The sequence below is a fragment of the Streptomyces viridochromogenes genome, assembly GCF_001270495.1.
GTDB classification, from domain to species: Bacteria; Actinomycetota; Actinomycetes; order Streptomycetales; family Streptomycetaceae; genus Streptomyces; species Streptomyces viridochromogenes_A.
Genome location: NZ_LGUR01000230.1, coordinates 114,355 through 229,697 on the forward strand (window position 1 = coordinate 114,355; position 115,343 = coordinate 229,697).

The 115,343-nt window shown below is 70.2% G+C and carries 92 protein-coding genes, 2 pseudogenes and 1 riboswitch (2 of these 95 only partly in view); of the genes and pseudogenes, 37 read left to right on the top strand and 57 right to left on the bottom strand.

The genetic code is table 11. From position 1 onward, the window contains the following. From ADK36_RS34080 to ADK36_RS46995, 6 genes are all read left to right on the top strand, one after another. Positions 1 to 104, top strand: the end of a protein-coding gene (locus tag ADK36_RS34080) for a hypothetical protein (RefSeq protein ID WP_159391227.1). Its footprint begins 1,744 nt before the window's first position; only the last 104 of its 1,848 coding nucleotides appear in the window; the start codon falls outside the window, past its left edge; the stop codon is at positions 102 to 104. Between the two features lie 14 nt (positions 105 to 118). Next, complete coding sequence (locus ADK36_RS48320; RefSeq protein WP_199830303.1) at positions 119 to 1,555, top strand: FAD-linked oxidase C-terminal domain-containing protein; 1,437 nt, start codon at positions 119 to 121, stop codon at positions 1,553 to 1,555. After that, positions 1,549 to 2,640, top strand: coding sequence for an FAD-binding oxidoreductase (locus tag ADK36_RS34090; protein WP_048580232.1), 1,092 nt, complete (start codon positions 1,549 to 1,551; stop codon positions 2,638 to 2,640). The genes ADK36_RS48320 and ADK36_RS34090 overlap by 7 nt, the downstream gene beginning before the upstream one ends. Further along, complete coding sequence (locus ADK36_RS34095; protein WP_048580233.1) at positions 2,631 to 3,941, top strand: (Fe-S)-binding protein; 1,311 nt, start codon at positions 2,631 to 2,633, stop codon at positions 3,939 to 3,941. The genes ADK36_RS34090 and ADK36_RS34095 overlap by 10 nt, the downstream gene beginning before the upstream one ends. Before the next feature lie 192 nt (positions 3,942 to 4,133). Continuing rightward, a complete protein-coding gene (locus ADK36_RS51070) occupies positions 4,134 to 4,481 on the top strand; it encodes a putative PEP-binding protein (protein ID WP_107083636.1) in 348 nt (115 codons plus the stop codon). A 52-nt stretch (positions 4,482 to 4,533) separates the two neighbouring features. Beyond that, a complete protein-coding gene (locus ADK36_RS46995; RefSeq protein WP_234329977.1) occupies positions 4,534 to 5,703 on the top strand; it encodes an IS630 family transposase in 1,170 nt (389 codons plus the stop codon). A 153-nt stretch (positions 5,704 to 5,856) separates the two neighbouring features. Here the strand turns inward: ADK36_RS46995 and ADK36_RS34105 are convergent, their stop codons facing one another. Both ADK36_RS34105 and ADK36_RS34110 read right to left on the bottom strand, forming a co-directional pair. Next, positions 5,857 to 7,185 (bottom strand): class I SAM-dependent RNA methyltransferase, encoded by a 1,329-nt coding sequence (locus ADK36_RS34105; RefSeq protein ID WP_053200237.1) that lies wholly within the window; start codon positions 7,183 to 7,185, stop codon positions 5,857 to 5,859. Between the two features lie 119 nt (positions 7,186 to 7,304). After that, entirely contained in the window at positions 7,305 to 9,362 is a 2,058-nt protein-coding gene (locus ADK36_RS34110) for an APC family permease (RefSeq protein WP_048580236.1), read from the bottom strand. A gap of 546 nt (positions 9,363 to 9,908) precedes the next feature. Here ADK36_RS34110 and ADK36_RS34115 point away from each other — a divergent pair. Both ADK36_RS34115 and ADK36_RS34120 read left to right on the top strand, forming a co-directional pair. Continuing rightward, positions 9,909 to 10,580, top strand: coding sequence for a potassium channel family protein (locus ADK36_RS34115; RefSeq protein ID WP_048580237.1), 672 nt, complete (start codon positions 9,909 to 9,911; stop codon positions 10,578 to 10,580). Then, a complete protein-coding gene (locus ADK36_RS34120; protein WP_030051450.1) occupies positions 10,580 to 11,257 on the top strand; it encodes a potassium channel family protein in 678 nt (225 codons plus the stop codon). Before ADK36_RS34115 ends, ADK36_RS34120 begins: the two co-directional genes overlap by 1 nt. 225 nt (positions 11,258 to 11,482) lie before the next feature. Here ADK36_RS34120 and ADK36_RS34125 read toward each other — a convergent pair whose 3' ends face one another. The 8 genes from ADK36_RS34125 to ADK36_RS34160 all read right to left on the bottom strand — a co-directional run bounded on the left by ADK36_RS34125 (position 11,483) and on the right by ADK36_RS34160 (position 19,314). Next, on the bottom strand, positions 11,483 to 12,223 hold the full coding sequence (locus ADK36_RS34125) for a DUF3159 domain-containing protein (protein ID WP_048580238.1): 741 nt from the start codon (positions 12,221 to 12,223) through the stop codon (positions 11,483 to 11,485). Positions 12,224 to 12,226: 3 nt separating this feature from the next. After that, complete coding sequence (locus ADK36_RS34130; RefSeq protein ID WP_037642785.1) at positions 12,227 to 12,625, bottom strand: OB-fold nucleic acid binding domain-containing protein; 399 nt, start codon at positions 12,623 to 12,625, stop codon at positions 12,227 to 12,229. Positions 12,626 to 12,645: 20 nt separating this feature from the next. After that, positions 12,646 to 13,362 carry a response regulator gene (locus tag ADK36_RS34135; protein WP_048580239.1) on the bottom strand — a complete coding sequence of 239 codons (717 nt, stop codon included), beginning with the start codon at positions 13,360 to 13,362 and terminating at the stop codon, positions 12,646 to 12,648. After that, positions 13,359 to 15,896, bottom strand: coding sequence for a sensor histidine kinase (locus tag ADK36_RS34140; RefSeq protein WP_053200239.1), 2,538 nt, complete (start codon positions 15,894 to 15,896; stop codon positions 13,359 to 13,361). The genes ADK36_RS34135 and ADK36_RS34140 overlap by 4 nt, the downstream gene beginning before the upstream one ends. Positions 15,897 to 16,048: 152 nt before the next feature. Then, a complete protein-coding gene (locus tag ADK36_RS34145) occupies positions 16,049 to 17,221 on the bottom strand; it encodes an alginate lyase family protein (protein WP_048580240.1) in 1,173 nt (390 codons plus the stop codon). A 188-nt stretch (positions 17,222 to 17,409) separates the two neighbouring features. Then, positions 17,410 to 18,171, bottom strand: a complete 762-nt coding sequence (locus ADK36_RS34150) for a DUF3710 domain-containing protein (RefSeq protein ID WP_048580241.1) — start codon at positions 18,169 to 18,171, stop codon at positions 17,410 to 17,412. Between the two features lies 1 nt (position 18,172). Continuing rightward, positions 18,173 to 18,733 carry a dUTP diphosphatase gene (gene dut, locus ADK36_RS34155; RefSeq protein WP_048580242.1) on the bottom strand — a complete coding sequence of 187 codons (561 nt, stop codon included), beginning with the start codon at positions 18,731 to 18,733 and terminating at the stop codon, positions 18,173 to 18,175. Then, positions 18,730 to 19,314: a PaaI family thioesterase gene (locus ADK36_RS34160; protein WP_048580243.1), complete on the bottom strand. Its 585-nt coding sequence runs from the start codon at positions 19,312 to 19,314 to the stop codon at positions 18,730 to 18,732. Before ADK36_RS34160 ends, dut begins: the two co-directional genes overlap by 4 nt. Positions 19,315 to 19,425: 111 nt before the next feature. Here ADK36_RS34160 and ADK36_RS34165 point away from each other — a divergent pair, with 111 nt between their 5' ends. Next, positions 19,426 to 19,887, top strand: coding sequence for a DUF3093 domain-containing protein (locus ADK36_RS34165; protein ID WP_048580244.1), 462 nt, complete (start codon positions 19,426 to 19,428; stop codon positions 19,885 to 19,887). Between the two features lie 85 nt (positions 19,888 to 19,972). Here ADK36_RS34165 and ADK36_RS34170 read toward each other — a convergent pair whose 3' ends face one another. The 4 genes from ADK36_RS34170 to ADK36_RS34185 form a co-directional block, all read right to left on the bottom strand. Next, entirely contained in the window at positions 19,973 to 20,911 is a 939-nt protein-coding gene (locus tag ADK36_RS34170; protein WP_078916091.1) for a hypothetical protein, read from the bottom strand. A gap of 13 nt (positions 20,912 to 20,924) precedes the next feature. Then, on the bottom strand, positions 20,925 to 21,221 hold the full coding sequence (locus ADK36_RS34175) for a DUF4193 domain-containing protein (protein WP_005481602.1): 297 nt from the start codon (positions 21,219 to 21,221) through the stop codon (positions 20,925 to 20,927). A 405-nt stretch (positions 21,222 to 21,626) separates the two neighbouring features. Beyond that, positions 21,627 to 22,886: a sensor histidine kinase gene (locus ADK36_RS34180; protein ID WP_048580246.1), complete on the bottom strand. Its 1,260-nt coding sequence runs from the start codon at positions 22,884 to 22,886 to the stop codon at positions 21,627 to 21,629. Positions 22,887 to 22,892: 6 nt separating this feature from the next. Continuing rightward, positions 22,893 to 23,546 (bottom strand): response regulator transcription factor, encoded by a 654-nt coding sequence (locus ADK36_RS34185; RefSeq protein ID WP_007385219.1) that lies wholly within the window; start codon positions 23,544 to 23,546, stop codon positions 22,893 to 22,895. A 419-nt stretch (positions 23,547 to 23,965) separates the two neighbouring features. On the opposite strand from ADK36_RS34185, the gene ADK36_RS49685 reads away from it, so the two are divergent. After that, on the top strand, positions 23,966 to 24,139 hold the full coding sequence (locus ADK36_RS49685; protein ID WP_199830304.1) for a hypothetical protein: 174 nt from the start codon (positions 23,966 to 23,968) through the stop codon (positions 24,137 to 24,139). 99 nt (positions 24,140 to 24,238) lie between these two features. Here the strand turns inward: ADK36_RS49685 and ADK36_RS34190 are convergent, their stop codons facing one another. Both ADK36_RS34190 and ADK36_RS34195 read right to left on the bottom strand, forming a co-directional pair. Then, positions 24,239 to 25,063, bottom strand: coding sequence for an inositol monophosphatase family protein (locus ADK36_RS34190; RefSeq protein WP_048580353.1), 825 nt, complete (start codon positions 25,061 to 25,063; stop codon positions 24,239 to 24,241). A 17-nt stretch (positions 25,064 to 25,080) separates the two neighbouring features. Next, entirely contained in the window at positions 25,081 to 26,208 is a 1,128-nt protein-coding gene (locus ADK36_RS34195) for a ferrochelatase (protein WP_048580247.1), read from the bottom strand. Positions 26,209 to 26,446: 238 nt separating this feature from the next. On the opposite strand from ADK36_RS34195, the gene ADK36_RS34200 reads away from it, so the two are divergent. The 3 genes from ADK36_RS34200 (at position 26,447) to sepH (ending at position 30,440) form a co-directional block, all read left to right on the top strand. After that, the gene (locus ADK36_RS34200; RefSeq protein WP_048580248.1) at positions 26,447 to 27,685 is read left to right on the top strand and encodes an MFS transporter; all 1,239 of its coding nucleotides are present in this window, start codon (positions 26,447 to 26,449) and stop codon (positions 27,683 to 27,685) included. After that, positions 27,645 to 28,964, top strand: coding sequence for a D-arabinono-1,4-lactone oxidase (locus ADK36_RS34205; RefSeq protein WP_053200241.1), 1,320 nt, complete (start codon positions 27,645 to 27,647; stop codon positions 28,962 to 28,964). Before ADK36_RS34200 ends, ADK36_RS34205 begins: the two co-directional genes overlap by 41 nt. A gap of 438 nt (positions 28,965 to 29,402) precedes the next feature. Next, the gene (sepH, locus tag ADK36_RS34210) at positions 29,403 to 30,440 is read left to right on the top strand and encodes a septation protein SepH (RefSeq protein WP_048580250.1); all 1,038 of its coding nucleotides are present in this window, start codon (positions 29,403 to 29,405) and stop codon (positions 30,438 to 30,440) included. Positions 30,441 to 30,572: 132 nt separating this feature from the next. Here sepH and ADK36_RS34215 read toward each other — a convergent pair whose 3' ends face one another. Then, positions 30,573 to 31,421, bottom strand: a complete 849-nt coding sequence (locus tag ADK36_RS34215) for a sulfurtransferase (RefSeq protein WP_048580251.1) — start codon at positions 31,419 to 31,421, stop codon at positions 30,573 to 30,575. Between the two features lie 297 nt (positions 31,422 to 31,718). Here ADK36_RS34215 and ADK36_RS34220 point away from each other — a divergent pair, with 297 nt between their 5' ends. Continuing rightward, on the top strand, positions 31,719 to 32,522 hold the full coding sequence (locus tag ADK36_RS34220; protein WP_053200242.1) for a VOC family protein: 804 nt from the start codon (positions 31,719 to 31,721) through the stop codon (positions 32,520 to 32,522). A gap of 52 nt (positions 32,523 to 32,574) precedes the next feature. Here ADK36_RS34220 and ADK36_RS34225 read toward each other — a convergent pair whose 3' ends face one another. Genes ADK36_RS34225 through ADK36_RS34240 form a run of 4 tightly spaced genes read right to left on the bottom strand, consistent with a single transcriptional unit; the run spans position 32,575 to position 38,000 of the window. Next, positions 32,575 to 33,222, bottom strand: coding sequence for a thymidine kinase (locus ADK36_RS34225; RefSeq protein ID WP_048580253.1), 648 nt, complete (start codon positions 33,220 to 33,222; stop codon positions 32,575 to 32,577). Between the two features lie 44 nt (positions 33,223 to 33,266). Then, entirely contained in the window at positions 33,267 to 34,514 is a 1,248-nt protein-coding gene (locus ADK36_RS34230; protein WP_048580254.1) for an alkaline phosphatase family protein, read from the bottom strand. Continuing rightward, a complete protein-coding gene (locus ADK36_RS34235; protein ID WP_048580255.1) occupies positions 34,514 to 35,110 on the bottom strand; it encodes a DUF5998 family protein in 597 nt (198 codons plus the stop codon). Before ADK36_RS34235 ends, ADK36_RS34230 begins: the two co-directional genes overlap by 1 nt. Positions 35,111 to 35,153: 43 nt before the next feature. After that, entirely contained in the window at positions 35,154 to 38,000 is a 2,847-nt protein-coding gene (locus ADK36_RS34240; protein ID WP_053200244.1) for a bifunctional GNAT family N-acetyltransferase/acetate--CoA ligase family protein, read from the bottom strand. Between the two features lie 178 nt (positions 38,001 to 38,178). On the opposite strand from ADK36_RS34240, the gene ADK36_RS34245 reads away from it, so the two are divergent. Next, a complete protein-coding gene (locus ADK36_RS34245) occupies positions 38,179 to 38,460 on the top strand; it encodes an HPr family phosphocarrier protein (RefSeq protein ID WP_016432192.1) in 282 nt (93 codons plus the stop codon). 236 nt (positions 38,461 to 38,696) lie between these two features. Here ADK36_RS34245 and ADK36_RS34250 read toward each other — a convergent pair whose 3' ends face one another. From ADK36_RS34250 to ADK36_RS34265, 4 genes are all read right to left on the bottom strand, one after another. Then, positions 38,697 to 39,392 (bottom strand): GntR family transcriptional regulator, encoded by a 696-nt coding sequence (locus ADK36_RS34250; RefSeq protein WP_048580257.1) that lies wholly within the window; start codon positions 39,390 to 39,392, stop codon positions 38,697 to 38,699. 205 nt (positions 39,393 to 39,597) lie between these two features. Further along, positions 39,598 to 40,383 (bottom strand): M23 family metallopeptidase, encoded by a 786-nt coding sequence (locus tag ADK36_RS34255; protein ID WP_048580258.1) that lies wholly within the window; start codon positions 40,381 to 40,383, stop codon positions 39,598 to 39,600. 13 nt (positions 40,384 to 40,396) lie between these two features. Beyond that, positions 40,397 to 40,594: riboswitch (cyclic di-AMP (ydaO/yuaA leader) on the bottom strand. A 249-nt stretch (positions 40,595 to 40,843) separates the two neighbouring features. Continuing rightward, positions 40,844 to 42,232 carry a M16 family metallopeptidase gene (locus tag ADK36_RS34260; RefSeq protein ID WP_048580259.1) on the bottom strand — a complete coding sequence of 463 codons (1,389 nt, stop codon included), beginning with the start codon at positions 42,230 to 42,232 and terminating at the stop codon, positions 40,844 to 40,846. Beyond that, on the bottom strand, positions 42,229 to 43,584 hold the full coding sequence (locus ADK36_RS34265; protein WP_048580260.1) for a M16 family metallopeptidase: 1,356 nt from the start codon (positions 43,582 to 43,584) through the stop codon (positions 42,229 to 42,231). The genes ADK36_RS34260 and ADK36_RS34265 overlap by 4 nt, the downstream gene beginning before the upstream one ends. 547 nt (positions 43,585 to 44,131) lie before the next feature. Here ADK36_RS34265 and ADK36_RS34270 point away from each other — a divergent pair. After that, the gene (locus ADK36_RS34270; protein ID WP_048580261.1) at positions 44,132 to 46,588 is read left to right on the top strand and encodes a DNA gyrase/topoisomerase IV subunit A; all 2,457 of its coding nucleotides are present in this window, start codon (positions 44,132 to 44,134) and stop codon (positions 46,586 to 46,588) included. On the opposite strand, the gene ADK36_RS34275 is transcribed toward ADK36_RS34270, so the two are convergent. Next, complete coding sequence (locus ADK36_RS34275; RefSeq protein WP_053200245.1) at positions 46,585 to 47,721, bottom strand: CobW family GTP-binding protein; 1,137 nt, start codon at positions 47,719 to 47,721, stop codon at positions 46,585 to 46,587. The genes ADK36_RS34270 and ADK36_RS34275 overlap by 4 nt on opposite strands. Positions 47,722 to 48,040: 319 nt before the next feature. Between ADK36_RS34275 and ADK36_RS34280 the strand changes: the two genes are divergently transcribed. The 3 genes from ADK36_RS34280 to ADK36_RS34290 all read left to right on the top strand — a co-directional run bounded on the left by ADK36_RS34280 (position 48,041) and on the right by ADK36_RS34290 (position 49,498). Then, positions 48,041 to 48,592, top strand: coding sequence for a DUF6082 family protein (locus ADK36_RS34280; protein WP_048580263.1), 552 nt, complete (start codon positions 48,041 to 48,043; stop codon positions 48,590 to 48,592). A 134-nt stretch (positions 48,593 to 48,726) separates the two neighbouring features. After that, complete coding sequence (locus tag ADK36_RS34285) at positions 48,727 to 48,963, top strand: hypothetical protein (RefSeq protein WP_107083637.1); 237 nt, start codon at positions 48,727 to 48,729, stop codon at positions 48,961 to 48,963. Between the two features lie 298 nt (positions 48,964 to 49,261). Continuing rightward, positions 49,262 to 49,498 (top strand): hypothetical protein, encoded by a 237-nt coding sequence (locus ADK36_RS34290; RefSeq protein WP_048580264.1) that lies wholly within the window; start codon positions 49,262 to 49,264, stop codon positions 49,496 to 49,498. A gap of 107 nt (positions 49,499 to 49,605) precedes the next feature. Here ADK36_RS34290 and ADK36_RS34295 read toward each other — a convergent pair whose 3' ends face one another. After that, positions 49,606 to 50,772, bottom strand: coding sequence for a citrate synthase/methylcitrate synthase (locus tag ADK36_RS34295; protein ID WP_048580265.1), 1,167 nt, complete (start codon positions 50,770 to 50,772; stop codon positions 49,606 to 49,608). A gap of 108 nt (positions 50,773 to 50,880) precedes the next feature. On the opposite strand from ADK36_RS34295, the gene ADK36_RS34300 reads away from it, so the two are divergent. The 4 genes from ADK36_RS34300 (at position 50,881) to ADK36_RS34315 (ending at position 55,700) form a co-directional block, all read left to right on the top strand. Next, positions 50,881 to 52,137, top strand: coding sequence for a citrate synthase (locus ADK36_RS34300; protein WP_048580266.1), 1,257 nt, complete (start codon positions 50,881 to 50,883; stop codon positions 52,135 to 52,137). A gap of 98 nt (positions 52,138 to 52,235) precedes the next feature. Further along, complete coding sequence (locus ADK36_RS34305; protein ID WP_048580267.1) at positions 52,236 to 53,180, top strand: sucrase ferredoxin; 945 nt, start codon at positions 52,236 to 52,238, stop codon at positions 53,178 to 53,180. A 166-nt stretch (positions 53,181 to 53,346) separates the two neighbouring features. Further along, positions 53,347 to 55,023, top strand: coding sequence for a sensor histidine kinase (locus ADK36_RS34310; protein WP_048580268.1), 1,677 nt, complete (start codon positions 53,347 to 53,349; stop codon positions 55,021 to 55,023). Next, on the top strand, positions 55,020 to 55,700 hold the full coding sequence (locus tag ADK36_RS34315) for a response regulator (RefSeq protein WP_048580269.1): 681 nt from the start codon (positions 55,020 to 55,022) through the stop codon (positions 55,698 to 55,700). The genes ADK36_RS34310 and ADK36_RS34315 overlap by 4 nt, the downstream gene beginning before the upstream one ends. A 163-nt stretch (positions 55,701 to 55,863) precedes the next feature. Here the strand turns inward: ADK36_RS34315 and ADK36_RS34320 are convergent, their stop codons facing one another. The 3 genes from ADK36_RS34320 to ADK36_RS34330 all read right to left on the bottom strand — a co-directional run bounded on the left by ADK36_RS34320 (position 55,864) and on the right by ADK36_RS34330 (position 60,210). Beyond that, positions 55,864 to 57,447: a solute symporter family protein gene (locus ADK36_RS34320; RefSeq protein WP_048580270.1), complete on the bottom strand. Its 1,584-nt coding sequence runs from the start codon at positions 57,445 to 57,447 to the stop codon at positions 55,864 to 55,866. Beyond that, positions 57,444 to 57,866, bottom strand: coding sequence for a DUF485 domain-containing protein (locus ADK36_RS34325; protein ID WP_048580271.1), 423 nt, complete (start codon positions 57,864 to 57,866; stop codon positions 57,444 to 57,446). Before ADK36_RS34325 ends, ADK36_RS34320 begins: the two co-directional genes overlap by 4 nt. A gap of 220 nt (positions 57,867 to 58,086) precedes the next feature. Then, positions 58,087 to 60,210 (bottom strand): DNA gyrase/topoisomerase IV subunit B, encoded by a 2,124-nt coding sequence (locus ADK36_RS34330; RefSeq protein ID WP_048580272.1) that lies wholly within the window; start codon positions 60,208 to 60,210, stop codon positions 58,087 to 58,089. 445 nt (positions 60,211 to 60,655) lie between these two features. Between ADK36_RS34330 and ADK36_RS34335 the strand changes: the two genes are divergently transcribed. Then, positions 60,656 to 60,886 carry a DUF7455 domain-containing protein gene (locus tag ADK36_RS34335; protein WP_030051385.1) on the top strand — a complete coding sequence of 77 codons (231 nt, stop codon included), beginning with the start codon at positions 60,656 to 60,658 and terminating at the stop codon, positions 60,884 to 60,886. A gap of 111 nt (positions 60,887 to 60,997) precedes the next feature. Here ADK36_RS34335 and ADK36_RS34340 read toward each other — a convergent pair whose 3' ends face one another. Then, positions 60,998 to 61,855: a serine protease gene (locus ADK36_RS34340; protein WP_048580273.1), complete on the bottom strand. Its 858-nt coding sequence runs from the start codon at positions 61,853 to 61,855 to the stop codon at positions 60,998 to 61,000. Between the two features lie 251 nt (positions 61,856 to 62,106). Between ADK36_RS34340 and ADK36_RS34345 the strand changes: the two genes are divergently transcribed. Further along, entirely contained in the window at positions 62,107 to 62,298 is a 192-nt protein-coding gene (locus ADK36_RS34345) for a hypothetical protein (RefSeq protein ID WP_078916103.1), read from the top strand. Positions 62,299 to 62,869: 571 nt separating this feature from the next. On the opposite strand, the gene ADK36_RS34350 is transcribed toward ADK36_RS34345, so the two are convergent. The 8 genes from ADK36_RS34350 to ADK36_RS34380 form a co-directional block, all read right to left on the bottom strand. After that, entirely contained in the window at positions 62,870 to 64,405 is a 1,536-nt protein-coding gene (locus ADK36_RS34350; RefSeq protein ID WP_048580355.1) for an RNA polymerase sigma factor, read from the bottom strand. Positions 64,406 to 64,828: 423 nt separating this feature from the next. After that, on the bottom strand, positions 64,829 to 65,716 hold the full coding sequence (locus ADK36_RS34355; RefSeq protein WP_078916093.1) for a FadR/GntR family transcriptional regulator: 888 nt from the start codon (positions 65,714 to 65,716) through the stop codon (positions 64,829 to 64,831). A gap of 163 nt (positions 65,717 to 65,879) precedes the next feature. Further along, positions 65,880 to 67,916 (bottom strand): ABC transporter ATP-binding protein, encoded by a 2,037-nt coding sequence (locus tag ADK36_RS34360; RefSeq protein ID WP_048580276.1) that lies wholly within the window; start codon positions 67,914 to 67,916, stop codon positions 65,880 to 65,882. 175 nt (positions 67,917 to 68,091) lie between these two features. Continuing rightward, positions 68,092 to 68,850, bottom strand: coding sequence for an NUDIX hydrolase (locus tag ADK36_RS34365; RefSeq protein WP_031486391.1), 759 nt, complete (start codon positions 68,848 to 68,850; stop codon positions 68,092 to 68,094). A 131-nt stretch (positions 68,851 to 68,981) separates the two neighbouring features. Further along, complete coding sequence (locus tag ADK36_RS34370; protein ID WP_425315503.1) at positions 68,982 to 70,850, bottom strand: glycogen debranching N-terminal domain-containing protein; 1,869 nt, start codon at positions 70,848 to 70,850, stop codon at positions 68,982 to 68,984. A gap of 515 nt (positions 70,851 to 71,365) precedes the next feature. Further along, the gene (locus ADK36_RS49145) at positions 71,366 to 71,581 is read right to left on the bottom strand and encodes a hypothetical protein (protein WP_159029109.1); all 216 of its coding nucleotides are present in this window, start codon (positions 71,579 to 71,581) and stop codon (positions 71,366 to 71,368) included. Then, the gene (locus ADK36_RS34375) at positions 71,578 to 73,329 is read right to left on the bottom strand and encodes a DUF4192 domain-containing protein (protein WP_053200246.1); all 1,752 of its coding nucleotides are present in this window, start codon (positions 73,327 to 73,329) and stop codon (positions 71,578 to 71,580) included. The genes ADK36_RS49145 and ADK36_RS34375 overlap by 4 nt, the downstream gene beginning before the upstream one ends. Before the next feature lie 282 nt (positions 73,330 to 73,611). Further along, positions 73,612 to 75,771, bottom strand: a complete 2,160-nt coding sequence (locus ADK36_RS34380; RefSeq protein WP_053200247.1) for a RecQ family ATP-dependent DNA helicase — start codon at positions 75,769 to 75,771, stop codon at positions 73,612 to 73,614. Between the two features lie 337 nt (positions 75,772 to 76,108). On the opposite strand from ADK36_RS34380, the gene ADK36_RS34385 reads away from it, so the two are divergent. After that, positions 76,109 to 76,744, top strand: coding sequence for a hypothetical protein (locus ADK36_RS34385; protein ID WP_048580279.1), 636 nt, complete (start codon positions 76,109 to 76,111; stop codon positions 76,742 to 76,744). Between the two features lie 371 nt (positions 76,745 to 77,115). On the opposite strand, the gene ADK36_RS34390 is transcribed toward ADK36_RS34385, so the two are convergent. The 3 genes from ADK36_RS34390 to ADK36_RS34400 all read right to left on the bottom strand — a co-directional run bounded on the left by ADK36_RS34390 (position 77,116) and on the right by ADK36_RS34400 (position 79,233). After that, the gene (locus ADK36_RS34390) at positions 77,116 to 77,757 is read right to left on the bottom strand and encodes a hypothetical protein (protein WP_078942861.1); all 642 of its coding nucleotides are present in this window, start codon (positions 77,755 to 77,757) and stop codon (positions 77,116 to 77,118) included. 68 nt (positions 77,758 to 77,825) lie between these two features. Continuing rightward, on the bottom strand, positions 77,826 to 78,527 hold the full coding sequence (locus ADK36_RS34395; RefSeq protein WP_048580281.1) for a ribonuclease HII: 702 nt from the start codon (positions 78,525 to 78,527) through the stop codon (positions 77,826 to 77,828). 82 nt (positions 78,528 to 78,609) lie between these two features. Next, positions 78,610 to 79,233, bottom strand: coding sequence for a TetR/AcrR family transcriptional regulator (locus ADK36_RS34400; protein WP_048580282.1), 624 nt, complete (start codon positions 79,231 to 79,233; stop codon positions 78,610 to 78,612). Positions 79,234 to 79,372: 139 nt separating this feature from the next. Between ADK36_RS34400 and ADK36_RS51640 the strand changes: the two are divergent. Together ADK36_RS51640 and ADK36_RS34410 are read left to right on the top strand one after the other, a co-directional pair. After that, positions 79,373 to 79,531: pseudogene (locus ADK36_RS51640) on the top strand (MFS transporter); the annotation flags it as partial. A gap of 516 nt (positions 79,532 to 80,047) precedes the next feature. After that, positions 80,048 to 80,284 (top strand): hypothetical protein, encoded by a 237-nt coding sequence (locus tag ADK36_RS34410; RefSeq protein WP_234329979.1) that lies wholly within the window; start codon positions 80,048 to 80,050, stop codon positions 80,282 to 80,284. 126 nt (positions 80,285 to 80,410) lie between these two features. Here ADK36_RS34410 and ADK36_RS34415 read toward each other — a convergent pair whose 3' ends face one another. Both ADK36_RS34415 and ADK36_RS34420 read right to left on the bottom strand, forming a co-directional pair. Further along, on the bottom strand, positions 80,411 to 81,310 hold the full coding sequence (locus tag ADK36_RS34415; protein ID WP_078942877.1) for a PaaX family transcriptional regulator: 900 nt from the start codon (positions 81,308 to 81,310) through the stop codon (positions 80,411 to 80,413). Between the two features lie 59 nt (positions 81,311 to 81,369). Continuing rightward, positions 81,370 to 82,758 (bottom strand): alpha/beta hydrolase family protein, encoded by a 1,389-nt coding sequence (locus tag ADK36_RS34420; protein WP_053200251.1) that lies wholly within the window; start codon positions 82,756 to 82,758, stop codon positions 81,370 to 81,372. 466 nt (positions 82,759 to 83,224) lie between these two features. Here ADK36_RS34420 and ADK36_RS34425 point away from each other — a divergent pair, with 466 nt between their 5' ends. From ADK36_RS34425 to ADK36_RS48335, 3 genes and pseudogenes are all read left to right on the top strand, one after another. Further along, positions 83,225 to 84,202, top strand: coding sequence for an ABC transporter substrate-binding protein (locus ADK36_RS34425; protein ID WP_048580286.1), 978 nt, complete (start codon positions 83,225 to 83,227; stop codon positions 84,200 to 84,202). A 1,231-nt stretch (positions 84,203 to 85,433) separates the two neighbouring features. After that, a complete protein-coding gene (locus tag ADK36_RS34430; RefSeq protein WP_267887433.1) occupies positions 85,434 to 86,960 on the top strand; it encodes an MFS transporter in 1,527 nt (508 codons plus the stop codon). A 289-nt stretch (positions 86,961 to 87,249) separates the two neighbouring features. After that, positions 87,250 to 87,440, top strand: a pseudogene (locus ADK36_RS48335) (MFS transporter); the annotation flags it as partial. 321 nt (positions 87,441 to 87,761) lie between these two features. Here ADK36_RS48335 and ADK36_RS34435 read toward each other — a convergent pair. From ADK36_RS34435 to ADK36_RS34445, 3 genes are all read right to left on the bottom strand, one after another. Then, positions 87,762 to 88,697, bottom strand: a complete 936-nt coding sequence (locus tag ADK36_RS34435) for an ADP-ribosylglycohydrolase family protein (RefSeq protein WP_053200253.1) — start codon at positions 88,695 to 88,697, stop codon at positions 87,762 to 87,764. 12 nt (positions 88,698 to 88,709) lie between these two features. Beyond that, entirely contained in the window at positions 88,710 to 89,369 is a 660-nt protein-coding gene (locus tag ADK36_RS34440; RefSeq protein WP_048580290.1) for a histidine phosphatase family protein, read from the bottom strand. A 119-nt stretch (positions 89,370 to 89,488) separates the two neighbouring features. Then, positions 89,489 to 90,094, bottom strand: a complete 606-nt coding sequence (locus tag ADK36_RS34445; protein ID WP_048580291.1) for a YdbC family protein — start codon at positions 90,092 to 90,094, stop codon at positions 89,489 to 89,491. Between the two features lie 155 nt (positions 90,095 to 90,249). On the opposite strand from ADK36_RS34445, the gene ADK36_RS34450 reads away from it, so the two are divergent. Next, complete coding sequence (locus ADK36_RS34450; protein WP_048580292.1) at positions 90,250 to 90,783, top strand: TerD family protein; 534 nt, start codon at positions 90,250 to 90,252, stop codon at positions 90,781 to 90,783. Between the two features lie 130 nt (positions 90,784 to 90,913). Here the strand turns inward: ADK36_RS34450 and ADK36_RS34455 are convergent, their stop codons facing one another. Next, complete coding sequence (locus ADK36_RS34455; RefSeq protein ID WP_053200256.1) at positions 90,914 to 93,808, bottom strand: vitamin B12-dependent ribonucleotide reductase; 2,895 nt, start codon at positions 93,806 to 93,808, stop codon at positions 90,914 to 90,916. A gap of 164 nt (positions 93,809 to 93,972) precedes the next feature. Then, on the bottom strand, positions 93,973 to 94,542 hold the full coding sequence (nrdR, locus tag ADK36_RS34460; protein WP_048580294.1) for a transcriptional regulator NrdR: 570 nt from the start codon (positions 94,540 to 94,542) through the stop codon (positions 93,973 to 93,975). 564 nt (positions 94,543 to 95,106) lie between these two features. Between nrdR and lexA the strand changes: the two genes are divergently transcribed. Then, the gene (gene lexA / locus ADK36_RS34465; RefSeq protein WP_048580295.1) at positions 95,107 to 95,886 is read left to right on the top strand and encodes a transcriptional repressor LexA; all 780 of its coding nucleotides are present in this window, start codon (positions 95,107 to 95,109) and stop codon (positions 95,884 to 95,886) included. Between the two features lie 173 nt (positions 95,887 to 96,059). Here lexA and ADK36_RS34470 read toward each other — a convergent pair whose 3' ends face one another. The 4 genes from ADK36_RS34470 to ADK36_RS34485 all read right to left on the bottom strand — a co-directional run bounded on the left by ADK36_RS34470 (position 96,060) and on the right by ADK36_RS34485 (position 103,579). Continuing rightward, entirely contained in the window at positions 96,060 to 98,045 is a 1,986-nt protein-coding gene (locus ADK36_RS34470; protein WP_053200258.1) for an ATP-dependent DNA helicase, read from the bottom strand. A 453-nt stretch (positions 98,046 to 98,498) separates the two neighbouring features. Next, a complete protein-coding gene (locus ADK36_RS34475) occupies positions 98,499 to 99,389 on the bottom strand; it encodes a GNAT family N-acetyltransferase (protein ID WP_053200260.1) in 891 nt (296 codons plus the stop codon). 121 nt (positions 99,390 to 99,510) lie between these two features. After that, positions 99,511 to 101,622, bottom strand: a complete 2,112-nt coding sequence (locus ADK36_RS34480; RefSeq protein ID WP_425315287.1) for an IucA/IucC family protein — start codon at positions 101,620 to 101,622, stop codon at positions 99,511 to 99,513. Between the two features lie 238 nt (positions 101,623 to 101,860). Then, positions 101,861 to 103,579, bottom strand: a complete 1,719-nt coding sequence (locus tag ADK36_RS34485) for a diaminobutyrate--2-oxoglutarate transaminase family protein (protein ID WP_048580298.1) — start codon at positions 103,577 to 103,579, stop codon at positions 101,861 to 101,863. 609 nt (positions 103,580 to 104,188) lie between these two features. Here ADK36_RS34485 and ADK36_RS34490 point away from each other — a divergent pair. From ADK36_RS34490 to ADK36_RS34505, 4 genes are all read left to right on the top strand, one after another. Next, on the top strand, positions 104,189 to 105,127 hold the full coding sequence (locus ADK36_RS34490) for an amidohydrolase family protein (protein WP_053200262.1): 939 nt from the start codon (positions 104,189 to 104,191) through the stop codon (positions 105,125 to 105,127). A gap of 154 nt (positions 105,128 to 105,281) precedes the next feature. Beyond that, the gene (locus ADK36_RS34495; RefSeq protein ID WP_053200263.1) at positions 105,282 to 106,133 is read left to right on the top strand and encodes an alpha/beta fold hydrolase; all 852 of its coding nucleotides are present in this window, start codon (positions 105,282 to 105,284) and stop codon (positions 106,131 to 106,133) included. A 197-nt stretch (positions 106,134 to 106,330) separates the two neighbouring features. Continuing rightward, entirely contained in the window at positions 106,331 to 107,551 is a 1,221-nt protein-coding gene (locus tag ADK36_RS34500; protein WP_053200264.1) for a trypsin-like serine peptidase, read from the top strand. A gap of 258 nt (positions 107,552 to 107,809) precedes the next feature. Beyond that, complete coding sequence (locus ADK36_RS34505) at positions 107,810 to 109,045, top strand: trypsin-like serine peptidase (protein ID WP_053200265.1); 1,236 nt, start codon at positions 107,810 to 107,812, stop codon at positions 109,043 to 109,045. A 173-nt stretch (positions 109,046 to 109,218) separates the two neighbouring features. Here the strand turns inward: ADK36_RS34505 and hflX are convergent, their stop codons facing one another. The 4 genes from hflX to dapF all read right to left on the bottom strand — a co-directional run. After that, positions 109,219 to 110,712, bottom strand: coding sequence for a GTPase HflX (hflX, locus tag ADK36_RS34510; protein WP_048580303.1), 1,494 nt, complete (start codon positions 110,710 to 110,712; stop codon positions 109,219 to 109,221). Positions 110,713 to 110,908: 196 nt separating this feature from the next. Beyond that, entirely contained in the window at positions 110,909 to 112,477 is a 1,569-nt protein-coding gene (locus ADK36_RS34515; protein ID WP_053200267.1) for a M1 family metallopeptidase, read from the bottom strand. Positions 112,478 to 112,705: 228 nt separating this feature from the next. After that, a complete protein-coding gene (locus ADK36_RS34520; protein ID WP_048580305.1) occupies positions 112,706 to 114,895 on the bottom strand; it encodes a RelA/SpoT family protein in 2,190 nt (729 codons plus the stop codon). Positions 114,896 to 115,193: 298 nt separating this feature from the next. Then, positions 115,194 to 115,343 carry the 3' end of a diaminopimelate epimerase gene (gene dapF / locus ADK36_RS34525; RefSeq protein ID WP_048580306.1) on the bottom strand. Its footprint extends 744 nt past the window's final position, so only the last 150 of its 894 coding nucleotides appear in the window; the start codon falls outside the window, past its right edge; the stop codon is at positions 115,194 to 115,196.

Here is a 115,343-nt window from a genome sequence, read left to right on the forward strand (position 1 = left end):
GCGCCGGTGCCGACGTCCCTCTGTCCCACCGCGACGGCACCGTCTCGCTGACCCTGCCGGAGCTGTCCCTCCTCGAAACAGTCGTCATCGACTACCGGGAGTAGCCGTGGATGCCTGCGTGATCCGCGACTTCGTCGCCGTCCTCGGCAGGGACAACGTCCTCACCGAGCCGACCGAACTACGGACCTACGAGTGCGACGGGCTGACGGGCTACCGCGTGGTTCCCGCGCTGGTCGCACTGCCCGGCTCGGCGGCCGAGGTGGCCGCCACTGTGAAGGTCTGTGCCCGCCACGGCATCCCCTTCGTGGCGCGCGGCGCCGGCACGGGTCTGTCCGGCGGAGCCCTGCCGGTCGCCGACGGTGTGGTCATCTGCTTGCAGCGGCTGCGCCGGGTGCTCGAGGTCGACCCGATGAACCGGCGGGCCGTCGTCGAGCCCGGCGTCACCAACCGTGAGATCAGCCGGGCGGCGGCGCCGTACGGCCTGTACTACGCGCCGGATCCGTCCAGCCAGCAGGTGTGCACGATCGGCGGGAACGTGGCCGAGAACTCCGGCGGCGCACACTGCCTCAAGTACGGCTTCACCGTCCACCACGTCCTCGCCGCCGACGTGGTGCTCGCCGACGGCACGGTGACGACGCTGGGCGGGGACTCGCCGCAGCAGCCGGGCTACGACCTGCTCGGCGCGTTCATCGGCTCCGAGGGCACCCTCGGTGTGGTCACCCGGGTCGTGGTCCGGCTGTTGCCGAAGCCCGCGACCGTCTCGACGGTGGTGGCGGACTTCGCCACCGTGGCCGCGGCGGGCGACACCGTCACCTCCGTCATCGCCGCCGGGATCGTCCCGGCCGCCGTCGAGATGCTGGACAACCTCACCATCCAGGCGGTCGAGGCGGCCGTCGCCGCGGGCTACACCGCCGACGCCGCGGCGGCACTCGTCATCGAACTGGACGGCCCGGACGACGAGGTCACCGAACAGTTCGGCCAGGTGCTCGAACTGTGCCGGCGGCACGGCAGCACCAACCTGCGCGTGGCGGGCGATCCGGCCGAGCGGGAGCTGATCTGGCGGGGCCGCAAGGCGGCGTTCGCCGCGGCGGGACGGCTCAGCCCGGACTACATCGTCCAGGACGGGGTGGTTCCGCGCGGGAGGCTGGGCGAGGTGCTGGTGCGGATCGCGGGGATGGCCGACGCGGCGGGCCTGCGGGTGGCGAACGTGTTCCACGCGGGCGACGGCAACCTGCACCCCCTGGTGCTGTACAACCGTGCGGCAGGCGAGCTGGAGCGGGCCGAGCGCCTGTCCACGGCGATCGCGGAACTCTGTGTGGAGCTGGGCGGCTCCCTGTCCGGGGAGCACGGCATCGGCACCGACAAGGCGTGTTCCATGCCCGCGATGTTCACCCAGGACGACCTGGACACGATGCAGCGCCTGCGGGCCGCGTTCGACCCCGAGGGCCTGTGCAATCCGGGGAAGATCTTCCCGACCCCGCGCCTGTGCGGTGAGCGCCCCGGCCCCTACCGGCCGCATCCGCTGGAGGTCGCGGGGGTGATCGACCGATGGTGACACGCCTGCGCCCGGAATCACTCGCCGAGTTGAGGGACGCGGTCCGCGACGGCCCGTCCCGCCTGCTGATCACCGGTGCGGGTACGGCGGCCGGTTGGGGCGGCACGCCGGCCCCGCACGACGCCGTCCTGGACGTCACCGGGCTGAACGCCGTCCTGGCCTACCAGCCCTCCGACCTGACCGTCACGGTCCAGGCCGGCCTGCCGCTCGCCGCGTTGCAGGACGTCCTCGCCAAGAAGGGGCAGCAGGTGGCGCTCGACGCCGGCCGGATCGCGCGCGGGGCGACGGTCGGCGGGCTGCTCGCCACCGCCGACGGCGGCCCGGCCCGACACACCTACGGCACGCTGCGCGACTGCGTCATCGGGGTCACCACCGTACTGGCCGACGGTACCGTCGCACGCTCGGGCGGGCGGGTCATCAAGAACGTCGCCGGGTACGACCTGGCCAAGCTGTTTCACGGTTCGCTGGGCACGCTCGGCGTCATTGCCGAAGTGACCCTGCGGCTGCACCCGTTGGCCGAGGCGTCGTGCACCGTCGCCGCCGCGTGCACACCGGAGCGGAGCCTGGAACTCGCCCACCGGATGATGCGGGACGCCCTGGAGCCGGTGGCACTGGAATGGTACGACGGCCGCCTGCTGGCCCGCTTCGACGGCACCGCCTCGGGCGTGACCCGGCGGGCCCGAGCCACGGGATTCGAGGAGGCCGACCCCTCGGTCTGGCAGGAGGTGGCAGACGTGTCGCTGGGCGGACCCGGCGACACGGTGTTCCGGATCGGCACCCTGCCCGGACTGTGGCCCTGGGTCGCCGCGCGGGTGCGAGCGCGGACCGCATCTCCGCCGGTCCTCAGCAGCAGTCTCGGGGCGGGGGTGCACACGGTACGCCTGGGGAACACCACCGCTTCCTCCTTCGACCGGCTGCGCGAGGACATCGCCGGCCGAGGGGGCGGCACGGTCGTCCTGCGACGTGGGATCGAGGTGCCGGCGTGGGGCCCGCCGCCGGCTTCCGTGGCCGTGATGCGGGCCGTCAAGCAGCGGTTCGACCCGTCGGACCGATTCGGCGCCGGAAGGTTCACCCCATGGTTCTGAACTCGTTCGACGAGACCGATCCGCCCCGCAGGGAGCTGCTGGACGACTGCGTCCACTGCGGCTTCTGCCTGCCCAGCTGCCCCACGTACCTGCTGGACGGGAAGGAGATGGACTCACCCCGTGGCCGCATCCACCTGATGGACCTGGCCGACCGGGGCGAAGTGCCGCTCGACGCCACGTTCGCCCGGCACATCGACCGATGCCTCGGCTGCATGGCCTGTGTCACCGCGTGCCCGTCCGGAGTGCAGTACGACCGGCTCCTGGAGGCGACCCGGCCGCAGCTCGAACGCAACGTCCCACGCGCTCCCTCGGACGCCCTGTTCCGCCGGCTGGTCTTCAGCCTGTTCCCCTACCCGAACCGCCTGCGCGCCGCCACCGTGCTCGGACTCCTCTACCAGCGCACCGGTCTGCAGCGCCTCCTGCGCCGGCTTCTGCCTCCCCGGCTCCGCGCGCTCGACGCCCTGCTGCCACCCGTGCGCCTGCGCGCCCTGTTCTCCCGCACCCCGGCCTTCGTGCCCGCACGCACCGAGCGCCGGCTGCGGGTCGCGTTGCTGGCCGGGTGCGCCCAGCGGGTCTACTTCGGCCATGTCAACGCCGCCACCGCGCGGGTGCTGTCCGCCGAGGGCTGTGACGTCGTCGTCCCGCCCCGCCAGCCGTGCTGCGGCGCCCTCAGCATGCACGCAGGCCTGGACTCCGACGCGGCACGGCGGGCCCGCGCCACCGTCGACGCCCTCGGCGATCTGGACGTGGACGCGGTCGTCGTGAACGTCGCCGGGTGCGGGTCCTCGCTCAAGGAGTACGGCGAGCTGCTGCGCGACGATCCCGCCTACGCCGAGCGGGCCGAGGCGTTCTCTGCGAAGGTCCGTGACGTCCACGAACTGCTCGCGTCGCTTCCCCCGGTGGCGCCGCGCAGTCCGCTGCCGATCCGCGTGGCGTATCACGACGCCTGCCACCTGGCCAACGCACAGCGCGTCACGGCCGAGCCAAGGCAACTCCTCGCCACGATCCCGGAGCTGACGCTGGTGGACGTGGCGGAGCCGGAGATCTGCTGCGGCTCGGCCGGCGTCTACAACCTGGTGCAGCCCGAGCCGGCCGAACGGCTGGGCCGGCGCAAGGCCGACAACCTCCTCGCCGGCCGACCCGATGTGATCGCCACGGGCAACGCGGGCTGCCTCCTCCAGATCCGCCGCCACGCGGGAGACGCCGGCCCGCCCGTCGTCCACCCGATCGAGCTCCTCGACGCCGCCCTTCGCGGCGATACGTCGACCCTGCCCACCCCGACGCCTGACAGCCCCACGTGACGCGCGGCGGCGCAGGGGCCGCGACGAGGTCTCCTGCGTCATTCGCTGCGTCGCAGGAAGCACCGACTTCGCGGGGGCAGTTCCCGGGCACGCCCCTCCGAATGAGCAGGATTCGTCAGGCGTTGCCGTGGGCGATGAGGTGCGCGCACCGTCGGCGCGAGGAGACGAACCTCCCTTCGGAGGGCGCAAGCGTTGCCGAGCCGGCCCGCCGGCTGGGCGTCAGCTCTCCGACCGCGCCCCAGTGGTTCCACGAACCGGCCGGAGCCGGAACCCGCTGTCGCCGAACGCAGCGGCGCCACCGTCTGCGGCGAGTCGGCGTCGGATCCGCTGATGGCGCTGGCCCTGACCGGGATGGGCGTCACGAGCCTCTCGATGTCCGCTCCGGCACTGCCCGCCGTACGCCACGCCCTCCGTCACCACAGCCTCGCGCGGTGCGAGTCGATCGCCGAAGCGGTGCTCTCCGCGCAAAGTGCCGATGAGGCCAGAATGGCCGCGCGCGACCTCACCGATGCGGAAGTGGTGACAAGGCTGGGGCTCTGAAATTCCCTGTGAGCGCAGGGTGCTACCGGTCGTTCGTTAAATCCGGTTCTCTATGTGGTCGAGCAGCAGGCGATCCGGCAGGCCGTACTGGATCACTGTCCTTGTGACCTGGGGCTGGCGGGGCAGCTGTGGACGCGGGCCGGAGTGGGGAACTGATCGCGAAGCTGCACCGGGTGCGGCTGACCGAGCAGGGGGTGGGCAAGTATCTGCGCCTGTGGGGCTGTCCTTCCAGCGCCCGGACAAGCGGGCCGTCGAGCAGGACGCGGAAGCGGTCCGCGTCTGGCGGGAGGAGACCTGGCCGGCGATCCGGGCCAGGGCAAAGGTCGAGGGGCGCAGAGGTGCTCTTCGCCGACCAGGCCGGCATCCGCTCCGACCAGGTCACCGGCCGCACCTGGGGCGCCAAGGGGTGCACGCCGGTCGTCCGCCGCACGGGCAACCGGTTCTGGTCAACGCGATGTCCGCGATCAGCACCAAGGGCCGCATGCACTTCATGGTGTTCACCGAGACCTTTGACGCCGACGTCATGTGCCGCTTCCTGGACCGGCTCGTAGGCCACTTCGACCGCAAGGTGCACCTCGTCGTGGACGGCCACTCCGCGCACCGCTCCCGCAAGGTCCGCGCCTGGCTGGCCGATCACCCGGACCGCATCGAACTGCATTTCCTGCCGTCGTACTCGCCGGAGCTGAACCCCGACGAGCTGGTCAACGCCGACCTCAAACGGAGCCTGCCCATGCACAGCCGGGCCCGTGACCAGGCCCAACTCGCCGCCGAGGCCCGCCGGTTCTTCCACCGCCGCCAGCGTCAGCCACACATCGTCCGCGGCTACTTCGGCGGACCCCAGGTCCGGTACACCCTCGAATGGAACCCTTTGAGTTTCGGATCAATAGTAGCCAGTGGCCTGGGAGGCGTCCTTTCCGCAGGCCACTGGCGCATCGGGCGGCCCAAAACACCTGATCCCACGCCGGGACACTGCGATCCCGGTCAACCCAGTGGACCAGGCCGCCGCCATGACATCACCATCCCGCGCTGTCCCGCCTACCCGGAATCAAGATCCGGACCATCCGCGGGCCAACACTCCTCCGGTCGCGAACCCGACTGCCGTTTCGCCTGGTCAGGCCGCCATGCAGGGTGCACCACCAGCAGACGAAGAACCTGCTGGGGGCTGCGCAAGCGGATGAGCGTAACCGCTGGGCGCCACGAAACTCTCGGCGACGCTACTTGACCGGGCTACGCATCAGATCGCCTGACCAGCGGCGCAGCACGCCTGACCCCCATCAGAACGAGCGTCAAATGAGCGTCACGAGCGTCATTTCAGCGTCAAGATATCGCCCGTAACGCCCACACCGCACATAATGCGCACGCACAAAACCCCAGGTCAAGCGCCCTTAGCGGCCGGTTCAAGGATCGCAACACACTCCACATGATGAGTCATCGGAAACAAATCAAACGCCCGCAACATCCGCACCCGATACCCCCCGTCCCGGAAATACCCCAAATCCCGCGCCAACGCCGCCGGATCGCACGCCACATAAGCGATCCGCCGAGCCCCAAGTGACGCGAGATGCGCGACCGTGCCCCGCCCCGCCCCCGCCCTCGGCGGGTCCAGCACGATGAGGTCCACCTCGGTGATCCCCGTCCGCGGCAGGACCGACTCGACCTTGCCTTGCTCGATGCGGACCCGCTCGAAGTCGGCGAGGTTGTGCCGCGCGTCCTCCACCGCCCGCTTGCCGGACTCGATGCCGAGGACCGCGCCCTTGTCGCCGAGGCGGTCGGCGAGGGCGCCCGCGAAGAGGCCGACGCCGCAGTACAGGTCGAGGGCCATCTCGCCCTTGCGGGGCAGCAGGCCCTGCATGACCGCGGTCACCAGGGTGTCGGCCGCCTTCGGGTGGACCTGCCAGAAGCCGCCGCTGCCGACCCGGTGGGTGCGGCCGTCCGCGCGTTCGCGGACGAAGGGGCGGCCGTGGACGCGGTGCGTACCGCCGTCCTTCTCGCCGACCCGCATCACCGACACCGGGCGGTCGAGCTCCACGATCGGCAGTCGTGCACCCGGCCGCGGCGTCAGGATCACCTGGCGGTCCTGCGAACCCGTCGCCGCGATCGCCTCCACCGACGCCATGCCGGTCCAGTCGCGCTTCTCGATCCCCAGCTCGCTGACACCCTCGGCGGCGATCATGCAGTGATCGATCGGCTCCACCTCGTGCGAGCGGTGCCGGCGCAGTCCGGCGTGGCCGTCGGCGTCGACGGCGTACTGCACGCGCGTCCGCCACTGCGGCACCTGTCCCGCGGGCAGCTTGTCGCCCTCGGCCGGCATCACCGTGCCGTCCCAGCCGACGTCCTCCGGCGTCAGTCCCGCGAGCCGCTGCAGCTGTTCGGCGATGACCTCGCCCTTCAGCCGGCGCTGCGCCCCCGGCTTGGCGTGCTGCCAGTCGCAGCCGCCGCAGCGTCCGGGGCCGGCGAAGGGGCAGGGCGCCTCGATGCGGTCCTTGGAGGCCGACAGGACCTCGACCGCGTCCGCGCGCAGGAAACGGTCGCCCTCCTCGCCCTCCGTCACCCGCACCACGACCCGCTCGCCGGGCAGCGTGTGCCGGACGAACAGCACCTGGCCCTCGGACGTCCGGGCGATGCAGTGGCCGCCATGGGCGACGGGGCCGATCTCGACCTCGTACTCCTCCCCCACCAGCGACTTCTTCTGTTCTGCCTGCATGGTGGGGTGACTCCAGATCGAGAGGCGGGACGGCGCGGCCCTCGACGGCGCTCTTCAGCGGCCCGGGCCTGACAACAGCCCACCAGTCTACGTGCTCCCGGCCGCGCCCCCGGCCCGCGTCAGCGCTGGGCGTCCGGCTCGGCGGGCTCCTTCGCCCGCTCCGTGGCCGGACCCCGCCGCACCGCTCCCGGCGCGTTCCAGTCCTGCCGCTTGCGGGCCCTGGCCTTCGCCACCTCGGACGACTGGAGCTGGTACGGCACGGAGGTCACCATGATGCCCGGCGTGAACAGCAGCCGGCCCTTCAGCCGCAGCGCGCTCTGGTTGTGCAGCAGATGCTCGTACCAGTGACCGACCACGTACTCCGGGATGATCACCGACACGGCGTCGCGCGGGGACTCCTTGCGCAGCCCCTTCACGTACTCGATGATCGGCCGCGTGATCTCGCGGTACGGCGAGTCCAGCACCTTCAGCGGTACGTCGATCCCGCGCCGCTCCCACTCCTCGCGCAGCGCCTTGGTCTCCGCCGGGTCGACGTTGACGCTGAGCGCCTCCAAGGTGTCCGAGCGCAGCAGCTTGGCGTAGGCCAGGGCGCGCAGGGCGGGACGGTGGATCTTGGAGACCAGGACGACCGAGTGCACGCGGGACGGCCGTACGCTGTCGTCGCTCGGGCCCTCGGGGGCGGCGAGTTCCTCGGAGACGTGGTCGTAGTGGCGGCGGATCGCCGTCATCGTGCCGTAGAAGATCACCATGCCGAGCAGGGCCACCCAGGCGCCGTGCGTGAACTTGGTGACGAGCACGACGATCAGGACCAGGCCGGTGAAGAAGGCGCCGAAGGTGTTGATCGCGCGGGAGCGGATCATGTGGCGGCGCTTGGCCTGGTCCTTCTCGTTCACCAGGAGGCGGTTCCAGTGGCGGACCATGCCGGTCTGGCTGAGCGTGAAGGAGACGAACACGCCGACGATGTAGAGCTGGATCAGGCGGGTGGAGTCGGCGCCGTAGATCCACACCAGGAGCATGGCCGCGCCCGCCAGCAGCACGATGCCGTTGGAGAAGGCGAGCCGGTCGCCGCGGGTGTGCAGCTGGCGCGGCAGATAGCGGTCCTGGGCGAGGATCGAGCCGAGCACCGGGAAGCCGTTGTAGGCGGTGTTGGCGGCCAGGAACAGCACCAGGGCGGTGGCCGCGGCGAGCACGATGAAGAAGAAGCTGCCCTTGCCGAAGACGGCCTCGGCGACCTGGGTGATGACCGGGTTCTGGACATAGCCGGAGCCGACCGCGACGCCGTCCTTGATCAGGTCGACGGCCGGGTTCTCGGCCATGCGGACCTTGGTCACCATGGCGAGCGCGATGATGCCGCAGAACATCGTGACGGCCAGCAGGCCCATCATCGCGAGCGTGGTCGCCGCGTTCTTCGACTTGGGCTTGCGGAAGGCCGGGACGCCGTTGGAGATCGCCTCGACACCGGTGAGCGCGGCACAGCCGGAGGAGAAGGCGCGCAGCAGGAGGAAGACGAGCGCGAAGCCCGCCAGTCCCTCGTGCTCCGGTTTGATCTCGTACGACGCGGTGGGTGCCCGCATGGTGTCGTCGAGGACCAGCCCGCGGAACGCGCCCCACGCGATCATGATGAAGACGCCCGCGACGAAGACGTACGTCGGGATGGCGAAGAGTCCGCCGGACTCCCGGACGCCGCGCAGGTTCATCACCGTCAGCAGCAGGATCACCGCGGCCGCGCACTCGACCTTGTGCTCGACCACGAACGGGATCGCGGAGCCGAGGTTCTCGATGCCGGAGGAGATGGAGACGGCGACGGTCAGGACGTAGTCGACGAGAAGGGCGCTCGCGACCGTCAGGCCCGCCTTGGGGCCGAGGTTGGTGGTCGCCACCTCGTAGTCGCCGCCGCCGCTGGGGTAGGCGTGCACGTTCTGCCGGTACGAGGCGACCACGGTGAACATCAGCACGACGACCGCGACCGCGATCCAGGGGCTGAAGTGGTACGCCGACACGCCCGCGATGGAGAGGACCAGCAGTACTTCTCCGGGCGCGTATGCCACGGAGGACAGCGGGTCGGAGGCAAAGACGGGGAGTGCGATGCGCTTCGGCAAGAGCGTTTCCGCCAGCCGGTCGCTGCGCAGCGCGCGCCCGATCAGAATCCGTTTGGGCACGTCGGTCAGTTTGGACACAACAGAGAATCGTAGGCCCCCCTCCTGGGACGGAGCACATCCGGGTGAAATCGCGCGCGGCGGCGGGGTGAATTCCGTGCCCCGCACGCGCCGGGCGCCGACCAGGACGACGTCCGCGTGCCTCCATGACCTGCGTAACCGCGGACCCGCTCACCTGCGTCAGTACGCGCATCACATCCGGGAGACCTCATGTCGCAGACGACCGCTCAGCTCGTCGGGGCCCTCGTCGCGCTCGCCGGCCTCGGCCTCCTGGCACTCGCCAGCCTCCGCAGCTTCAACCGCCGCTGAGGGAGTCGTACGGGACATCCGACTCGCCGGTCGGTGTGTCAGAGCCGGACGTTACGGTGGACCGAGGCACACGCGAGTCCACGGCCCGTACCGCAGTCCACGATCCGTACCGCGAGGGATCATCCCCGGCATTCCCCGGCATGATGTTGCCCAGCGGTCCGCGACCGGCCCGCGCCTGCTGCCCGGCGAACCGAGAGAAGGATATGAGCACCACGTTCACGCAAGTCAGACGCCTAACGAGGAGTGCGGGGTAAGACCGTGCACATCGTCATCATGGGTTGCGGAAGGGTAGGTTCCGCTCTTGCCCAGACCCTGGAGCAACAGGGGCACACGGTCGCCGTCATCGACCAGGACCCCACCGCGTTCCGCCGCCTGGGCCCCGGGTTCGGAGGCCGCCGGGTCACCGGCGTCGGCTTCGACCAGGACACCCTGCGCGAGGCGGGCATCGAGGAGGCGGGCGCCTTCGCCGCCGTCTCCAGCGGGGACAACTCGAACATCATCTCCGCGCGCGTGGCCCGCGAGATGTTCGGCGTGGAGAACGTCGCGGCCCGCATCTACGACCCCCGCCGCGCCGAGGTCTACCAGCGCCTGGGCATCCCCACCGTGGCCACGGTCCGCTGGACGGCCGACCAGATGCTGCGCCGCCTGCTGCCCTCGGGCGCCGAGCCGCTGTGGCGGGATCCCACCGGCGGCGTCCAGCTCGCCGAGGTGCACGCCTCCACGGCCTGGGTTGGCCACAAGATCAGCAGGCTGCAGGAGGAGACGGGCGTCCGCGTGGCGTTCCTGACCCGGCTCGGTGAGGCGATCCTGCCCACCTCGCAGACGGTGCTGCAGGAGGGCGACCTGGTGCACGTCATGATGCGCACCGACGAGGTCGACAAGGTCGAGGCGGCGTTCGCCAAGGGTCCCGAAGAGGAGGGCGGTCACTGATGAGGGTCGCCATTGCCGGTGCCGGCGCGGTGGGTCGCTCCATCGCGGGCGAACTGCTGGAGAACGGCCACGAGGTCCTGCTCGTCGACAAGGCGCCGACCGCCATCTCGGTCGAGCGCGTCCCGCAGGCGGAGTGGCTGCTGGCCGACGCCTGCGAGATCACGTCCCTGGACGAGGCGGCCCTGCAGCGCTGCAACGTGGTGATCGCCGCGACGGGCGACGACAAGGTCAACCTGGTCGTCTCCCTGCTGGCGAAGACGGAGTACGGCGTCCCGCGCGTCGTCGCCCGCGTCAACAATCCCAAGAACGAGTGGCTCTTCAACGAGTCCTGGGGCGTGGACGTGGCGGTCTCCACCCCGCGGCTGATGTCGGCCCTGGTCGAGGAGGCGGTGAGCGTCGGCGACCTGGTCCGCCTGCTCCGCTTCAGCCACGGAGACGCGAACCTCGTGGAGCTGACCCTCCCGGAGGAGTCGGCCCTGGCCGGCACCCAGGTCGGCGATGTCGAGTGGCCCCAGGACACGTCCCTGGTCACCATCATCCGCGGCACCCGCGTGCTCACGCCGTCCCGCGAGGACTCCCTGGAGGCCGGCGACGAACTCCTCTTCGTGGCCGCCCAGGCCCGCGAGGAGCAGCTGGAGGACCTGCTGTCGGTACGCCGGGAGGACACGGCGAGCTGAGTCCTTCGAGGGACTACTACGACGAAGGGCGCCCCGAGGATCTCAGGGCGCCCTTCACAGTGCGTTCGCAGGGGCGCCCTTCACCTTCCAGTGCCAACGGTCACTTCCCAGCTCCGGTCCAGGCATCCCAGCCCGTCCGGCGTTTGAGGACGAGGCCCCTCAAGGGCCGAAAGCGGGGGTCTGGGGGCGGCAGCCCCCAGCGACGGTCACTCCAAACCGGGGTACCTACTCGGCCGAGCCGGCGGCAGCCTTCCGCTCCTCCTCGGCCTTCTCGGCCGCCTCCATCTCCGCGAACACGTCAATCGGCGCGGGCGCCTTCGCCAGGAACACCCACGTCAGCCATACGGCGAGCAGGAACGGCGGGATCTTCAGCGCGACGAGCACCCAGCCCAGCTGCGTGGTGTCCGCCCACAGGTACAGCGGGAAGAGGATCGCGCACTTGGCGAGCAGGATCGCGCCCCAGGCGTAACTGGCCTTGGCGTAGGCCTTCTTGCGTCCGGGATTGCGGGTCCGCCAGGAGAGGTTCTCCTTGAACACCGGCCCGAGGATCAGCCCGATCAGCGGCACACCGCACAGGGTCGTGATGATGTACGCGAGCCCCAGCCCCAGCGTGTAGAGCATGCCGGGGAGATAGAAGTCCTTCGCCTCGCCGGTCATCATCGCGAACACGACACCGAAGGCGACGCCGAAGACACCGCTGAACGCGTGCTTGACCGTGTCCCGCATCACCAGGCGTACGACCACGAGCACCAGGGACACCGCGAGCGCGGCGATCGCCGAGAGGTGTGTGTCCTTGTTGATCGTGTAGATGGTGACGAAGAGCAGACCGGGCAGCACCGTCTCGATCATGCCGCGCATGCCGCCGAAGGCCTCGAACAGCGCGGCCTCGGTCACCGCCCGGGCATCGTGCTCGGCGTTCGCGGTCGTGTCGGTGGTGTCTTCAGTCGGCTTGTCGAGCGACGTCACCGGCTACTCCCGTCCGAGGGGTCTCAGTTCGTATTTCGGGTTGAACAGCACCCGGCGGCCCCGGCTCATGGAGATCCGGCCCGATGCGATCAGCCGGCGCCCCGGCTCTATCCCGACTATGGAGCGCCTGCCGAGCCACACCACGTCCAGCGCGGCGGAGCCGTCGAACAGCTCGGCCTCCAGGGCGGGAACGCCCGCGCGAGGCCGCAGGGTGACCGTGCGCAAGGTACCAGTAACCGTCACTATCTGTCGGTCACGGCAGTCACCGATCTTGATACAGCCGGCCGTCTCGGCGTCCTCACGCAGCTCCTCGGACTCCAGGTCCTCCTGCGACGAGGAGAGCCGGTCAAGCATGCGCCGGAACCGGCCCACCGACTTTTCGGAACGAGGAACAGCACTCATGCCTTGAAGCCTACCGGGCCTCACTTCTCGAACCGATAGCCCATCCCAGGCTCGGTGACGAAGTGCCGGGGATGCGACGGATCGGCCTCCAGTTTCCTGCGCAGCTGGGCCATGTAGACCCGCAGATAGTTCGTCTCCGTCCCGTACGACGGCCCCCATACCTCCTGGAGCAGCTGCCGCTGACTCACGAGACGTCCCGTATTGCGGACGAGCACCTCCAGCAGATGCCACTCCGTGGGGGTCAGCCGTACGTCCTTCCCGCCCCTGTTGACCTTCTTGGCGGCCAGGTCGACGGTGAACTCCGAGGTCTCCACCATCACGTCGTCCTCGCCGCCCCCGGTGGGCTCGGCCCGGCGGACGGCGGCCCGCAGCCGGGCCAGCAGCTCGTCCATGCCGAAGGGCTTGGTGACGTAGTCGTCCGCGCCCGCGTCCAGCGCCTCGACCTTCTCGTCGGAGGTGTGCCGGGCGGACAGCACCAGGATCGGCACCCGGGTCCAGCCGCGCAGGCCGCGGATCACCTCGACGCCGTCCATGTCGGGCAGACCGAGGTCGAGGACGACCACGTCGGGGTGGCGGGTGGCGGCGAGTTCGAGGGCGGTGGCCCCGTCGTGGGCGGCGTCGACCTCGTACTTGCGGGCCTTGAGGTTGATCACGAGGGCGCGCACGATCTGCGGCTCGTCATCGATCACCAGAACCCTGGTGGGGGTCTGGGGGGTCCCCCCGGTCGGGCTCATCATGTGGTCTGCCTTTCTGGTTCCACGGGGTGCTCCACTGGCACGCCCCCCTCCTCGACAAGCTCCGCGCGCGATCCCGCCGCCCGCACGGTGAGCACCATGGTGAGGCCACCGCCCGGCGTGTCCTCGGCGTTCAGCGTGCCGCCCATCGCCTCGGCGAAGCCGCGGGCGACCGCGAGCCCGAGGCCCACTCCCGCGCCGCGCGGGGCGTCGCCGTAGCGCTGGAAGGGCGCGAAGATACGTTCCTTGGCGTCGTCCGGGACGCCCGGCCCGCGGTCGACCACCCGGACCTCGACCCGGTCCGCGATGGCGCTGGCGGACACGAGGACCCTGCTGCCGTCCGGGCTGTACTTGACGGCGTTCTCGACCAGGTTGGCCACCGACCGCTCCAGCAGCCCGGGATCGACGGCGACCATGGGCAGCGTCTCCGGGATGTCCAGCTCGGCGCTTCCGTCCGGCACCCCGCCCAGCGCCATCGGCACCACCTCGTCGAGGTCGATCTCCCTGATCAGCGGCGTGACCGTGCCGGTCTGGAGCCGGGACATGTCCAGCAGGTTCCCGACCAGGTGATCCAGCCGGTCGGCGCCCTCCTCGATGCCCTCCAGCAGCTCGGCCTCGTCCTCCTGCGACCAGGCCACGTCGTCCGACCGCAGCGAGGAGACCGCCGCCTTGATGCCGGCGAGAGGCGTACGGAGGTCATGGCTGACGGCGAGCTCCTTGGCCTGGTCGGCCTCCTCCTGGAGCCTGCGGCGGTCCAGGACGACCGCGGCCTGGGCGGCGAAGGCGGCGAGCACCCGGCGGTCCTCGGCGGGCAGCACCCGGCCGGTCAGCGCGAGGGCCATGTGGTCGCCGACCGGAACGTCGACGTCCGCGTCCTCCGGCCGCTCCGGCGCCCGTCCCACGCCCGCCTCGCCCGCGCGTGTCCATGGGTCGACGTCGCTCTCGCGCTCCAGCAGGGCCGCCGAGTCCATGCCGAAGGTCTCGCGGACCCGCTCCAGCAGCTCCTCCAGGCCGGTCTCGCCGCGCAGGACGTTGCCGGCGAGGAAGGAGAGGATCTCCGACTCGGCGCGCAGCCGGGCCGCCTGGTGGGTGCGGCGGGCGGCGAGGTCGACCACGGAGGCGACCGCGACCGCCACCAGAACGAAGATCACCAGGGCGAGCAGGTTCTTGGGGTCGGCGATCGAGATGCGGTGCAGGGGTGGGGTGAAGAACCAGTTGAGCAGCAGTGAGCCGACCGCCGCCGAGGCCAGTGCGGGGTAGAGCCCGCCGAGCAGGGCCGCCGCCACCGTCAGGGTCAGGAACAGCAGCATGTCGTTCGCGAGGCCGAGGTCGGCGTCGATGTGGGTCAGCAGCAGGGTGAGCAGCACCGGGCCGCCGACGCCGGTGATCCAGCCCCAGAGGATCCGCGCCCGGCCGAGCCGGGCTCCCCGGGCCACGGGCAGTCCGCGCCCCTTGGCGGCCTCCTCGTGCGTCACGATGTGGACGTCGAGGTCGGGGCCGGAGTCCCGGGCGACCGTCACGCCCACGCCCGGCCCGAAGACGTACTGCCAGCTTCGGCGGCGCGAGGAGCCGAGGACGATCTGGGTGGCGTTCACGCCGCGCGCGAAGGCCAGCAGTGCGGCCGGGATATCGTCGCCGACGACATGGTGGAACGTTCCGCCCAGGTCCTCGACCAGGGTGCGCTGGACGGCGAGCTCCTTCGGCGACGCGGAGGTCAGTCCGTCGCTGCGGGCGATGTAGACGGCCAGCACCTCGCCGCCGGCGCCCTTCTCCGCCAGCCGCGCGGCGCGGCGGATCAGGGTCCGTCCCTCGGGCCCGCCGGTCAGCCCGACCACGATCCGCTCCCGCGAACCCCAGATCTTCGACACCCGGTGATCACTGCGGTACTGCTTCAGGTACTCGTCGACCCGGTCCGCCACCCACAGCAGCGCCAGCTCGCGCAGCGCGGTCAGGTTGCCGGGCCGGAAGTAGTTGGACAGCGCCGCGTCGACCTTGTCCGGCTGGTAGACGTTGCCGTGCGCCATCCGTCGCCGTAGGGCCTGGGGCTCCATGTCGACCAGCTCGATCTGGTCGGCCCGGCGCACCACCTCGTCCGGCACGGTCTCCTGCTGCCGTACGCCGGTGATGGACTCGACGACGTCGCCGAGGGACTCCAGATGCTGGATGTTGACGGTCGATATCACGTCGATCCCGGCGGCGAGGAGTTCCTCGACGTCCTGCCAGCGCTTGGCGTTGCGCGAGCCGGGGATGTTGGTGTGGGCGAGTTCGTCGACGAGCGCCACCTGTGGACGCCGCGCCAGGACGGCGTCCACGTCCATCTCGGTGAAGGCGCTCCCCCGGTACTCCAGCCGCTTGCGCCGGATCTGTTCGAGCCCGTGCAGCATCACCTCGGTGCGCGGCCGCTCATGGTGCTCCACGAACGCCACCACACAGTCGGTGCCCCGCTCGATGCGCCGGTGCGCCTCGGACAGCATCGCGTACGTCTTGCCGACGCCCGGTGCCGCACCGAGGTAGATCCGAAGCTTGCCGCGTCCCATGGTCCTCATTGTGTTCCGGCCACTACTGCCTACGCAGCGTCGACCTTACGGCCAATAATCGCGACAAATGGGGCCGGGTGCGGTGGCGGGAGCGTCTTTGACGCAACTCTGACGCTCCCGCCGGGACGTCACGGGCTCGGTGCCGGGGGGCCTCAGCCGGGGTTGTCGCCGTGGGTGAGGGTCTCCCAGGCCACGAAGAGGTTGTTGCTGCCGGCCGGGCGGTTGCGCTCGTTCAGCGTCTCGGTGTTGGTCATGGCATGGCCGAGACGGTTGGCCAGGGCGTTGTGCCCGACCTCGGTGACCGGCCCGAGCCCGCGCTTCAGCGAGCCGTTGCACAGCCAGCCGGGCACGGCCTCACCGAGCTCGTACCTGGCCTGGAACCCGAGCGCGTGGCGCAGCCGCTCGCCGACGTCGGTGCCGTACAAGTCCTGCCCCTGTATCCGGCTGGTCTCCGCGACGTGCGAGATGGCCGAGATGCCGTACCCGGTGTGGGTGAGGTCGCGACAGGTCTCCTGGGTGAGGCCGGTGACGAAGGTGCCCTGCCCCTGCCAGTAGTTGACGATCTTCTCGCGGGTGTTGAGGTTCTGGCTCGGCACGGTCTTCGGCAGATCACCGTCGGAGGACAGATAGACGAAGGCGGCGGTGCGGGTGCGGAACTTCGCCATGGCCTTGTCGTACGACGCCCTGTCCTCCAGAAAGACGGAGATGCCGACGGCGGCCTCCATCATCGACAGCTCCCAGTTCCCGTTGGAGTTCGAGCCGTTGATGATCTCGGGCAGATAGACGGTCCGGAGCATGGTGGCGAACCGGCCGGAGTTCGCCCAGCCCCCGGTGTACGTGTACTTGATGATCTCGGCGGCCTTGGGCCAGGAGGAGCCGGCCCAGCCGGTCTGCAGGGGGGCGTTGCTGTTGGTGTGGTCCCGGATCACCGCGGACCAGGCGTCCATCAGCTCGATGGCCTTCTTCGCGTGGCGCTCGTCGCGGGTGACGTACCAGGCGAGGGCCTGGGTGTAGGCGGCTATCGCGTCCTCGCGCTCGTCGGTGCAGCCGTGGTTGGGGTTCGAGTACGAGCCGCACTCGACGACCGCGCGCGGTTTGGGGGTGCGGTTCAGATCGGCGTACTTGCTCGCCATCATCCGGTCGTAGGCGCCCTTCCAGGGCTGGGCGCCGGAGTTGACCTTGGAGCGGGCGAAGTCCAACTGCCCCTTGGAGACGGTGACTCCGGGGTGGGCGAAGGTGGCGGGAGCGGCACCGGCGCCGGTGGGCCAGGCGAGGACACCGGCGACGAGGGCGGCCGCGGCCGCGAAGAGTGCGGTTCTGTGCATGCGTGGGGGCCTTCCGTTCTCGTATGTGAACGTAAAGCGCCTTTATGAACAGACGCGTTGGCCGGAGACGGTAGGTACAGACCAATGCGCCGTCAAGAGTTCACGCACGCGAAAGGGCCGCACCCACAAGGGGTACGGCCCTGATGTTTCTTCGGCTGCTCTACGAGGCCGAGCTGTCGCTACGACGCTCAGCGCACCTCGGTGATCTCCGGGCCTCGCTGGAGCTGGCCCATGCCGCCGGAGAAGCGCGAACCGGCCTCCTCCTGCTGGACGCCCTCGGGAACCATCTGGGCGTCGTTGGGCAGCTTCAGGACGATCGGGTCACGGGGGGCCATCGGGCCTTCGCCGCGGACCACGACCGTGTCCCGGAAGATCTGCTCCAGCAGACCGGCCGCCTGCGGCTGCACGGCACCCTGGCCCGAGATCACACCGCGCAGGAACCAGCGGGGGCCGTCCACGCCGACGAACCGCACGACCTGGAAACCACCCGTGCCGTCCGGCAGCTGCACCGGCACCTGAGCCCGCAACTCCCAGCCCAGCGGGCCCTCGACCTCGTCGATGATGCCACCCTGCTGAGTGATGCCGGAGCCGATCTCCTCCCGCACCTCGCCCCAGATGCCCTCACGCTTGGGCGCGGCGAAGGCCTGGAGCTGAATGGCGCTGTCCCGCAGCACGACGGTCGCCGCGACGATCGCGTCGCCCGCGACCTCCACGCGCAGCTCCATGCCGTCGACGCCCGGCACCAACAGGCCGCCCAGGTCCACCCGGCCCTCGCCGGGCTCACGGACCTCGGAGCTGTCCCAGGGCCCGTCGGGCCGCGGTTCCGGTTCGAGCCTCACGCGCTCGCGCTCACCGTCGTCGTCCGCCTCAGTGTCGACACTGTCGACGACCTGCTCGGGCTCGCCGGCCGCGTCCTCGGCGGCACCCTTCTTCTTGCGACGTCCGAACACGTCACTGTCCTTCCCGGTCGGATACGACCGAAGCGTATCGATTCCCACCCGTTGCGCCGCCATCGGCGGCCTCATCGCTTGTATCGCTTGTGGTGCTTGCAGTGCCCACCGCGGCATGGCCGCCGGTGGACCCGAAGCCCCCCTCGGCCCGTGCCGAATCGGGAAGCTCCGCGACCTCCTGGAAGCGGACCCTCTCGACCTGCTGGACGACCAGTTGGGCAATCCGGTCGAAGCGCTCGAACCGCACGGGCTCGTGCGGGTCGAGATTCACCACGATCACCTTGATCTCCCCACGGTACCCGGCATCAACCGTCCCCGGGGCATTCACCAGGGCGACACCCAGACGGGCGGCAAGGCCGGAACGGGGATGCACGAACGCCGCGTACCCCTCCGGAAGGGCGACAGACACCCCGGTGGGCAGTACGGCCCGCTCCCCCGGCTTCAGTTCACGGCTCTCGGTGGTGCGCAGATCGGCTCCCGCGTCACCGGGGTGCGCGTACGTCGGCAGCGGTACGTCCGGGTCGACGCGCCGGATCAGCACGTTCAGGGGGGCACGGCTCACGGGTTCACCTCGAAGGCACGGGCACGCCGGGCCTGGTCCGGGTCGTTCATGGCGGCCCGGATCTCCTCCGGACGGCCGTTGTCGATGAAGTGGTCGACCTTCACCTCGATGAAGAGCGCCTCGGCACGGACGGCGACGGGCCCGTCGGGACCGCCGATCCGACCGGTGGCGGTGGAGTAGATCTTGCGGCCCGCCACCGCCGTGACCTCGGCCTCCAGATACAGGACCGTGCCCACGGGAACCGGCCGCACGAAGTCCGTCTCCAGCCGCCCGGTCACGGCGATCGTCCGCAACAGCCAGTTGAGCGAGCCGAGGGTCTCGTCGAGGGCGGTCGCGAGCACACCGCCGTGCGCCAGGCCGGGTGCGCCCTGATGAGCGGGCTGCACGGTGAACTCGGCCGTGATGCTGACTCCGTCCCCGGCGCGCGCCTCCAGGTGCAGCCCGTGCGCCTGCTCACCGCCACAGCCGAAACACTCGCCGTAGTGCGCACCGAGAAGCTCACCGGGCGCGGGAGCATCGGGGTGACGGGCCGGTTTCACGGCGTCCGCCGGCGGCTTGAGCGCTGCTGAAGTACCACTCACAGCCGCAGACCTTACCCGCCCGTCCGTCTCCCACCGCCGCCCTGCCTGACGGCGCTCGGCGCCGACCCCCTGGCTCCGGCAGCTATCGGACACCATGCCAAGCTTGGCTCCATGCAGCTCTCCGCCGCCCCGTACGAAGAACGACTGACCGCCCCCCGCTCCTGGTGGCTGGTCTCGTTCCTGGTCGGGGTCTCCATGGCCCTGATCCTTCTGCCGTTCGGCACGCTGCCCATGCTCGGCGGCCTGGCCGGCGGCACCGCCGCGGCGGCCGTCGTGGCCAGCTCGTACGGCTCGCTCCGCATCCGCGTGGTGGGCGGTTCGCTGATCGCGGGCGAGGCGAAGATCCCGGTGACGGCGCTGGGCGAGGCGCACATCCTGGACCCCGAAGAGGCCCGCGCCTGGCGCACCCACAAGGCCGACACCCGCGCCTTCCTCCTCCTGCGCGCCTACATCCCCACCGCCCTGCGCGTAGAGGTCACCGACCCCGCGGACCCGACTCCTTACCTCTACCTGTCGACCCGTGAGCCGGAGCGGCTGGCGGAGGCGATCAAGGCGGCGAAGGACTCCGCCTAGTACACCCGAGCTGACCTTCACCGGTCTGGTCAAGGCTTGTTCTCCCCGTGGCAAAAACTTCGCCGGGCCACGCCGGACGGTCCCCTCAGCGGCCGGTCTCCTGACCGCCTCCGGGCGGCTTGGGCCCCAGACCCCGCGCGATGTCCCCCATCTCCAACGGTTGCGCCGGGCGTTCCAGGGGCGGCAGTTGCGGCAATTCGTCCCAGGGCACCTGGACCTTTCGCAGGTCCGCCCGAATGCGTGCCGCGAGCTTCTTGGTGTCCCGGCGGTTCATGACCGCACCCACGGCGGCGCCCACCATGAAGGGCATCAGGTTCGGCAGGTTCCGGACCATACGTTTCATGATCTGCTGACGCAGCTCACGCTTCATCTGCCCACCGAGTGCGGCGTTGATCGTCGCCGGCTTCATCGGGTCGATGCCGCGCTCCTCGGACCACGAGGTCAGATACGCGGTGCTGCGGTCCTTGAGATTGCCGGGCGGGCGTACGCCGTACACCTCGTGCAGCTCGGCGATCAGCTTCAGCTCGATCGCGGCCACGCCGGTGATCTCGGCGGCCAGCTCCGTCGGCATCGCGGGCGGCACCGGCAGCATCGCCGCCGCACCGACTCCCGCACCGACCGTCGAGGTCGCGTTCGCCGCGCCCGTCACGAGCTTGTCGGCGAGTCGCTCGGGCCCGAGGCCCGGGAACTGCCGGCGCAGCGCCGCGAGGTCCCGTACGGGGATACGCGGGGCGTTCTCGATGATCCGGTCGGTGAGGTACGCAAGGCCCGCTCTCGCGCGGCTGCCGCCTCTACGGACGCCTTCCCGGGCCTTCTCCCGGATGACCGCGGCTCTCCGCTTGGCGACGGGCGCGGGAACGTCCACGGGTGCCGGGAGGTCAGCCCCGGACACGGGTTCGAGCGAGGCCCCCGTACTGGATGAGCCCCGCTCGTCGTCACGCGCGCCAGACGGGCCGTCGGACGGCCCTTCGTCCGCTCCCGACCGTCGGGAGCGGCGCTTCCAAGGAGGGGTCGAGCCAGTCATGCCCGACCCGACCTCAGTCGCAGTCGCGGCAGATCGGCTGACCGTTCTTCTCCCGGGCCAGCTGGCTGCGGTGGTGCACCAGGAAGCAGCTCATGCAGGTGAACTCGTCCTGCTGCTTGGGCAGCACCCGGACGGCCAACTCCTCGTTCGAGAGGTCCGCGCCGGGCAGCTCCAGGCCTTCGGCGGCCTCGAACTCGTCGACGTCCACTGCGGACGTCGACTTGTCGTTCCGCCTGGCCTTCAGCTCTTCAAGGCTGTCCGAGTCGACGTCGTCGTCGGTCTTGCGTGGGGTGTCGTAATCCGTTGCCATGTCGCTCTCCCCCTCTGGGTGTCTGCGGTGTCTCCAGCGCACGTAACGCGTGAGAGGCCGGACTTGTGCCCGACCCGAGGCGGAGATTTTGCCTCACATCAAGGTCTGTTACTCAATCGACACCCAACCGGACTCCTCAAGAGTGATCGGCTTGGATGGCGAACGGGACCGTACACGGTCCTAATGCCGCAGTTCAAAGGCGTCTCACCGTGTACTTCCCGTGATCAAGACCCTCGAAAACCCGGATTTTCCCGGCTTTCCGACAGGCATCATGATCACGGAGAGTAGATGGCCGGAAAACCGCCCTTGTGATCGATCACACACGAGGGTGTTCGCCGGGTGCCCAGAAAATTCCGCGCAAAGCGAACATCCCCGTGTACCTGCCGAGTCTCGGCGCACATGATCTCAGATCGGGAGGGTGACCCGCATCACGAGCCCTCCGCCCTCTCGCGGCTGCGCCGAGATGTGCCCGCCGTGCGCCCGCGCCACGGACCGCACGATGGACAGTCCCAGGCCCACCCCCTTGTCACTACCAGTCCGTTCGGTACGCAGCCGCCGGAACGGCTCGAACAGATTATCGATCTCATACGCCGGCACCACCGGCCCGGTGTTCGAGACGATCAGGACCGCCTGTCCGTGCTGGACCTCGGTGGTGACCTCGACCCAGCCGCCCTCCGGGACGTTGTACCGGACGGCGTTCTGCACCAGGTTCAGCGCGATCCGCTCCAGCAGCACGCCGTTGCCCTGGACGACGGCGGGCTTCTGCTCGCCGCGGATCACCACGCCCTTGGCCTCCGCCTCCGCGTGCACCTGGTCGACGGCCTGCTCGGCCACCTCCGCGAGGTCCACCGGCTTGCGCTCGACGATCTGGTTGTCGCTGCGGGCGAGCAGCAGCAGACCTTCGACCAGCTGCTCGCTGCGCTCGTTGGTGGCCAGCAGCGTCTTGCCGAGCTGCTGGAGCTCCACCGGCGCCTGTGGGTCGGACAGATGCACTTCGAGGAGCGTGCGGTTGATCGCGAGCGGGGTGCGCAGCTCGTGCGAGGCGTTGCCGACGAAGCGCTGCTGGGCGGTGAAGGCCCGCTGCAACCGCTCCAGCATCTCGTCGAACGTGTCGGCCAGTTCCTTCAGCTCGTCGTCCGGGCCGTCCAGTTCGATACGGCGGGACAGGTCCGAGCCCGCCACCGCGCGCGCGGTCCGGGTGATCCGGCCCAGCGGCGACAGGACACGGCCGGCCATGGCATAGCCGAACGCGAAGGCGATGATGGCGAGGCCGAGGAGGGCCAGGAGCGAGCGGCTGAGGAGATCGTCCAGGGCGATCCGGCGCCGGTCCTCGATACAGGCGCTGATCGCGGAGTTGAACTCGTTGAGCGTCAGGCCCGACGCGTTGTTGACCGCGGGGCAGTCGGCGCTCGCGACCTTGATCTCGTTACTGGGGCTCACGCTCACGATCTTGAACGGCGGCTGGTTGCCCGTGCTGATGGCTTGCGCGGCCAGCAGATAGATGATCGACAGCAGCAGGATGCCGGCGATCAGGAACATGCCGCCGTACAGCAACGTGAGCCGTATGCGGATGGTGGGGCGCAGCCACGGGAAGGAGGGCTCCGCCCTGCGGGGGTCCCATGTGGGTTTCGGGGGCGCCTGCGGAGGCGCGGGTGTAGCGGCCATGGGGCATCAGATCCGGTAGCCGGAACCGGGCACGGTGACGATCACCGGCGGCTCCCCCAGTTTGCGGCGCAGCGTCATGACGGTCACCCGGACCACGTTCGTGAACGGGTCGGTGTTCTCGTCCCATGCCTTCTCCAGCAACTGCTCGGCCGAGACGACCGCGCCCTCGCTGCGCATCAGCACCTCCAGGACGGCGAACTCCTTCGGCGCCAGCTGCACCTCCTTTCCGTCGCGGAAGACCTCGCGGCGGTTGGGGTCGAGCTTGATGCCGGCCCGCTCCAGGACGGGCGGCAGCGGCACGCTCGTACGGCGCCCGAGGGCACGCACGCGTGCCGTCAGCTCGCTGAAGGCGAAGGGCTTGGGGAGATAGTCGTCGGCGCCGATCTCCAGCCCCTCGACACGGTCGCTGACGTCGCCGGAGGCCGTGAGCATCAGCACGCGTGTGGGCATGCCGAGTTCGACGATCTTGCGGCATACGTCGTCGCCGTGCACCAGCGGGAGGTCGCGGTCGAGGACGACCACGTCGTAGTCGTTGACGCCGATGCGTTCCAGGGCGGCCGCACCGTCGTACACGACGTCGACGGCCATGGCCTCCCGGCGCAGTCCGGTGGCCACCGCATCGGCGAGCAGTTGCTCGTCCTCGACGACGAGTACGCGCACGTCGCTTGTCCTTCCTGTGTCCACCCGCGTAGCGCTTGTCCTCGCTCGCGGGCAGGGGCCTTGGTTGGGGGTCTTGGCCTCCATCCTGCCCTTTTCGGTCATAAGTCGGCGGTAAGACGGGTGAGCGGGCCATGAAGGACAGGTGTGAAGCCCGGGAATGCGAGATTTTCTCTTCCGGTTGAGGTTTCCGTGGAAGAGAGCGGGGGGAGGACGGCTTGTACACCCCGCGATCACGCTCTGCTTGTGCCGCACCACCAAGCGGTACGAGGCAATCCGCTTTCCGCAGGGCGGGTGTGGGTGTCCGGCACCGTCGCCGCCCGGCATGGGCAGCGCTGGGCATCTACTGGAGACGTGATCGCCCCTTCCGAACGGCACACCCCCGTGCCATCGACCCACGACCCAGGACGAGGGGGCGCAGCATGGACGCATTCACCGCAGGACTTCTGCAGCGCATAAGGGCGACCGAGTCCGACCTGACACGGGCTCTTGACGACGGCGACGACTTCCTCGTCGAGGTGGAGCAGGGCGAGCTCGACGACCTGCGCCGCCTCGCCGCCGAGCACGGTGTGGAAGTCGGCGCGTCCAGCGTCTGACCGGCTCGCGGACCAACAGCAGGCCCCCGGCGAATCCAGCGCCGGGGGCCTGCTGCCGTAAGACCCGCTCCTGCGGGAGAACCATGGGGGGGTGCGCCGTCAGTCGTGCCAGGCCCCGAACTCCTCCAACAGCCGCTGGAGGGGCTCGAAAACCCCTGGCGTCGCCGCCACCGCCAGATCGCGCGAGGGCCGCTCCCCGGGTCGCCCGCCCGTCAGCGCGCCCGCCTCCCGTGCGATCAGGTCGCCCGCAGCCACGTCCCAGGCGTTGAGCCCTCGCTCGTAGTAGCCGTCCAGGCGGCCCGCCGCCAGGTCGCACAGGTCGATCGCGGCCGAGCCGCCGCGTCGGATGTCGCGCAGGAGGGGGATCAGCCGCTGGGCCACGTCGGCCTGGTGGGTGCGGACCTCGGTGACGTAGTTGAAGCCGGTCGAGACCAGGGCCTGCTCCAGGGGGGCCGTGGGGCGGCAGCTGAGCCTGCGCTCGCCCTCCCACGCTCCCGTGGCCCAGGCACCGCCTCCGCGGACCGCGTGGTACGTCTCGCCGCGCATCGGGGCGGCCACGACACCGACGACCGCCTCACCGTCCTGCTCGGCGGCGATGGAGACGGACCAGGTCGGCAGTCCGTAGAGGTAGTTGACCGTGCCGTCCAGGGGGTCGATCACCCAGCGGACGCCGCTCGTGCCCTCGGTGGAGGCGCCCTCCTCGCCCAGGAAGCCGTCGTCCGGGCGGTGTTCGGAGATCAGGGTCGTGATCAGCTTCTCCGCCGCGATGTCCATCTCGGTGACGACATCGATCGGGCTCGACTTGGTCGCCGCGACGGCGAGGTCGGCCGGGCGGCCGTCGCGCAGCAGCTCGCCCGCGCGGAGGGCGGCCCGCTGCGCCAGTGCGAGCAGTTCCGAGTGCAGCGGGTCGGGTACGTCCGTCACGTCGCTCACGGGGCTCCTCACGCGTAGGGACTGTCGGCACCCGCCGCGGCGGGCCTGGGAGCGCGGGCCGGGCAGCAGCCCACCGGGCAGAGGTTGTGGCTCGCACCGAGCCCGCCGAGGACGCAGGGCGTGGCCTCTTCCGCGCGCTCCACGGCGGCGCGCTCCAGGACGAGGTCGCGGATCGCTGCGGCGAACCGCGGGTCGTCGCCGACGGTGGCCGAGCGGCGCATCGGCAGACCCAGCTCCTCGGCCTTGGCCCTGGCCTCCGTGTCGAGGTCGTACAGGACCTCCATGTGGTCGGAGACGAAGCCGATGGGCGAGATCACCACCGCCGGAACCCCGGCGTCGTGGCGCTCCTCGAGGTGGTCGCAGATGTCGGGCTCCAGCCACGGGATGTGCGGGGCGCCGGAGCGGGACTGGTAGACGAGCTGCCAGGGGTGGTCGACGCCGGTGCGCTCGCGTACGGCGTCGGCGATCAGCCGGGCGACGTCCAGGTGCTGCTCGACGTACGCGCCGCCCTCGCCGTGGTTCTCGACGGGCCCGGAGGTGTCTGCGGAGGCGTTCGGGATCGAGTGGGTCGAGAAGGCGATGTGCGCGCCGTCCCGGATGTCCTCGGGGAGGTCGGCGAGGGAGTCGATGACGCCGTCGATCATCGGCTCCAGGAAGCCGGGGTGGTTGAAGTAGTGCCGCAGCTTGTCGACCCTCGGCAGCTCCAGGCCCTCGGCCTCGAGGGCGGCGAGCGAGTCGGCGAGGTTCTCGCGGTACTGGCGGCAGCCCGAGTAGGAGGCGTAGGCGCTGGTGGCGAGGACGAGGATGCGGCGACGGCCGTCGGCGACCATCTCGCGCAGGGTGTCCGTCAGGTACGGCGCCCAGTTGCGGTTGCCCCAGTAGATCGGCAGATCCAGGCCGTGGTCGGCGAAGTCCTTGCGGAGGGCGTCCAGCAGGGCGCGGTTCTGGTCGTTGATGGGGCTGACGCCGCCGAACAGGAAGTAGTGTTCGCCGACTTCCTTCAGGCGTTCCTTGGGGATGCCTCGCCCCCGGGTGACGTTCTCCAGGAACGGGATCACGTCGTCCGGGCCCTCGGGGCCACCGAAGGAGAGCAGGAGCAGGGCGTCGTAGGGGCTGGCATCGCGCACGTCTGGCATGGATCGATCCTGTCATCCGGTACTGACAGCCGGGAAACGGTGGGGTGACCACCCGGGTTCCCGATTCGTCCGGCCCGGTACGTTAGGGTCACCTAACTCGTAAGCTGTAGCGGCCATCCGCACGTCTTACCGGGTCGCCGCATGCCTTACCGGGCGCCCCACATGCCTCACCGCAACGCCTTGCCCCGTCGCCCCGAACCACCGCAGCCCCCGCTGCTCCGCCTGACCGGAGACCCCCGTGCCGAGCCCCTACCGCGCCCTGTTCGCCGCCACCGGCACCAAGGGCTTCTCCGCCGCGGGCTTCCTCGGCCGTATGCCGCTGTCGATGATGGGCATCGGCGTGGTCACGATGATCTCCCAGCTGACCGGGCGGTACGGCCTCGCCGGCGCCCTGTCGGCCACGATCGCGCTCGCCGCGGCGGTCGTGGGTCCGCAGGTCTCACGGATGGTCGACCAGTACGGGCAGCGGCGGGTGCTCCGTCCGGCGACGCTGATCTCGCTCGTGGCCGGAGGTCTGCTGCTGTTCGCGGCGCACTACGGGTGGCCGGACTGGGTGCTGTTCGTGGCCTGCGTCGGCATCGGCTGCGTGCCCAGCGTCGGGGCGATGGTCCGCGCCCGCTGGGCCGCCCTGTACCGGGGGACGCCTCAGCTGCACACCGCGTACTCCTTCGAATCCGTGATCGACGAGGTGTGCTTCATCTTCGGGCCCATCATCTCCATCGGCCTGTCCACGGCATGGTTCCCGGAGGCGGGGCCGCTGCTCGCCGGCTGCTTCCTCGCGATCGGCGTCTTCTGGCTGACCGCGCAGCGGGCCACCGAGCCCGCACCGCATCCGCGCGAGCAGCGCGGCGGCAGCTCGGCCCTGCGCGCCCCGGGTCTACAGGTCCTGGTGGCCACCTTCGTGGCGACCGGGGCGATCTTCGGGGCCGTCGACGTGGTCACCGTGGCCTTCGCGGACGAGCAGGGGCACAAGGGCGCCGCGAGCGTGGTTCTCGCGCTGTACGCGGCGGGCTCCTGCGCGGCGGGCCTCGTCTTCGGGCTGTTGCGCTTCAAGGGGGCGCCCGAACCTCGCTGGCTGCTGGGCATATGCGCGATGGCCGTGAGTATGATCCCCCTCCTACTGGTCGGAAACTTGCCGCTTCTGGCCGTGGCGCTGTTCGTTGCGGGCATGGCGGTCGCTCCCACGATGATCACCACCATGTCCCTGATCGAAGAGCACGTACCACGCGCGCAACTGACCGAGGGCATGACCTGGGTGAGCACCGGGCTCGCGGTCGGGGTCGCGCTCGGCTCCGCCGCGGCCGGCTGGGTGATCGACGCCGCCGGAGCGGAGGCCGGGTACGGGGTTCCGGCCGTGTCCGGGGCCGTCGCGGTCGCGGTGGGTTTCCTGGGGTATCGCCGGCTCAGCAGGCCGGCTCCGGGTCGGGGAGGCACCGTTGAGCAGCACAGCGAGCGGCAGGAACGGCACGTGGCGTAACTGGGGCGGCAATGTCGCCGCCCGCCCCGCGCGCGAGGTCACTCCGGCCTCCGTCGAGGAGTTGTCGGCGGCGATACGCCGGGCCGCCGAGGACGGCCTGAAGGTGAAGGCGGTCGGCAGCGGACATTCCTTCACTTCCATTGCCGCGACCGACGGTGTATTGATACGCCCTCAACTGTTGACCGGCATACGCAACATCGACCGTGATGCCATGACGGTCACGGTCGAGGCGGGCACACCGCTCAAGAGACTCAACATGGCCCTGGCGCGCGAGGGTCTGTCGCTCACGAACATGGGCGACATCATGGAGCAGACGGTCTCCGGCGCGACCAGCACCGGCACGCACGGCACGGGCCGCGACTCGGCCTCGATCGCCGCCCAGATCAAGGGACTGGAGCTCGTCACCGCCGACGGCTCTGTCCTCACCTGCTCCGACAAGGAGAACCCTGAGGTGTTCGCGGCCGCCCGTATCGGCCTCGGCGCCCTGGGTATCGTCACCGCGATCACCTTCGCCGTGGAGCCCCTCTTCCTCCTCTCCGCGCGGGAGGAGCCGATGCCGTTCGGCAGGGTCCTGGCGGACTTCGACGAACTGTGGGCGGAGAACGAGCACTTCGAGTTCTACTGGTTCCCGCACACCGGCAACACCAACACCAAGCGCAACAACCGCAGCGCGGGCCCGGAGAAGCCGGTGTCGCAGCTCCAGGGCTGGGTCGAGGACGAGTTCCTCTCCAACGGCGTCTTCCAGGTCGCCCAGTGGGTCGGCCGCGCGGTGCCCGCCACGATCCCCGCGATCGCTCAGATCTCCAGCAAGGCGCTGTCCGCGCGGACGTACACCGACATCCCCTACAAGGTCTTCACATCGCCGCGCCGGGTACGTTTCGTGGAGATGGAATACGCCGTTCCGCGCGAGGCCGTCGTCGAGACGCTGCGCGAACTGAAGGCCATGGTCGACCGCTCCGGCCTCAGGGTCAGCTTCCCGGTCGAGGTGCGCACCGCCCCGGCCGACGACATCACCCTCTCCACCGCCTCGGACCGCGACAGCGCGTACATCGCCGTCCACATGGTCAAGGGCACCCCGTTCCAGCGGTACTTCACCGCCGCCGAGCGCATCTTCACCGCGCACGAGGGGCGGCCGCACTGGGGCAAGGTGCACACCCGGGACGCCGAGTACTTCGCCCAGGTGTACCCGCGCTTCGGCGAGTTCACGGCGCTGCGGGACCGGCTGGACCCTGACCGCCGGTTCCAGAACGACTACCTGCGGCGCGTGTTGGGGGCGTAGCCGACGCGGCGCGGCCGGCGCGACGCCTTGGCCGAATCCATTGGTTCCGTTTCTGCGGATTGGGTGAAGTACGCCACGTTCAAGATCCGAAAACCGCTCAACCGACGGCCGAGTCGCGCTTCTTGCCAGAAGTTGGGCGGCGCGCCAATCCACGCACGTGGCCCAAATGGAGTACTGTTGCGAGCCCTGGGTCCGGTCTCCCGCCTGGGTGTCCGTGGCCTTCAAGGACCGCCGGGAGGGGGCTAGTTGCACAGGGTGACGGAGTTGGTCACTTAGCGTTGCGAATAGGTAACCGTGCCATAACGGCGATCCAGGGCCCGTGCCCGACACGCCGGGCAACTCGGCAAGGTTGTGGCAGGCTGCACCCGGGCAGGCCACACTCGACTAGCGGAAGCAGCGACGCACGTGACGTCGGCAGGCACCACCCGGGAGGTCCCCATGCCCGAACTGCGTGTCGTGGCCGTCTCCAATGACGGCACACGGCTGGTGCTGAAGGCTGCCGACGCGACGGAGTACACCCTTCCGATCGACGAACGCCTGCGCGCCGCCGTGCGCGGCGACCGTCCCCGCCTCGGCCAGATCGAGATCGAGGTGGAGAGCCATCTCCGCCCCCGTGACATCCAGGCGCGTATACGAGCTGGTGCGACCGCGGAAGAGGTCGCCCAACTCGCTGGCATCCCCGTCGACCGTGTACGGCGCTTCGAGGGCCCCGTGCTCGCCGAGCGCGCCTTCATGGCCGAGCGGGCTCGCAAGACCCCCGTCCGTCGGCCCGGCGAGAACGCCGCAGGTCCGCAGCTCGGCGAGGCCGTCCAGGAGCGGCTGCTGCTGCGCGGCGCCGACAAGGACACCGTGCAGTGGGACTCGTGGCGCCGCGACGACGGCACCTGGGAAGTGCTGCTGGTCTACATGGTGGCGGGCGAACCGCACTCGGCGAGCTGGACGTACGACCCGCCCCGGCGGCTCGTACAGGCGGTCGACGAGGAGGCGCGCTCGCTGATCGGCGAGTCCGAGGACCTCGCCGCGCCGGAGCCCAGCTTCCCGTTCGTGCCGCGTATCGCCCGGCTTCCGCGCGAGCGTTCGATGGACCGTGCCCTGGAGACCGCGCGGCCGAGCCTGCCGGCCCAGGCCGCCGAACCTGCCGAGGAGCCCACGGAGGAACGGGACTCGCTGACCAGCCTGCTGGAGGCGGTGCCCAGCTTCCGCGGTGACCTGGTGGTGCCCGAACGCCCGTCGGAGCCCGAGACGGAGGAACCCCCGGCCGAGCCGGTCGCGGAGGAACCTCCCGCCCCGGCCGCCTCCGCCGGTTCCGCCTACGCGGACGTCCTCATGCCCCGCTCCGTCGGCAGCCACCGTGATCGCCTCATCGGCGCGACGGATCGCCAGGCCGAGGCGGACGGCGTCCGTCCGGGCCGCAGGGCCGCCGTCCCGAGCTGGGACGAGATCGTGTTCGGCACGCGCAGAAAGAAGCAGGAGTAGCAAGGCAGATAGGTAAGTAGGTAGGTAAGTAAGCAGGCGTGCAGCAGAAGCAGTCGGTCGTACGGCTGTGGATGCGGCCGTACGAGGACGAGGGCCGCGTTGGTCGCAACGCGGCCCTCGTGCTGCGCCGCCCTACTGCGGATCCGGCCCCACCGCCACCGGCCGGGACGGGTCCGACGACCACTCCGACCACGAACCGACGTACAGCGCCGCCGGAATCTCCGCGACCGCCAGCGCCAGCACCTGGTGGGCGGCGGAGACGCCCGAGCCGCAGTACACGCCGACCTCCGTCCCCTCGGACGCCCCCAGCGCCTTGAAGCGGTCCGCGAGTTCCCCGGCGGGCAGGAAGCGGCCGTCGGCGCCGACGTTCTCGTTCGTGGGCGCGGAGACGGCGCCAGGGATGTGTCCGCCGACCGGGTCGATCGGCTCGACCTCTCCGCGGTACCGCTCCCCCGCCCGCGCGTCCAGCAGCACGCCGGACCGGGCGAGCGCCGCGGCGCCGTCGGCATCGAGCAGTCCGGACCCTGGCACTGGCTCGAAGTCACCTTCTGCCGGAGTCGGTACGGACCTCTCCAGCGGCCCCTCCCAGGTGGGCAACCCGCCGTCGAGGACCCGCACGTCGGGGTGACCCGTCCAGCGCAACAGCCACCAAGCCCGGGCCGCGGCCCAGCCCTGTCCGCCGTCGTACACGACCACCGGTGTCCCGGACGACACGCCCGACCGGCGCATCGCCGCACCGAATTCGGCCAAGTCCGGCAACGGGTGGCGGCCCCGCGTGCCGGGCGCGGAAGCCAGCTCCCGGTCCAGGTCGATATAGACCGCGCCGGGGATGTGCCCGGCCTCGTACGCTGCCCTGCCGTCGAACGGCGGCTCGCCGGCCGTCTTGGCCAGGCTCAGCTGCCAGCGGACGTCGAGGAGCACCGGCGGGTTCTCGCCCGTCAGTTCGCTCGTGAGTTCGGATGCGGAAATGATGGCGTTCATGGCCACCATCCTTGCGCACGGGGTGGCCCCATCGTCGACGTCCGGCTACTCTGCTCGGCCGGACAGGTCCGATCACGAGGCGTACGGGATCAGACACATGCTGTACAGCCGACGGACATCCGGCGGCAATCGCACGGAAGCGGGCCGTAAATCGCACACCGGGCACCCTCCGGGCGTCGGCCGTAGTGCGGCGGCGTGCCCGAAGCGCGCTCGGCCAAGGGTGGTGCGAGCATCGGCACGGGGGTCCGGACAGCGGGAGCGAGGCGGCCACCGCGAGGGGCCGAGGAGAGAGTGACGATGACCGAGGCACGGGGGTCGGCCGGCCCGAACGGCGAGACGCACGCTCGGCACGCGCCCGGCACGCCCTGCTGGGTGAGCCTGATGGTGCACGGGCTGGCCGCGACCCAGGAGTTCTACGGGGCGCTGTTCGGCTGGGAGTTCCAGCCCGGCCCCCAGCAGCTCGGCCCCTATGTGCGAGCCCTGCTCGACGGCCGTGAGGTGGCCGGCATCGGCCAGCTGCCGCCCGACCGCCACCTCCCCATCGCCTGGACGCCCTACCTCGCCTCGAACGACGCGGACCTGACCGCCGACACGGTGCGGCTGTGCGGCGGCACGGTCGGCGTGGGACCGCTGGACGCCGCCGAAGCCGGCCGGATGGCGATCTGCTCCGACCCCTCCGGCGCCGTCTTCGGCATCTGGCAGGGCGCGGAGCACCGCGGCACGGCCGTCACGGGCGTGCCCGGCACCCCGGCCTGGAACGAGCTACTGACCTTCGAGTCGGTCAACGTCGCCAAGTTCTACGAGAGCGTGTTCGCCTACGAGGAGGAGCCGGCGGTCTCCGCCGACTTCGACTACGTCACCCTGCACATCGACGGCCGCCCGGTCGCCGGCATCCACGGGGTCGGCACCGCCCTGCCCCGCGACCGGGGCCCGCACTGGGTGACGTACTTCGAAGTCGCCGACACGGACGGGGCAGTGGACCGGGTCGTCGATCTCGGTGGGCATGTCCTCAGACCGGCCCACGACAGCGCCCACGGCCGGGTGGCGACGGTGGCGGACCCGGAGGGGGCGCGGTTCTCCCTGATTCAGGACCCGCGCTGACGGGGTTCGGGAGCCCGCGCCCGGGAACGGGGTGCCCGATGCAGGACCTGGCTCAGACCGGCTGCACCGGCAGGACGTCCGGGGACAGCGCCGCCGCCCGTGCGCTGGCCGCCGTCATCCGGCGCCGGTGATGGCGGCGGCACAGGACCTCGTAGCCGACGGCGTCGGCCTGGTTGACGTCGCCGACGACCACCTGGGCGCCCTCGACGACCATCTCGCCGCCTATCGTGCGGGCGTTGTGGGTGGCGCGGGCGCCGCACCAGCACAGGGCCTCTACCTGGAGGACCTCGACCCGGTCGGCCAGTTCCACCAGGCGCTGCGAGCCGGGGAACAGCTTGGAGCGAAAGTCGGTCGTGATACCGAAGGCGTAGACGTCGATGCTCAGGTCGTCGACGACACGGGCGAGTTGGTCGATCTGCTCCGGCACGAGGAACTGGGCCTCGTCGGCGATGACGTAGTCCGCGCGGCCGCCCTGGGAGAGATGGTCGACCAGGTAGGCGTACAGGTCCTGGCCGTCCCCGACCTCCACCGCGTCCGTGACCAGGCCGAGCCGGGAGGACAGCTTGCCCTCGCCCGCCCGGTCGTCGCGGGTGAAGATCATGCCCTGGAGACCGCGCGCGGAACGGTTGTGCTCGATCTGGAGAGCCAGCGTCGACTTCCCGCAGTCCATCGTTCCGGAGAAGAACACCAGCTCGGGCATGTTGAGTTGAGCACCTTTCGGCAACGAGGAGGAGTCGGGAATCGTCAGGAGCGTACTTCGAGCAGGGGAACCAGCTGCTCGGCGGGGGTCATCGAACCGTGGTTGCCGACCATCGCCGACTCCTTGGGCTCTCGCTCGGACGCGATGATCAGGACGTCGTCCCGCGCGGCGGCGACCACGTCGCCGATCCGGTCGTACACCCGCTCGTCGATCCGCGGCCCGAACCAGCCCGCCGCGATCGCCTCGTCCCGGGAGGCCACCCAGAACTGCTCGCCGAGCACCTCGCGCCAGCAGGTCAGCACGTCGTTGGCGGCGCCCGGCACCGCGTAGACGTGCCGCGCCCGGCCCTCGCCGCCGAGCAGGGCGACGCCGGCGCGCAGCTCCCAGTCCTCGTCGAAGTCGATGCGGTGCTCTTCGTCGAAGGGCACGTCGATCATGCCGTGGTCGGCGGTGACGTAGAGGGCGCTGCGCGGCGGCAGCTGCTCGGCGAGGCGCTGGGCCAGCCGGTCGACGTACATGAGCTGGCCGCGCCAGGTGTCCGAGTCGACGCCGTAGCGGTGGCCGGCGCCGTCGAGCTCGGCGTAGTACGTGTAGACCAGGGAGCGGTCCCCCGCGGCCAGTTGCCCGGCCGCGAGGTCCATACGGTCCTCACCGGTCAGCCGTCCCAGGAACGTTCCGCCACTGAGCGCGACCTTGGTGAGCGGGGTGTTCTGGAAGGTGGGCGACGACACCTGGGCGGCGTGCACGCCCGCCTGCTGGGCCAGCTGGAAGACCGTGGGGTACGGCTGCCAGGCGCGCGGTGACGTCCACGGGTTCCAGCGCAGCTGGTTCATCAGCTCGCCGGTCTCGGGGTTGCGCACGGTGTATCCGGGCAGGCCGTGCGCGCCCGGCGGCAGGCCGGTGCCGACGGAGGCGAGGGAGGTCGCGGTGGTCGCCGGGTAACCGGCGGTGATCGGGCGTCCGGTGCCGCCGCGCGAGCTGCTCAGGAGCGACGTCATGAACGGCGCGTCCTCGGGGTGCGCCTTGAGCTGCTCCCAGCCGAGGCCGTCGATCAGGAACACGCAGTTGCGGTCGGCCGCGGTCAGCTCGGGGATCGCGGCGGTCATGTCCGGTACGGCCATGCCCGCGGCCAGCGTGGGCAGCAGGTCGGCGAGTGAGCCGCTGCCGTACTCCGGGACGGGCGCGGAGTGGACGGCGAGGGGTTCCGGGTGGGAGTCCCAGGCGGTGGAACCGGAAGGGACGGGCGCGGAACGCCCTCGGTCATGGGCGGCGGGGGGATACGGGTGGGACATCAGCGAGCGAGGTCCGCGGTCGCCTCGGAGAGCGACTGCGCGAAGGAGAGCGCCTGGCGGACCGTCTCCGGGCCGTCGCCGGCCTCGCTGACGCGCAGGCTGAGGTCGTCCGCCGTCGAGCTGCCCGTGTAGCCGTGGTCCGCCTCGCAGTTGGGGTCGCCGCAGGCGGCGGGCTCCAGGTCGATGCGGGAGACGGCGCCCCATCCGATGGTCAGCACGACCTCGCGGGGCAGCGTGCCCGGCTTGTACTGCTCCGGGTTGGCGACGACGCGGCTGACGACGACCGACGAGATCCGGCCGATCTTCACCGACTCGGTGGACGTGGTGGCGTACGGCGTCGGGGAGGTGGTGTCCGCGGCCTGCTCGTCGGTGTGGCTCACGATGAAACGGTTGCCGGTGAGGACGAGCACGGTGACATGCCGCCGCACCTCGTTCTGGTCGAACGTCGTCTCCTGATGGACCAGGTACGACCGGATGGGCTCGCCGCCCACGGCGGCCTCCACCGCCTCGGCCACGAGGGCCGGGTAGTAGCCGCTGCGCTCGATCGCCGAACGCAGCCCCTGGGTCGTCGTACTGGTCTTGGCCATGACGCCCATCCTACGGGGGCACGCTGACTGCGAGGCACCGCTCAGGGCGGTCTCAGTACGCGGGCAGGGTCCTCGGCCCGAGGTCGTCGCGGGCGGGCGGCGGGGCGAGGCGTACGGAGGCGCCGAGCACGCTCAGACCGTGGGTGGCGACGACGACCGGCTCCAGGGTGACCGCGACGACCTCCGGGTGGTCGTCGACCAGTCGCGACACCCGCAGCAGCAGTTCCTCCAGGGCCGCGGTGTCCACGGGCGTGGAGCCGCGCCAGCCGAAGAGGAGCGGTGCCGTCCGGATGGAGCGGATGATCGACGTCGCCTCGCGGTCGGTGACCGGGATGAGCCGGTGCGCCATGTCCCCGAGCAGCTGCGAGGCGGCTCCGGCGAGCCCGAAGGACAGCACGGCACCGGCCGCCGGGTCGATCACGGCCCGTACGACGGTGTCGACGCCGCGCGGTGCCATGCTCTGCACGACCGGCCGCAGCTCCTCCGGCCTGCCGAACAGCTCGGTCAACTCGGTGTACGCCCGGCGCAGTTGCTCCTCGTCCGCGAGATCGAGCCGCACGCCACCGAGGTCGGCGCGGTGCCGCAGGTGGGGGGCGGTGGCCTTGAGGGCGACGGGGTAGCCGAGGGTGTGGGCGGCGTCCGCGGCGTCGTCGGGGGTGGGCGCGTGCAGGGCGCGATGTACGTGGATGCCGTACTTCCCGAGGAGGTCGGCGGTCTCGTCCGTGCCGAGCGTGAGGCCCTGGCCGCGCGCGAGGAGCCCGCCGATCAGCCGGGCGGCGCCCTTCTCGTCGATGTTCTCGTACTCGGGCACCCGGCCGGGATCGGCCGCGTCGCGCCGCCACTGCGAGTACTTGACGGCTTCGGCGAGGGCGCGGATCGCGCGTTCGGCGGCCGGGTAGGCGGGGATGAGGCGGGAGGCGTCCTCCGAGGTGTCCGACGGTTCGGGCAGGGGGTCGGCCGGGAAGTCCAGGGGGCGGAACGGGTGGGCGCGGCCCGCGAGACCGGGAGCCTTCGTCACCGCCTGTGGGGCCGTGCTCGCCGCGGCCGACAGTGCCTCCGCGAGCCCTCCGAGCTCGACGTGCACCACCAGCACCGGCTTGCCCGGCACCCGCTCGGCCGCCGACCGCAGGGCCTGAGCCAGCTCCGCGTCGCCGGTCGAGGCGCCCCCGATCGCCGGGATGGCGGTGACGACGACCGCGTCACACGTCTCGTCGGCCAGGGCGCGCGACAACGCCTCGTGGAAGGCGGCGGCCGACGCCCCCGTCGTCAGGTCCAGCGGCGGCAACGGGCGCAGTCCCTCGGAGAGGCAGGCGTCGTAGGTCAGCAGTCCCAGCGATTCGGAGTTCCCGAGGATCGCCACCCGCGGACCGGTCGGCAGCGGCTGACGCGCGAGCAGCAGCCCCGCGTCCACCAGTTCGGTGATCGTGTCCACCCTGATCACGCCGGCCTGGCGCAGCAGCGCGGACACCGTGGCGTGCGGCAGCCGCGTGGCCCGTACGGCGTGCCCCTGGGGCGCCGCGCCGCCGTGCCGCGCGCCCTGCACCACGACCAGCGGTTTCGCCGCCGCCGTACGCCGGGCGAGGCGGGTGAACTTGCGGGGGTTGCCAATGGACTCCAGGTACATGAGGACGACGTCGGTGTCCGGGTCGTCGTACCAGTACTGAAGGACGTCGTTGCCGGACACGTCGGCCCGGTTACCGGACGAGACCAGGGTCGACACGCCGGTGACCCCGGTCACCCCGCCGCCGCGCCGGTGCAGCCGCGACAGCAGCGCGATCCCGATCGCACCGGACTGGGCGAACAGCCCGATCCGGCCTGGGCGGGGCATTTCTGGCGCCAGTGAGGCGTTCAGTCGGACGTCGGCGGAGGTGTTGATGATCCCGAAGGCGTTCGGCCCGATGATGCGCATGCCGTACGCGCGCGCGTGCCGGACGAGCTCGCGCTGCCGCTCCCTCCCGTCGGGCCCGCTCTCGGCGTACCCGGCGGAGAGCACGACCAGCCCCTGCACGCCGTGTTCGCCGCAGTCGGTGACCACTTCCGGGACGTACTCGGCGGGTACGGCGACCACCGCGAGATCGACCTGCTCCTCGATGTCCCGCATCGAGCGGTGCGCGGGCACCCCGTCGAGTTCCTTGAGATCCTCCGGGAACGCCCTGTTCACCGCGTACAGCCGCCCCGTGAAGCCGGCGTCCCTGATGTTGCCGAGGACACTGCGGCCCACCCCGCCGGGGGCGCGGCCGACGCCGATGACGGCCACCGAGCCGGGTACCAGCAGCCGCCGCACGGAGCGGGCCTCGGCACGCTGTTCGCGCGCGTACTGCACGGCGAGCGAGCGGTCCGTCGGCTCCAGGTCGAACTCCAGGCGTACGACGCCGTCCTCGAAGCTGCGCTTCTGGGTGTACCCGGCGTCCGTGAACACCTTGATCATCTTGGTGTTGGCGGGCAGCACCTCGGCGGCGAAGCGGCGGATGCCGCGCTCGCGGGCGACGGCGCCGATGTGTTCGAGCAGCGCGGAGGCGACGCCGCGGCCCTGGTGGGCGTCCTGGACGAGGAAGGCGACCTCGGCCTCGTCGGCGGGTGCGGACGCGGGCATTCCGTCGGCGCCGATCCGGTCGTAGCGTACGGTGGCGATGAACTCGCCGCCCACCGTGGCCGCGAGTCCCACCCGGTCCACAAAGTCGTGGTGCGTGAAGCGGTGGACGTCCTTTGCGGACAGTCGCGGGTAGGGCGCGAAGAAGCGGTAGTACTTCGACTCGTCCGACACCTGCTCGTAGAAGCTGACCAGGCGCTCGGCGTCATCAACGGTGATGGGGCGGATGCGCGCGGTGCCGCCGTCGCGCAGCACCACGTCGGCTTCCCAGTGGGCGGGGTACTCGTGCCGGTCCGAGGCGCTCTGCATGGGGCCCAGAGTACGGCTCGCGTCCGACAACGGCGCGAGGCAGGCTGTGGAGGACGTATGTCGGGTCGAGGCCGCGACCCGACGGCCACCTCGGGAGGAACGTTTTGTCCCTCCCGGCGTGCTTCACGGGTGTGGGAAACTGGTCTAGACAACCCTGAACACCGAAGGGCAGCATCACATGGCTGAGCGCCGCGTCAACGTCGGCTGGGCCGAGGGCCTTCACGCCCGCCCCGCTTCCATCTTCGTCCGGGCCGCCACGGCCGCAGGTATCCCGGTGACGATCGCCAAGGCCGACGGCAACCCCGTCAACGCGGCCTCCATGCTGGCCGTCCTGGGCCTGGGCGCCCAGGGCGGTGAGGAGATCGTCCTCGCCTCCGACGCCGAGGGTGCGGACGCCGCCCTCGACCGGCTGGCGAAGCTGGTCTCCGAGGGCCTCGAGGAGCTGCCCGAGACGGTCTGAAGGACCTGAGCGGGACTCCACAGCGAGCGGTGAAGCCGCGTCCGCCTCTCCGGGCGGGCGCGGCTTCGCTGTTCTCGGGCAGGCGGCCGGATTCCCGGGCGGGCAGGTGCGTTTTTCGATCCGGCGGGCGGCCGCACATTCCGGGCGGACGGCCACGGGAATTATCGGTCCACCTGAAAAAGGGCAGCGGAAATTACCCGCCACCGAATATCTCCTCTTTGTATACGGCGCCCGTGTTAATGTCGCAGGCTCGGCATGTTTACGGGATGTTGCGAATTCCTCACACGCTCGGCGCGATCGCCGCCGGAGCCGAACCGTAGCCGGTGCGCGGAGATCGCGCGCTCGGCGTGCAGTGCCGTGATCGCCCGGGCGCGCTCGCCGTCGCCGCGCGCCACCGCGTCCACGATCGCGCCGTGCTCGGTCCAGGACTCCGCGGGATTGACCGGCGCCTCCACGGCGTACATCCAGGCGATCTTGTGGCGCAGCTGGGTCAGCATCGAGGCCAGCGCCGGGCTGCCGGAGGACTGGGCCAGCGTCTCGTGGAACCAGCCGCCCAGCGAGCGCAGATCCTCGCTGTTCCCCCTCCTGGCCCGCTCCTGACCCAGTCTGACCAGCCCGCGCAGAACCTTCAGATGGGCCTCGGTGCGCCGCTGGGCGGCCCGGGCGGCGCCGAGCGGCTCCAGGAGCGTACGCATCTCCAGCAGGTCGGCGGCCTCCTGCTCGGTCGGTTCGGCGACGCACGCGCCCGCGTGCCGCCGGGTCACCACGAAGCCCTCCGCCTCCAGGGTGCGCAGGGCCTCCCGCACCGGGACGCGGGAAACGCCGTAGCGTCGCGCGAGGAGTTCCTCGGTGAGCCGGCCGCCGCGCTCGTAGACGCCGGCGACGATGTCGTCCCGGATCGCGGTGCATACCGAGTGCGCCGGAATACGCATGACCGACCTCCGCCTTAATCCCCGTGAAACGTCGATGAATGACGTGTTCTCGGTGACTCTATTGCAACCGGCCGGAATTTCCGACGGCGGGCCGGAATCCATGGATATTTTTTGGACAGTCGATCCGTCCCGGAAACACCGAAAGCCCCGGCTCGGGGAGCCGGGGCTTCGGGGAAGCAGGTCCTCTGGAGACGCGGTGGGGACGTCAGACGTTCACGCCGTGCGAGCGGAGGTAGGCGACGGGGTCGATGTCGGAGCCGTACTCGGCCGTCGTGCGGGCCTCGAAGTGCAGGTGGGGTCCGGTGACGTTGCCGGTGGCGCCGGACAGGCCGATCTGCTGGCCGGGGGTGACGGTCTGGCCCACCGAGACGCCGATGGACGACAGGTGGCCGTACTGGGTGTACGTGCCGTCGTTCATCTTGATCACGATGTTGTTGCCGTACGACCCGCCCCAGCCGGCCTCCACGACGGTGCCGGAGCCGACCGCGTGGACGGACGTGCCACTGGCGGCGTGGAAGTCGACGCCGGTGTGGCTGCCGGAGGACCAGACGGCGCCGCCGGACTTGTAGCCCGTGGAGACGTAGGAGCCGGAGATCGGGGCGACGTAGGACAGCAGGCGCTTGCGCTCGGCCTCGCGGGCGGCGCGCTCCTTGGCCTCCCGCTCCTGCTTGGCCTTCTCGGCCGCCTTCTTGCGCGCGGCCTCCTCGGCGGCCTGCTTCCTGGCAGCGGCCTCCTGGGCGGCCTGCCGCTGGGCGGCGGCCTGGGCGTCGATCTGGTCGGCGAGCGTGTCGTCGACGGTGATGACAGGTATGAGGCCGGTCTGCTCGGCGGCAGGTTCGGCGGCGAGCGCCGGAGCGGCCAGGGTGCCTATGACGCCGGTGGCGGTGAGAGCGGCGACGCCCGCCGCACGGGCGGTGGTGCGCTCGAACCGGCCGGGGCGACGGTGCTTGCCGGAGGCGCGGTTCTTCCCGGTGGCGCAGGTGAACGCCATGTAGTGGCTGGTCCTTTCCTTCCTTCTCGCCTACCGGGTTAGCTGACGGGTTCGGAGCAGGAAGGTCTCCTACGGGCCCCCTCGCGGCTGCGCGGGCGTCCGATTCACCCCAGGGACTACTTGGGCCCCTCCAGCCGCGATAGCAGCGGCAGGAGGGCGGGTCCCCGGCTCCCCTGGCTCGCGCCGTACGGGGACTCGGCGATGACTGTCCGGTGCCGCGGGCGCGGCGCAATGCCTGACGGACAGCCCGGAAGACGCTAAGCGGCGCCACTTTCAATCCCCAAACGGATCGGGGTTTTTGTAGCGCATCCCACAGGCCAGACAGGCAACCTCTCCCTCAATTCGGGCATAAAGGGGCCCTGGTGACTCCGAAGTCACCAGGGCCCCTCACGCACGCGTGCCGTCGCCGGCGCGGTGTCGTCCTCGGCTCGGACCTCTTATCGGTCCTCTGCTCGGTCCTCTACTCGGCTGCCACGACGGTGACTTCGCCGATGCCGAGGGCCTCGACGGGTTCCCGGATCGCGGCCGCGTCGCCGACGAGGATCGTCACCAGACGGTCCACCGGGAAGGCGCTCACGGCCGCCGCGGTGGCCTCGACGGTGCCGGTCGCGGCGAGCTGCTGGTACAGCTTCGCCTGGTAGTCGTCGGGCAGATGCTGCTCGACCTGGTCGGCCAGCGTGTTCGCCACGGAGGCGGCCGTCTCGTACTTCAGCGGGGCCACCCCGACGAGGTTCTGCACGGCGAAGTCCCGCTCGGCGTCGGTGAGCCCCTCACCGGCGACCCCGCGTAGGACCTTCCAGAGGTCGTCCAGCGCCGGACCGGTGTTCGGGGTGTCGACGGAGCCGCTGATGGCGAGCATCGCCGCGCCCGTGCCGTCCGGAGCGGAGCGCATGACCTGCCCGAACGCGCGCACACCGTAGGTGTAGCCCTTCTCCTCGCGCAGAACCTTGTCCAGGCGGGAAGTGAGGGTGCCGCCGAGGCAGTAGGTGCCGAGCACCTGCGCGGGCCACACGCGGTCGTGCCGGTCGGGGCCGATACGGCCGATCAGCAGCTGCGTCTGCACGGCGCCGGGTCGGTCCACGATGACGACGCGCCCGGTGTCGTCCGCGGTGACCGGCGGGACGGGGCGGGGCTGGGCCGGGGAGCCGGTCCAGGCGCCCAGGGTGTCGCCGAGCAGGGCGTCGAGGTCGACGCCGGTCAGGTCGCCGACGACCACGACGGTGGAGGTGGCGGGGCGCACGTGCCGCTCGTAGAAGGCGCGTACGCCCGCCGAGTCGATGCCCGCGACCGTGTCCTCGGTGCCCTGGCGCGGGCGCGACATGCGCGAGGCCGCCGGGAACAGCTCCTTGGAGAGCTCCTTGGCGGCGCGCCGCGAGGGGTTGGCCAGCTCGTGCGGGATCTCGTCGAGCCGGTTGCGCACCAGGCGCTCGACCTCGGCGTCGTCGAAGGCGGGCGCCCGGAGGGCGTCGGCGAGCAGCCCCAGCGCCTTCGGCAGACGGGAGACCGGCACCTCGAGGCTGACGCGGATGCCGGGGTGGTCGGCGTACGCGTCGAGCGTGGCGCCGCAGCGCTCCAACTCGGCGGCGAATTCCTCGGCGGTGTGCTTGTCGGTGCCCTCGGAGAGGGCCCGCGCCATGATCGTGGCGATGCCGTCCAAGCCCTTCGGCTCGGCGTCCAGGGGCGTGTCCAGGAGCACCTCGACGGCGATGACCTGCTGGCCGGGGCGGTGGCAACGCAGGACCGTCAGGCCGTTGTCCAGCTTGCCGCGCTCGGGCGCCGGGAACGCCCAGGGCCGGGCCTCGCCGGCCTGGGGCTGCGGGTGGAACTCCATGCTGGCGAGCTCGGTCACTGCGCCGACTCCTCGTTCTCGTCGGTGGCGGGGGCTTCCGCGTCGTCGGCCTCGTCGGCGACCGGCTCGTACACGAGCACCGCGCGGTTGTCGGGCCGCAGACGCGCCTTGGCGACCTCCTGGACCTCCTCGGCGGTGACGGCGAGGACGCGCTGCACGGCGGTGAAGGCGAGCTGCGGGTCGCCGAACAGGACGGCGTACCTGCACAGTTCGTCGGCCCGGCCCGCGACGGTGCCGAGCCGGTCCAGCCACTCGCGCTCCAGCTGGGCCTGCGCGCGCTCCATCTCCTCGGCGGTCGGGCCGTCCGTCGCGAACCGGGCGAGCTCCTCGTCGACGGCCGCCTCGATGACGGGGACCTCGACATCGCCGGAGGTCTTCACGTCCAGCCAGCCCAGGGAGGGCGCCCCGGCCAGGCGCAGCAGGCCGAACCCGGCCGCCACGGCCGTACGGTCGCGCCGCACGAGCCGGTTGTAGAGACGGGAGGACTCGCCACCGCCGAGGACGGTCAGCGCCAGGTCGGCCGCGTCGCACTCGCGCGTGCCGTCCGTCGGGAGCCGGTAGGCGGCCATCATCGCGCGCGCGGGAACGTTCTCCTCGACGACCTCGCGCAGCTGCTCGCCGATGGTGTCGGGCAGTGAGCCGTCGCGCGGCTCGGGCTTGCCGTCGTGAGCCGGGATGGAACCGAAGTACTTCTCGACCCAGGCGAGGGTCTGCTCCGGGTCGATGTCACCGACGATGGACAGGACGGCGTTGTTGGGCGCGTAGTACGTGCGGAAGAACGCGCGGGCGTCCTCCAGGCTGGCCGCGTCCAGGTCGGCCATCGAGCCGATCGGCGTGTGGTGGTAGGGGTGCCCGTCCGGGTACGACAGGGCGGTCAGCTTCTCGAACGCCGTGCCGTAGGGGACGTTGTCGTAGCGCTGGCGACGCTCGTTCTTGACGACGTCGCGCTGGTTCTCCAGGCCCTCCTCGTCGAGCGCCACCAGGAGGCTGCCCATGCGGTCGGCCTCCAGCCACAGCGCGAGCTCCAGCTGGTGGGCGGGCATGGTCTCGAAGTAGTTGGTGCGCTCGAAGCTGGTGGTGCCGTTCGGTGAGCCGCCCGCGCCCTGGACGAGCTCGAAGTGGCCCGTGCCCTTCACGCTGTTCGATCCCTGGAACATCAGGTGCTCGAAGAGGTGGGCGAGTCCGGTACGGCCCTTGACCTCGTGACGGGAGCCGACGTCGTACCAGAGACAGACCGCGGCGACCGGCGTGAGGTGGTCCTCGGAGAGCACCACGCGCAGGCCGTTGGCCAGGCGGTGCTCCGTCGCGGTGAGGCCGCCGGATTGTGCCTCCGGTGTGGCCGTGTGACCCATGGGCAAGGTGTCCTTCCGGTCGCGTGCACTGCGTTGTGTCGAGCAGTTCGTGCTCAGTTCCTGCCACTGTATGCAGCGTCCGAAGGGTCGGCGAAGTTCCCGGTCAGAACGCCGTGCCCGGACGAAGGCGCACACGAGCCGGGGGCGCCGTCAGGAACGACGGTCGGGCTCGGCTCGCCGTTCTGTCCCGCGGCCCCTGTCGAGCGGGGTCGGCCACGCCCGCTCCGGCGGCGCTCGCGACGCCGACACGGACGCGCCCTCCCCGCGACCTGGGACTGTGCCCGGCGATCACTCCGCCGAGTGAACGGTCTCGCGGCGCGCGCTTGCCTTCGGTTCCGCCGGTCGCAAGCGTGGCCTCGGCCAGGGCGGTTCGCGCCCCGCCCGCCCCTGTGTCGCGGGAAGGGCCGGGCGTCGGCGACACTTCTCCGACGCCGGGCCGGAGCCCAACATCGGGTCCTGGTCGGTGGTTGTCAGTGCCGCGGTCCACAATGGTCCGCGTCAGATACCGCAAACGCTCGAGCGACCAGAACCAGAGGAGCCGGCAGCGATGGCCCGCCGCAGCACGAAGAACCCGCCGCCCGACGACTCGTACGAGGAGAAGATCCTCGACATCGACGTCGTCGACGAGATGCAGGGCTCCTTCCTCGAGTACGCGTACTCGGTCATCTACTCCCGGGCCCTGCCGGACGCCCGCGACGGCCTCAAGCCGGTGCACCGCCGCATCGTCTACCAGATGAACGAGATGGGCCTGCGCCCCGACCGCGGCTATGTGAAGTGCGCCCGCGTCGTCGGCGAGGTCATGGGTAAGTTGCACCCGCACGGCGACGCGTCGATCTACGACGCCCTGGTGCGTATGGCCCAGCCCTTCTCGATGCGCGTCCCCCTGGTCGACGGCCACGGCAACTTCGGCTCGCTGGGCAACGACGACCCGCCGGCGGCCATGCGGTACACCGAGTGCCGGCAGGCCCAGGCGACGAGCCTGATGACCGAGTCGATCGACGAGGACACGGTCGACTTCACACCCAACTACGACGGCCAGGAGCAGGAGCCGGTGGCCCTGCCCGCCGCCTTCCCGAACCTCCTCGTCAACGGCGCCTCCGGCATCGCCGTCGGCATGGCCACCAACATGCCGCCGCACAACCTCTCCGAGGTCATCGCGGCCGCCCGCCATCTGATCCGCTACCCGAACGCGGATCTGGACGCCCTGATGAAGTACGTCCCGGGCCCGGACCTGCCCACCGGCGGCCGGATCGTCGGCCTCTCCGGCATCCGGGACGCGTACGAGACGGGCCGTGGCACCTTCAAGATCCGCGCGACCGTGTCCGTGGAGACGGTGACCGCCCGCCGCAAGGGCATCGTCATCACCGAACTGCCCTTCACGGTCGGCCCGGAGAAGGTGATCGCCAAGATCAAGGACCTGGTCGGCTCGAAGAAGCTCCAGGGCATCGCCGACGTCAAGGACCTCACCGACCGCGAGCACGGCCTGCGTCTGGTCATCGAGATCAAGAACGGCTTCGTCCCGGAGGCCGTCCTGGAGCAGCTGTACAAGCTGACGCCGATGGAGGAGTCCTTCGGCATCAACAACGTCGCGCTGGTCGACGGCCAGCCCCTCACCCTGGGCCTCAAGGAACTCCTGGAGGTCTACCTCGACCACCGCTTCGAGGTCGTACGGCGGCGCAGCGAGTTCCGCCGTACGAAGCGTCGCGACCGGCTGCACCTGGTCGAGGGCCTGCTCACGGCGCTGGTGGACATCGACGAGGTCATCCGTCTGATCCGGTCCAGCGAGAACTCCGCACAGGCGAAGGAGCGCCTGATGGAGCGCTTCTCGCTGAGCGAGGTCCAGACGCAGTACATCCTCGACACGCCGCTGCGCCGGCTCACCAAGTACGACCGCATCGAGCTGGAGGCGGAGAAGGACCGGCTCAACGAGGAGATCGCCGAGCTGACCCGGATCCTGGACTCGGACGCGGAGCTGCGCAAGCTGGTCTCCGCCGAACTGGCTTCGGTCGCCAAGAAGTTCGGCACCGAGCGCCGTACGGTGCTGCTGGAGTCGGCGGGTGCGCCGGTCACCACCGTGTCGCTCCAGGTGGCGGACGACCCGTGCCGGGTGCTGCTGTCCTCGACGGGCCTGCTGGCCCGTACGGCGAACGGCGACCCCTTCGCGGAGGACGGCGAGGCGAGGCGCTCCAAGCACGACGTGATCGTCTCTGCGGTGCCGGCCACGGCCCGTGGCGAGGTGGGTGCGGTGACGTCCGCGGGACGTCTGCTGCGGATCAATGTCGTCGATCTGCCGCAGCTGCCGGAGACGGCGTCGAGACCGAACCTCTCGGGTGGCGCGCCGCTGGCGGAGTTCGTCTCCCTGGAGGGCGACGAGACCCTGATCTGTCTGACCACGCTCGACGAGTCGTCCCCGGGCCTGGCGATCGGCACGGAACAGGGTGTCGTCAAGCGTGTGGTGCCCGACTACCCGTCCAACAAGGACGAGTTGGAGGTCATCACGCTGAGGGAGGGCGACCGGATCGCCGGCGCGGTCGAGCTGCGCACCGGCGAGGAGGACCTGGTCTTCATCACGGACGACGCGCAGCTGCTGCGCTACCAGGCCTCGCAGGTCCGCCCGCAGGGCCGCGCCGCCGGCGGCATGGCGGGCATCAAGCTCACGGAGGGCGCGAAGGTGATCTCCTTCACGGCGGTGGACCCCGCGGTCGACGCGGTGGTGTTCACGGTCGCGGGCTCGCGGGGCACGCTGGACGACTCGGTCCAGACGACGGCCAAGATGACCCCGTTCGACCAGTACCCCCGCAAGGGTCGCGCCACCGGTGGTGTGCGCTGCCAGCGGTTCCTGAAGGGTGAGGACTGTCTGTCCCTGGCCTGGGCGGGCGCCGTCCCGGCACGGGCCGCGCAGAAGAACGGCACTCCGGCCGAGCTCCCGGACATCGACCCGCGCCGCGACGGCTCGGGCGTGTCACTGCCGAAGACGGTGTCGGTGGTGGCCGGTCCGGTCTAGGAAACGGTCTGGGCCTCCTCGGGGGCGGGGGTCCCTTCCTCCGTCTCCGGTACGTACCGCAGAACGCCCCACATGCCATGCTCGTCGACATGTGGGGCGTCGCTCTTGCATGCCTCCAGCTCCTTGCCGAGGGCGGAGGCGTCGATGCCGGAGCCGATGAGGACCAGCTGGGTGAGGCGCGCGTCGGCGGCCTTCCACCGCTCCGGGTAGAAACGGAGGAAGCGCCCGACGGCGTGGACGGCGTAACGGTTGGCGGTGTCATACGGGCCGAAGTCGACGTACCCCTTGATCCGGTACAGCCCCTCCGGCCTGCTGTCCAGGAACCCCATCAACCGGCGTGGATCAAGGGGGACTTCGGAGACGAAGGACACGCTGTCGTAGCCGGTGTGCAGGTGACCGTGGTGGGCGCGGTCCGTGTCGTCGCCGTTGTCCTCGCCGTTGTCGGCGCAGGTGTGTGCGCCGGAAGGTTCGCCGGTGTGGTCGTGCAGGTCGTCGAAGGACAGCTGCCCGATGCGCTCCTCGCTGGGGCGGCAGTCGAAGAGGAACTCGGGGTCGATTCGGCCGTAGGTGGCGGGAACGACGGCGGCGCGGTCGGTGAGCCCGCGGACCAGATCGAGCACGCGCTCACCGTCCGCCGCCCGGTCGAGCTTGTTGACCACGACGAGGTCGGCGAGGGCGAGGTGCCGGTCGATCTCGGGGTGCTTCGCGCGCGTGTCGGCGAACTCGGCGGCGTCGACCACCTCGACCAGCCCGCCGTACACGATGCCCGGATGCTCACTGGCGAGCACCATGCGTACCAGTTCCTGGGGCTCAGCGAGCCCGCTGGCCTCGATGACGATGACGTCGATGCCGGTGGACGGCCGGGCAAGCCGCTCCAGGTAGACGTCCAGCTCACTGGCGTCGACCGCACAGCACAGGCAGCCGTTCCCGAGGGAGACGGTGGAGTCGCCCAGCGCGCCGGCGACCGCCATGGCATCGATCTCGATGGCGCCGAAGTCGTTGACGATGGCCCCGATGCGGGTGCCTCCGCTGCGGTGGAGGAGGTGGTTGAGCAGAGTCGTCTTGCCGGAACCGAGGAATCCGGCAAGGACGACGACCGGAATCTGCTGCGGACCGGGGTTCGGCTGGCTCAACGTGCGACCTCTCTCACGCCGACGGGTGCACCGGCTCGCGGGTCGGCGCACGTACGAAGGTTGAATGCCGACCCAGGATACGAGCCGGAAGAATCACCGCGAAGTGAACGATTGTTAGCAGCACTTGCCGGGCAGACGTTGGGCATGGCGCCGGAGTGTGCGACCCTCGCTTCCCTCCGTGCGCCTCCTCTCCGCCTCCCCGCCGATCAGAGCCGCTCGGCACTCTGGGAGACGGCAAGCGCCGCCCACCGCTCGCCGGTCCCTCCCGTCGACCCGCACCCCGACGACCGGCGGACGGCCGCCTGATTCGGGGGTTGACATGGCCACTAAAAGGAACGCCGCGGGGAGGCTGGGCTCCGCCGCGGCAGGTCTGATGCTCGTCACCGCCGGGATGACGCTGGCCGCGCGCCAGCGACGCCTCGAAGCGGAGAGGTTGCAGGTGAGGCGTCTGGAGTTCGAGGAACTCGCCTCCCGCCGCCGGGCCCTGGCACATCAGCAGCGTATGCACTGGGAGTTGCTGTCCAGGGCGATCGACAATCCCTCCCTGGCCGCCGTGATCGACACGTACGCCCCGGACATCCCGGCGGAGAAGCGGCGGCAGTACTTCTACGCCAACGCCTGGTACATCAACCTGTACCACCTCTATCGAGCAGGACTGCTCGACCAGGAGGAGTTCTACGGGCATGCGCGTGAGCTCTTCCAGAACCCCCTGATGCGTGAGTACTGGGAGGCGTCGAAGGGGCAGCGCGCGACCCTGAAGGACTCGTCCGACGAGGCCCGGATCGGCCGCATGGTCGACAGTCTGATCAGGGACATCGAGGATGCCGACACGGACGAGTGGTGGGTGGTGGGGGACCCGCCGCCCGCATAACACACTTCGGCAGGAAGTGGCCGCGGTCAACGCACCGACACGAGTCGCGCGACTTTGCCGATACTCCTCAGGAATCCCAGTAACGTGCTGCCGACCAAACCACCTGCCAAACCCTTCGTAAGGATCGGTAGCCCTTGAAAATCGTGCGCCGCATCGGTGTGCCTCCCAGTGCCCGTGGCAGTGCCTCGGGAGCCAACTGCCCGGACGTGTTCGAGCTGAGCGACGGCAACTTCGCCGTCATCGGGACCGATGCCACTGAAACACTGGAGCGGGAACTGCCCGCCGACGCTTCCCGCGCCGACTACGAACGCATCGTCGTCGTCAGCCGCGAGACACTCATCCGAGCCAAGGGCGACATTCCCGAGGCATGACGGAGCGTCCCGGATCCGCTCGTCACTCGCGGGCGTCCGGGGCACGCGGTAGGACCTGTCATCTGCCCTCACCCCCAGGCACGGATGACACCTACGGCAAGGGCCACCACAACTAGTCGGTGACCCGCAATTCCTGCGGCAGACGAAGTACGGTGCCGCTTCACGGTCCCCCCGCCGTACCGAGGGGAGCCCCCTTCCGATCGCGGCACTCGATGACTTTGGCGAGCGACGAGTGCCACGCAGAGGGCTCCCCGAGGCCGGGCCGATCATCCCGAAGACCCAGCTCAAGGAGTCCCGTATGTCCAACCCGACGCCGCACGACGGTACCGCAGCCCAGCCGACGGAGCAGCAGCGACCCGTGAGGCGGATCTTCCAGCTGCTGCCGGGCGCGATCGCCCTGCTGGCGGCCATCAGCATCGTTCTGCTGATCGTCACGGGCCAGACCGAGCACGTCAGCGCCGTGGCGGCGTTCGGCGGCGCCGTCTTCCTCGGGGATGCCGCCGCGAACGTGACGATCAACGTGATCAGTAGGTAGATCCCCTCCACTCAGGTTGACCGCCGTCGGATCACCGGCGGCGGACAGGGCCCGGCTGCCGTACGGAGCCGGGCCCCTCGTACAGGTCAGGCCACCTGTCGTACAGGTCAGGCCACCTGCGGCACCCTCGCCGGCGCCCCCGGCCCGACATACCGCGCCACCGGCCTGATGATCTTCGAGTCCTGTGCCTGTTCCAGGATGTTGGCGCTCCAGCCCACGACCCGTGCAGCGGCGAACGTCGGTGTGAACATCTCGCGCGGCAGCCCGCAGAGCTCCATGACCACGCCCGCGTAGAACTCGACGTTCGTGTGCAGCTCACGGCCGGGCTTCAGTTCGGCGAGGATCGCCTCGACGCGGCGTTCGACCTCCACGGCGAACTCGACGCGCGGGCCGCCGAAGCCCTCGGCGATGTCGCGAAGCATCCGGGACCGGGGGTCCTCGGTGCGGTAGACCGGGTGGCCGAAGCCCATGATGCGGTCGCCGGCGAGGACGCGTTCGCGGATCCAGGAGTCGATGCGGTCGGGCGTGCCGATCGCGTCCAGCGTGTCCAGCGCACGGCTGGGCGCACCTCCGTGCAACGGCCCCGACAGCGCGCCCACGGCTCCGACCAGGCAGGCCGCGATGTCCGCTCCCGTGGAGGTGATGACGCGGGCCGTGAAGGTTGACGCATTGAATCCGTGGTCAATGGTTGAGATCAAGTATTGCTCGACGGCCCGCGTCCGGCCCGGATCCGGCTCGGCTCCCGTCAACATGTACAGGTAGTTCGCCGCGTACGACAGGTCCTCGCGCGGCTCGACGGGATCAAGCCCCGCACCCAGCCGGTGCAGGGCGGTGAGCAGAGTCGGTACGGCCCCGGCCGCGACGAGGGTGTCCCGACGGCGCGCGTCGGCGCCGATGTCGTACACCGGCCGGAAGCCCCGGGCCGCACCGAGCAGGGAGAGCGCGGTGCGCAGCCCGGCCAACGGGCCGGACCCTCCGCTCGCCGCCGCGATCGCGGGAAGCGCGGCCCGCACCTCGTCGGGCAGCCGCCGCAGCGCGGCGGTCTCGGCGGCGAAGGCGGCGGAGCGTTCGGCGTCCGGCAGTTCACCGTGGACCAGGAGATGCCAGACGTCCTCGAAGCGGCGGGTCTGCGCGAGTTCGACGGCCGAGTACTGGCGGTAGTGATAGAAGCCTTCGAGCCCTCGGACATCGCCGACCTCGGTGTCGGTGACGACGACGCCTGCGAGTCCACGCGGCACCTCGACGAGCGCGGTTGCTGACCTGTTGACGGACATGATTCCTCCCTGGACTTGATTCGACTGTCCATGCTTGACTTAATTCCTGTCAATATTGATTCGATCAATACACAGATCAATGTACGGCGTCCTGGATACGGTGACCCCATGCGCGATCAAGAACCCGGCCCCGGCCCGGCAGGGCGGCGGCTGACCACCCAGGAGGCCGCCGAACTGCTCGGCGTGAAGCCCGAGACCGTGTACGCGTATGTGAGCCGCGGACACCTGAGCAGCCGCCGCGTGTCCGGCGGCCGGGCCAGCACCTTCGACGCCGAGGAGGTGGAGGCGCTCGCCCGGCGCAACAGGCGGGAAAGCGCGGGCAGTTCAGGGTCGGGCGGTGAGCTGTCCGTCCGGACCCGCCTCACGTTCATCGACACGGACCGCTACTACTTCCGGGGCGTGGACGCGACCGAGCTGGCCGCCCGCCACTCCTACGAAGAGGTGGCCGAGTGGCTGTGGACCGGTGCGTTGCGCCGTGGCGTCACCTTCACCGCCCCCGAGGTCTCCGTCACCGCCGCCCGTCGCGCCGCCGACGCCCTGCCCGAACACGTCGGTCCCACCGACCGGTTGCGGGTCGCGGCGATCGCAGCCTCGGCCGCGGACCCCCTGCGCTTCGACCTCTCCGAGGAGGCGGTACTCGGTACCGCGCGCGTCCTCATCCCGACCCTCGTCGCCGCTCTCACGCCGTCGCGGTACGCCTACCGCGACGAAGGGTCCATCGCGCACCGCCTGTGGGGACAGCTGAGCGGACGGCCGGCCGACGAGGCCGACTTGCGCGTCCTGGACACCGCCCTCGCCCTGCTGGTCGATCACGACCTGGCCGCCTCGACCCTCGCCGTGCGGGTCGCCGCGTCGGCCCGCGCACACGCCTACGCGGCCGTCTCCGCCGGGCTCGGCGTACTCGAGGGCCCCCTGCACGGAGCCGCCGCCGGCCTCGCCCACAAGCTGATCATGGAGGTCCTCGACCGGGGCGACGCGGGGCCCGTCATCGCCGAGGAACTGCGGGCCGGCCGACGCATTCCAGGGCTCGGCCACCGCCTCTATCCCGGCGAGGACCCACGCGCGCGTGTCCTGTTCGGACTCCTGGAGGAGATCCCCCGCTCCGCACCCGCCCTCGCCGCGGCCCGCGACATCGCCGCCACGGCCGCCCGCCACACCCCGCTGCACGCCAACGTCGACCTGGCCCTGGCCGTGTTCACGGCGTCCTCCGCCATGTCCCACACGGCGGGCGAGACGATCTTCGCCGTGGCCCGCACGGCAGGCTGGATCGCCCACGCCCTGGAGGAGTACGGCGAGCGGCCGCTGCGCATGCGACCGAGCGGGATCTACACGGGGCCGAAACCGCCACAGCCACTGCCGGAGTAGACGGAGCGCCTTCCGGATCGGCCGGGAGCGCGTTCCCGCGGGTCGAGGGGCGCCCCTCGACCCGCCGCCTCCACTCAAGTCAGGTTAGGCTCACCTCTGTGAGTACGTGCTCAACCGTCTCGCGGGACCTCGACGAGCCCATCGCGGGGACCGCGGCGACCGCGACGACCTGGCTGCTGGTGGAGCAGCCCGGTCCGTGGGGTGCCAAGGCGCTCACGCAGAGCCACCTGGATCCGGCGCTGGGCCGAGCCCTGGAAGCGGCCGCGAACGGCACGGGCGTACGTGTCGCCCTGATTCGCCGCCCCGGCCGGCACGCCGACTGTGGCACCACCGCCGAGCGGCAGGTCTACGCCGCCCACACCGTGCCCGGAAACGTATGGCTGCACGCCGCCACGGTCCGCGACCCCGCGCGGTTGCTCGACCTGGACTTCGCCGCCCTCGGCATGGGCGACCACCACACCTTCGACTCGGTGCTCAAGGGACGCCCCCACACAGGCGACCCTCTCGCGCTCGTCTGCACCAACGGCAAGCGGGACCGCTGCTGCGCACTCCTCGGGCGCCCTCTAGCGGCCCAGCTCGCCGCCGCCGGTGTGGAAGGCGTCTGGGAGGTCACCCATCTGGGTGGACATCGGTTCTCACCGACGCTGCTGGTGCTGCCGTACGGCTATGCGTATGGCCGGGCGCGGGCCCACGCGGTCAAGGAGGTGCTGCACAGCGTCCAGGAGGGCCGGATCGTCGTCGAGGGGTGCCGTGGGAACTCGGCATGGGAGCGGCCGGGCCAGGCGGCCGAGCTGGCTGTGCGCGGGGCTACCGGCGAGGATGCCGCGGAGGCCCTGAGCATCGTGCGGACGGACGGCGCGGCCCCGCGGTGGGAAGTGACGGTCGCCCACACCGACGGACGTCACTGGCGGGTCGTCGTGGCACAGGGCGCCTCCCTGCCGCCCCGCCCCGAGAGCTGCGGGTCGGTGCTCGGCTCGCCCGCGCGGATGGACGTGGTGGCGGTGCGCGAGCTCACGATGACCGGGGCAATCGCAACACGATGACTACGGCACTCGTAAGTTGATCAGGTGGACCGGGGTTGCGCCACGTTGACCTGGTCCGACCACATTGACCTGGTCCCACCACGTTGACCGGCTGCTCGACCCGATCAAGAGATCCACACCACACCCCTCTACGGGACTTCCCGCACGTCCACGTACCGTCATGGGTATGAGCCCCACTCCCCCCGCACGTCGCCTGCGCCTCGGTCTGCCCCGGCGGATGTTCGCCCAGGTGCTGCTGATGCAGGTGGCGATCGCCGCGGGAGTCGCGGTGCTCGCGACCGGGCTGTTCCTCGCTCCGCTCAGCGACCAGTTGGACGACCAGGCGATGCGCCGCGCGCTGTCGATCGCGCAGACCACCGCCGCCCAGCCGCAGATCGCCGAGGACCTCGCGAGCACTCCCGCGACGGTCGGCGGACCGGTCCAGCGGGAGGCGGAACGTATCCGTAAGGCCACCGAGGCCGAGTACATCGTCGTGATGGACCGGCGCGGGGTGCGCTGGTCCCACCCCACCCCCGGCGAGATCGGCAGGACCGTCTCGACCGACCCGGGCCAGGCCCTGTCCGGTCACGAGGTCATGCAGATCGACGACGGCACCCTGGGCCGCACCGCCCGCGGCAAGGTGCCGCTGCGCGACGACGACGGCAGGATCGTCGGGGCGGTCTCGGTCGGCATCGCGTACGACAGCGTGCGGGCCCGGCTGCTGCACACGATCCCCGAGCTGTTCGCCTATGCGGGCGGCGCCCTGGCGGTCGGCGCGCTGGCCGCCTGGCTCATCTCCCGCCGGGTCCATCGGCAGACCCGGGACCTGGCCTTCTCGGACATCTCGGGGCTGCTCTCGGAGCGCGAGGCGATGCTGCACGGCATCCGGGAGGGCGTCGTCGCCCTGGACCGCACCGGCCGCATCCGCCTCCTCAACGACGAGGCGGGGCGGCTCCTCGGCATCGGTGACGAGGCCGTCGGCCGGTCCCTCGACGAGGCACTCGGTGAGGGCCGTACGACCGACGTGCTCGCCGGCCGGGTCACGGGCACCGATCTGCTCACCGTCCGCGGCCACCGCGTCCTGGTCGCCAACCGCATGCCCACCGACGACGGAGGCGCCGTCGCCACCCTGCGCGACCGCACCGAGCTGGAGCAGCTGGGCCGGGAACTCGACTCGACGCGCGGCCTGATCGACGCCCTGCGTGCCCAGGACCACGAGCACGCCAACCGCATGCACACGCTGCTCGGACTGCTCGAGCTGGAGATGTACGACGACGCCGTGGAGTTCGTCGGGGAGGTGGTCGGTGACCACCGGGCCACGGCGGAACAGGTCGCCGAGAAGATCCAGGACCCCCTGCTCGCCGCCCTGCTGGTCGGCAAGGCGACCGTGGCCGCCGAGCGGGGCGTGGCGCTGCGCCTCGCGGACCGCACCGGGCTCCCGGACCGGCTGATCGACCCCAGGGGCCTGGTCACGATCGTCGGCAACCTGGTGGACAACGCCCTTGACGCCGTCGCGGGCACCCCGCACGCGCGCGTCGAGGTCGAACTGCGGGCCGAGGGGCGTACCGCGGTCCTCAGGGTGCGCGACACCGGTCCGGGAATCCCGGAGGAGCAGCGCGAGTTGATCTTCACCGAGGGGTGGTCCACCAAACAGCCGCCGGCTCACCGCGAGCGCGGCATCGGGCTCTCCCTGGTGCGCAGGCTCGCCGAACGGCAGGGTGGCAGCGCGACGGTGGGTGAGGCGGACGGCGGAGGCGCGGAGTTCACCGTCGTCCTGCCCGAGGCACTGGCCGAGTCGGACCTGGAACCCGCCCTCACCGTGCCGTCAGATGCGCAGCCCGTCGCCGAGGAGGAGTCGCGATGATCGAGGTCCTGGTCGTGGACGACGACACGCGCGTCGCGCGCGTCAACTGCGCCTACGTCGAGAAGGTGCCGGGCTTCCACGTGGCCGGCGAGGCACACAGCGCGGCCGAGGCGCTCCGCCAGGTCGAGGAGCTGCCCCGCGTGGATCTGGTTCTCATGGACCACTACCTGCCCGACGAGACGGGTCTGTCGGTCGTCCAGGAGATGCGCCGGCGCGGCCACCAAGCCGACGTGATCATGGTGACGGCGGCGCGGGACGTGACGACGGTCCAGGCGGCCATGCGGCACGGCGCGCTGCAGTACCTGGTCAAGCCGTTCGCCTTCGCGGGGCTGCGCGCCAAGCTGGAGGCGTACGCGGAGCTGCGCCGGACCCTGGAGGGCGGCGGTGAGGCGGAACAGGCCGAGGTCGACCGCATCTTCGGCGCCCTGTCCGCGTCGTCGGAGCCCGACCTGCCCAAGGGCCACTCCCCCACCACCGCGGAACTCGTACGCCGCTCCCTGATGAACGCCGAAGGCCCGCTGTCGGCCCAGGAGATCGCCGAGCGGACGGGAGTGAGCCGCCAGACCGCCCAGCGCTACCTCAAGCTCCTGGAGCGCACGGGACGGGCCCGGCTCACCCTCAAGTACGGGGACGCGGGCCGCCCGGAACACCGGTATGTGTGGGCGACCCGCGCCTGAGACACGGCCCGTGGGAGCGGGGGAAGGAACCGTGCCCCTCCTTCATACGGATGCCGGCCGCCCAAATATCAGCCGACGGCCCGGAAGCTTGCGTGAGCCGCTCGGGTGGGACGGCCGCCGCCGGACAGCTCCCGGTACCGTCAGACCGCTCCCGCGGAGCCCGTCAGACCGCCCCCGCCCCTGTCAGCGACCGCACCTCGGTCTCCGCGTGCTTGGCCTCGTCGGGGATCTCGGCCGAGGTGACCGTGCCGAGCCAGCCCGCGAGGAAGCCCAGCGGGATCGAGACCAGGCCCGGGTTCTGCAGGGGGAAGTACTGGAAGTCGACGCCGGGGAACAGTGATCCTGGGCTGCCCGACACCACCGGCGAGAGCACCACCAGCACCACGGCTGGGACCAGTCCGCCGTAGACGGCCCATACGGCGCCCCGCGTGGTGAAGTCCCGCCAGAACAGTGAGCAGAGCAGCACGGGCAGATTGGCGGACGCGGCGACGGCGAACGCGAGGCCGACCAGGAAGGCGACGTTGAGGTCGCGGGCCAGCAGTCCGAGGGCGATCGCGACGACGCCGATGCCGACGGCGGCGACGCGCGCCACGGCCACTTCGCTGCGGGGCTCGGCGCGCCGACGCCGTAGCGAGGCATACAGATCGTGGGCCACGGAGGAGAGCGTGATCCCGGCGACCACCGCGAGGATCGTGGCGAAGGCGATGGCCGCGACGACGGCGAAGAGAACCGTTCCTCCGGTGGAGTCGGCGCCGCCGCCGAGGTCGAGGGCGAGCAGCGGAACGGCCGTGTTACCGGCCGCGTTCGACCCCCGTACGGCCTCGGGCCCGACGATCGCGGCCGCGCCGAAGCCCAGCACGATGGTCATCAGGTAGAAGCCGCCGATGAGCCCGATCGCCCAGACCACCGAGCGCCGTGCCGCGCGTGCGGTGGGCACGGTGTAGAAGCGGGACAGGATGTGCGGCAGCCCGGCGGTGCCCAGGACCAGTGCGAGGCCCAGGCTGATGAAGTCGAGCCGAGCCGTCCAGTCCCCGCCGTACTTCAGCCCGGGCGCCAGGAACGCCTCGCCGTGACCGCTGCGCTCGGCCGCCGTGAGGAGCAGTTGGTCGAAGTCGCCGTGGAAGCGCACCAGGACGAGCGCGGTCAACGCGAGGGTGCCGCCGAGCAGCAGAACCGACTTGACGATCTGAATCCAGGTGGTGGCCCGCATCCCTCCCAACGACACATGGATCACCATGAGCGCACCGACGCAGATGACGGTCCACGTCTGCGTCGCCTCGCCCTTGCCCCCGAGCAGCAGCGCGACCAGGGCGCCCGCGCCCACCATCTGCGCCACCAGATACAGAACGGACACGGTGACCGAGGAAGTTCCCAGCGCGATCCTCACGGGGCGCTCCCTCATCCGCGTGGCGACCACGTCGGCGAGCGTGAACCGCCCGCAGTTGCGCACCAGTTCGGCGACGAGGAACAGCACCACCAGCCAGGCCACGAGGAAGCCCACCGAGTACAGCATCCCGTCGTAGCCGAAGAGGGCGATGAGCCCGGAGATGCCGAGGAAGGAGGCGGCCGACATGTAGTCGCCCGCGATGGCAAAACCATTCTCCATGGGCGAGAAGAGCCGACCGCCCGCGTAGAACTCCTCCGCCGAGCCATGCCGGCTGCGGCTGACCCACGTCGTGATCGCCAGCGTGATCGCGACGAACACGCTGAACAGGAGCAGCGCCAGGGTCTGGTGATCGTCCGTCACGAGGCACCGCCTCTGGTGACGCGCGTCAACTCCTGCGTCTCCCAGCGCAGTTCCAGCGCCGCCCGGTCCCGGCGCAGCCGCGCATGACGGGCGTAGGCCCAGGTGAGCAGGAAGGTGGTGAGGAACTGTCCGAGCCCCGCGACCATCGCCACGTTCACAGCACCCGCCACGGGCCGGGCCATCAGCCCCGGCGCGGCCGTCGCGGCCACCACGTACGCCACATACCAGGAAAGGAACACCGCGACGGCCGGCACCACAAACCTCCGGTACCGGCTGCGCACCTCCTGGAAGGCCGCACTGCGCTGTACCTCGAGGTACACCTCACTCGCGACGGGAGGAGCGGCGTTCGGCGCGTCCGTGGCGTCCGTCTCCCCCCATCCGGAGGCGAGGGCGTCGTACCAGGGATCGTCTGAGTACATGCCCAAGCATGGACAGAACGGAAAGATCCCCGACTCGGCTTCTCGCCGGGCTTCACTCCATCAGGTGATGGAGTGAAGCGGCAGCCGCCAGCGGCGAACACGCCGCACAGGGGCCACCCGCACCCGACGACGAAAGCCGCACGGGCAGTGCGGGTGGGCACCCGAACAGGTGCCGAGGCGAAGCCGAGGCCGAACGCCCGGCCCAAGCCCAGCGCAGCGGCTACGCGTCGATACGCGACCGGTCCAACGTCGCCGCCGAGCTGGAGATGAACTCCTTGCGCGGTGCCACGTCGTTCCCCATCAGCAGATCGAAGACGCGCTCGGCGGCCTCCAGATCGGTGAGGCTGATCCGGCGCAGGGTCCGGTGACGGGGGTCCATCGTCGTCTCGGCCAGCTGGTCGGCGTCCATCTCACCGAGACCCTTGTACCGCTGGATGGAGTCCTTGTAGCGGACTCCCTTGCTCTGGAACTCCATGAGCTTGTCGCGCAGTTCACGGTCCGAGTACGTGTAGACGTACTTGTCCTGCCCCTTCTTGGGCTGGATCAGCTCGATGCGGTGCAGCGGAGGCACCGCGGCGAAGACCCGCCCCGCCTCGATCATCGGCCGCATGTAGCGCTGGAACAGCGTCAGCAGCAGCGTCCTGATGTGGGAGCCGTCCACATCGGCGTCGGTCATCATGATGATCTTGCCGTAGCGCGCCGCGTCGATGTCGAAGGTCCGACCGGACCCAGCCCCTATGACCTGGATGATCGCGCCGCACTCGGCGTTCTTCAGCATGTCGGTCACGGACGACTTCTGGACGTTGAGGATCTTGCCGCGGATCGGCAGCAGCGCCTGGAACTCGGAGTTCCGGGCGAGCTTGGCGGTGCCGAGCGCGGAGTCTCCCTCGACGATGAACAGCTCGCTGCGGTCGACGTCGTCGCTGCGGCAGTCGGCGAGCTTGGCGGGCAGCGTGGAGGACTCCAGGGCCGTCTTGCGCCGCTGGGCGTCCTTGTGCTGGCGGGCCGCGATGCGCGTACGGGCGGCTGCGACGGCCTTCTCCATGACGACCCGGGCCTGAGCCGCGGCGTCCCGCTTCGTGGAGGTGAGGAACGCCTTGAGCTCCCTGGAGATCACGGTGTTCACGATGCGACGGGCCGCCGAGGTACCCAGGACCTCCTTGGTCTGGCCCTCGAACTGCGGCTCGGCGAGACGGACCGTGACGACCGCGGTGAGGCCCTCCAGGGCGTCGTCCTTGACGATGTCGTCCTCGGCGACGCGCAGCAGCTTCTTGGTGCGCAGCACCTCGTTCATGGTGCTGGTCACGGCCGTCTCGAAGCCCGCGACGTGGGTGCCGCCCTTGGGGGTGGCGATGATGTTCACGAACGACTTCAGGGTCGTGTCGTACCCGGTGCCCCACCGCATGGCCACGTCGACGTCGAGCTCGCGGGTGACCTGGGTGGGGGTCATCTGGCCATGCTCGTCCAGGACCGGGACCGTCTCCTTGAAGGTGCCCTGGCCGCCGAAGCGGAGGACGTCGCAGACCGGCTTGTCGGCCGCGAGGTACTCGCAGAACTCGCTGATACCGCCGTCGAAGCGGAAGGACTCCTCACCCTTGCTGCCGCCGTCGCCGAGACCGAACTCGTCGCGGACGACGATGGTCAGGCCGGGCACCAGGAACGCGGTCTGACGGGCGCGCTGGTGCAGATTCTCCAGGGAGAGCTTGGCGTCCTTGAGGAAGATCTGGCGGTCGGCCCAGTACCGCACGCGCGTGCCGTTGCGGGTCTTGGGGATCTTCTTGGTTTTGCGCAGGCCGCCCTTGGCCTCGAACTTGGCGTTCGCACCGTCGGCGGCGAAGGCGCCGGGCACGCCACGCCGGAAGCTGATGGCGTGGGTGTGGCCGTTCCGGTCCACCTCGACGTCCAGCCGCGCGGACAGGGCGTTCACCACGGAGGCGCCCACGCCGTGCAGACCGCCGGAGGCCGCGTACGAGCCGCCGCCGAACTTGCCGCCGGCGTGCAGCTTGGTCATGACGACCTCGATGCCGGACAGGCCCGTCTTGGGCTCGACGTCGACCGGGATGCCCCGGCCGTTGTCCCGGACCTCCACGGACCCGTCGTCGTGGAGGATCACCTCGATGTGATCGCAGTACCCGCCCAGGGCCTCGTCGACGGAGTTGTCGATGATCTCCCACAGGCAGTGCATCAGACCGCGGCTGTCGGTCGACCCGATATACATGCCCGGGCGCTTGCGCACGGCCTCGAGCCCCTCGAGGACGAGCAGGTGCCGCGCGGTGTAGTTGGAACCGTCCCGGTCTGCTCCTGCCAGCAGCGCTGTGGACGGCACGGACGTCTCGGCGGTCACGCGGTTCGCTCCTCGCTGAATTTCAGGTGGCGCCCTGTTGGGTAAGGGCGCGGCTTCGGTCGCCGTCAAGAGGGTACCGAGGCCTGGTAGAGCCGTTGTAACGCCACCCTCGTGCGAAACACAGACTAGTCGAGAGTCGTATGCATGTTCGATCCCTCGATGGGGTGAAGTACATATCACGTTCCCTTCCAGGCATGAACCATTTAGGCTCCGGGCACGTCCTCATGAACAAACCGGCAAGCCAGCCGGGAGGACCGACCTTGACCGACAGCGCGAAACCGTAAGCAAGACAGAGACGCAATACGGCACATTCGCCGCCAAACCGGCAGCAACCAGCCGCCCCGGAAAGAATTTCTCTCTGAGAGAAGCCGCGAGCGGGAACGTTTTGGGGCTGGTTGGATGTTGACCCTGGTACGACAGCTCGTCGAGCTAGAGAAGAGGCGACGTGACTACTGTTCTGACCCCCGCGAGCCCGCTGACGGCCGCTGACCGCTGCGACCGTTGCGGCGCCCAGGCGTACGTGCGCGTCGTCCTGCTGAGCGGCGGAGAACTGCTCTTTTGCGCCCACCACGGTCGCAAGTTCGAGCCGGAACTCAAGAAGATCGCCGCTGAGATACAGGACGAGACGGAGCGGCTGACGTCCGCTCCCGCATCGGCGTCCGAAGATGAGCGCTGACACCTCGCATTAACGACGAGCCAGCTTCCGGCACAGGCCGGTCGACGGGCGGCCGCCCCTGACGGCAGGGGCGGCCGCCCGCGCTCATATCCCGCGGGCCCTCAGACCGTGTCAGCCGCCGCCATGGCGTTCCGGCACCGCGGCCCGCCACCCCAGGGTCCGTACGACCTCGGACACCCGCGTGTAGACGCCGGGACTACCCACGCGACCACAGCCGGTGCCCCAGGACACGAGCCCGATCAGCCTCCCCTGGGCGACTAGGGGACCTCCGCTGTCACCCTGACAGGCGTCCCGGCCTCCCCCCTGCTCCCCGGCGCAGACCATGCTGTCGGCCTGGTACCTGCCTTCACCACTGCCCGGATACGCCTGCCTGCACAGCGCGTCGGGCAGGACATGCACGCGTGCCGCCCGCAGGCTGCGCGGGTAGTCGCCGGCCCCCGTTATGTCCCCCCAGCCGTAGACCAGGGCCGGAGTCCCCGGCAGATAGGCGGGGTCGCCGGCCCGCGCCATCCGAACGACCGCGCTGGCGGGAAGCGGTTGAGCAAGGGAGAGCACGGCGAAGTCCCCGGCGTTGGTGCGACTGTCGTAGGCCGGGTTCACCCAGGTGTCGCGGACCCGGATCTCCTGGCCCCGGCCGGACAGCAGGTCTGTACGACCCGTGATGACGCTGAAGTCGCGCACCTGTTCCGGCGGTGCCCCCAGGACCTCCTGGCTCAGGCAATGGGCCGCGGTGAGCACCGTGGAACGGCCGACCGCCACACCGACGCAGAACTGACCGGCCCGCGTACCCCCGAACCGGTCACGGCTGGACAGCGCCACGGTCCACGGACTGTTCGAGACATCGACCGGGAAGCCGCCGACAACGACACTGTCGGCAGCCGCCGGGGCTGCCGACGCCAGCGGTATGGCAGCGGCCGCGGCCGCCAGTACCAGCGGCCGGGCCAGGGCCCGGATCAAGGAAAGACGCATGCACGCTCCTCACTCTGGAGTGGTCATGGGACACCCAGAGTGATTCAGCCCACCGCAACCCGCACCTGCGCGACAGCACGAAGGGCCGATCCCCACTCGGGAGACCGGGCTGTGCGTGTCGCACGAGGGGCGACCTGGTCCCTGGCGAGGCAGTCGCGCAGTATGGACGTGTGAGCGCTGTGCTTGGCCTGCATGGATGCAGGTGGGCGGGGAGCGCAGTCCGCGAAATCTCCTGGAATGAGATGACCGCCATGACTCTCCGCACGATCGCCCACCACCTCGGCCTGCCTGTGCGGCGCGACCCGCAGGAGGTAGCGAAGATCATCGAGGGACTGCGCCCCAATCTGGCCGAGCTTCCTGACGACAGGCGGGAGCGGCTCGCCGCTGAGTGGACCAAGGTCCTCAGTGAACGCCACTGGCACCGGCCGTATCTCCGGGACTAGCACCCTCGCCATCACCGCGCCCCCCGCATCACTACGACCAGCAGTTGTCCCGTGACGACCAGTAGTTATCCCGTGCTCTGTCGATTCCGGTCGCCTCTCGTTGGCCGGCGCCCTGGCTGTGCCCTGTAACCGGCGGTCAAGCACGGCATCGGCGCGTGAACGAACCTGGCTGATCGCAGCGCCCAGTGACGTCGGACGCATGATGGATACGGAAACAGGGGGGCGACCTGCGAAGAAGATCGTCATGAAGCACAAGACCGCGAGCGTCACTGTCGTGACGGCCCTCGTCCTCGGTGGAGCCACAGCCTGCGGAGACGGCGACAGCGACAACGGCAGCGACAGCGCGCCTCAGACGCCGCCCACCAGCAGTGCACGATCAACACTACGTCGGCGGTCTCACACAGCCCGGCCGCGCTCAACGGCCTCGGCGGGAGTCCGCATGGCCTCCGCCATCCGCTCAACTGCGTCCGCGCGCACCATGCGACGTACGGCCAACTGCACCCACCTCTGGCACACGAAAGCGCCCCCGACCCGCAAAGAAGCAGGTCAGGGGCGCCGAGTGGGATCTGACTCAGTCCAGGTAGTCGCGCAGCACCTGGGACCGCGACGGGTGACGCAGCTTCGACATGGTCTTGGACTCGATCTGGCGGATGCGCTCGCGCGTGACGCCGTACACCTTGCCGATCTCGTCGAGGGTCTTCGGCTGACCGTCGGTGAGACCGAAGCGCATCGAGACCACGCCGGCCTCGCGCTCGGACAGAGTGTCGAGAACCGAGTGCAGCTGCTCCTGCAGAAGCGTGAAGCTGACCGCGTCGGCCGGGACGACGGCCTCGGAGTCCTCGATGAGGTCACCGAACTCGCTGTCGCCGTCCTCGCCCAGGGGGGTGTGCAGCGAGATGGGCTCGCGGCCGTACTTCTGGACCTCGATGACCTTCTCGGGGGTCATGTCGAGTTCCTTGGCCAGCTCCTCCGGGGTGGGCTCGCGGCCCAGGTCCTGGAGCATCTGACGCTGGACGCGGGCCAGCTTGTTGATGACCTCGACCATGTGCACCGGGATACGGATGGTGCGGGCCTGATCGGCCATGGCGCGGGTGATCGCCTGACGGATCCACCAGGTGGCGTACGTGGAGAACTTGTAGCCCTTGGTGTAGTCGAACTTCTCGACCGCGCGGATCAGACCGAGGTTGCCCTCCTGGATCAGGTCCAGGAAGAGCATGCCGCGGCCGGTGTAGCGCTTGGCCAGGGAGACCACCAGACGGAGGTTGGCCTCCAGGAGGTGGTTCTTGGCGCGGCGGCCGTCCTCGGCGATGATCTCCAGCTCGCGCTTGAGCTTGGGGGCGAGCTTGTCGGCGTTGGCCAGCTTGTCCTCGGCGAACAGACCGGCCTCGATGCGCTTGGCGAGCTCGACCTCCTGCTCGGCGTTGAGCAGCGGGACCTTGCCGATCTGCTTGAGGTAGTCCTTGACCGGGTCGGCGGTGGCGCCGGCCGCGGCGACCTGCTGCGCGGGAGCGTCGTCCTCGTCCTCGTCGGAGAGCACGAAGCCGGCGTTCTCGGCGCCCTCGGGCTCCTCGCCGCCCTTCGGGGGAGCGTCCTCGAGGACCTCGTCCTCGATCAGCTCGGCGTCGTCCTTCTTGCCTGTGGTCTTCTTGGCCGCCGTCTTCTTGGCGACGGTCTTCTTCGCGACCGCCTTCTTGGCGGTCGTCTTCTTGGCAGCGGCCTTCTTGGCGGGGGCGTCGTCCTCGACGGCGGAGTCGGCGGCGGGCGCCGCAGGCGTGGCGGCGGCGGTGGCCTTCTTGGTGGTCACCGTCTTCGCCGCGACCGTCTTGGTGGCGGTGCGCTTGGCCGGACTCTTCGCTGCGACGCTCTTTCGGGTGCGCTTGGGCTCCGCGGCACTGACCATCAGCGTCACACCCTCTTCCTCGAGGATCTGGTTGAGGCTGCGCAGTACGTTCTTCCACTGAGTGGCCGGAATCTGGTCAGCTTCGAAGGCCCGACGCACATCGTCGCCGGCGATCTGCCCCTCAGCCTTTCCCCGCTCAATAAGAGCCATGACAGAGACGGACTCGGCGATCTCCGGCGGGAGCGTACGGGATGTGCTGGCCGACACGAACAACCTCTCGGAACGTTGGAAAACGGCTTCCGGCCCCGTCCACGGCGGACAGGAGCCGACCACCGACCTGGGGATTGGGCCGACGGTGCGGGCGGGGGCCGGGAAGATGCACAGCGCCTTGAGCGGCGTCCGTATTCCCTCCTCGGCAGTCACCTCTTAGGTCATCGCGCTGTTTCCCCGAGCGTTACGCCCAATCTGCGTGGCCCGAGTCACATCCCGTAACCGATCAAAGCAGGCAGATGCGGACAGAACAGGCAGCCCGCAGCTTCGCCCAAGCACTGTACGGCCTTTCCGCGGCCTCGTCGCACCGTCGGACCCGCAGGATCCGTGTGGATCCTGCGGGTCCGACGGGAGAGGGCGCACAGACCAGGAGATGCCACAGGAGGGGGAGGCACTCCCGGCCGCGCCCCGTGGGCGCGGTCAGTGCTCGCGGGGGGCGGGCACCACGCGCTCGACCTCGGGATGGACGGTGAGCAGTTGCCGCATGGCGGCCTCGGCGGCCGCGCCGTCGCCGGCGGCAAGGGCGTCGACGATCCTGCTGTGCTGGGCCAGCGACGTCTCGTTCGGCCGGTCACAGCCCGTCACAGGGCCGCCGGAGACCTGGAGGGCGGCCGAGACGATCCCCGACAGGTGCTCCAGCATGCGGTTGCCCGCGACCTGGATGAGCAGTGAGTGGAACTCGGCGTCGGCGCGGGAGAAGGTGAGGACATCGCCCTGCCCCATCGCGTGGCTCATGATCTCGACCATGTCGCCGAGCCGCTGCTGGACGTCGTCGCGCCCGTGCCCGGCGGCGAGGCGGGCGGCGAGCGGCTCGATCGTCCAGCGCAGCTCGCTCAGCTCCCGGCGCTGGTCGTCGCGCTGCGGTCCGAAGGCCCGCCACTCGATGATGTCCGGGTCGAGGAGGTTCCAGTCACTGACGGGACGCACGCGCGTGCCGACGTTCGGACGGGCGCTGACCAGGCCCTTGGCCTCCAGGACGCGGAGCGACTCGCGGACGACGGTGCGGGAGACCTCGAAGCGCTGGCCGATCTCCTCGGGGACGAGTGGACGGTCGGCGCCCAGGTCACCCGAGACGATCATCTGGCCAAGCTGCTGGACGAGTTGGCCGTGCAGCCCGCGTCCGCGGCTGCCCGCGGCGCGTCGGCCCACACGGCCCAGTTCCGGCTCCGCACTGTCCCAGGCAGAGGCTCCGACGCGGTCGGCGACGGTGGCCTCGGCGTAGGGGTAGCGGTCGAGATCGCCCGGGCCGGCCAGACCGGAGTCGGCGGCGCGGGCGGCGGTCATCATGGTGTGCGCAAGGGTACTCACGGATCCTTTGTCGGCGCCCTCCTCAACTCCCTTGAGGTCTTTGGTGAAAAGCACACGAAAGGGTGATCGCTCACCCCGTCGCAATTGACGCCTTATCGGAAAGAAATGGGCTTTCCCCGGGGAGTTGCGCGCACGACAGATCCGGGAGCGGCGGGGGCGGTCGTCATCGGACCCTGCTTCGCAGGGTCGTGAGGACATAAGCGCAGAGCAGGGCGGTGAGCGACAACGTCAGGGCGCCGCCGACGGGTTGGGCGACCACGCGCGCGGCGGCTTCCAGGTAGCGCTCGCCTCCGAAGGGCCACTGGGACAGGAGCACCTCCCGCAGCCGCAGCGGAAACCCGGCCGCCGTCCGCACGGACGGCCCGTCCATGGCCTTTTGTACGAGGGGTACGACGACGACGGGCACGGAGACGACCGCCGCGAGTCCTGCCGTGGTGGACCGGAAGAGACCCGCGGCGAGTACGCCGGCCCAGGCGCAGCCGACCATGAGCCCGATCCAACTCGCGCTCAGCGAAAGCCACTCGGCGGGAACTTCCGCGAGCTCCCGTCCGTAGACGAGATAGAGCACTTCGGTGTCGCAGCCCACGGTGAGGACGGCCAGCACCAGCGCGGTGGCGGAGGCGACGAGGAGTTTCGCGGCCAGCAGTCCCAGCCGGCGGGGGACGGTGCCGCGGTCCGCGGCCAGGGCGGGGTGGCGGAACTCGTCACCGAACGCGATCGCACCGAGCAGCCCGGCACCGAGCGCCGCGGGCGGCAGCGGGAGCTGCTGCGGCCACGCCGCCATCAGGCGATGCTGCGGCGTGTGCCCGACGCGTGCCAGCAGTACGGCGGTGAGGGCGGACACCACGAGCACGGCGGCACCGGTGGCGAAGCTCGTGCCGACACCGACGGCGCGACGGAGTTCGTAGCGCAGGGGGCGGAGAGGGCTGGGGGCGGGGCGGACGGAGATGGGAGGCGGGAGATCGGGAAGGGCGACGACGGAGGAGCTCGACGAGCGCGAACCGGCGGCCGTTGCACGAGACCCGCCTGTGGGTGCGTCGGCTGGTCGCGGACCACCCGCCCGCGCCTGTGGAACCTCCGCCGATGCCTGCAGAACCTCCGCGCAAGCCTCCTGCGCGGCAGCGGCTGCGGCCGGCTCTCGGCCCGACGCCTGAGGCGCTTCCCTCTCGGCCGCTGGATCGTCGGTCCCGGTGAGCCCTGGGTCCGGCACCGGCGGGGGCGTGGCTTTGCGCCTGCGGCCACCGGTCGCGGCCAACGGGGCGGCCGGCTTCTGCTGCACCTCGTAGGTCCGCGGCTCAGGCGTGCGGGGGCCCGCCTCGGTTCCCGGCCCCATGTCGCCGATCTCGTCGGCGAGTTGATGTACGAGGATGCCGTGGCGGAAGGCGATCTCACCCACGTCGGCACAGGTACTGCCGTACACGGAGAGGCGGTTGCCGCTCTCGCGAACGACCTCGACGGAGCGGTGTGCGGTGCGCGCCTCCTTGGTGAGCAGGGCGGCGAGGCGGGAGGCGTGGGGGGTGCGGACGGCGACGCGCGGGCGCAGCCGGGTGCGGGCGAAGTCGGCGGCCTCCTGGTCGGCGATGAGTCTGCCTCGCTGGAGTGTGACGACCCGGTCGGCGGTGCGTGCGGCCTGCTTCGGGTCGGCCGTGGTCAGCAGGACCGTGCCGCCCTGCGTCGCATGGGCGTGCAGCATGCCGTACAGCCAACGGCTCTCGCGGGCCGAGAGCCCGCCTGCGGGGTCGTCGAGCACGAGGGTGTGCGGGTCGGCCAGCAGCGCGCAGGCCAGGCCGAGGCGGCGGTCCATGCCGCGCGAGAGGGTGCCGAGGCGTTCCTCGCGCAGGCTGACGAGACCGACCACCTCCAGGACTTCGTCGGCGCGCCGGGCCGGCACGCCCGCGGCGGCACACAGCATGCGCAGATGGCCCCGGACCGTGCGTGAGGGATGCCCGGGCAGGTCGCCCAGCAGCACGCCGACCTCGCGCGAGGGGTGGGCGATGCGGTGCAGGGGGCGGCCTCTGAAGTAGGTGATTCCACGGCCGCGTTGGAGTTCGAGCATGAGTCTGAGCGCGGTCGTCTTGCCCGCTCCCGACGCCCCGAGCAGCGCGGTGACGCGACCGGCGCGCGCCTCGAAGGAGACGTCGTCGACGGCGGGAGGAAGCTCCTTGCGAGGGTCGCTGGTCAGTCCGATGGCCTGGATCACTCGCAGCAAGATAGCGCGCTATGTCCGTTTTTTCCGGTAGGGCAAGGCCCGCTGGGGAGGCCGGAGTCGGTCCGGCGGGGTCCCGCCGCTTCCGTCTTGAGCACGGACCGAGCCCGGACTGAGCCCGGATCGGCAGAGGTTCGCGTCCGGACGGGCGTCCGGCACGGGCCCTGTGTCAGACCTCGGGGCGCAGCATCGGAGGGTTGAGCAGCGTGGCGCCGCCGGCCCGGAAGAGCTGGGCGGGGCGGCCGCCCTGGCGTGTGGTGGTGCCGCCCGTGGGGACGAGGAAGCCCGGCGTGCCCGTCACCTTCCGGTGGAAGTTGCGCGGATCGAGTGCCACACCCCACACCGCCTCGTAGACACGGCGCAGCTCGCCGACGGTGAACTCGGTCGGGCAGAACGCCGTGGCCAGCGACGAGTACTCGATCTTGGAGCGGGCGCGCTCCACCCCGTCGGCCAGGATCTGCGCGTGGTCGAAGGCGAGCGGCGCCACCGGTTCGCCGTCGCGGCCGTAACCGCCCTGCTGCAGAAGTTCGTCGACCGGCGCCCAGCGGGCGTTGCTGGCGTCGCCGCCCGCGCGGGGCGCCGGCAGGTCGGGGGCCAGCGCCAGGTGGGCCACGCTGACCACCCGCATCCGGGGATCCCGCTTGGGGTCACCGTAGGTCGCGAGCTGCTCCAGGTGGGCACCGTTGTCCTGCGCCGGGACGGCCGGGTCATGGGCGCGCAGCCCGGTCTCCTCGGCCAACTCCCGTGCCGCGGCCTGCGCCAGGTCCTCGTCGGCCCGTACGAACCCACCAGGCAGTGCCCAACGCCCCTGGAACGGCGGTTCGCCCCTGCGCACCGCCAACGCGCACAGGGCATGGCGGCGCACGGTCAGCACGACCAGGTCCACGGTGACGGCAAAGGGCGGAAAGGCTGACGGGTCGTAGGGCATGCGGCGATCATAGTCGTCTGCCTGACGATAAACACTCCCTTCGTCAGCCCCGTCGATGGTTGATCCAATTCGGGCCGGTATCGGCCTGACCACCCCCTCCTGTGTGTCGTGTCATACGGCGTCGCGCGAGGTCATGCTCGCAATTGCAGTTCGCCGGCGGCCTCCTCGACCATGGCGAGCCCCAGTCGGCTGACGCGGACGGAGAAGGGGGCTCCGACGACGCGAAGGCCCGTCAGGACGATCTCGCCCAGCGGCGCACTGCGTACGGGGCGCAGCGTGACCGTCCCCGCCGGAGCGTCCGGGCGGACACCCGCGAGCGTGGTCAACAGCAGCACTCCGGCTGCCGCGGCCGTGGCTGCGGGGCGGCAGGCCGCCGGATGCGGGAGGGGAGCACTCCCGTCCGTCCGTCGCTCCCCCGCATACATGTCGGGCAACCGGTGACCGAAGGCGGCCGCGGCGGCCAGCACACCCCGCAGCAGCGCGCTCGCCTCCTTCTCGTAGCCGGCCGCCGCGAGACCCGCGACGGCGAGCGCGGTCTCGTGGACCCGCACGGTGCCGCTGCGGTGACCGAAGGGGTTGTGCCCGGCCTCCTTCACGCCCAGTCCGCGCAGGCCCCAGCCCGAGTCCATGGCCGGGCCGCCGAGCAGCCGGGCGAGTTGTTCGGTCTGCACCTTGTCGAGCAGGCCGGGCGCATGGTCGCCCCCGCCCAGCAGGCCGGTGTCGAGAAGGTGGACGGCGGCGGCGCCCAGATGCGGCACCAGGCGTCCGTCCGGGGCCCGGGCGGCTGCCGGCCGGCCACCGCCCAGGTCGTCGATCCAGAAGTCCGCACGGAACGCCGTCCGCAGGGCCCCGGCCCACTGCCGCAGCTCGGCACCGCCCGGTCTGCCGCAGGCGTCGAGCAGATCGGCGCCGAGCAATGCCGCGCGATGGGCGTGGGCCTGGGTCTCGCAGCGGACGGGGCCGCCGGGGTGCGGGTCGGGCAGATACACGCCGGCGCCCACGGTGGTCCGCAGCCAGGTCAGACATCGCTCGGCCGCCGGGAGGAGTTCCTCGGTCTCGGACTTGGGCAGCCCCCAGCGTCGGGCCTCCGCGAGCAGCGCGGGGAAGAGCAGCGTGGCCTCCGTGCCCGTGCAGCCCGGTGGCAGATGCGTGCCCGCGTCCCGTATCGGCGCGGGGATCATGCCGGACTGCGGTCCCTGGGCCCGGAGTTGGGTGCGGGCGAGGGTACGCAGCGTGCCTGCGGCGAGCCGGGTGCCCAGGGGCAGGGTCATCCGGGCCGCGGCGAGGGCCTCGGCCGGGGCCAGGCCGCAGCGCCACGGGGCTCCGGCGGCCAGGTGGACGTCGGAGGTGTGGGCCGGGTCGCGCAGCAGAAGGGCATGGAGATCCTCGATGCTCGTCCGCAGCAACGCCTCCACCCCGGGATCGTCGCCTGCCGCCCGCGCCGTCGCCAGCGGGCTGGTCGCCGCTCGACCCGCGGCGCGCACGGGTCCCGCTCCGTCCGGCCGCACGCGCAGTTCGATGGTCACGCTCCCGCCCGGGGGCAGCGCGAACTCCCAGCGCAGCAGTCCCGCGGAGGCCAGCGCATCGGCGGGCGACGGGTCGGCCGTCACAGTCGAGCTTCCTCTGGCGGACGACCAGCGCAGGCCGGAGTCGTGGACGGTGGCGGGGAGTTCCGGTCCTGTGCTGCCGCTCGCGATCGCTCCGAGGTCGGCCAGGTCCGTACCCAGGGCGACCTCGACCGGCAGGCGCAGGGGTCGAACGGCTGCGCTGTGCAACGTGATCCGCTCGGTACCGTCCGCATGACGGGTCCGCTCGACCACGATGTCCGGGTCCGGTCCCGCCTGCGGCGAACTGCGCAGCGTGCCCACGAACCGGGCGTGGTCGGCCGCGGTCATCCTGGCCTGGACCGCGAGCGGTTCGCGTCCGGCCACCCGGATCTGGCAGCGCGAGAGGACGCGTCGGCCTGCTCGGTAGAACCCGTCGAGTCCCCGGCCGGTCAACTGCCCCTGGTCCGTGGAGATGACGAGGCCGGGTAGGGCGACGCAGATCAGGGCGTTGTGGGTGGGCGGCAGGTCGGTGGACCGACGCACGGCCGACTGTGGGGCCGGCGAGGGGGTGTCCTGAGACTGGGCGAAGCGCCGTACGTTGTCGGTCTGTGCCGGTGTTGCCATGTCCGGGCTCATGAGCACCGAGGACGACGGGCCCTGGCCTGGTGGCCGATGCGTGTGCTCAGCCCCTCGAAGGGCGTCGTTCAAGAGCCCGGGCGCGCGCCGCCCCGCACCGTCCGCGGGCGGAGGCAGCCCCGTATCCAGCCTTTGGGACGGGACCAGCCCACCGGATGTCGAGCGATCGTCTGCGGCCGGGGAGGCCTGAGTCGGCGGTGGCACCGGTGTCGGCTGTGGCATGGGGCGGCTTCCTCTGCGCTCTGTGCGCCTCGGGCGTGTGCGGCGGCGGCTGGGGGACCCGGAGTGACAGGGGCGATGCGGCGGCACGGCCGGTTCGACCGTTCCGCCACTCAGGTGAACGGGGAGGGATCCCTCCAGGTCACGCACGGCACGGGGTAACCCCGTAGGAGGACCGGACCCTGCATCGGGTTCGTCGGGCAGGCCGAGGCGATCCGTGGCCCCGGCACCACGACTGCCGTGGCCTCCACCACGGCCTCGGTCACCGCGCCGCCCGCCACAGCTGTCACCCGGACGGCCCGGGGCACGGCTCCACCGAGACGGCTCACGCATGCCCCTCGCCCCCGTCACTGCCAGGACGCACCCCGTCCGGACGGGACCCATCCCGACGAGCGGCGCCCTTCTTCGACGTACGCGAAGCCGTCTCCTTCGAGCTGCGCGGAACCGTGCCGCCCGGCCGCGGAACACCAGGACGGGTCCTCGCCGATGCGCGCGGGCGCGGGACACTCGTCCCCCGCTCTCGACCGGTGCCGCTCGCGGAGCGGGGGAGACTGCCGGCCGACCCCGCCCGGCGCCGAGACGTACGACGATCACCCGTCTCGGACAGCGGCGCAGACTCCACCGCTTTGCCCGGTACCGGCCGCTCGGCCTCGCCCCGTACCGACTCCTCGCCCTCGTCCCTTACCTGCTGTTCCACGTCTTCCGGTTTGTCGAGCGCTGCCGCGCCCGTCCGCTCCCGTCCCTCACGTTCCGCACGCAGGCAGCGGCGGATCGACTCGGGGTCCAGCCCTTCGTTGCAGGCTTGGTGCAGCAGACGGGCGAAGAGGTAGTCGCGGTCCGCGCCGAGGGCCATGGCAAGGGCCTCTCGGGCCTCCAAGTCGTCGCCGGTGGACCAGGCGACCCAGCCGACGAGAGTGAGCGGCGCTGCCGCGTGCTCGCTGTAAGGTCCGACACAGCGGCGGGCCAGTGCTCGCCACAGCCGGAGGGCGGGACCGGCTTCGTCGCCCTCCATCCACTCGGCGGCGCGGTCCCGGGTCGCACGGTCCTGAAGACCAAGAATGAGCCTCGCGGCTTCGTCGTGTCCGAGCAGTTCGTCGTCCCGGAGATCCGCCGTGAGCGTCCCGGGCGGGAGCGGGGCCGCGGCGAACCGGCACCTGAGCCGCTCGGCCAGGTCCAGCGTCTGCTCTGCCACGCCCGCGCGTGACGCGTCGTCGACGATCCTGGGGACCAGCTCCATGCCGACCGTGTCCAGAGCGGCCTCCTGCTCCAGGGCGGCAGCGGTCTCGAGCGGCTGCAGCCTGGCCCGCAACTCGCGCAAGGTGCCGCGCACCTGAACTCCCGCGTACGTGGCCGCGGCGGCCAGCACGGACGTACCGGGAAGGCCCATCGTGCGGCCCTCGGGCGGACAGCACTCGACTCGGTCGCAGCAGTACGACCAGAAGCGGCCGTCCGAGATACACAGGGCCTCGATCACCGGAACGTCCAGGCTGCCGCACGCGACACGCATCTTCTGGGCCAGCGGGCGCAGCCGTTCCATGACCTGTCGGCCCGTCTCGCCGTCTGTCGGTTCCTGGCAGAGGAAGGCGACCATCTGCTCCGGCCGGACTCCCCTGCGCTCGCCGCCCCTCACCAGTCCGTGGGTCAACTGCCTGGCCGCGGAGTCCCAGTCGTCTTTACTCGCGGGAATGCCGAGCCGGGCACGGCCGCCGAACCGGCCGCGGCCGGCCCTGTCGTGCAGGGCGACGAGCACGATGCTGTCCTCGGGGCGGTAACCGAGGAGATAGGGCAGTGCGTCGGCCAGTTCGGCCGGGGTGCGCAGGGTGACCTGGTGCTCGGGCAGGTGCGCTTCGTGCGTGGTGCAGTCGAGTTGCTCCAGGTGTCGTGCGAGTTCTGCCTGTCCAGCGTGTGCTGCGTGTCCCGCGCGCCCCGTGTGTCCGCCGTCCTCGTCGGGCCCGAGCTGCGCGTCGTACATCTCAGGTTTGTCGGTCGCGTCGGTCGCACCAGGCGCGCAGTAGTGCTCCCCGCCCGTGTTGTCGTCGTTCTCAGGAGATCCAGTCACTTCGCTGTGATTCGTCATACGCAGACGATCTCCCGGATCGCGAAGTTCCGGTTTGCCCTGTGGATAAGTCCGACCAGGGACACGACAACCCGGGCCGGGCATGTCCGAGGCCGCATGCGGAGCCACGTCCGAGGTCAAGTCGGAACCAGGATTCGACGCTCGGAACCCGGTCTCGAAGCCGCGACCCGGGCCGTCACTTGAGCTGCGCGGTGCCGATCGGCTCTCCCGACGCGATCCGCAGGAACTCCTTCACGATCAGCTCGTGGGCGTTGGCACTCTCGATGACACCTGCCTGCAGGCTCAGCCTGCCGCAGCGAGGACCAGGGGCAGCACCTGCTCGCTGCCTGCCCGGCGGAGCAGGCGAGCGGCGACGGCGAGGGTCCAGCCTGAGTCGGTGTAGTCGTCCACGAGCAGGACCGGTCCTGGGGAGCTCGCCAGGGCAGCGGCCAGCTCCTCGGAGACGGTGAACGTTCCGGACAGTGATCGCAGGCGTTGGGCGGAGTTGCTGCGCCGCGCCGCGTGTGCGCCGCTCGGCCCGGTGTAGGTCAGGGTGCCCAGATAGGGCAGGCGGCCGATGGTCGCGATGCCCTGGGCGAGGGAACCGACCAGTTGCGGGCGGGCCAGGGACGGGACGGCGACGATTCCCACCGGGCGGGCGGAGGCGTCCGGGACGTTCGGCGCCCAGCCGCCCGGCGAGCGCGCCCAGTCGGCGAGCACCGCGACCGCGGCCTGGAGGACGTCGTCGGGGACCGGCCCGTCGGGAGCGTTCTCGGCCAGCAAGGGACGCAGGCGGTTGCCCCAGCCGATGTCCGAGAGCCGCCCCAGGGCACGCCCGGTCGAGCACTGTTCCTTCGCCGGGATACGTCCCTTGAGGTCGATGCCCAGTGCGGGCATCCCCGTCGGCCACATCCGGCGCGGCTCAACCTCCACCCCGGGGCGGTCCAGCTCCTTCGCCGCCCCGGTCAGAGCGTCGGCCGAGACGGACGAAGCGATCCAGGTGCCGGCGCAGGTGTCACAGCGGCCACACGGGGCGGCCCCCTCGTCGTCCAGTTGCCGACGCAGGAACTCCATCCGGCACCGGGACGTGCTCACGTACTCCCGCATGGCCTGCTGCTCGGCCGTCCGCTGCCGCGCCACCCATGCGTACCGCTCCGCGTCGTAGATCCACTGCTCACCGGTGGAGATCCAGCCGCCCTTGACCCGCTTGACCGCGCCGTCCACGTCGAGAACCTTGAGCATGGTCTCCAGTCGGGAACGCCGAAGGTCCACCACCGCCTCCAGGGCCGGCACGGACAGCGGTCGTCCCGCATCGGCCAGGGCCGAGAGGGTCTGCCAGACCTGCGCCTCGGGCGGGAAGGCCGTATCGGCGAAGTAGCGCCAGATGGCCTCGTCCTCCTTGCCGGGCAGAAGCAGCACATCCGCGTGCTCGACACCTCGACCGGCGCGGCCGACCTGCTGGTAGTACGCGATCGGCGAGGACGGCGAGCCGAGGTGCACCACGAAGCCCAGGTCCGGCTTGTCGAACCCCATGCCCAACGCCGACGTCGCGACCAGCGCCTTGACCCGGTTCGCCAGCAGGTCGGCCTCGGCCTGCAGCCGGTCCGCGTTCTCCGTGCGCCCCGTGTACGAGGCCACGGGGAAGCCGCGCTGCCGCAGAAAGGCGGTGGCCTCCTCGGCCGCGGCCACCGTGAGCGCGTAGATGATCCCGGAGCCCTGGAGCTCGTCCAGGTGCTCGGCCAGCCAGGCCAGACGGTGTGCGGCGTCCGGCAGCTGCACCACCCCCAGCCGCAGGCTCTCCCGCTCCAGCGAGCCGCGCAGCACCAGGGCCTCACCGGCGCCGGTCCCCAGCTGCTCGGCCACGTCCGCCGTTACGCGCGCGTTGGCGGTCGCCGTGGTCGCAAGCACCGGAATGCCGGGGGCGAGCGCGGCGAGCATCGCCCGGAGCCGACGGTAGTCGGGCCGGAAGTCATGACCCCAGTCGGAGATGCAGTGCGCCTCGTCGACCACCAGAAGGCCGGTCGTGGCCGCGAGCTTGGGCAGCAACTGCTCGCGGAAATCCACGGAATTGAGGCGCTCCGGGCTCACGAGGAGAACGTCGGTCTCACCGCGCTCGACCTCCTCGTAGATCGCGTCCCACTCCTCGGGATTGGCGGAGTTGATGGTCCGCGCCTGGATGCCGGCCCGCGCCGCCGACTCGACCTGGTTGCGCATCAGGGCCAGCAACGGGGAGACGATCACCGTCGGGCCGGCGCCGCGTCGGCGCAGCAGCGCGGTGGCGACGAAGTACACCGCCGACTTGCCCCAGCCCGTACGCTGCACCACCAGGGCACGTCGACGGTCCTCCACCAGAGCCGCCACCGCCTGCCACTGGTCCTCCCGCAGCCGCGCCGAGCCCTCCTGGGCACCGACGAGCTCGGCGAGGACGGCATCGGCTTCGGCGCGGAGCTCCACAGTGTTCATGCCTCCATGCAACCTGATGGCACTGACAATCAGCCACCTCACCCGGCGCGACCGGCGCTCATGGGCCGTCGGCGAACACGGTGAGCAGCCTCGACCTGGTGGTGCGGGGGGCGCCCCGTGCATCGCACAGTCACGCGCTGGGTAGGGATATAACGCGCGCACCACCAGATTACGGTCGGTGGCCCCAATTGCTCGTTGCCGCATCCAGGTTCGACAGGAAGAATTGAAGTCCGCTCCCCGCACGGCTCGTCCGTGGTCCGGTAGGGCTCTGCTGCGGTGTGCGCTCCCCCGATTCCGACCTCGCCCGCAGTGTGGGCGCGTAGCCGAAGGGAGGACCGTGACCTTCGGATTCGCTCCGTCCTCCGCGGCATCCATGTCGACGTCAGCCGACCTGCCCGCCGCATCCGCCAACCCTCTGGCCCGCATGCTCGAACCCGCGGAGTGGGCCGCCGCGGGCATCCCGCTGCTGCGCAATCCCCGCGAGGTCGTCAGCGGTCTGCACTCCCGGCACCGCCCCGGGCCGGCGACGGCGATCGTGGCCGTCCTCGACACGGAGGAGCGGCTTCGGGCGAGCGCCTCGTTCACCCGCCGCCCGGCCCCGGCGGACGGCTGGATGTTCCGCAACGCGCTGCTCACCCAGCTGCGCCGCGTCATCCCGCACGACCTGCGGCGCCGCACCCCGGTGCGCACCGCGGTGCTGCTCTACTGCCGTGACGGAGACGCCCGTTGGACCGAGGAGGACGGTGCGTGGATGTGGGGCCTGCGCGACGCGTGCACCCTGCACGGCCTGCGCTGCGGGGCGTACATCACGCTGACTCGTGACGGCTGGCAGGTCCTCGGCGAGGGCCGCGGCGGGCGCCGCCCCAGCACCGACTCGGCACCCGAGCCCTTCGCCACGTCCGAATCACCGCTCCCGATGCCCCGCACCGGCGGCGCGGCCTCGGAGGTCCTGCGGCGCGCAGCGGCGCGCTGAGGACGCTGGGACCGGAGTTCTCGCCGACGGACACGTCACGCGGTACGAGGGGCGCGACACGACGCCGAGGCCCTGCGACCGCGGACGCCCCGAGGTAAGCGACCGAGCGCCGACGCGCCGCGGGCCACCCGCCTTACGAGGGCTGTCCGGCTCGCTCCGCGAACCCCGGTCCGCGACTGGACGGTCCACGACGACTGTCCGTCGGCATGGACCCACACGCGGACCCGACGGGCCGAAACCCGGCGAGCTCCCCGCTCGTCAGCGCACGCCGAAAACCCCACCGTGCAGACCCCACCATGCAGACGCCGCCGCTGCGGCGTCCTGTCCCCGGATGTTCCGTGAGGTAATCCCCCGAACAAGCCGGAACCGACTCAGACGCCCGCGCCCAGCACCGAGTTGATCCGCTGCGGGTCACCGCAGACGATCAGCAGGGCACCGGCCCGGTCGAGGGCCAGGGGCAGGGCGTCGGCGGCACTGGTGTCAGGACCGCCGTTGACCGCCACCACGACCACGGGGCGCACCGCGGCACGACCCGCGACCGCCGCATCGGCGTAGAAGACGTCGTCACCCGAGTCGTGCTGCCCCCAGTAGGAGGCTTCGCCGAAGGACAGCTCGTGGGCGGCCCACGGGTGCTGTTCTCCGGTGGTGATCACCAGCACGTCGCCGGGGGCTCGGCCCGAATCCAGGAGCAGGTCGACGGCTTCCTCGGCGGCGTCGAGCGCGCCTTCGGGCGAGGCCGGGATCAGCTGGATCTGCGGGGTCGCCGCGACCGGAGCGGAGGCGGCGGGGGCAGCCGGACCCGAGGGCCCGGGCTTGGCCACGGCCATGTCACGCGGCGTACGTTGCACCGGCGGCGCGGGCCGCGGGGGCCCGGGTCGGCCGGGACGCGACGAAGCCGCGGGGCGGGGGCCGGGTACGGGGCGAGGGGTCGGCGCGGTACGGCCGCTGGCCGGAGTGGCGCGGGGACCCTGGGCACTCTCGTGAATCTGAGGCTCCTCGGGAATGAGAGGCATGAGCTGATGTTTATCAAACGCTGGTACGGCTCGCGTCAGCGGGTGGCACACAAGTGCGAGCGGAATCGTCAGAAATCGAAGCCGAGCTGCCCCTCGATCTCCGGAACGCTTCCTTCCACCCAGGTGCGGACCTTCTTGAGGTGCCGCCACTGGGGCAGCGCATCAAGATACGCCCACGACAACCGGTGGTACGGGGTGGGTCCCCGCTCCGCCAGTGCGGCCTTGTGCACGGGCGACGGATACCCGGCGTTGTCCGCAAAACCGAAGTCTGCATGGTCGATACCCAGTTCGGCCATCATTTTGTCGCGCTGCACCTTGGCGATCACCGAGGCCGCCGCGACCGCCACGCACGACCGGTCGCCCTTGATCACGGTACGGACCCTCCAAGGGTCCCCGAGATAGTCGTGCTTCCCGTCGAGAATCACGGCGTCGGGACGGACCGGAAGGGCCTCCAGGGCGCGACCTGCGGCGAGCCGCAGCGAGGCCGTCATCCCCAGGTCGTCGATCTCCTCCGGAGAGGCGTGCCCGAGGGCGTACGACGTGACCCACGTCCGCAGCTGGACGGCAAGCTCGTTGCGCCGCTTGACGGTGAGCAGCTTGGAGTCGGTGAGCCCTGCGGGCGGCCGACGCAGTCCGGTGATCGCCGCGCAGACGGTGACGGGGCCGGCCCACGCGCCGCGCCCCACCTCGTCGACACCGGCAATGATCTTCGCTCCGGTCGTGGCTCGAAGGGAGCGCTCGACGGTGTGAGTAGGCGGTTCGTACGGCATGGCGCCCTTAGCGTACGCCGCCCGGCTCGGGCTTCGACACCCTGGTTCACCGAAGCAACCTCCAGGCCGGCGAAGCGGTGTTTCAGGTGCCCGCCGGGCGGAGCAGCGGAAGCATCAACTGGTCGATCATCTCCTCGAGATCCCGATCACTCCATTCGCTCCCGCACATCTTTGACCGGTACATCATCATCGCCGGAATGGCGTCGAAGACATAGCCGTTCGCCGCGTCGGGCCGCACCTCTCCCCGCTCAATTCCACGGGTGATCACGTCACGGAGCAGCCCTATCGTGGGCTCCACGACCCCCTTGAAGATCACGCCATGAAACCGCTCAGCCTGGCTGCTGTCGCATTCGTGAATCACTGACCGCAGTGCGAAACCGGGGCGAGAGAACATCGCCTCCCGCGCCTGCCGGCACAGCTCCAGCAGATCTTCGCGGACACTCCCCAGATCGGGTGCCGCCTCGAACCGCGGCAGTCCGGCGCGCAGCGCATCGGCGACGAGGTCCTCCTTCGACGGCCAGCGACGATAGACGGCGGCCTTCCCGGTCTGGGCGCCGGCGGCGACACCCTCCATCGTGAGGCCGTTCCATCCGACGGTGCTGAGCTGTTCCAGCGCGGCGTCGAGGATCGCGCGATCGAGCACGGCGCCACGCCGGCGAAGAGAGGCCGTCTGGGCGGGGGCGGCCGTCCAGCGCGAGGTAACCATCTGAGCGTCTCCAACGAACAGGGGAAGCGGGGGTTCCGGGGACTGGGGAGCATCGCACGGCCACTACGGGGGGACGGACCGCACGACGACAATGTAAGTGAACGCTTGCGTTCACTAAGGCATTTGCGGGGGACTCACAGTGACAACCTCCCAGTTGATCGAGGATCAGAAACCAGGTGCGGCACGCCGGGAGGGGCATCCCGGCATCACGCTCACCGTCATCGCCGCCTGCCAACTCATGGTGGTACTCGACGCGACCGTTCCATCGCGCGTTTCACCGTCCCTGTCATCGTCGTTGTCCGCGTGAAACGAGCGAGGGTCGACCACGCCCTCGACCAGCATGTCAGGCAACGGCGGCTCTTTCGATGGCTCGGGCACCGGAACGGCAGGAATCGCCAGGAACTCCGCCAGGGTCTTCACCATGCGCTCGCCGCGGTGTCGTCGTTCTACGAGTTCCTCATCGCCGCGAGCAGTACGCCGGCCGGGACTACCTGATCGTCAAGAAGGTCGACCAGGCCGCGGCGCGGGTGCCGGACCGCTACCGGCCGGGCCGCTCATGAACGCTCGCCGGCAGCAGCCGGTGCGCCGGGTGTTGCCGGCTGAGGACGGTGGAGCCGGTGCCGCGCCCGATGCCCGACGACGCCTACCGGGCCCTGCTGGATGAGCTGCGCACTCGTCGCGATCCGGCACTGCTGAAGGTGATGTGGGGGAGGGCGGGCTGCGCCCCAGGGATGTGCTCTGACTGCGGCTGGAGGACATCTCCTACGGCCAGCGCCGGGTGACGGTCCGCAAACGGGACGATCACCCGCGCGGGGTGCGGCAGACGTCGCGTCGCGACCGTGTGGTCGAACGGTGGGAGGGGCGGGCGCTGGCGGCGCTGAACGCGTACGTGATGCGTGAGCGTCCGGCCGACGTGGACACACCCTGGGTGATCCTGGTCGGAGGCCGGGGCAAGCGCCGGGGCGAGCCGTTGGGCTACGACGCGCTGGTGTCCACCGCTACGTCACGCCCGGCAGGCGCTACCTCGATGTGGCCCGTACCGGCGGAGTAGTGGACGTAGTTGAGCCGGTTCGCGCGCCGACGTTGAGCGGGTTCGCGCGCCGTCGTGGCCGCCTGCGCGGCGGGGCGCGGCCGCCGCCGTCCCGACCGTCACCTCGGCGTGGCCGGCCAGTCGGCGTCACCCATGCTCACGAGGTTGCGCAGGCATCGTCTCCAGTACCTCGGCGGCCACCCGGCGGCCGGGCTCCCCCGTCTGTTCCGTGATGCGCCGGAAGGTCTTCTCCGCGGATCGGGCGGGCCAGTCGGCCGGCAGATGCCGGACGGGCAGCCGGGGATCAGTGCGGATGGTGCCCAGCCACTCGGCGACCAGGCGCAGGTGAGTGGCCAGCGGGTCGACGGGCGGATGGACGGCGTGGGTGACGTGGGTGATCCATCGGTTTTCGAAAGCGGTGTAGCGGGCGGCGATGGTCTCCAGATCCCAGGTGTCGCGGATCATCAAGTCGACGTCGGTGGCGTCGTCGGCGCGCGCATGGAAGATCTTGACATGAGCTGCGATGCCGAGCTCGGCGACGATCTCGGAGACGTCGACACCACCCGGCGCGATCCACAGCCCGCTGTAGAGAGCACCGAATCCGGACCAGGTGAGCCGCGAGCGCAGGTCGTGGCGCTGACGCTGCCAGGCTTCGGGCAGCGAGAAACCCAGCAGGGTCCAGGTTCCGTCCCAGTCGTCGTTGACCGCGCTGGCCTCCCAGACGCGTTTGCGGCCGTCGTGGAGGATCTGCGTCGCGTGCGGGGTCAGGCCGAAGTACATGCGGCGCCCTTGCCGCTGACGATGCAGCAGGCCGCGGCCCACCATACGGGTGAGGGTGGAGCGGACGGCCTGCTCCCCGACTCCCACGCGACCGAGAACGTCGATGATGCTGCCCGAATACACGCACAGCGGGCCCTCTTCGAGGACGTGGTCACCGAAGAAGGCGAGCAACAGGGACTGGGGTCGCGGTTGCGGTCCGCCAGGCGAGTCCGGGGCAGTGCCGTTGTACCCGTCGTCCACGTCGGGGGCCACCTCGGAGAGCGTCATGTCGGAAAAGGTACGGCCGCCCGCCGCGGGCACGGCGGGCGGCGTGGCGTGGCTTGGTGTCAGGGCCGGTACCGGTCGGCGGGGTGGGCCAGGTCATAGGGGCGCGGGTACGGCGAGGGCCGGTAGGACACATAGCGCGCCGGCGCGGACGGATCGGCCTCCGCAGCACGGGCGTTGAGGGTGGCAGGGTCGGTGCCCTGCCAGTGGCCCGTGGTGATGCGGGTTTCCAGGGTGTGCACAGCGGCGACCTCTTCGCCCGTGCTGAACGTGCAGTGGCCCGCGTTCTCGACGAAGGCCTGGCGCAGCAAGGGGTTGGAGCCCGCCGCGGCGACCGCACGGCGATAGGCGCTCACCGACTGCACCGGGATGAGGCCGTCGCCCGTGGTGTGCACGGTCAGTTGCGGCTTGGCCAGCCGGCCGGTGAACGAGCTTGTGACGGCCATCCGTTCCACGGCCTTGGTGTCGACGGCGATCCGGGGAGCGCGGTTCAGTGTGGTGAGGTCCTTGGTCAGCGACAGATCGGCCTTGGCGTAGAGCTCGCTGACCTCCTTGTAGAGGGCGGAACGGTGAAGCATGGCGGTGTAATCGACGCCGGTGTTCCAGGACATGTTGCCCCCGACCCGACTTTCGGCCTCCTGCCGCCAGGAGAAGGCAGGGAATTTCACCAGGCCCATGACCGCCTGGAACTGGTTGGCCTGCTGGGCGTCCCAGTCGGTCGGTCCCGGCCGGATCTGGGAGGGGTCGTTCCAGCCGGGGATGTTGTGCAGGGCGGCGGCCAGCGCTATACGGGCCCGCCCGGAAGCCGTGCTCTGCGCCCCGGCGACGGCCCCGGCCAGCGTGTCGGCCGCCTCGGCAGCGGCCGCCTGGCTCCCCAGTCCGGTCAGTCGGACGTCCGCGTCCGGGGCGAGCAGTGTCTTCAACGCGAAGACCGGGTCGAGGGTGCTGTTCCAGTTGGCCACGCCGCCCTGAAGCAGGCCGCACAGGGACAGTGATCCGCTGATGCGGTCAGGGTGGCGCTCGGCGATCATCGAGGTCACGAGCCCGCCGTAGGAGGCGCCCCAGGCGATGGTGTGCCGGGCCGGGCCGAAGCGTGCGGTGAACGTGTCCAGCGTGGCCAGCTGGTCCGGCACCGCCTCACTCACCGCCCACCCGTTGCTCTCGTACGAGGAGCCGATGAGCGCGTAACCCTCCTTCAGCAGAGCGGACTTGGTGGCGTCGTCAGGGGCGTTGCGCGCCGGATTGGGCACTCCGAGCGGGGTGTAGCCGTGACTGAAGAGCAGGACCGTGCCGTTCCAGGATTCCGGCTTGTCCATCACGTAGGTCGCGCCGGAGGGCAAGGTGCCTTCGACATGAGCGCTGGTGTCGACCGCCTGGGCGGACGGGGCGAGGGGGGCGGCGAGCAGCAGCGCCGCCAGGGCGACAAGCGTACGTCTGCGGATGCGGGTCACGAGGCGGACTCCTTTGGCCTGGTGAGGGTGGCGGGAGGAAGTGCAACGCAAGCGGCGACGGGGGGCTGTGACCTCGGCGAGGGGCCCGGCCGGAGACCGGTGCGAAGCCTTCGCGGCCTCTTTCGTCCGGGAGCATGACACCGCGAAGGTAGGCGTGTACATTGCGGCCGTCAAGAAGATGCACAACGTGCCTCCGATGGGGTGCCACGAGCAGCGAGCCCGCTCGAAACCCGCTGGCATCCGATCGACGTCTCGAACCTCTCGCCATGCCCCATGGAGTCACCGCGGGAGACGCCGCCCCACCCCATGACCCGTGCCGACCTGAACAGCCGCACCCCCTCTCGGAGTTCTGCGGTGCCCCCATCGGCGCCTTCCGGCAACGGCACAGCCTCGGCTCAACTCTCTCGAATTTCACACCTGCACCCAAAGCAAGCAGTTCTCACCCACGTCCCGTGAGGAGGAGCCCATGCGACGGCGCAGTCTCGGGCTTGCGATAGCGGTGGTCACAGTCATCGGTGCGGCCGGATGCGGATCCTCGTCCGATGAGACGAGCGGTTCATCGGCCTCGGACAGCGGCAAGACCACCCAGGTCAAGGTCGGCATCATCCCGATCGTCGATGTGGCCCCGCTCTATCTGGGCCAGAAGAAGGGCTTCTTCAGCAGCCGCGGCATCGAGCTGAAGATGGAGAGCGCCCAGGGCGGCGCCGCCATCATCCCCGGCGTGGTGAGCGGACAGTTCCAGTTCGGGTTCAGCAACACCACGTCGCTGATGATCGCCCAGGCCAAGGGAGTCCTGGTGAGGTCGGTGGCCAACGGAGCGGCCACCACGGGAAACACCACGACCGACGTCACCGCGGTGGCGGTGAAGGAGAACAGCGCCATCAAGTCGGCCAGGGACCTGGCCGGCCGGACGGTCGCGGTGAACACCCTGCAGAACATCGGTGACACCACCGTGCGCGAGGCGGTCCGCAAGGACGGGGGCGATCCCTCGAAGGTGAAGTTCGTGGAGATTGCCTTCGATCAGATGCCGGCCGCTCTCGACGGCGGCCAGGTGGACGCAGCCTGGATGGGCGAGCCCGCGCTGACGATCGCCAAGTCCCAGGGTGCCCGGGCCGTGACGTCACCGTTCGCCGAGACCGACTCCAAGCTCACCGTGGCGACCTACTTCACCTCGCCCCAGCTGGCGAAGGAGAACCCCGACCTGGTGAAGAAGTTCGCCGAGGCGATGACCGAGTCGCTCACGTACGCCTCCGCACACCCGGACGAGGCGCGGCAGATCCTCACCACCTACACCAAGATCGACGGCAAGGTGCTGAAGAACCTGACGCTGCCCAACTGGCCCGCCCAGTACGACATGGCGTCCCTGGAGAAGCTGGCCTCGCTCGGTGAGCAGGACGGCCTCTTCGGCGACAAGAAACCCGACCTGAAGACGCTGTTCCAGTGACAGCGTCGGCACTGGCGTCCATGAGGACGAAGCCCGCCGGGCGCAGCCCGAGCGCCACCACCGCGCTGCGCCGGTCGCCGGACTGGCAGGCCTGGTAGCGGTCCTGGAGATGCCGCCCCACACCGGTGTGGCCTCGGCCGACTATCTTCCATCCGCATCCGAGATCGGCCGTACGCTGTGCAGCCGCTCGCCGAGAACGGGTTCTGGACGGCGCTCGGCGACACCCCGACCGGGTGGGGCCTGGGCCTGGCCATCGCGGCCGTGGGCGAGGTGGTGGCCGGTGTGGTGATCGGCTCCGGTCCGGTCCTGCGCGCGGTGACCGCCTCCAATTCACTGAGAGTCCGCCTTGCTTCAGTCCACAGCTGCTCGAACTCCTCTGCGGAGATCTCGGCCGCCTGGGGCTGGCCCTGCCAGTCGTCAACGGGACCTTCGACGAGAACGCCGTACCGCCGTTCATAGCGGCCCATCGCCGCGCGATCGACCTGATCACGTAGGTGCAGCACCTCAACGAGAGAAGCCGCCGTCACCGGCCGCGAATCCTTCCCCCGGACCTCAACATGACGCGCTGCCCAACCCTCGTCATCAGCCTCGAAATACAGCCACAGATCTTCGTCCTTGGAGTAGGCGCGGAACCAGGTCGTCATGCCGCCATCGCGACCCACGACCTTGACCAAACACATACGGGCACACCCGCCCCCCGGCAGCGCCGATTCGGCTTCCCATGACTTGCGGCTTCCGCCGGTGACTCGAACCTGCACCAAGCGACACCGGCTACCGGCTACCGACTACCGACTCAAGCGCTCAACCGCCTGAATCACGAGCTCCCCACTCCCGGCCGACGGCGTTCCCTGTCGCCCAGTCCCCCATCACGGACTCGAACTTGCGCAGAACCCGGCACCCCGGAACCCCGGCCGACGACCCAAGTCACGCTCCGCCAGCCCCTCCCTCTCGTTGCACCCTCCCACGAGAACCCTCTGCGACAGCGCGGCAGCCACTCCCGCCTTCTCCGGGATCACCTCCCGCCCATCACACCTGTTCGGTACGGCAGCAGTGCCGCCGGGCCCAGCGACCTTCTCAACCCACGGCGCCACTTCAAGACCAACCCCCTTAGAGAACGCTTGTGTTCACGAAGGCCGACTCGCTATCGTCCCGAGTAGTGAACGCATACGTTCACTACTTCGTCTCTGGGGGACATTCTGTGACGCACGATCAGATACAGACGCAGTCACCCGTGCCCGCGCGACCGGGTCCGGCCTCACGCCCGACACGCCCGGGCATCGCGCTTACGGTCATCGCTGCGTGCCAGCTGATGGTGGTTCTCGACGCCACGATCGTCAACATTGCCCTGCCCGACATCCAGACCGCACTGAACTTCTCCACCACCAACCTGACGTGGGTCGTCAGCGCCTACACCCTCACCTTCGGCGGCCTGCTGCTGCTCGGAGGTCGAGCCGGGGACATCCTCGGGCGCCGCAGGGTCTTCATCGCCGGCATCCTGCTGTTCACCTTCGCCTCGCTGCTCGGCGGACTCGCCCAGGAACCCTGGCAGTTGCTGGCCGCACGCGTCCTGCAGGGAATGGGCGGCGCGATCGCATCACCCACCTCGCTCGCGCTGATCACCACGACGTTTCCCGAAGGCCCCGAGCGCAACCGGGCATTCGGCATCTTCGCGGCCGTCTCCGCGGGCGGCGGCGCCATCGGACTCCTGGCCGGCGGACTGCTCACCGACTGGCTCGACTGGCGCTGGGTGCTCTTCGTCAACGTACCCATCGGCATCCTCATCGCGGCACTCGCACCGCGCTACATCAACGAGTCCGAGCGCCATCCCGGCCGCTTCGACCTGACCGGCGCGCTCACCTCGACGCTCGGCATGGTCGCGCTGGTCTATGGGTTCATCAGGGCGGCATCCGACGGCTGGCGGGACTCGCTGACGCTCGGCGCGTTCGGCGCGGCCGTGGTACTGCTCGCCGCCTTCATGTTCGTCGAAAGTCGCGCCAAGGAACCGATCACCCCGCTGCGGATGTTCGCCGACCGCAACCGCTCGGGCACGTACGTGATCATGATCAGCCTCGCCGCGGCGATGTTCGGCATGTTCTTCTACATCGTGCTGTTCGTGCAGAACGTGCTGAGCTACTCCCCCATCCGCGCCGGCCTTGCCTTCCTGCCTGTCACCGTGGTCATCGCGCTGGGTGCGGGGATATCGCAGCGGCTGCTGCCGGTGCTCGGCCCCAAGCCGTTCCTGATGACCGGAACCGCCCTCGTCACCGTCGGCCTGGCCTGGCAATCTTTGGTCGACTCGGGCAGCTCGTACGTCGACGGGGTGCTCGGCCCGATGCTGGTTTTCGGCTTCGGCATGGGACTCAATTTCGTCACCCTCACCGTGACCGCTGTATCCGGCGTCGCCCCGCGCGAGGCGGGCGCAGCCTCCGCCCTTCTCAACACGACACAGCAGGTGGGCGGTGCACTCGGTCTTTCCATCCTCACCACGGTCTTCGGCTCGGCCAGCCGCGACGAGGCCACCAAGCAAGTAGCGTCGTTCATGGCCCAGGCCACGCCGGAGCAAAAGGCCGCCTTCGCCAAGACCCACCAGCTGCCCGCCCCGTGGAGCGACGAAGTCCTCGCCCAGGGGATCTCCACGGCCTTCATCCCGGCCGCCGCCATGGCCGTCCTCGCGTTCGTCGTCGCTGCGGTCGTCGTACGGGTCCGCAAGAGTGACTTGGAAGCCCTCAGCGGCGCGAGCGGCGTCCCGGCCGCATAACCCGGCGCGCGTCCCCCGATCACGGCGTCCGTAACCGACCGCCCCACCAGCCGCGGGTACATCGGCCCTACGGACGCCGTGCGGCGCCCCCGACCAGGCGGCTCCCGCCGCCACGCCGCAGCCCGAATTCGGAACCTGACAACGCCCGCTGGAACGCCACCGGACGCGACGATTGTGAACATCGCGCTCCCGCAGTCCAACATCCTGCTGTTCACCATCGCCTCGCTGCTCGGCGGACTCGCGCAGGAACCCCGGCAGTTGCCGACCACACGCGTGCTCCAGGGCGTGGGAGGCGGAGTTCACCAAGACGCAGCAGCTGCCCGGCCCGTGGGGGCACGAAGTACTCGCCCAGGGCATTCGACGGGCTTCGTGGCGGCCGCTGCGATGGCGGTACTCGCCATGGCCACCGCATGGTTCGCCATCCGGGTCCGCAAGAGCGATCTGGACGCCCTCGCCGGGACGGCGGGTCCGATGGCCGGCCGACCCGGCCGGGCCCACGAAGAACCGCGGATGGCCGGATCGCGTCCGGGGGACCGACTGCGAGGATGACGGGCCGGCCATCCGCACCACCCTTGTGCCGACCGACGACAGGCGAGTCCCGTCGACACAGAAAGACCGAAGACCGCCCCACGCGGCAGCCGCCGCGACGAACAGCACGCCCAGCACCGACATGAACTTGATGACCCCACCCCCTGCGCCGCCCGTTTTGCCATGTGCGTGTGCGACCCCAGAGGTCGCACACCAGCTGCCACGACAACGGATGGTTGGTTACGCAGAGTTCCCGGCGTGCACAGAAAGTTATTAGAGGCGCGACCGGGCAGCGGCACTGCGTTCCGCCGACGTCGGCATCCACTCCGGGAATGCCTCGGTCCGCTCCACCCACTCGGCCGGCACCGACCCGGCCTTCCCGGAACCGATCACACCGCCCACGATGGCGCAGGTGGTGTCCACGTCACCGCCGACCTGCGCGGTCGTCCAGAAAGCCCGCTCGTAGTCGCCGAGGGCCCGCGCCGCGGACCAGAGCGCGAAGGGCACGGTGTCGTGGGCCGTCGTACGCCGACCGCAGCCCAGGACCGCCGCGACGGTGGCCGCGTCGGCGTAGTCGAGCATGTCCCGGGCGCGCCGCAGACCCGCTCCGACCGCGCTCTTCGGGACGAGAGCGACAACGTCGTCGAGGAGCGACTCAGGGCTCGGCGGGCCGCCGGGGGCGGCGGCGAGCGCGGCGGCGGCAGCGACAGCCATGGCACCGACGACGGCCTCGCGGTGCTGATGTGTGGGGTAGGCCGAGATCTCGGCCTGGTGGGTCGCCTGCTCCGGGTCGTCCGCGTACCAGGCGCCGAGGGGAGCGATCCGCATCGCTGCGCCGTTGCCCCAGGAACCCTGCCCGTTGAAGAGCGCGGCCGACAGCTCACGCCAGTCCCCGCCCTCCCGAACCAGGCGCAGCAGCCGGTTGACCGCAGGGCCGTAGCCCCGGTCGAAGTCATGGTGTTCGGCGAAGGAGCGGGCCAGGGCGTCCTGGTCGATGCGGTGGTGGGCGGCCAGGACGGCGACGACGGAGCAGGCCATCTCCGTGTCGTCCGTCCACTGCCAGGGCCCGGACGGCAGCTCGCGTCGCTTCAGCAGCGGATAGTTCACCGGAACGAAGAACTGCGAGCCCAGCGCGTCCCCCACCGCGAGTCCGCGCAGGCTGGCCAGGGCGCGGTCGAGGCGCCCTTCGGGAGAGGAGTCAGCGGTCATCGCCCTGCCACTCTATCCGGTGATCCCGTACGGTTCCGGATCTCGCCAGCGATCGAAAGGCCGGTCAAGCGTGTACTTGCCGTCGTCCCCGAGAACGAGCATCCGCATCTCCGCGTTCCCCGGGTTCGACAGCGACTCGAATTCCGCGACCGTCCAGTGGAACCAGCGCATGCAGAACAGTCGCATCGCCAGACCATGGGTCACCAGCAGCACGTTCGGCGGATGGTCGGGCGCCTCGAAGCTGCGGAACAGGCTCTCCAGGAAGTTGCCGACCCGGTCGTACACGTCGGCGCCGGACTCCCCCTGGGCGAAGCGGTAGAAGAAGTGGCCGTACGCGTCCCGGTAGGACTTCTGGAGACGTACGTCATCTCGGTCCTGCCAGTTTCCCCAGTCCTGCTCGCGCAGCCGGGGCTCCTCGCGCACCCGTATGAGCTCGGGATCCAGGTGAAAGGCGCGCAGTGTTTCGTGCGTCCGGCGATAGGGCGAGACGTACACGCTGACCCGCTCACGGCCGAACACATCCCGCAATCGTTTGCCCGTCTCCTCGGCCTGAAGCCAGCCCCGCTCGGTGAGGTCCAGCGCGTGGTCGGGTTCACGCTCGTAGACGGTGTCATCAACATTGCCCGTTGACTCGCCGTGCCGGACAAGGACGATGCGCCGTGGTCGTGCCATGCCAAAACCCTAGATCGGATCACGGCCCGTCGAGCACTCGTACGGTCTCCATACGGCGCAGGTCACACATTTCCTGCACCATCGGCCACGTCAAGGCACACCACTAAAGGGTCCGGAATTCAAACTATCCAGGTGGGTTCGAGTTCCACGATGTCACCCGTAAGGGCCGCGACGTCCGCCTCGATCTGGGCTCGCAGCGCCAGTCGCTCCACGCGCTCCGTCCGGTACTTGCCGTGTTCAGCGGCCGAGCGCCACATCGACAACACCAGGAACTCATGGCCCGGGGCCTCGCCGAACAGTCCGCGGATCATGCCCGGGGAGCCTGCCATCGCGGGGTTCCAGACCTTCTCCTGCATGAGCATGAAGTGTTCAGCCCGTTCTTGATGGACACGACAGTGAGCCACCCGGACGAGATCCGCGTCGGTGAAGCGCGGCTCGAAGCCGGTCTTCACGTCGAAGCGGTAGTCGAAGAGTCTGACCTGCATGTCTTTGTAGGTGCCCGACTGCGCCGTCGCCAGCCTGTTGTGGGAGCGCGCCATGAAGGAGTCGTAGAAGGAACGGCTCTCCCAGAACGAGAAGATGTGTGCCACCCCCTGCCGCCCCCGACTCCAGCCACCACCCTGCCCCCGAAATCCCGGCTCCCCCAGAAGCCCCGCCCACTTTCGCTGCCCCCGCTCGAACCCGCGGCGGTCCACCACGGTGCAGCGAATCCACTTGACCAGCACCGCGCCATCGTACGGCCACGGAGCGTGGCGCCGGTCACGCTCGGCCGGAGAGCTTCCCGGTGTGCGCGCCTGCGCGCGTGGCAGGATGGACAACCGGCCGTCTCTGCTGGGCAGTTCAGGCCGGAACATAAGCGGAACGGGGAAGGGGACGCCTGGTGAACGCCATCAACAAGGGGATCCGGAAGGTCGAGATCTCACTCAAGTGGGATCCGAGTGCGGCAGGGCAGCCGCCCACCGATCTGGACCTCGTCGCCGCGACCTACCTGGCGAGCGATCCGTACGGCGATCCCGCGTACGTGGTGCACTTCGACAGTCGCTCTCCCGACGGCACCATCTATCTCAACCGGGACAGCAAGGACGGCAAGGGCTTCGGCTGGGACGAGGTCCTGACCGTGGAGCTCGACCGGCTCGACAGCCGGTACGCGCGCGTGGTGGTCGGAGTCGCGATCCAGCAGAACCCCGCGAACCGCACCTTCGTCAGCGTCGTCAATCCGGCCCTGCGCATCCGTGAGGGCTACACCGTCATGGCCGAGGACGACTTCGGCGGCGTCCTCGGGTCGACAGCGGCGACGGTCGCGGAGTTCGTACGCGAGGGATCGAGCACGTGGGACTTCCACCCGGGCATCCACGGCTTCGAGGACGACCCGGCGACATTCACTGCGACCATGGGCGGGACTCGCCGGCCCTGAGCCGACTCCTACGTCCGCCTGGGCATACGGCGATGCGGGGCGCCGACACTTGGTCGGCGCCCCGCATTAAGGGCCTCGTCGGGGGATCTCAACGGCTACCCGACGTCGGGGGCTACGCCCCCGCCCGGCGTCAGCTGCAGCCGCTGGTCGAGCCGCAGCCCTCGCAGATGTAGCAGGAGCCGGCCCGCTGCATCTTCGTACCGCAGGAGAAGCACAGCGGGGCGTCGGCCTGGATACCCAGCTGCATCTCCACCAGCTCAGCGCTGGTGTGGGCCTGCTGCGGGACAGGCTTGGCCGACCCGGTGTCCGCCTTAGGGGTGGCGACGGCCTTCAGCTCCTGGGCGCGGGGCGCCGACTGGGCCAGGCCCTCGACGTCGACCTCGTCGTCGGACGGCTCGTACGAACCGGTCTCCAGGTGGCGCTGACGCTCCTCGGCGGAGTGGATGCCGAGCGCGGAGCGCGTCTCGAAGGGCAGGAAGTCGAGCGCCAGGCGCCGGAAGATGTAGTCGACAATCGACTGCGCCATCCGCACGTCCGGGTCGTCCGTCATGCCGGCCGGCTCGAAGCGCATGTTGGTGAACTTCGAGACGTACGTCTCCAGCGGCACGCCGTACTGCAGACCCACGGAGACGGCGATCGAGAACGCGTCCATCATGCCCGCGAGGGTCGAGCCCTGCTTGGACATCTTCAGGAAGACCTCGCCGAGACCGTCGTCGGGGTAGGAGTTGGCGGTCATGTAGCCCTCGGCCCCGCCGACCGTGAAGGACGTCGTGATGCCGGGACGACCCTTGGGGAGGCGCTTGCGGACCGGGCGGTACTCGACGACCTTCTCGACCGTCTCACGGATGGTGGCCTCGGCCTTCTCCGTGATCTCGGCCTTCTCCTTCTCCTTGGTCTTCGCGGAGAGAGGCTGGCCGACCTTGCAGTTGTCGCGGTAGATGGCGAGCGCCTTGACACCCATCTTCCAGGCCTCGAAATAGACCTCTTCGACGTCCTCGACGGTCGCCGACTCCGGCAGGTTGACCGTCTTGGAGAGCGCGCCGGAGATCCACGGCTGGATCGCGGCCATCATGCGGACGTGGCCCATCGCGGAGATGGAGCGCTCGCCCATGGCGCAGTCGAACACCTCGTAGTGCTCGTGCTTGAGGCCGGGGGCGTCGATCACATTGCCGTGGTCGGCGATGTGGGCGACGATCGCCTCGATCTGCTCCTCCTGGTAGCCCAGGCGGCGCAGGGCCTGCGGCACGGTGCCGTTGACGATCTGCATCGAGCCGCCGCCGACCAGCTTCTTGAACTTGACCAGGGCGAGGTCGGGCTCGAGGCCGGTGGTGTCGCAGGACATCGCGAGACCGATGGTGCCGGTCGGGGCGATGACGGACGCCTGGGAGTTACGGAAACCGTTCTTCTCACCGAGGCGCAGCACGTCCTGCCAGGACTCCGTGGCCGCGGCCCAGATCGGCGTGTCCAGGTCGTCCATCCGGACGGCCGCGGTGTTGGCGTCGGCGTGCTGCTTCATGACGCGCAGGTGGGGCTGGGCGTTGCGCGCGTAACCGTCGTACGGGCCGACGACCGCGGCGAGTTCGGCGGAACGCTTGTACGACGTGCCGGTCATCAGGGAGGTGATGGCACCGGCGAGGGCGCGGCCACCGTCCGAGTCGTACGCGTGCCCCGTCGCCATCAGCAGGGCGCCGAGGTTGGCGTAGCCGATGCCGAGCTGGCGGAACGCGCGCGTGTTCTCGCCGATCTTCTGCGTCGGGAAGTCCGCGAAGCAGATGGAGATGTCCATCGCGGTGATGACGAGCTCGACGACCTTCGCGAAGCGCTCGACGTCGAAGGACTGGTTGCCCTTGCCGTCGTCCTTCAGGAACTTCATCAGGTTCAGCGAGGCGAGGTTGCAGGACGTGTTGTCCAGGTGCATGTACTCGCTGCAGGGGTTCGAGCCGTTGATACGGCCGGACTCCGGGCAGGTGTGCCAGTGGTTGATGGTGTCGTCGTACTGGATGCCGGGGTCGGCGCAGGCCCAGGCGGCCTCGGCCATCTTGCGGAACAGCGCCTTGGCGTCGACCTCTTCGATGACCTCGCCGGTCATACGGGACGTCAGGCCGAACTTGCCGCCCGACTCGACGGCCTTCATGAACGTGTCGTTCACGCGGACCGAGTTGTTGGCGTTCTGGTACTGGACGGACGTGATGTCGTCGCCGCCCAGGTCCATGTCGAAGCCCGCGTCGCGCAGCGCGCGGATCTTCTCCTCTTCCTTCACCTTGGTCTCGATGAAGTCCTCGATGTCGGGGTGGTCGACGTCGAGGATGACCATCTTGGCGGCGCGACGCGTGGCGCCACCCGACTTGATCGTTCCTGCGGAGGCGTCGGCACCGCGCATGAAGGAGACGGGACCGGAGGCGTTGCCGCCGGAGGACAGCAGCTCCTTGGAGGAGCGGATGCGGGAGAGGTTCAGGCCGGCGCCGGAACCGCCCTTGAAGATCATGCCCTCTTCCTTGTACCAGTCGAGGATCGACTCCATGGAGTCGTCGACCGACAGGATGAAGCAGGCGGAGACCTGCTGCGGCTGGGGCGTACCGACGTTGAACCACACAGGGCTGTTGAAGCTGAAGATCTGGTGCAGGAGGGCGTACGCCAGCTCGTGCTCGAAGATCTCGGCGTCGGCGGGCGAGGCGAAGTACTTGTAGTCCTCGCCGGCCTTCCGATACGTCTTCACGATGCGGTCGATGAGCTGCTTGAGGCTCACCTCGCGCTGCGGGGTGCCGACGGCACCGCGGAAGTACTTGCTGGTGACGATGTTGACCGCGTTCACCGACCAGAAGTCGGGGAACTCGACGCCGCGCTGCTCGAAGTTGACCGAGCCGTCGCGCCAGTTGGTCATGACGACGTCACGGCGCTCCCAGACCACCTCGTCGTACGGGTGCACGCCGGGGGTGGTGTGGATGCGCTCGATACGCAGTCCCTTGGTCGCCTTGGTGCCCTTGGCGCGGGAACTCCGTGCCGGACCGCTCGCCGTCTCTGTCATGCCGCCTCCCTGTACGGGCTAAAACGCCCTGAAGTGCCCCGATGTTCCCCGTGGCACGTGTTCTGTCTGGTGCTGCGGGCACCCTCTGATCGCCACCCGCAACAGGTCTTCTGCCGCCGCTTCTCAGCCGGATCCGAAGTCCGATGACCGGATCCGGCCCGCCCTCAGTCGGCGGCGTTGGCGGGCACGGGGACCTCTGCAGCCCCTCGGGACCCGCGGTCGTCTTCCTGGCTCCCCGCAACTGCGCCTGCGTCGTCTTCGCGGTCGTCGTCGTCCGCGGCGGGGTGTCCCGTCGCCTCCCTCAGTTCCGCGATCGCGGCCTCGAAGTCCTCGAGCGAGTCGAACGCCCGGTAGACGGAGGCGAATCTCAGAAAGGCGACGAGGTCGAGTTCCTGCAACGGGCCGAGTATGGCCAGCCCCACGTCGTGAGTGGTCAGCTCGGCGCTTCCGGTGGCTCGCACCGCCTCCTCGACCCGTTGGCCGAGCTGGGCGAGCGCGTCCTCGGTGACCGGTCGTCCCTGGCATGCCTTGCGGACGCCGTTGATGACCTTGGTACGACTGAATGGCTCGGTGACTCCGGACCGCTTGATCACCATCAGTGAGCATGTCTCCACCGTCGTGAAACGACGGGAGCAGTCAGGACACTGGCGGCGCCTGCGGATCGACGTGCCGTCGTCGGTCGTACGGCTGTCGACGACGCGACTGTCGGGGTGCCTGCAGAAGGGGCAGTGCATAACTCCAACCCTCCTCACAGCAGACTCAATAGCCTCGCTGGGCCTCATGGGCCCCTCGAAGCAGCCCCAAGCATAGGCGATCTCCGAGCGGTCGAAGACCGGGGGGACCACAACTTCTGGGCTGCTGCCGCAATCCAACCACTAGATGTGGGGATTGGCTCATACATCGATGCCGTTCCCGCGTGTCGCACAGACCCTGGCATGCGCCATGCGGCCACACCGGCACACCGCACGCTTTGATGCACGGCCATACCCCCACGGCACATACGGAGATACCGTGAGCGCCACACGGAGGGGACGTGGGACTCCCGCGCAGATGGGGGGTCGCTTCCCGGCTGATCCGATCTCGGATGGCAGACTGGGGCGACAACCTACGAGGTCGCCACCCCGGCGCTGAAGGGTACAACAATGAACCCTTTTGCCCGTCGGACTTCGCGTCAGGCATACACCTGGACACACGATCACGTCAGGTGATTCGCGATTTTTCACTCGAACGTGTGTTTGGCGCAACCTTTCGAAAGCAACTACCGTTGTGCAGCAGGGAGACCATCGAGAGGGGCCGACGTGACCACCACCGCAGACAGTGCCACCATCACTGCCCAGGACCGCTCCCAGGGCCGACTCGAGCCGGTGCATGCGATGAACGAAGCCATGAATCCCGAGGCGCACAAGCGCTCCCTGCCGGGCCGACCTCCCGGCATCCGGGCGGACAGCTCAGGGCTTACCGACCGGCAGCGCCGTGTGATCGAGGTCATCAGGGATTCCGTGCAGCGGCGTGGCTACCCGCCGTCGATGCGGGAGATCGGCCAGGCGGTCGGCCTGTCCAGCACGTCCTCGGTGGCACACCAGCTGATGGCACTGGAGCGCAAGGGCTTCCTTCGCCGTGACCCGCACCGCCCGCGTGCGTACGAGGTGCGCGGCTCCGACCAGGCCGCCTCCGTGCAGCCCACGGACACCACCGGCAAGCCCGCCGCGTCGTACGTCCCACTGGTCGGCCGTATCGCCGCCGGTGGCCCCATCCTCGCGGAGGAGTCGGTCGAGGACGTCTTCCCCCTCCCCCGCCAGTTGGTCGGCGACGGCGAGCTGTTCGTCCTGAAGGTCGTCGGTGACTCGATGATCGAGGCCGCGATCTGCGACGGCGACTGGGTCACGGTCCGGCGTCAGCCGGTCGCCGAGAACGGCGACATCGTGGCCGCGATGCTCGACGGTGAGGCCACCGTCAAGCGTTTCAAGCGCGAGGACGGCCACGTCTGGCTCCTCCCGCACAACTCTGCGTACGAGCCGATTCCCGGTGACGACGCGACCATCCTGGGCAAGGTGGTGGCAGTGCTGCGGCGCGTGTGACGGCTGCGGCGGGCGAGGCCGAAGGCGCCGCCCCCTGACCGGGCCCCGGGACCCCTGCGCCGGTTCCGGGGCCCTGTGCTGTTCCGGGTCCTGTGCGGTGCGCGGGACCCGACGTCAGCGGACACGACATCGGGGGTTAGCCTGTCGCGGTGCCGCGACAGGCTAACCCCCGATCACTGTTCAGCCTCAGCCTCCGCCTTCGTCGCCGCTGCATCGATCGCGGCCAGCGACTTTCGGACCTGGTTACGGTCCGTCGTGTACCAGAAGTCGGGCAGTGACGCCTTCAGATAGCTTCCGTACCGGGCCGTGGCCAGCCGCTGGTCCAGTACGGCGACCACACCACGGTCCCCCGACGCCCGTACGAGGCGACCGGCACCCTGGGCCATGAGCAGCGCGGCATGAGTGGCTGCGACCGCCATGAAACCGTTGCCGCCGGCGTCCTCCACCGCCTTCTGGCGAGCGCTCATCAGCGGGTCGTCCGGACGCGGGAACGGGATCTTGTCCATGACGACCAGCTGACAGCTGGGGCCGGGGACATCGACGCCCTGCCACAGGGACAGGGTTCCGAACAGGCACGTCTTCGCGTCGGCCGCGAAGTTCTTGATCAGCTCACCGAGCGTCTCCTCGCCCTGAAGGAGGATCGGGAACTCGGGGATGCGCGAGCGAAGCTCCTCGGCGGCCAGCTGAGCGCCTCGCATAGAGGAGAAGAGGCCAAGCGTGCGGCCACCTGCCGCCTGGATCAGTTCGGTCAGCTCATCGAGCATGTCCACACGGTCGCCGTCCCGCGCGGGGCGCGACAGGTGCTTGGCGACATACAGAATGCCCTGTTTGCGGTACTCGAAGGGCGAGCCGACATCCACCCCCTTCCACTGCGGAAGGTCATCGCCCTCAGTGCCCTCGGGAGCGAGTCCCAGGGACGCACCGACGCCGTTGAAATCGCCGCCGAGCTTCAAGGTCGCGGAGGTCAGAACGACGGAACGGTCCGCGAAGAGCTTCTCCCTCAACAGACCCGACACGGACATGGGTGCCACGCGCAGGGACGCGCCGAAACGGTCGTGCCGCTCGTACCAGACGACGTCCCACTCGGAGCCGTTCGTGATCCGCTCCGCCACGTCGTGCACGGTCTCGACCGAGGCCAGCGCCTGCTTACGGACCGCGTCCTCGTCCTGCACGGACTTGTCGCGAGTCGCGCCGATCCCGGAGATGACGGTGCGGCAGGCGTCGCGCAGCGCCATGAGCGCGTAGGCGAGATCCTCCGGGATCTCCTCAAGACGGCCCGGCAGGGCCAGCTCCATCAGCCGTTCGAAGCCCTCGGCGGCGGTTTGGAGCTGGTCGGCGGCCTTCTCGTTGACGAGCTTCGCGGCGCGGCGCACCGCGCGGTTGACCTGGCCGGGCGTGAGCTCGCCCGTGGCGACTCCAGTGACCCGGGAGACCAGTTCGTGCGCCTCGTCGACGATCAAGACCTCGTGCTGCGGCAGTACGGGGGCGCCCTCGATGGCGTCGATCGCCAGCAGCGCGTGGTTCGTGACGACGACCTCCGCGAGCTTGGCACGCTCACGGGCCATCTCGGCGAAGCACTCGGCGCCGTACGCGCACTTCGATGCGCCCAGGCACTCGCGCGACGACACCGACACCTGGGCCCAGGCCCGGTCGGACACACCGGGCGTCAGGTCGTCGCGATCGCCCGTCTCCGTCTCGTCGGACCAGTCTCGCAGCCGCAGCAGGTCCTGCCCCAGCTTGCTGGTGGGCGCGGCCGCCTCGAATTGGTCGAAGAGACCCTCCTCCTCGTCCTGCGGGACGCCCTCGTGCAGGCGGTGCAGGCACATGTAGTTCGACCTGCCCTTGAGCATCGCGAACTCGGGGCGACGGCGCAGCAGCGGGTGCAGTGCGTCAACGGTGCGCGGCAGGTCCCGCTCCACGAGTTGCCGCTGGAGAGCCAGGGTGGCCGTCGCCACGACGACACGCTCCCCCTGCGCGAGCGCGGGCACGAGATAGCCCAGCGACTTTCCGGTGCCGGTGCCGGCCTGGACCAGGAGATGGGAACCGCCGTCGATCGCCTCCGCGACGGATTCGGCCATGGTCACCTGGCCGGGGCGCTCCGTACCGCCGACGGCAGTGACGGCAGCATGCAGGAGTTCGGGGAGTGAGGGCTTCGTCATAGCGCGACCACCCTACGGCCCGGCACTGACAAACGGGTCCTCACGGTGGGGAGGAGCGACGGGATCAAGACCCGGCATTCCTCGGGTGGGGATCGGATCGGCTTGGGTGGATGTGGGATCGGATCGGTTGAGGTCAAGGCCTGTCCGCCTGTGATCCAGATCGGTTCGGATGCGGCCCGGCCGATGCGGCGCGGCGGGGATATGCGGCTGTGGCCGGGGCCGGCAGGTACGGATTTCGGCGGGCCTCGTGCTGAGCGCCTCGTCTCGGGCAGTCGACCCGACCGTGGGCGGGATCGACTCGGCCTGAATCCGGATTGTCGTCGGGACGTGACTCCGGTTGTCGTCGGGACGTGATTGCGGTTGCCGTCGGGATCCGAATCCGGTTTCTCGTCGGGACTGGGAACCCGATCGACCCGAGCGGTGTACCAAAAGTGATGACGCTGCGACATGGCGTCACAGCAGTTGGCGCAGACTCCGGTCTCTGACCATCAGGGCAGCTCGTTTGGCGGGCAGTTCGATCTCGGCGGAGAACCGGAAGCCTGCGTCCAGGAAGGCGGCGACGGAAGGGGTGTTGCGAATGTCAGGTTCAGCGATGATGCGAGCGCAGGCGGGACGCTTGTCGAGCGCGAGATCGGCGACGGCGCGGAGGAGAATTCCACCGAGTCCTCGCCCACGATCACCGACGGCGCCGATGAGGAGATGGACACCGGTGTCATGGGGCCGAGCCGGGTAGTGCCGGGCCAGCGGGTCGAGGTCGGCTCGGTAGATCTCCCAGTAGCTCATCGGCGTGCCTTCCAACAGACCCAGGCACGGGACGCTGCGTCCGTCACTGGCGAGATGGGACCGCAGGTGCTCCTCAGTGGCGTTCTCGGGTCCGGCGAGCCCCCAGAAGGCCGCGACAGCAGGGTCGTTCATCCACCGGCCGATGATCGGGAGGTCTCGTTCGATCCGCACGGGAACGAGGTGCAGCACTCCTACGGGGGTGCCGATCGGCCCCCAGTCGGCAACGTGGTCGAGCAGATCGTCGGCGATCGACAGGTCGGAGGCGACGGCGGTTGCGCCTACAGCTGGGGACGCTGAGGCTGCGGCCGTGCCTGACCCCTGGTCCCGCTCCCCTTCGGCACCGGCGTCCTCCGCGATGAGCGCGACGAGCTCATCAGTCAGGGGCATGTCCAGCGTGTCCTCGCTGTCTGCGCTGTCTGCGCTGTCTGCGCTGTCTGCGCTGTCTGCGCTCGCGACGGTAGCTGGGGCGGTACGGCTCTCACGAGCACCCGGGCTCGCGGCAGTGCCGGCGTCGGTGACCGGGGCGGTACCGGCGTTGGCACTCGCGTCGGTGGGAGGCACAGCGACGCTCCTCTCAGGAGGCGGGGTGGGTCATGTTCCTCAGGGATGCAGGGGGTTGGGGAAGGCGGTTGGTGAAGGAGGTTGGGGCGTGAGGTGACGAAGGGCGAGGCGACGGTGACGATCAGCTGTGCAGGGGGTTGGCGATGGTGACGTAAACGGACTGTGTGTCGACCGGGCCGACGAGTTCGTCGAGGCCATGTACCCGGGTCAACAGATTCGCCTTGCACCGCAGCACTGGTGAATCGAGCAGGCGTGCGGGCAGTGATGTGCTGAGCCGGGCGGGACCGGAGGCCATGTCGCCGAGAAAGCGGCGGAACGCGGCGAGCAGCAGCTGTTCGTCGGCGAGGCGCTGGGAACCGAACGCGCCGATGAGACCGAGCACGTTGTTGATCGCGAGGTAGTACGCGAAGCGCTCGTCGGTGACCTCGTCCGAGACGAAGGTGTCGCTGTGCTCACCGATGCCGGGAAGCCGGGCGTCGAGCTCCGCGCGGCGGGACTCACGGAAGTAGTAACCCTGGTTGTCGCGGTACCGGCCGCCCGAGGGCCAGCCGTCACCATCCAGCAGGAGCAGCGTGTTCTGCTGGTGTGCTTCCAGGGCGATCCCCGCCTCGGCGTCCAGCCACAGCACTGGGCGGACGACCTGTTGGAGGTAGCGCAGAAACCACTCGGCGGCAACGGCTCCGTGAGGGCGGCTCGTTCTCGCGGCGAGGCGCGTGACGACTTCGGCCAGACGGGACCTGAGGACTTCCTTGCCCGACCGAGGTTGGTCGTTGACGGTGCCGAAATGTTCGCGAGGGAGGAGGGAGACGAGTCCGGCTACGCAGGAGACGTTGTCGGAAGGCTTGAACGGGTTGTGCCGGATCACCACATCGAAGCCGGGCACAGGAACGCCGTCCGGCCCATCGACGCCGAGCCACGCCGGGTCACGAACGATGTCGAACCCCGGGTGCGCGGCCTGCCACTGCGCCGAAAGACCGCTGCGCAGGAGTCGGTGGACCTCGACGCCGCGGTGGAGTTCCTTGCGGAGGTTCTCACGGCAGGAGTTGGTGATCCGCAGGCCCAGCGAGAGCTTGAGCATGGCGGTGGCACCGGACGTGTGGACGGTTCGTACGGAGGAGGTGGGATGCCACAGGGCGCCGTGGGCTCCGAGGTCCCGGAGCAGCCCGCCCTCGGCCAGGGCCGCGATGTCGGGACGGTGCCGGACCTCACGCTGCTGCCAGGGGTGCAGGGGCAGGGCCGCGTATCCGTCGGGCAACGGCAGTTCAGGGCCGGCGAGTCGGGCCGTGAGCTGGGTGGCGGGGACAACACGGCCGCGTTCGGTCCAAGCCGAGTCAGTGGCGAGCAAGGAGGGAGCGACTGCCAGCCAGTGCAAGGGAAAGGAGCCACACAACTCGGGGGAGTACGACCGCGCCTCGGCCTCGGAGAGACCCTCGCGGCTCTTCGGCGTCGGGTGGAGCGGGTGCCCTAGCAGGAGTGCCTGCTCGGCCGCGAGGAAGCGGTCAGGGGAGTCGACGGGATTCTCACGGCGCTCGCTGATGAAGGTGACGGTGCGCCGGACAGAGTCGGCGACCCGGGAAACGAGGTCGGTGGACGCGGCGGAAATCGCGGTGGCCAGGTTTGTGGGCGTTGGAGAGACGGGTGACTCGGATACGGCAGGGGGTGCGGGGACGACGAACTGCGGGGACACGGCGGCAGCCGCCGAAACGGGCGGACCGGGGACGCCGATGGAGGCAGCGGAGTTACGGACGGGGGAAGCAGGGCTGCCGCCGCCGAGCGTCTCCCGGACGAGCAGTGCGGCGAGGGTGACAGCGTCGGTCGGCGGAGACTGAGCCGGGGTGTCGGCCAGGTGCGGGAGCCCGAAGCGGTGCCAGCCCGTCGGGGACCAGTAGTGGACCGGCACCAGCAGGGTTGTGCCGGTGGCGGGCAAGGGGATGCGGAGGAGCCCGTCGTCGGGTGCCGGCACGTTGGTCTCGCGTACCCAACACCGGAGCAGGTTCTCCACTGCGGCGGCCTGGGCTGCGATGTGCGGGTCGGGATGCTCCAGCAGGTCAGTTGTAGCGCCGGGCAGCCTCTCGGCCTCCGGGGCGCCTCTCTTCGTCGGCGCGGGTACCGGCACGTGAGCAGCGGCAATCTCTTGTACCGCCGCGGGCGGCTCCTGCTGGGAGCGCTGTGAGGCGAAGGAGGCCCGCGTGCCGGTATCGGCACGGCCATCGGTTGTGGGGGTGGTCGTCAAGGCTGGTCCTCTTGAAGTGGTCCTGGCTGTGCGGCGACAGCCGCCGTGCTGCGGTGTGTGTGCGTGGGGGTGGCCTTGAGCGGCCCTCATTCCCAAGGTGCGCTCGGAGGGGGTGTGTCGGTTGGCAGTGAGGATTCGATGGGACGTGAGGGGGCGCTCGGGAGCGGGTCGGTCGACGGACACCGTCGCGACAGCACAGTGCGGCGTAGGTGGTGGCGCGCCCTCGTCGGCTGCCGCGCTATCCGGCCTTGTCGGCCCGATCGCCATGCATTCGGTGGCCCGGGTGCCTCTGGTGCATCTGGCCCTGGCCGGAGTGACCGGTGTGATCGGTGTGGCTGGAACGGCCGCGGGAGACCGCGTCCACCGCGTCGGCGAGCCGGTCCAGCACCGCTTCAGCCTGCTCATCACTGATGGTGAGGGGCGGAAGCAGCCGTACGACGCTGGAGTGGCGGCCGCCGAGTTCGACGATCAGGCCGCGGCGAAGGCACTCGCGTTGGACGGCAGCTGCGAGGTCGGGGGCAGCTGGGCGTGGAGGGCTGTCCGGTTCCTGCGCTGCCTCCGCCGTTGCTCCTCCGCCGACGGGCACGACGCCTTCCGAGAAGGCGCCCGCGGTGCGCGCAGGGGCGCGGCCGACGAGACCGCCTGCCGTACCGTCCCCAGGCCAATCGAGAGCGGCCGAAGCACCCGGTTCGTCCTGGCCAGGAACGCCCCCGCGTCCTTCCAGGGCAGCCAGGGCACCCAGCTCACTCCCCGCCCCCACCGACACCGCCAGGCCCGCCGGCCGCCCCTCAGCAGGTGCGGACTGGGCCTGTGGCTCCACCACCTCGACCCCGATCATCAGCCCTCGCCCCCGCACATCGCCGATGCATGCGAACTCCCCTGCGAGGAGCTGAAGTTGGCGAAGCATCCGCGAGCCCAGTTCGGCCGCTCGCTCGGCGAGCCGGTTCTCGCGGACGTACGCGAGGGTCGCTGTCCCGGCGGCCATGGCGAGCTGGTTGCCGCGGAACGTCCCGGCGTGAGCGCCGGGTTGCCAGGCGTCGAGTTCGTCGCGGTAGACGATGACCGCCAGGGGCAGGCTGCCGCCGATGGCCTTGGAGAGGACCATGACGTCGGGGGTGACTCCGCTGTGCTCGACGGCCCAGAAGGCACCGGTGCGCCCGACCCCGGTCTGAACCTCGTCGGCGATGAGTGGGATGGAACGGTCGGCCGTGATCTGCCGCATGCGCCGCAGCCAGCCGTCCGGCGCGGGGATCACGCCGCCCTCGCCTTGGACCGGTTCGAGGATCATCCCGGCGGGATGCGGTACTCCCGACTTGGGGTCTTCGAGAACGGACTCGGTCCAGCGGGCGGCGAGTTCGGCACCGCGTTCGCCGCCGACGCCGAAGGGGCAACGGTAGTCCTGCGGGAACGGCAGGCGCGCGACCCGCACGTCGAAGGCGCCCCCGGACGCTTCGAGCGCTCCGGCGGTCATCCCGTGGTAGGCGCCGCTGAAAGCGAGGATTCCCGTCCGCCCCGTCGCGGCCCGGACCAGTTTGAAGGCGGCCTCCACCGCGTCGGTACCGGCCGGTCCGCAGAACTGCACGCGCGCGTGGTCGGCGAGGCCGGGCGGCAAAGTGCGGAACAGCTCGGTGATGAAGGCGTCCTTGACGGGGGTTGCCAGGTCGAGGACGTGCAGCGGAGCGCCCGAGTCCAGGACCTTGCGGATGGCCTCCAGGACCACGGGATGGTTGTGCCCGAGCGCCAAAGTCCCCGCACCGGAGAGGCAGTCCAGGTAGCGGCGGCCGTCGGCTCCTTCGATGGTCAACCCCCGTGCCCGCACCGGCACGATCGGCAGAGCACGCGCGTAGGTGCGGGCCGCCGACTCACGCGCCGACTGCCGCCGCAGGATCCCCTCGTGCACAGCGCGCGCCCCCGCCGACTCGGACGTATCCCCGCGCACAGATTCGGTCACGGCCATGGCTCCCTGTCCTCCCGCTGTCCAGGGGCGAGCAGGTCTCTCGCATCCTCGCCCGACCCGACATACGAAGCCCCGCGAGCGTCCACTCGAAACTCCGGGGAACTGGGCACAGAGGACCGCACACAGACAGCAGGCCCCCCACCGCTACCAACCCCGGACCGTTCACCGGGTTACGGGTTACTTCAAGATCCTTGTCGACCACGCCCTCGACGGCGCGACCATCGCTGTCCAGGGGGTGGTGGGAGCTCCCGACGGGAAGTCGGCGCCCGACTCGGTGACGCTGTGCCGCGCGAGTTGCGGTCAACACGGGCGGCTCGGCGTCGTTCATGCCGACCTTCGCCGTCAGAGAAGCCACCGTCAGGGGCCTGCCAACCGCTGCGCCTGAGCACCGAACGGCCCGCTACGACCAACCCGGGCTCGCCCACTCGGGTGATTCCCCGGTCGGCCACACCCGCTGTCCGGGGCCAGACCAACCGCCCATCCCCGCCGCCCACCCCAAGGGGGTACCTGTTGGACACGAGCTGTCCGCCGCAGCCCCGCTGCCCCACGGCCCGCACCCATCCGCATCCCCGTACCCCGTACCCCGTACCCGAGGAGGCTCGGACAGATATGACGGAGCCGGCGCGTATCGATGTGCACCAGCACCTGGTCCCACCGGACCGCAGCCGTGCGATGGCCGACCGAGCTGCGGCCCTGGGCTGGCCCGCTCCCGTGTGGGACGTTCAGGGCGCGATCGCGATGATGGACCGGAGGTCGATTGCCACTGGCCTCCTGTCGTTTCCCGCGCCGGTCGCAGCCCGGGACGACCCCGCCGCAGCCCGTACCGGGGCCCGGAGTGTGAACGAGTACACCGCCGAAGTCGTCAAGGACCGGCCCGATCGCTTCGGGCACTTCGCCGCTCTCCCCCTGCCCGACGTGGACGCCGCGCTCGCCGAGGCCGCCTATGCACTGGACGAGCTGAATGCCGACGGGCTGATGGTTCTGTCCAACGTCCACGGCAGCTACCTCGGCGACCCGGCGTTCGATCCGCTCTGGGCCGAGCTGGACAGCCGTGCGGCTGTCGTCCTCGTCCACCCCACCGCGCCGCCGGTCGCGCCGATCCCCGGCCTGCCCAGCCCTTTGGTGGACTTCCCGTACGACACCGCCCGCACGGCCCTCCACCTGGCCCTGAACGGAGTACCGGGGCGGTACCCCCGGATGAAGATGATCCTCCCCCATGCCGGCGGCTTCCTGCCGTATGCCGCCCACCGCTTCGCGGTCGCCGCCAGGCTCCACCCCGATTCCACACCCGAGGGTCTGCTGAGCGACCTTCGGCGCTTCTACTTCGACACCGCCATCTCCGCCGGCCCAGCCGCCCTCCCCTCACTGCTCGCCTTCGCCGCGCCCGGACATGTCCTGTACGGCAGCGACTTCCCCATGCTTCCCGAGGAGTGGGCCACCGGGTTCGACAGTGGACTGGACGACTACCCGCACTGGGAACCCGAACAGCTCCACGCCGTCAACCGCGGCAACGCCGAAATCCTCATCCCTCGGCTCGCCCGGTCCTGACTCCGGGGCGGTCACACGGTTACGGCGTGGCTGTCATGCTGCGCTGCGCGAGGTCAAGGGCGTTCGACGAGCCGACCGCCCCGCCACCTCCAGCCTCCAGCCTCCAGCCTCCAGGAACACCGAACGACACTTCACCATGAGACGGAGCCCTGCCATGCGCAGCGACGTTTTCGAAGCCGACGGAGCGCGGCTGTACCACGAGGTGCGCGGCAGTGGGCCCGCCTTGCTGATGATCAGCGGGGCCGGAGGGGACGCCGGATACTACGCAGGGGTCGCGGAGGAACTGGCCGATGCCTTCACCGTGATCACTTACGACCGGCGCGGCAACTCCCGCAGCACCGGCCGCTCCGCCGAACCGATGAAGCTCGCCCAGCAGGCCGCCGACGCTCGCCGGCTGATCGACTCGGTGGCGGGCGGACGTGCGCTTGTGTTCGGCAACAGCGGAGGCGCGATCATCGGCCTCACGCTGGCCGCACTGCACCCTCAGGTACTGACCGGGCTCATCGCGCACGAGCCGCCGGCCGTGAACGTCTTGCCGGACGACGACCCCGACCGCGGATTCTTCGCCGACATGGCCGCGTTGTACGCCGAGGGTGGCGCCCCGGCGGCGGGGCGCCGTTTCGCGGAGACGACACGTGGCGAGGGGACGTACCGTTGGCCCGACGACCTCTGGAAGCGGTTCCTGGGGAACCAGGACCACCTGTTCGGCACGGAGTGGCCCGGCTTCGCGGGCTTCCGTCCCGACACCGAGGTCCTGAAGGCCGCGCCGTTCCCGATCGTGCTTGCCGCCGGCGCCACCGACCGGGGTGCGTATTACGCACGTCCCTCCGTCGAGATCGCCCGCCGGATCGGTGTGCCGTGGGTGGAGTTCCCGGGCATCCACATGGAGTTCCTGCGCAACCCGGCGATCTTCGCGGCGGCGCTGCGGGTGCCGGCGACTCAGATGCTGAGCTGTGAGGGCACATTCGGCCGCCGAAGCAGCGCACACCGCGGTCCGCGTCAATGATCTCTCTCCCTAGATGAATTGCCAGGTCAGGCAGCCCGTAGCGAAACCGTTGCCGTTCCGACGGAACTCCCCCACAGCGAGCGCATAGTGTGTGTTGCCGTCCCAACGCGCCGTGACATCAAGCCGAACCAGCGAATGAACTGGGGGAAGTTCACGGCCGCAGCGCCAAGTACCGTCACCTCAGGGGGAGTCAGACCATGCGATCGATACGGCCGTCGTTCACCGCTCGTCGAGGGAGGAACACGCGCCGCACAACCTCCCCGCTGCCCGTGGTCGCGCTCGCCGCAGCGCTGGCCTTCACCGCGACGGCCTGCGAGTCGGGCGACGCCGAGGCGGGCGGCGAGGCCACCGCCTCCGCGGCGGCCGGGGGTGAGGGCAAGATCACGATCCCGGACGACATCAAGGACAAGCTCAAAGAGCACGGGATCGACATCGACAAGTGGAAGGACGGCGCCTGGAAGCAGTGGGACAAGGACGACTGGCTCCGCGAGGCCCAGGACTACATCAACCCGATCATCGAGGGTCTGTGGGACCCGGACCGCATGCGGGACGCCGAGGATCCGGACCGGGGTGTCGACGACAGCGACCTCTCCGGTGACCAGGGCGTGACCGATCCGACGCCGGATCCCGTGGACGCACAGGCCGTGTCGCCCGCGTACCACGCCAACGCTCCCGAGGCGGGCAAGGTGTTCTTCGACTCCCCCGAAGGCACGATGGTCTGCTCGGCGACGGTCGTGCAGGACCCGGCCAACCCCGGTAAGTCCAACATGGTGTGGACGGCCGGCCACTGCGTGCACGCCGGCAAGAGCGGCGGCTGGTACCGCAACATCGCGTTCGTGCCGTCGTACAACGACTCGGGCATGTCGGCCGCCGAGATCAAGAACGCCACGCGGGAGGAGGTCGCCCCGTACGGCGTCTGGTGGGCCGACTGGGCGCAGACCTCGGACCAGTGGATCGCCCAGGGCGGTGCGACGGGCGGTGACGGTGCCTCGTACGACTTCGCCGTACTGCATGTGAAGCCCGAGGAGGGCGGCAACGGCAAGTCCCTGGAGGAGATGGTCGGTTCGGCCCTCCCGGTGGACTTCAACGCCCCCGCCGTCCCCGAGGTGGCCGGCATCAAGGCGATCGGCTATCCGGCGGCCGCGCCGTTCGACGGCCAAAAGCTGTACCAGTGCCAGGACAAGCCGGGTCGACTCTCGCTCAAGACGTCGGACCCGACGATGTACCGCATCGGCTGCACCATGACCGGCGGTTCGTCCGGCGGCGGCTGGGTCGCTACGGGCTCGGACGGCCAGCCGGCGCTCGTGTCCAACACCTCCATCGGACCGGTGGATTCGGGCTGGTTGGCGGGTCCGCGGCTCGGCAAGGACGCCAAGGTCGTCTTCGACGGGGTGAGCAAGAAGTTCGCCGGTCAGTGACCTTCACCGGAAACCGGTCGGTGACAGCACCATAGGCAGTGGTGGCGGTGAAGCGCGGAGAAACCTTCACCGCCTCACCGCCGTTCGCCCTCAACTCCACGGGCATAGTGGGGTGTCGCGTCGGAGGGGCCGCACAAGGGTGTACACGCCCCCTTCGTGACCAGCACCTTTCACCATCTGACAGCACGTGGCATTTCGCAGTCGGCACCTGACATCAGGCGCGACGGCACCGCACGCTCCAACGGGGGTTACCGCACCATGCGTTCCGCACACATGCCCACAGCTCCACACCGCAGGCGGCGCTCCGCCCTCGCCACCACCGGCCTCGTCGCCGCTTTGGCGCTCACCGCGACCGCCTGTGGCGGCTCGGTCGAGGACGCGGCGAGCGACAAGGCCGATGCGGCCGCGTCCCAGGCCGCCGACCTCGGCAACGGCAACGGCAACGGCAACGGCAAGATCGAGATCCCCACCGACATCGCCGACAAGCTCAAGGAGCACGGCATCGATGTCGACAAGTGGACCAGCGGTGGCTGGAAGGACTGGGACAAGGACAAGTGGCTCAGCGAAGCCAAGGACTTCGTCAACCCGGTGATCGAGGGCCTGTGGAAGCCCGACCGGATGCAGTCCGCCAAGGAGGCCAACAAGACGGTCACCACTCAGGACGCCGCGGCCGACCAGGGCGTGAGTGACCCGGAGCCTGCGCCCGTCCAGGCCACGGCCGAGAAGACGCCGTACCACGAGAACGCCGCTCCCGTCGGCAAGGTCTTCTTCGACTCCCCCGACGGCCCGGCCGTCTGTTCCGGCACGGTCATCAAGGACGTCAACCACCCCGGCAAGTCCAACCTCGTCTGGACGGCCGGCCACTGCGTGCACGCCGGTGGCAACGGCGGCTGGTACCGCAACATCGTCTTCGTCCCGGCCTACAACGATCTCGGCAAGTCCGCGGCGCAGCTGGGCAACGCGGACTCCTCGGAGATCGCCCCGTACGGCAACTGGTGGGCGGACTGGGTCTCCACCTCGAACGAGTGGATCCAGGGCGGCTCGGACACCGGCGGCGCGGGTGCCGCGTACGACTACTCCGTGCTGCATGTGAAGCCGGAGCAGGGCTCCAAGTCGCTCGAGGAGACGGTCGGCGCCGCCCTGGACGTGGACTTCTCGGCCCCCTCGGCCCCCTCGGCGACCGAGGCCGGCACGATGGGCGCCTGGGGTTACCCGGCGGCACCGCCGTACAACGGCCTGCAGATGTTCAAGTGCCTCGACCAGCCGGGCCGGTTCTCGCTCAGCCCGACCCTGCCGACGATGTACCGCATCGGCTGCACCATGACCGGCGGTTCGTCCGGCGGCGGCTGGTTCCGGGTGGTGGACGGCAAGACCAAGCTGGTGTCGAACACCTCGATCGGCCCCGAGGACAACACCTGGCTCGCGGGCCCGCAGCTGGGAGCGGACGCCGAGGCGGTGTACCAGCACATGAGCAAGACGTACGGCGGTCGGTGACGCAGGGTGAGCAGCAAGGCGTACGGCGGTCGATGACGCACGCGGACTGAGACGTACGGAAGGCCCGCCCCCTGGAATTCGCACGACAGGGGGCGGGCCTTCGGTGTTTCTACGGCAACTCGGGCCGCCGTTCCGGAACGGTCGGGCGGGCCGGCCCGCCGGGTTGCGACGGCTCAGACGGTCGGCGCCGGAACGTACGGCGCGAGATCCGCCGCCAGCTCCTCATGCACCCGCACCTTGAGCAGCGTGCCCTCCGGGGTGTGCTCCTCGGAGATCACCTCGCCCTCGGTGTGGGCGCGGGCGACCAGCTTGCCGTGCGTGTACGGCACGAGCGCCTCGATCTCGACGGACGGACGGGGCAGCTCGTTGTCGATCAGCGCGAGCAGCTCGTCGATGCCCTGGCCGGTGCGTGCCGAGACCGCGATGGAGCGCTTCTCGATCCGCATCAGCCGCTGCAACGTCAGCGGATCGGCAGCGTCCGCCTTGTTGATCACGACGATCTCCGGTACGTCGGTGGCGCCGACGTCCCTGATCACCTCGCGCACGGCGGCCAGCTGCTCCTCCGGGTTCGGGTGCGAACCGTCCACCACGTGCAGGATCAGGTCGGACGCGCCGACCTCCTCCATCGTGGAGCGGAACGCCTCGACCAGGTGGTGCGGCAGGTGCCGTACAAAACCGACCGTGTCGGCCAGCGTGTACAGGCGGCCGCTCGGTGTCTCGGCCCGGCGCACGGTCGGGTCGAGGGTCGCGAACAGGGCGTTCTCGACCAGCACGCCCGCGCCCGTGAGGCGGTTGAGCAGGGAGGACTTGCCGGCGTTGGTGTAGCCGGCGATGGCGACCGAGGGCACCTTGTTGCGGCGGCGCACCTGGCGCTGGATGTCGCGCCCGGTCTTCATCTCCGCGATCTCCCGGCGCATCTTCGCCATCTTCTCGCGGATCCGTCGCCGGTCCGTCTCGATCTTGGTCTCACCGGGACCACGGGTGGCGAGGCCGCCGCCCTTGCCGCCGCCCATCTGCCGGGACAGCGACTGACCCCAGCCTCGCAGCCTCGGCAGCATGTACTGCATCTGCGCGAGCGCGACCTGCGCCTTGCCCTCCCGGGACTTGGCGTGCTGGGCGAAGATGTCGAGGATCAGGGCCGTGCGGTCGATGACCTTGACCTTGACGACGTCTTCGAGGTGGATGAGCTGGCCCGGGCTGAGTTCACCGTCGCAGATGACGGTGTCGGCGCCGGTCTCCAGCACGATGTCCCGCAGCTCACCGGCCTTGCCGGAACCGATGTAAGTGGCCGCGTCGGGCTTGTCGCGGCGCTGGATCACGCCGTCGAGCACCAGCGCGCCCGCGGTCTCCGCGAGGGCGGCGAGCTCCGCGAGGGAGTTGTCCGCGTCCTGCGCGGTCCCTGAGGTCCAGACACCGACGAGCACGACCCGCTCCAGGCGGAGCTGGCGGTACTCGACCTCGGTGACGTCCTCGAGCTCGGTGGAGAGGCCCGCCACGCGGCGCAGAGCCGCCCGCTCGGAGCGGTCGAACTGGTCGCCGTCCCGCTCTCCGTCGATCTCGTGGCTCCAGGCGACGTCCTCTTCCATCAGGGCATCGGCCCGAAGACCTTCGGGATAGGTGTGCGCGAAGCGCTGCGTGTCCTGGGAAGGGGAAGAAGAGGAGGTCATTGGGTCCTTACGTCGATGGGGAATCCGTTTGCGGCGACGGTGGCAGTGGTTCTGGCTCTTCGGAGCGAGTCCGTAGCACCCGGAAACTGTCCGTCACTTCTCTCAACGCACGAGTGCCCCGCGAGATTCCCGCGTCCCGTGCCGTACCGTGCCGACCTGAAGATGGTCGCACGGCACGGCACGTCTCGTCACCGCCTTATTTCCCGGTCGCCTGCTTCCCGGCCGCCTTCTTCCCCGTGGCCTGCTTCCCCGTCGGCTTCTCGGGGTCCGCCGACTTCCACTCCGGCTCGCCGGGCATCGGCGGGGTCTTCTCGCCGTACAGCCAGGCCTGCATGAATCCGTCGAGCTGCCGTCCGGAGATGTCCTCCGCGAGCGCGACGAAGTCCGCGGTCGTGGGGGAACGGTCCTTGTGGCGGTGCACCCAGGTGCGTTCCAGGCGCTCGAAGGCCGGGGCGCCGATCTCCTGGCGCAGGGCGTACAGAACCAGGGCGGCGCCGTCATAGACGTTCGGCCGGAAGATCCCGTTCTTCTTGCCGGCCGCCGTCGCCTTGGGTGCCGCGGGCGGTCCGCCGGCCGCCCGCCAGCGGTCGGAGGCGGCGTACGCGGCCTTCATCCTGGCCTCCATCGGCCTGCCCGCCTTCTCCGCCGCGTACAGCGCCTCGTACCAGGTGGCGTGCCCTTCACTGAGCCACAGGTCGGACCAGGTGCCCGGGCTCACACTGTCCCCGAACCACTGGTGCGCCAGCTCGTGCACCATGATCGCCTCGACGTACCACTTCGGGAAGGCGGACTGGGTGAACAGCTCTCTCTCGAAGAGAGAGAGCGTCTGGGTCTCGAGTTCGAAGCCCGTGGCGGCCTCGGCCACGAGCAGGCCGTACGTCTCGAAGGGGTATCGCCCGATCTTGCTCTCCATCCAGGAGATCTGGGCCGGCGTCTTCTTCAGCCACGGTTCGAGCAGCTCGCGGTCCTTGGCGGGCACGACGTCCCGTACGGGCAGTCCGTGCGGGCCGGTGCGGTGCACCACCTTGGAGCGGCCGATGGACACCTGGGCGAGCTCGGTGGCCATGGGGTGCCGGGTGCGGTACGTCCATGTCGTCGCACCGCCCGAGCGGTCCACGTCCGTCGGCAGGCCGTTGGCGACGGCGGTGTAGCCGTTCGGCGCGGTGACCCGGATGGTGAACATCGCCTTGTCGGAGGGGTGGTCGTTGCACGGGAACACCACGTGGGCGGCGTCGGCCTGGTTGGCCATGGCGAGGCCGTCCGAGGTCCGCACCCAGCCACCGTCCCGGGTCTTCCCGTACACGGGGTCGCTGGTGTGCCGCACGGTGATCCGCGTCCAGCTGCCGTCGGCCAGCGGCTCCTCGGGGGTGACGACGAGGTCCTCACCGGCGCTGCGGAACGTCGCGGGCGCCCCGTCGACCTCGACGGACTCGACCTTGCCGTGGGCGAAGTCCAGGTTGACGCGGTCGAGGTCCTGGGTCGTCCAGGCGTCGATCGTGGTGACGGCCTGGAGGGGCTTGCTGTTGGTGCCGGGGTAGGTGAAGGAGAGGTCGTACGACGCGACGTCGTAGCCGGGGTTGCCCAGGTGCGGGAAGAGGTGGTCGCCGACGCCCAGAGGTTCCGCGGGAGCGCTCGCGGCGAGGAGGCCGAGGGAGGCGGCGACGGCGACCAGGGCGGACGCCTTGGCCCGCCGACGGGATCCGGGACGGGTGCGAGGAGCGCCAGGGACTGGTCGCTGAGCCTCGGTGCGGGGGGTGAGCAGCATGCACCACGGCTATCAGCGCGCGCGTGCGAGGCATCGACGACGCGCGACCGGCACACTCGAACGGGTATGTCAGGTGGGTGCAGCCTTCTGGGAAAGGTCCCGGGGGCGGGTCGGCAACGGCTCAACAGGCCGGGGAGACGGGTCGGCAACGGCTCAACGGGCGGGGACGGGCCGGCGACGGCTGCACGGGCCGACGCTCCGGGCGAATGCCCCGCGCCCGGCACACCGTCACACCCCCTGCGTCTGCGGCTGCGCCCTGCTCACGTCGTACACGCCCGCCACGTTCCGCATGGCCCGCATCAGCCCCGGCAGCTGCGCCGCGTCCGGAAGCTCGACCGTGTAGGTGTGGCGTACGCGCTGCTGGGTCGGGGGTTCGACCGTCGCCGAGACGATCTCCGCGCCCTCCAGGGCCATGGCCTCCGTGAGGTCCGCCAGCAGGTGGGGGCGGACGAACGATTCGGCGACCAGGGTGACCCGGCACTCGGTGGTGTCCCCCCAGCGCACGCCGATCTCCGCACGCCCAGCGCCTTTCATCCGCGCCACCGCGGAGCACCCGACGCGATGAACCGTCACCACTCCCCCGCGCACGGCGAATCCGGTGACGTCGTCGGGGGGTACGGGGGTGCAACAACCGGCGAGGCGTACGGTCGCGCCGGGACGGTCGACGAGTACGTCACCGCCGGCGGGCCGACCGACCGGAGCCTCCGCACCCAGCCGCACGGCCGTCCCCTCCGAGGCAGCCGCCTGGTGCGCGGCCCCGTCCGGCGCCCCCCGGAAGGCCACCGCGGCGTCGCCGACCTCCGGGGCGCCGTGCGAGGGATGCGCGGCCAGCCACCGCTGGATGGCGATCCGGGCGGCGGCTGTGTGGGCATGCTCCAGCCACTCCCTGGAGGGTTCCGAGGCCGGGTCCTGGCCCATGAGGAGCTGGACGGTGTCGCCGTCCCGCAGAACCGTGCTGAGGGTCGCCAGGCGGCCGTTGACGCGGGCGCCGATGCACGCGTGCGCGTCCTCGCCGTACTGCGCGTACGCGGCGTCCACACAAGTGGCTCCCTCGGGCAGCCCAAGGGTGCCGCCGTCGGGCCGGAAGACGGTGATCTCGCGGTCCTGGGCGAGGTCCTCGCGCAGCGTCGACCAGAAGGTGTCCGGGTCGGGAGCGGCCTCCTGCCAGTCCAGGAGGCGCGAGAGCCAGCCGGGGCGCGTGGGGTCGGCGCGCTCGCCGTCGCTGGTGGCGACCTGCTCCTCCGAAGGAGGAGCGTAGGGATTGCCCAGCGCGACGACGCCGGCCTCGGCGACCTTGTGCATCTGGTGGGTACGGATGAGGACTTCGGTTACCTGGCCGTCCGCGCGGGCGACGGCAGTGTGCAGCGACTGGTACAGGTTGAACTTGGGGACGGCGATGAAGTCCTTGAACTCCGAGACGACCGGCGTCATACAGGTGTGCAGTTCGCCCAGGACGCCGTAACAGTCCGCGTCCTCGTTCACCAGCACCAGCAGCCGTCCGAAGTCGGCGCCGCGCAGCCGGCCGCGCTTGCGGGACACGCGGTGCACGGAGACGAAGTGCCGTGGCCGGATGAGGACTTCGGCCTGGATGTCGGCCTCGCGCAGGACCTTGCGCATCTCGACGGCCATCTCCGCGAGCGGATCGTCGGCGCGTGAGGCGTTCTGGACGATCAACTCCCGTGTGTGCTCGTACTCCTCGGGATGCAGGATCGCGAAGACCAGGTCCTCCAGCTCCGTCTTGAGCGCCTGGACACCGAGCCGCTCGGCGAGCGGGATGAGGACGTCACGGGTCACCTTGGCGATGCGGGCCTGCTTTTCGGGGCGCATCACACCGAGGGTGCGCATGTTGTGCAGGCGGTCGGCGAGTTTGATCGACATCACGCGGACGTCGTTGCCTGTGGCGACGAGCATCTTGCGGAAGGTCTCGGGCTCGGCAGCGGCACCGTAGTCGACCTTCTCCAACTTCGTCACGCCGTCGACGAGGAAGCGGACCTCCGCGCCGAACTGCTCGCCGACCTGATCGAGCGTCACGTCGGTGTCCTCGACGGTGTCGTGGAGCAGTGAGGCCGTCAAGGTCGTGGTCTCGGCGCCGAGTTCGGCGAGGATCAGGGTCACCGCGAGCGGGTGCGTGATGTACGGCTCGCCGCTCTTGCGCATCTGGCCGCGGTGCGAGGACTCGGCCAGGACATAGGCGCGGCGCAGCGGTTCGAGGTCCGCGTCGGAATGGTGAGCCCGGTGGGCGTCGACGACATGGCTGATCGCATCGGGCAGCCGACCGCGCGAGGCGGGGCCGAGCAACGCCGCCCGGCCGAGGCGGCGCAGGTCGATGCGGGCGCGCGCCTTCCTGCGAGGCACCGCAGGCGTCACAGCGCCTGCTACCGGGCCTGGCGTCGCGGAATTCGTGGCCTCCGCACTCATGGGCACCTCCGGCTGCGTGGACCGGCGGACGGGGTGCCCCATGGCGGACACGGCTCAGGGGATGGCGACATCTCCCCCGTCCGGGCCGGTGCTTGATGCTACCGAGCCCATCACGTGCGACTGACCGCCTCTCGCCGAGCGTGAAACGGATCACCCATTCGAGCGAGGGTTTGTGGGTTTACGTTTTTGCGCCAGACAGCCAGCCGCCGTTCGCGATCTCGAACGGGTCCGGGCCTCCGACGGCTCCACGCTCGGGCCAGGCCCCGCTCGAGGCTCTGCCCCGGAGCCATGAAACCGCTCAGCGAACGAACGTTTCCAGCCACTCGGCGTCGATCTCACCCTCGGCCACGATCACCGCGGGGCCGGTCATCTCGATCTCGCCGTCGGGCCGCTCGGTGATCACCAGGGTGCCGCCCGGCACATCGACGGTGTATGTCACGGGGACGCC

What these genes read in the sequence shown, in the direction of transcription:
- ADK36_RS34090 (WP_048580232.1), top strand. Translation starts at nt 1,549, where the DNA reads ATGGTGACACGCCTGCGCCCGGAATCACTCGCCGAGTTGAGGGACGCG.
- ADK36_RS34095 (WP_048580233.1), top strand. Translation starts at nt 2,631, where the DNA reads ATGGTTCTGAACTCGTTCGACGAGACCGATCCGCCCCGCAGGGAGCTG.
- ADK36_RS46995 (WP_234329977.1), top strand. Translation starts at nt 4,534, where the DNA reads ATGTGGTCGAGCAGCAGGCGATCCGGCAGGCCGTACTGGATCACTGTC.
- ADK36_RS34105 (WP_053200237.1), bottom strand. Translation starts at nt 7,185, where the DNA reads ATGCAGGCAGAACAGAAGAAGTCGCTGGTGGGGGAGGAGTACGAGGTC.
- ADK36_RS34120 (WP_030051450.1), top strand. Translation starts at nt 10,580, where the DNA reads ATGAGGGTCGCCATTGCCGGTGCCGGCGCGGTGGGTCGCTCCATCGCG.
- ADK36_RS34130 (WP_037642785.1), bottom strand. Translation starts at nt 12,625, where the DNA reads ATGAGTGCTGTTCCTCGTTCCGAAAAGTCGGTGGGCCGGTTCCGGCGC.
- ADK36_RS34135 (WP_048580239.1), bottom strand. Translation starts at nt 13,362, where the DNA reads ATGATGAGCCCGACCGGGGGGACCCCCCAGACCCCCACCAGGGTTCTG.
- ADK36_RS34140 (WP_053200239.1), bottom strand. Translation starts at nt 15,896, where the DNA reads ATGGGACGCGGCAAGCTTCGGATCTACCTCGGTGCGGCACCGGGCGTC.
- ADK36_RS34145 (WP_048580240.1), bottom strand. Translation starts at nt 17,221, where the DNA reads ATGCACAGAACCGCACTCTTCGCGGCCGCGGCCGCCCTCGTCGCCGGT.
- ADK36_RS34165 (WP_048580244.1), top strand. Translation starts at nt 19,426, where the DNA reads ATGCAGCTCTCCGCCGCCCCGTACGAAGAACGACTGACCGCCCCCCGC.
- ADK36_RS34170 (WP_078916091.1), bottom strand. Translation starts at nt 20,911, where the DNA reads ATGACTGGCTCGACCCCTCCTTGGAAGCGCCGCTCCCGACGGTCGGGA.
- ADK36_RS34175 (WP_005481602.1), bottom strand. Translation starts at nt 21,221, where the DNA reads ATGGCAACGGATTACGACACCCCACGCAAGACCGACGACGACGTCGAC.
- ADK36_RS34180 (WP_048580246.1), bottom strand. Translation starts at nt 22,886, where the DNA reads ATGGCCGCTACACCCGCGCCTCCGCAGGCGCCCCCGAAACCCACATGG.
- ADK36_RS49685 (WP_199830304.1), top strand. Translation starts at nt 23,966, where the DNA reads ATGGACGCATTCACCGCAGGACTTCTGCAGCGCATAAGGGCGACCGAG.
- ADK36_RS34195 (WP_048580247.1), bottom strand. Translation starts at nt 26,208, where the DNA reads ATGCCAGACGTGCGCGATGCCAGCCCCTACGACGCCCTGCTCCTGCTC.
- sepH (WP_048580250.1), top strand. Translation starts at nt 29,403, where the DNA reads ATGCCCGAACTGCGTGTCGTGGCCGTCTCCAATGACGGCACACGGCTG.
- ADK36_RS34215 (WP_048580251.1), bottom strand. Translation starts at nt 31,421, where the DNA reads ATGAACGCCATCATTTCCGCATCCGAACTCACGAGCGAACTGACGGGC.
- ADK36_RS34220 (WP_053200242.1), top strand. Translation starts at nt 31,719, where the DNA reads ATGACCGAGGCACGGGGGTCGGCCGGCCCGAACGGCGAGACGCACGCT.
- ADK36_RS34225 (WP_048580253.1), bottom strand. Translation starts at nt 33,222, where the DNA reads ATGCCCGAGCTGGTGTTCTTCTCCGGAACGATGGACTGCGGGAAGTCG.
- ADK36_RS34230 (WP_048580254.1), bottom strand. Translation starts at nt 34,514, where the DNA reads ATGTCCCACCCGTATCCCCCCGCCGCCCATGACCGAGGGCGTTCCGCG.
- ADK36_RS34235 (WP_048580255.1), bottom strand. Translation starts at nt 35,110, where the DNA reads ATGGGCGTCATGGCCAAGACCAGTACGACGACCCAGGGGCTGCGTTCG.
- ADK36_RS34240 (WP_053200244.1), bottom strand. Translation starts at nt 38,000, where the DNA reads ATGCAGAGCGCCTCGGACCGGCACGAGTACCCCGCCCACTGGGAAGCC.
- ADK36_RS34245 (WP_016432192.1), top strand. Translation starts at nt 38,179, where the DNA reads ATGGCTGAGCGCCGCGTCAACGTCGGCTGGGCCGAGGGCCTTCACGCC.
- ADK36_RS34250 (WP_048580257.1), bottom strand. Translation starts at nt 39,392, where the DNA reads ATGCGTATTCCGGCGCACTCGGTATGCACCGCGATCCGGGACGACATC.
- ADK36_RS34255 (WP_048580258.1), bottom strand. Translation starts at nt 40,383, where the DNA reads ATGGCGTTCACCTGCGCCACCGGGAAGAACCGCGCCTCCGGCAAGCAC.
- ADK36_RS34265 (WP_048580260.1), bottom strand. Translation starts at nt 43,584, where the DNA reads ATGGGTCACACGGCCACACCGGAGGCACAATCCGGCGGCCTCACCGCG.
- ADK36_RS34270 (WP_048580261.1), top strand. Translation starts at nt 44,132, where the DNA reads ATGGCCCGCCGCAGCACGAAGAACCCGCCGCCCGACGACTCGTACGAG.
- ADK36_RS34280 (WP_048580263.1), top strand. Translation starts at nt 48,041, where the DNA reads ATGGCCACTAAAAGGAACGCCGCGGGGAGGCTGGGCTCCGCCGCGGCA.
- ADK36_RS34290 (WP_048580264.1), top strand. Translation starts at nt 49,262, where the DNA reads ATGTCCAACCCGACGCCGCACGACGGTACCGCAGCCCAGCCGACGGAG.
- ADK36_RS34295 (WP_048580265.1), bottom strand. Translation starts at nt 50,772, where the DNA reads ATGTCCGTCAACAGGTCAGCAACCGCGCTCGTCGAGGTGCCGCGTGGA.
- ADK36_RS34300 (WP_048580266.1), top strand. Translation starts at nt 50,881, where the DNA reads ATGCGCGATCAAGAACCCGGCCCCGGCCCGGCAGGGCGGCGGCTGACC.
- ADK36_RS34310 (WP_048580268.1), top strand. Translation starts at nt 53,347, where the DNA reads ATGAGCCCCACTCCCCCCGCACGTCGCCTGCGCCTCGGTCTGCCCCGG.
- ADK36_RS34315 (WP_048580269.1), top strand. Translation starts at nt 55,020, where the DNA reads ATGATCGAGGTCCTGGTCGTGGACGACGACACGCGCGTCGCGCGCGTC.
- ADK36_RS34325 (WP_048580271.1), bottom strand. Translation starts at nt 57,866, where the DNA reads ATGTACTCAGACGATCCCTGGTACGACGCCCTCGCCTCCGGATGGGGG.
- ADK36_RS34340 (WP_048580273.1), bottom strand. Translation starts at nt 61,855, where the DNA reads ATGCGTCTTTCCTTGATCCGGGCCCTGGCCCGGCCGCTGGTACTGGCG.
- ADK36_RS34345 (WP_078916103.1), top strand. Translation starts at nt 62,107, where the DNA reads ATGACTCTCCGCACGATCGCCCACCACCTCGGCCTGCCTGTGCGGCGC.
- ADK36_RS34365 (WP_031486391.1), bottom strand. Translation starts at nt 68,850, where the DNA reads ATGCCCTACGACCCGTCAGCCTTTCCGCCCTTTGCCGTCACCGTGGAC.
- ADK36_RS34375 (WP_053200246.1), bottom strand. Translation starts at nt 73,329, where the DNA reads ATGACGAATCACAGCGAAGTGACTGGATCTCCTGAGAACGACGACAAC.
- ADK36_RS34380 (WP_053200247.1), bottom strand. Translation starts at nt 75,771, where the DNA reads ATGAACACTGTGGAGCTCCGCGCCGAAGCCGATGCCGTCCTCGCCGAG.
- ADK36_RS34390 (WP_078942861.1), bottom strand. Translation starts at nt 77,757, where the DNA reads ATGCCTCTCATTCCCGAGGAGCCTCAGATTCACGAGAGTGCCCAGGGT.
- ADK36_RS34395 (WP_048580281.1), bottom strand. Translation starts at nt 78,527, where the DNA reads ATGCCGTACGAACCGCCTACTCACACCGTCGAGCGCTCCCTTCGAGCC.
- ADK36_RS34400 (WP_048580282.1), bottom strand. Translation starts at nt 79,233, where the DNA reads ATGGTTACCTCGCGCTGGACGGCCGCCCCCGCCCAGACGGCCTCTCTT.
- ADK36_RS34415 (WP_078942877.1), bottom strand. Translation starts at nt 81,310, where the DNA reads ATGACGCTCTCCGAGGTGGCCCCCGACGTGGACGACGGGTACAACGGC.
- ADK36_RS34425 (WP_048580286.1), top strand. Translation starts at nt 83,225, where the DNA reads ATGCGACGGCGCAGTCTCGGGCTTGCGATAGCGGTGGTCACAGTCATC.
- ADK36_RS34435 (WP_053200253.1), bottom strand. Translation starts at nt 88,697, where the DNA reads ATGACCGCTGACTCCTCTCCCGAAGGGCGCCTCGACCGCGCCCTGGCC.
- ADK36_RS34440 (WP_048580290.1), bottom strand. Translation starts at nt 89,369, where the DNA reads ATGGCACGACCACGGCGCATCGTCCTTGTCCGGCACGGCGAGTCAACG.
- ADK36_RS34455 (WP_053200256.1), bottom strand. Translation starts at nt 93,808, where the DNA reads ATGACAGAGACGGCGAGCGGTCCGGCACGGAGTTCCCGCGCCAAGGGC.
- nrdR (WP_048580294.1), bottom strand. Translation starts at nt 94,542, where the DNA reads ATGCACTGCCCCTTCTGCAGGCACCCCGACAGTCGCGTCGTCGACAGC.
- ADK36_RS34470 (WP_053200258.1), bottom strand. Translation starts at nt 98,045, where the DNA reads ATGACGAAGCCCTCACTCCCCGAACTCCTGCATGCTGCCGTCACTGCC.
- ADK36_RS34485 (WP_048580298.1), bottom strand. Translation starts at nt 103,579, where the DNA reads ATGGCCGTGACCGAATCTGTGCGCGGGGATACGTCCGAGTCGGCGGGG.
- ADK36_RS34490 (WP_053200262.1), top strand. Translation starts at nt 104,189, where the DNA reads ATGACGGAGCCGGCGCGTATCGATGTGCACCAGCACCTGGTCCCACCG.
- ADK36_RS34495 (WP_053200263.1), top strand. Translation starts at nt 105,282, where the DNA reads ATGCGCAGCGACGTTTTCGAAGCCGACGGAGCGCGGCTGTACCACGAG.
- ADK36_RS34500 (WP_053200264.1), top strand. Translation starts at nt 106,331, where the DNA reads ATGCGATCGATACGGCCGTCGTTCACCGCTCGTCGAGGGAGGAACACG.
- ADK36_RS34505 (WP_053200265.1), top strand. Translation starts at nt 107,810, where the DNA reads ATGCGTTCCGCACACATGCCCACAGCTCCACACCGCAGGCGGCGCTCC.
- hflX (WP_048580303.1), bottom strand. Translation starts at nt 110,712, where the DNA reads ATGACCTCCTCTTCTTCCCCTTCCCAGGACACGCAGCGCTTCGCGCAC.
- ADK36_RS34515 (WP_053200267.1), bottom strand. Translation starts at nt 112,477, where the DNA reads ATGCTGCTCACCCCCCGCACCGAGGCTCAGCGACCAGTCCCTGGCGCT.
- ADK36_RS34520 (WP_048580305.1), bottom strand. Translation starts at nt 114,895, where the DNA reads ATGAGTGCGGAGGCCACGAATTCCGCGACGCCAGGCCCGGTAGCAGGC.